This window comes from Rhodococcus huquni, assembly GCF_055231055.1.
The window spans coordinates 230,687-344,678 of sequence record NZ_JBUYWE010000002.1 but is presented as its reverse complement, the minus strand read 5'-3'; the positions used below and the strand labels follow the sequence as shown (position 1 = coordinate 344,678).

The following is a 113,992-nucleotide window of genomic DNA, read 5'->3' as shown; positions in this document are numbered from 1 at the left end:
CCTACCGGCGCGGCGCCGACGGCGGCACCGTGTTCGGTACCAAGTACGCCGTCACTGCCACTGGCAGGATTTCCATCGGCGACACCGTAATAGTCGACGCCTACCGCACTGCTGACATCTGAGCCGGCCGAGAACACGTGTCACGTCCAGACGGCCACGAACGTCTATAGAAGAAGGCGGTTCGTGGTGAATCGACGTGAACGGAGCGCGAGATGCAAGGCATGTACATCGCCGTCACCGCTATCACGGTCGTGATGGCATTTTGCGGGGCTTGGGCGAATTTCACTCATCATCCCGTGCCGGTCGATGCGGCGCGGCAGGTCCAGGTGCCAGAGATATGGATACGGCCCATCGGTGGTGTCTTCACGGCAGCAGCTCTCGGCCTCCTCGCCGGGATAGTCTTCCGTCCGATAGGCATTGCCGCCGCCACCGGGTTGGTGCTCTTCTTCATGTGTGCGATCGGCGCGCACGTGCGGGTTGGCGATCGGCATTTCGGTGCGGCCATCATCGCGCTCATGCTGAGCATCGCGACGCTTGTAGTGACCATCGGCCAGGCCTTGTTGTGACTATCGCCAGACGACGGCGGCATTCTCGGTCAGGTCGCGACCAGGTCGTCGATCTGGTTGATGGCCGACGAAGTTCCCTCGACCACGCCCATATCCAGCACCTGCTGGAGGGCGTCAGCGGACTCGAAGGTGCTCACGTAGGTGGCGCGGGTGCCACCGTTGTGCTCGTCGAACGTATATACGTTCGACGAAGTTGGCAGGTCGGTGTTAGGAGTGAACTCCAGGTCGGCGAAGCCGTCTACGAAGGTGAAGCTTCTCGGCTCGTCGACCGCGGTGACCTCCCAGTATCCCGCGAACTTATCGCCGTCGGGACCGGTCATGTAGTAGTTCACGCGGCCGCCCGGCGTGAGGGCGTGGTCGACCACGGTTGCCGGGTAGGTCGGCGGACCCCACACTTTCTCCAGTTGGCGGGGGTCGGCGTAGACCTGCCAGATCCGCTCCACGGGAGCCGCGAACTCGGCGGTGATGGTGAGGGTCAAGTTGTCGAGGTCCTGCTGGACGTCGGTTACAGGCATGGTTCAGTCCTCCTTGGTCGATTCGAATTCGATCAGTTCATCGATGCGCTTGATGCGACCACGCCACACCTGTTCCAACTCGGTGAGCATGGACGCCACCGACCGCACCGCCACCACGTCTCCGCTGGCCAACTGCTCGCGGCCGCTGCGGCGCTTGGTGAGCAGGCCGGCCTTTTCCAGTACGGCAACGTGCTTCTGTACGGCGGCGAAGCTCATGTCGTACTTCTCCGCCAGCACCGAAACCGAGCACTCCCCCGCCAGCACGCGCCGGATGATGTCGCGCCGGGTGCGGTCGGAAAGTGCATGGAACAGGGCGTCCGCCCTGTCCTCGTCGGTCTCGGCCATACATCCAACATACAACCAATTGGTTGTATGTTGTCAAGACCCTGTCCGCGACAATCGATGCGTGGACTTCGAAAGCATCGCGGACGACCTCTACGGGGTACCCCCATCCGAGTTCGTCGCCGCTCGGCGCGCGGCAGTCACGCGCGCGAAAGAGGAAGGCGACAAAGCCCTGGCGAAAAAGGTGGGCGCCTTGAAGAAGCCCACAACCACCGGCTGGGCACTCAACCTGCTCGTGCGAGCCATACCCGAGAGTGTCGATGAACTTGTCGAACTCGGGGCGACGCTTCGTTCGGCACAGCAGGCGCTACAGGGCGACCAACTGCGTTCACTGGCCAATCGCCGTGCGTCACTTCTTTCGACGATGACCGACCGTGCCGCGTCCGTGGCCGAGGAGCACGGTCACGCCCTTTCGGGGACCACACTGCGTGAAGTCGGCCAGTCACTGACCGCGGCCCTCTCCGACCCCGAGATCGGTGACGAACTGCGGCGTGGACGGATGCTCGGCGCTATCTCCTACAGCGGTTTCGGGCCGGCCTCGCTCATGCCCGTGCCCTCGTCATCTTCCGAAGACGACAGCAGTTCGGATGAGGAAGCACCTGACGAATCTGGGTCTGAGCCGGCTGCGGAGCTCGAGGCGGTGACCGAGCAGGCTGAGGTTTTCGAGGTTCGCACCGCGAGTGCGGATGACGCAGTGGTGGTCGGGCGTTTGCTGTACGACTTCAACACCGAGTTCGAGACCCCGACACCTTCCGCCGAGGAGTTTGCTGCCCGCTTCGAAGGGTTGCTCGGACGCGACGATGTGCTCGTACTCCTGGCCGAGAGCGGGGACGCAGTCGGGTTCGCCTATCTCACCTTGCGCCCTACTCCGTACGGAGACGGATCGCTCGCACAACTCGAGGAGCTGTACGTTCGTCCTTCACTGCGCGACAAAGGTATTGGCACACAGCTACTCAGCGGTGCTTTCGCCGAGATCGAAGAACGTGGTGCCATCGAAATGCACATCAACGTCGATGAGATCGACGTCGACACCCGCCGATTCTATGAGCGCCACGGATTCGTCAACATCCAACCCGGCACGGATTACAGAATGCTCTGCTACTTACGTGAGTTCTGAGTGGAGGTCACACCGGAGGAGCGGGGTCGTACTGGATGTGGCGGCGAACCTCGCGAGCCCGTTCGGTTCCCGCGAGGCGGTCGACCAGATGCAAGGCCATGTCGATTCCCGCAGAAATACCGGCGCTGGTGACGATGTCACCATCGTCGATCCACCGCTCCTGCGGATGGACAGCGATCGAACCGTCAATGGCGTGCAATTCATCGACTGCCGCGAAATACGTGGTGCCAGGCCGATTCGACAGCAGACCTGCGCTGGCCAGCACGAGCGCACCCGTACACACACTCACGACAAGCGCACCTGACTCCTTCAGCTCGCGAAGCCAGTCGAGCACCTGCTCGTCGTGCATGACGGCGCGAGACCCATCGCCACCAGGGACGATGACGACGTCAAGCATTCCCCGAGCCTCTTGCGGCGCAATCACTGCTCCCTTCGCCGCCCGAACCGGATCCATTGTGTCCGCGACAAGGCGAACACTCCACCCGTCTGCCGGATGCTGTTGCGTCCAGCTCGCGAGAATCTCCCACGGGCCCAATGCATCCAACTCCTCGAAACCCTCGAAAAGGTAGATCCCAATAGTCTTCTCGGTCATGCGGCTCCCTCCGTTGAACTCCATTGTGTAGGCACAGCGCTGTTACCGTCGATGGATGTCGACAGCAGTCGTGGGAGCAGGCATCGCCGGGTTGACGGTCGCGGCAGGTCTGGCGGCGAGGGGACATGAGGTCCACGTCTTCGAAAGTCGGTCTCACCCGACGTTCGGCCGCGGTTCGTTCTTCATGGTCGGCGGGGAGAGCCTGCAACGCATCTCGGCCGTCGCCCCGAGGGACGTTCTATTCGACTCTTCGATCGCACTCCGCGGAATCCAGTTGGGCTCCAATCCGCCTGGGCAGAAACCTGGTCTGCGGCAATTCGACCGTCCGCAACTCCTCGAAGCACTTCTCCGTACCGCCCAGGAGCGCGGTGCGACGGTTCATTTCGAAACCCAGGTCAGCGGTGTCTCCACTTCTGGTGACGGCGTGTGCATCAGCACCAGCAGCGCACCCGGCGTGCAAGCTTTCGACTACGTAATCGCCAGCGATGGTGCGTTCTCATCTGTCCGCGCCGTCCTCGAGCCGGACGTGGCGGCGCGGTACTGCGGGCAACAGGTGCTCTACGCGACCATGCGCGGTAGACCTGAGAGAGCTACGGCCCCAGACGGCACGCTGCACTTTCTCCCCGCGCCGTCTTCGCGAGCGACACTCGGCTATGTCTACAGTCCCACCCGCGACGAAACCAGCTGGTTCGCACGGGTGTTCGTCGACGAGTACCCAGGACTGCCCGTGGACGAGCTTGTCGGCGCCGCCGTCGAATCACTGGAACCGCCCGCGGCAGAACTGATTGCAGAGCTGGACGCTTCCACCGAGCGGGCCGTGGTAACCCGCGCCTACAACGTGACCCTCACGGATCGGTTACCACCGAATGCTGCGGTGCCGCTGATCGGCGACGCGGACCACGCAATCACGCCCGCCGCCGGCAGCGGGGCGAGAGATGCCTTCCTCGACGCCGTCACGGTCGTCGAGAACTTCGACACCGACACAGTGACAGCGGCTCTCGCGGCTCGCCGCGACGAATTCCGTGACCACCGCCGAAGCCTTGTCGCCAGGAACTTCCCAGGCGTGATCGAGTGAATACTTGTCAGGACCGCGTCTCGTGCCGGTGGCCCCATTCGCGGCGAGCCTTGACGACTTGATTCAGGCTCCGACCTTCAGTGGTGATGCTGCAGGTCACCTGCGGTGGAGTCATCGGTGCTACTTCGCGCTCCACGAGATATCCACGCAGCAGAATCCTCGGACGAGGTGAGCAAGACGAGAATCCGCTAGTAGGCGGACACCCCGACTATCTCGCCCTCGCGGAATGCATTGACGAACAACTGGTGGTCGGTGCGGCTCACCTCGGCGTACTCGAGCCCGAAGGCCGCGGCACCGTTGTACGAAGACAAGCCCGACAGCAGCTTATTTCGGGTCAGGCTCGACCGCGCCACCGAACTAGAGCAGGCATACCTTCGGGCAGTGGCCGAACTTGGTCGTGACGCGCAACTGGCTGGCTACGTCGCGCGTCTCCTGGACCGCACATCACAGCAATGCGCGCGCCTACCCGATCCGGACTGATCGAAAAGGGTCTTCTTTACACCCCGAACCACGGATACGCGGCCTTCACAGTCCCGCACTTCGACCAGTTCATGCGGCGCTCGGTGCCAGAACTTTCTGCCCCCGATCCATCCACGGAAAAAGAGACGGCGCACGTATGACGTTCTCAACAAAAAACGAGGTCACGCACTCTTTCGAGTTCGTGACCTCGTTGGTCGCAGTTCGTGGAACTGCTGGTGGTGGGCGAAGGGGGACTTGAACCCCCACGTCCCGAAGGACACTGGCACCTGAAGCCAGCGCGTCTGCCATTCCGCCACTCGCCCGAGCAACCCGAAAACATTAACACGAGGCATCAATTTATTACGATTCGTGCAGTTCAGATGGCAAAAGACCCTCGCAGATCCGCTCGTCTCCGTGAAGACGGATATCATGCAAGAGGGTGGACATGCGCCGCTTGGCAACGCGATGACAGTACCGTGGGACGCTGACACCCTGGTGTCACGACACGCATTGCCAGCGACAGCCGCCACGGCGGCACCGAGAGGAGGTTCCGATGGGGATAGTTCAGCGTTTCGAGCGCAAGCTCCAAGGGGCCGTCGGTGACGGGTTCGCCCGGGTGTTCGGCGGCAATGTGATGCCTCAGGAGGTGGAGTCTGCGCTTCAGCAGGAGGCCACCGATCGGGTGCAGCAGTTGGAAGGTGGGCATCGTCTCGCCCCCAACAGTTATGTCATCACCATCAACAATTCCGATCACGACGCGTTGGCGAGCGACAGGGACTTGACTGTCCGCGCCTTCTCCCGTCACCTCGAGGACTTCATTCGCGATCAGGGCTGGCAGACGTATGGTCCTGTCCAGATCGCGTTCGAGCCTTCTGAATCGCTACACACGGGACAGTTCCGAACCAGAGGTTCTGTAGATCCGGATGCCGGACGCCCACCGATTGCACAAGCCACGTCGAAACCAGGAGCTGGCCCCATGACGCAGAACCCAGGCTACGACCCCAGCCGCGACCCGGCGGCGGGCCGCCGCCCCGACCCCGAGTACGCGCGCAACGGTCACGCCCACGTGGGTCAGGAGCAGCGGTACGCCCAGGACGGGCCCGCTTACCAGAACGGCTTCGACCGCGGCGCCGGCTACGAGCAGCCCGCCTACCCGCCGCAGAACCCGGGCTACTCCGCCCCGGCGGCTCCCGCATTCGACCAGCAGGTCGGCCGCGCGGACGAGTACGACTACGACCCCAACTTCCGGGATCCGGGTTACCAGCAGCAGGACTACCCGGCTGCTTACGACCAGGCGGCTCCGGCCCGCTACCCGGACGGCTCCTACGCCGATCCCGGCTACCAGGAGCAGGGCTACCAGCAGCAGCCTGCATACGATCAGCCCGCCTACGACCAGCAGGCGTACGACCCCGCTTTTCGTGACCCGGGCTACCAGCAGGGCGGTTATGCACAGCCCGGTTACCAACAGGGTGGCTACGACCAGCAGGCGTACGACCCCGGCTACCAGCAGGGTGGGTACCAGCCCGGCGGCTACTCGCCGGAACCGCAGGTCTTCACGGCGACGCTGCAGCTCGAGGACGGCAGTGGTCGTCACTTCCAGCTGCGTGAGGGCAACAACATCATCGGCCGCGGCCAGGAGGCACAGTTCCGCCTGCCCGACACCGGTGTGTCACGTCGCCACATCGACATTCGCTGGGACGGCCAGGTCGCGATGCTCTCCGATCTGGGCTCCACCAACGGCACCACGGTCAACGGCGCACCGGTCCAGGATTGGCAGCTCGCCGACGGCGACATCATCCGCGCCGGTCATTCGGAGATCCTCGTTCGCATCCTCTGAGCGCCCCAGGCGTTTGTAACGTCCGACATCACAGTTCGATGTGATGTCGGGCGTGATGCGGTGTCGGATCGGTTTCGTCGGCGCATGTCCGTATTCTGATCGGCGGGGCAGCGTGGCCCCTATGATTCGGCGAGTTCGGCACGAAAACAGAAGGAGGTGGACTGCTCGATGCAAGGTTTGATTCTGCAACTCACGAGGGCGGGCTTCCTGCTTCTGTTGTGGCTGTTCGTGTGGGCGGTCCTGCGGACCCTCCGTAACGACATCTACGCAGGTTCGGGCGTTCGCGTTCCTACCTCGCGCTACTCGCGCGGCTCCAACGTGCTGCCCTCCATGAGCAAGACCAAGACCGCCAAATACCTGGTTGTCACGCAGGGCGGACTCGCCGGAACCCGAATCACACTCGGCACGCAGCCGGTCATGATCGGCCGCGCAGACGACTCCACCCTCGTCCTCACCGACGACTACGCCTCCACCCGGCACGCCCGTCTGTCACCTCGCGGGGCAGACTGGTACGTCGAAGACCTCGGCTCCACCAACGGCACCTACCTGGACCGAGCCAAGGTCACCACATCTGTTCGCGTGCCGCTGGGTACTCCGGTACGAGTCGGCAAGACGGTAATCGAGTTGCGCCCGTGACCCTCGTTCTTCGCTACGCCGCCCGCAGTGATCGCGGCCTGGTTCGCACCAACAACGAAGACTCCGTGTACGCGGGTGCTCGCTTGTTGGCCTTGGCAGACGGCATGGGCGGCCACGCGGCCGGCGAGGTCGCCTCCCAACTGATGATCGCGGCACTGGCCCACCTGGACGACGACGAACCCGGCGAAGACCTGCTCGGCAAGCTCGAGGCCGCCACTCGTGACGGCAATGACACCATTGCCGAACACGTCGAGGAAGACCCGGAACTCGACGGGATGGGCACCACGCTCACCGCGATCCTGTTCTCCGGCAGCAAACTCGGTCTCGTACACATCGGCGACTCCCGCGGGTACATGCTGCGCGAGAACTCGCTGGCACAGATCACTCGTGACGACACCTTCGTGCAGTCGCTCGTCGACGAGGGCCGAATCACCGCCGAACAGGCGCACACGCACCCGCAACGTTCGCTCATCATGCGGGCCCTCACCGGCAACGAGATCGAGCCGACGCTCACCGTTCGCGAGGCCAGGGCCGGCGACCGCTACCTGCTGTGCTCGGACGGACTGTCGGACGTGGTCAGCGACGAGACCATCGAGAACACGATGCGCGAGGGGTCCGAAGAGGAGTGCGCCGAGCGCCTCATCGAACTCGCCCTGCGCAGCGGCGGACCGGACAACATCACGGTCGTCGTCGCAGACGTCATCGACCTCGACTACGGCCAGAGCCACCCGATCGTGGCAGGCGCCGCCTCGGCCGAGGACGAAGAGGACACTCCCCCGCCCGACACCGCCGCCGGCCGTGCCGCTGCCATGCGCCCGCCCCGCGCCACGCCCAAGCGGGTCGTCTCTCCGCCGCCGGAAGAGCCGAAGAAGAAACGCAGCAAGCTGAAGTTCGTGTTCATCGCCCTCGCGCTGATCGTGCTGCTCGCCGTTGCCGCCTTCGTCGGCCGCAGCCTGGTGCGCAACAACTACTACGTGGCCGCCGACGGCGATCGCGTCACCGTGCTCCGCGGCGTTCCCGGATCCGTTCTGGGCTACTCGTTGCACGAAGCGAACCTTCTCGGCTGCGTCTCCGACTCGGGCGATCTCGACCTCGTCGCCCCCGGTGACGTGCGGCCCGACTGCAACGTCCTCGAAGTCGACGACATCCAGCCCACCGCACGCGAGCAGGTTCGTGCCGGTCTTCCCTCCGGAAAGCTCGACGATGTCCGCGACCAGATGACCCGGCTCGTCGAGAACGACCTGCTGCCTGTCTGCGTGGACGAAAGCAAGACACCTGAACCGACGCCTGCCCCGGCACCCGCTCCGGCGCCCGCCCCTGCCCCGCCGGCTCCCGGTGCGCCGCCGACAGCGGAAACCCCGGCTCCCGCTCCCGAAAATCAGGAGCAGGCCGCACCGACGACGCCCAAACAGATCCCTGGTCAGAACTGTAGGACGGCTGGCTGATGTCAGTGTCCACAGCTTCGCCCGGGGCCTCCTTCCCCAGTCCGCCAGGAGGTTTCGCGCCGGCGCCCGTTCAGTCGAACCGCCGGAATGTCGAACTTTTCCTGATCGTCTGCGCCATCGTCATCACGACGGTGTCGCTGATCCTCGTCGAGGCGAGCCAGGAACAGAGCATCACCTGGGATCTCGGCAAGTACGCGCTGACCTACGCCGTCCTCTTCCTGGTGGCGCATCTCGCCGTCCGTCGGTTCGCCGCTTGGGCCGATCCGCTGCTCCTGCCGATCGTGGCTCTGCTCAACGGCCTCGGCCTCGTGCTGATCCACCGGCTCGACCTGGCCGACGAGCAGTCCGCCGCCTCCTTCGGACTGCCCACGCCCTCACCGGACGCCAACCAGCAGATCATGTGGACGACCCTCGCCATCGCGGGATTCGTGACCATCCTGATCTTCCTGAAGGACTACCGACTGCTCGCCCGATTCAGCTACACGCTGGGGCTCGCAGGTCTGATCCTGCTGGCGATTCCCGCCCTGCTCCCATCGTCGTTCTCTGAGGTCAACGGCGCCAAGATCTGGATCCGCCTCCCGGGCTTCAGCATTCAGCCCGGTGAGTTCGCGAAGATCCTGCTCATCATCTTCTTCGCCTCCGTGCTCGTCGCGAAGCGTGACCTGTTCACCACGGCAGGCAAGCACTTCTTCGGCATGGACTTCCCGCGTGCCCGCGACCTCGGTCCGATCCTCCTGGCCTGGGCGGTCTCGGTGGGTGTCCTCGTCTTCGAGAAGGACCTGGGCACGTCGCTGCTGCTGTTCACGACCGTGCTGGTGATGCTCTACATCGCCACCGAACGCGTCGGCTGGGTTCTCATCGGTACCGGCCTGCTTGCCCTCGGTTTCGTGTTCGCCTACAACCTGTTCGGCCACGTTCGGGTGCGCGTGAGCACCTGGATCGACCCGCTCGGCGACTACAACAACACCGGCTACCAGATCTCGCAGTCTCTGTTCGGGCTCGCCACCGGCGGCGTCGCCGGAACCGGCCTCGGCAGTGGCCGCCCCTCGCAGGTCCCCTTCGCGAAGACCGACTTCATCGTCGCGACCATCGGTGAAGAACTCGGCCTCATCGGCCTGGCCGCCGTCCTGATGCTGTTCCTGCTCCTGGTGGTGCGCGGACTGCGCACCGCCCTCGCCGTGCGTGACAGCTTCGGCAAGCTCCTCGCCGCCGGGCTGGCCTTCACCATCGCCGTCCAGGTGTTCGTGGTGGTCGGCGGCGTCACCAAGCTGATCCCGCTCACCGGCCTGACCACCCCGTTCATGTCGTACGGCGGCTCGTCGCTGGTGGCCAACTACCTGCTCCTGGCGATCCTGATCAAGATCTCCGACTCCGCGCGGCGCCCGGCACAGCCGAAGAAGAAGGGCGGCCCCCCGCCGATCGCCGACGTGACCACCGAGATGTTGCCGCGCTTATGAACACACCACTGCGCCGCGTAGCCATCGCCGTCATGGTGATGGTGGTCGCCCTCCTCGCCAATGCCACCTACGTGCAGGTCATCAAAGCCGACGACCTGCGCGCAGACCCGCGTAACTCACGCGTGCTCCTCGACGAGTACTCCCGTCAGCGCGGACAGATCTCCGCCGACGGCCAGGTACTCGCCGCGTCGGTTGCGACCGACGACCGCTACAAGTACCTGCGCTCGTACCCCGCCAATCCGGCGGCGCCGTCGAGCCCGATGGCGTACTCCCCGATCACCGGGTTCTACTCGATGCAGTACGGCAGCACCGGACTCGAGCGGTCCGAGGACACCGTCCTCAACGGCTCCGACAATCGCCTGTTCGGCCGCCGCTTCTTCGACCTCGTCTCCGGTCGTGATCCGCGGGGCGGCAACGTCGTGACCACCATCAACCCAGTGATGCAGCAGGTCGCCTACGACGAACTCACCGCCAAGGGTTACACCGGTTCCGTCGTCGCCATCGAGCCGTCCACCGGCAACATCCTCACTATGGTCTCGACCCCCAGCTTCGACCCGAACGCGCTGGCAGGCCATGACGGCGCGGTGTCCACGCAGGCATGGGAGGCGCTCAACGAAGACCCGTCCAAGCCCCTCATCAACCGCGCCGTGTCCCAGACCTACCCGCCCGGCTCGACCTTCAAGGTCGTCGACACGGCTGCCGCCCTCGAAGCGGGTGTGACGCCGGAAGACCAGCTCACCGCTGCCCCGCAGATCACTCTGCCCGGAACCTCGACCACCCTCGAGAACTACAACGGCAGCACCTGCGGTGACGCTCCCACCGCGTCGTTGCGCGAGGCGTTCGCCCGCTCCTGCAACACCGCGTTCGTGGAGATGGGCATCAAGGTCGGCGGCGACGCTCTGCAGAACCAGTCCAACGCCTTCGGTATCGGGGCGGACAGCCCCGGCGTGCCGTTCCCGGTCGCGGACAGCACCATCGGTTCGATCCCCGACGATGCGGCGCTCGGCCAGACCAGCATCGGCCAGCGCGACGTCGCCCTCACCCCGCTGCAGAACGCCGTCATCGCGGCCACCGTGGCCAACGGCGGTGTGCGGATGGAACCGCAGCTGGTCTCGCAGCTCCAGGGCCCTGACCTGTCCAATCTCGATACGACCGACCCGGTCTCGGCCGGTCAGGCCATGTCGCCCGAGGTGGCGGCCACCCTGACCGATCTGATGATCGGATCGGAGAACAACACGAGCGGCGAGGGCAAGATCCCCGGCGTCCAGATCGCATCCAAGACCGGCACGGCCGAGCACGGAAACGATCCACGCAACACACCGCCGCACGCTTGGTACATCGGCTTTGCCCCCGCCCAGAAGCCGACGGTGGCGATTGCCGTCATCGTCGAAGACGGCGGAGACAGAGCATTGGCCGCAACCGGCGGCTCGGTGGCGGCACCGATCGGACGCGCTGTCATCGCAGCCGGACTACAAGGGGGCTGACTGTGGCACTGAACAACGGCGCACTCATCGCACAGCGTTATCGTCTGATCCGGCTCATCGCCACAGGCGGAATGGGTCAGGTCTGGGAGGCGACGGACAGTCGCCTCAACAGGCGTGTGGCCGTGAAGGTCCTCAAGTCGGAGTTCTCGTCCGATCCCGAGTTCCTCGAGCGGTTCCGCTTCGAGGCCAGGACCACCGCCCAGCTCAACCACCCGGGCATCGCCGGCATCTACGACTACGGCGAGATCCAGGACAGCACCGGCGAATCTCTGGCCTACCTGATCATGGAGCTCGTCAACGGCGAGCCCCTCAACACCGTGCTGTCGCGGGTCGGACGTCTCGCGGTTCCGCACGCTCTCGACATGCTGGAGCAGACCGGCCGGGCGCTGCAGGAAGCGCACGACGCCGGTGTGGTGCACCGTGACGTGAAGCCCGGCAACATCCTGATCACGCCGACCGGTCAGGTGAAGATCACCGACTTCGGTATCGCGAAGGCACTCGAGAACTCCCCCGTCACCCGCACCGGAATGGTGATGGGCACCGCGCAGTACATCGCCCCGGAGCAGGCCCTCGGCGAGGATGCCAGCGCAGCGAGCGACGTGTACTCCCTCGGCGTCGTCGGCTACGAAGCGTTGTCCGGCCGCCGCCCGTTCGTCGGCGAAGGCGCCCTGACCGTGGCGATGAAGCACGTACGGGAGACCCCTGCGCCGATGCCGGCCGATCTCCCGGTCAACATTCGCGAGCTCATCGACATCACGATGGCGAAGGACCCGGTCGCCCGGTACTCCAACGGCCACGAGTTCGCCGACGCGGTCGCCGCGGTTCGTTCCGGACGTCGGCCACCGCCGCCCGGGACGGGAGGCGGCCCCTCCACCGGGCGGGTTCTCCCGCCGATGGGTACCGGGTCGACGCAGATGATGCCGACGTCGCAAACTTCCTATTCGGGCCCGACCACCGGCTACGCTGCCGCGTCACCGATGGATCCGGAACCGGAGGACGAGAAGAAGGGTCTGTCCAGCGGACAGAAGGCCATGGCCTGGGGCGCAGGCGGCCTGCTCGCTCTGGCCGCGGTCATCGCGCTGGTCATGATCCTGTTCGACACCGGCGGCGACGACAAACCGACGACGCCACCGCCGCTCAGTACGTCACTGCGCACGATCACGACCACGCAGCCTCCGGTCACCACGACTCGTGAGACGACTCAGGAACCGACGACGACCCAGCCGACGACCACCGAGCCGACCACGACGACCGAACAGCCGACGACCACCACCACCGAGCGCACCACCACCACCACGACGACCGAGCCGACGACCACCACCACTGAGCCGACGACCACCGAAGCGACGACTACCGAGGAATCGGATACGACTCAGCAGCAAGGACAGCCATGACGACACCGCGCAACCTCTCCTCACGTTACGAGTTGGGTGAGATTCTCGGCTTCGGTGGCATGTCCGAGGTCCACCTGGCACGCGACGTCCGCCTGAGCCGTGACGTGGCGATCAAGGTGCTGCGAGCCGACCTCGCGCGCGATCCCACGTTCTATCTGCGTTTCCGCCGTGAAGCGCAGAACGCGGCCGCCTTGAACCACCCCGCGATCGTGGCGGTCTACGACACCGGTGAGGCCGAGACGGACGCCGGACCGTTGCCGTACATCGTCATGGAGTACGTCGACGGCGACACCCTGCGCGACATCGTTCGCAGCAAGGGGCCGATGACGCCCCGTGAGGCCATGGAAGTCATTTCCGACGTGTGTGCCGCGTTGGACTTCAGCCACCGAAACGGCATCGTCCACCGCGACGTGAAGCCGGCGAACGTGATGATCAACCGGGCCGGCGCGGTCAAGGTGATGGACTTCGGTATCGCCCGCGCGATCTCCGATGCCTCCAGCCCGATGACGCAGACCGCTGCCGTGATCGGCACGGCCCAGTACCTGTCGCCGGAGCAGGCGCGCGGCGAGCAGGTCGATGCCCGATCGGACGTCTACTCGCTCGGCTGCGTGCTGTTCGAGGTCCTCACCGGGGAGCCTCCGTTCAAGGGCGACTCGCCGGTTGCGGTTGCGTACCAGCACGTTCGGGAAGATCCGCAGACGCCGTCCGAGATCAATCCGGACATCCCCCGTGAACTCGACTCGGTCATCCTCAAGGCGATGAGCAAGAACCCGGCCAACCGCTACCAGAGCGCCGCGGACATGCGCAGCGACTTGGTGCGGGTGCTGGGTGGGCAGCGTCCGAGCGCCCCGATGGTCATGAACGACGAGGACCGGACCACGTTCCTCGGTGCTGTCGACTCCGGCCACAACTCACCACGCAAGGCTGTGCCCGCCGGATCGCCGGACTCCACCGACGACGGCCCGTCGAACCGCAAACCGTTGAAGATCGCACTCATCGCCATCGCCTCCATCCTGGCGGTGGGCATCGTGGGTGCGTTCCTGTGGTCGTTGACGGGCGGCTCCAAGGACAACGTGGCGATTCCGGACGTCACGGGACAGAGCGCCGAAGAAGCGATCACCAACCTGCAGAACGCAGGGCTGCGCGTCTCGCGTCAGGACAAACCCGATCCCGTCGTGGCGGTCGGCAACGTCATCACCACCCGTCCGGTCGCCGGATCGCAGGTGGAAAGTCAGAGCACGGTGTCACTCGAGGTGTCCACCGGGCCCGAGGAAGTGAAGATCCCGAGACTGGCGGGCCTGAGCCGCGAGGAAGCGCAACAGGAGCTTTCGGCAGTGGGCCTGCGGCTCGACAACGAGGTCGCGAGAACGCCGTCCACCACGGCGGAGGTCGACAAGGTGGTGGCCCAGGAACCGTCGTCCGGCACGAGCATCGCGGTCGATTCCCCGGTCACGGTCACGCTCGGCACCGGCCCGGAGCAGATCCGGGTCCCCGATGTCACCGGCCAGACCGCACAGGTCGCCAAGGCGAACATCGAGGGTGCGGGCTTCAAGGTCGACGAGCAGCAGATCGACTCCGGGCAGGCGTCCGGCGAAGTGGTGTCGTCGAGCCCCGCGGGCGGGTCCACGGCCGCCAAGGGCGACACCATCGTGATTCGGGTGTCCAACGGCAGCAACATCTCGATGCCTGATCTGACCAACCAGTCGGTCTCCCAGGCGCTCTCCGCACTGCGGGCGGCCGGCTGGTCGGGATCGTCCTCGTCGATCACTCAGAACAAGACGTCCACCTTGGACCCCGAGATGGTCGGCAAGATTCTCACGCAGCAGCAGCCGCCCGGCTCCGAGATCGAGAAGGACGCGAACATCACGGTCAACGTCGGAGCCCTGGGGATTCCGCGCTGATCGTGCCGCGCTGACCGACTGAACCGAACGAAGTGGCTCAGGCTCCCAGAGCCTGGGCCATTTCGGTTTCCAGGGCAGCCACGAGAGCCTCGGCGGGAGCTTCACCGCACACGCCGAGCCAGTTCGCGAGCATCCGATGACCGCCCTGCGTGAGGACGGACTCGGGGTGGAACTGAACTCCGTGAATGGGCAGTTCACGGTGACGCATCGCCATCACGATGCCGTTGTCCGTGCGGCCGGTGACCTCGAGTTCGTCGGGAATCGTCTCCGGCAACACGGTCAACGAGTGGTAGCGGGTGGCCGTGAACGGATCGGGTAGGCCGGCCAGCACGCCCTCGCCGCTGTGGTGGACGACGCTGGTCTTCCCGTGCAAGAGCTCGGGAGCACGGTCCACCGTTGCGCCGAAGGCCGCACCGATCGCCTGATGCCCGAGGCACACTCCCAGCAACGGGGTCCCGGCCTTCGCGCAGGCCGTCACCAGGTCCATGGTGGCGCCGGCACGCTGCGGTGTTCCGGGTCCGGGGCTGAGAAGGATGCCGTCGAAATCTGCGGCGGCCGCCGCGATGGCCTCCGGGCCGGTGACTCCGGGATCGTCGTTACGCCACACCACGGCCTCGATGCCGAGCTGGCCCAGGTACTGGACCAGGTTGAACACGAAGCTGTCGTAATTGTCGACGACCAGAATCCTCATGGGTCGAGGGTATGCCGTCCGCTCACCCGCCCGTGAACCCGGGGATGCTCACATCAGGCGACGTGGCCTGCGAATACCCCAGTCCGAACCGAGTCGCGTACTGCTTGAAAACTCGGATCCCCGGTTCGTTCGCCAGCGTGGCCTCGAGCCGCGCCGGGTCGCCGATCGCCGACACCACGTATGGCGGACTGTAGGTGCGGCCGTGCAGAAGCAGCGTGTTTCCGATGCATCGCGGCGCCGAGGTGTTGACTATGCGCTGATCTTGCATGCTCATGGCCTCCGCCCCGCCAGCCCACAGCGCGTTGAGAACACTCTGCACATCCTGTTGATGTACGACGAGGTCGTCCGGGGTCGCGTCGACCGGATACTTGCCGTCCGCGCCGCGCGGCGCGTCGGTGAGCGTCACGGTGACGCCAGGTCCGGTCACGGGCGTGAGGCCGGCGTCGGCGGCGAGTGCGTCGGTCTGCTCCAGGGCCTCGGCGACTCCGGAGTCGGAGGTCGCCGCCTGCTGCTGCACGGTCGCGACCCGAGCCGAAAGGTCGTCTCGGGTGGCAGCCACCTCGTCGACCTTCTTCTGCGCGTTGCGCACGAGATCCGACAACCGGGTGGAATCTCCGGCACGTAGCTCCAGGCCATGAGAGGCCTCGCGGGTGGTCGAGATCATCAGACCGGCCACCAGACACACCACGAGCACGAGAATGCGCCAGAACATCGCTCTGCTCGGTCGCTTCCCAGCCACTCGATTCCTGCCCTCCCACGTACCTGCGCTACCGGTGTCCTGCGCTGTTAGCGTGTACTCAGACGCAGGTGTTACGAATCTACCTGCACACACTCCTGTACAGCCGCACGAGCGAGGACGTCATGCCGAAGTCGAAGGTCCGTAAGAAGGCCGATTACACGATCAACCCTGCAACCCGCGCCCAGGGGAAAGTGAAGGCCGGTCCGTCCAGCCCGCTCTACGTGTCGGTGATGTTGGGCTTCATGCTCGTCGGTCTGATCTGGCTGATCGTCTACTACTTGGCGGCCGACCAGCTGCAGTGGATGAACGACCTCGGCGCCTACAACTTCCTCATCGGATTCGGCTTCATGGTCGTCGGCCTCATCATGACCATGAAGTGGCGATGACAGCTCGGTGACGGTAGCAATTACACGGTTGTCATTCATCCCCACTGTGCACAGAGCCTGTGGATAACTCGGATAGGCCTATGCCTGAACAGGGAAAACTCGAGTGGGCGACGCCTTGGGGTGTCATCGTCGCGCTCGCCGTCGGCGGCCTGGCCCTCGTCGGGGCGTCATTTCTGGTCTCCACGGAACCGGCCGGTCGCGTACTCGTGACGGTCGCTGCGTTGGTGATGCTGGCGTCTGCCGCTTCGGGTGCCGTGCAGCGTCCACGTCTGGTCGCCCACACCGAGGGCCCGGACAGCGGAATCACCGTGCGGAAGCTCACGGGACGACGCTCTTACTCCCGGACCGAGATCACGCGCGTGCGGCTCGTCCGGTATCCGCGGTTGGGCAGGCGGGTCCCGATGCTGGAGATCGACGCGACGGACGCGGACGGCACAGAGCGATTGCTGATCTTCGGGCGATGGGATCTGGGCACCACGCCTCAGAACGTGTTCGACTCGTTCGCCGCGCACGGCCTGGTTCCGCCCGAGAAGAACTAGAACCCGTACATCTCGCGTAGCTGCACGACGCGCAGCACGATCACGCCGAGGGTGATCACGACGACGGCGGCGACGGCCGCCCATCCGATCCGAACCGCCTTCTCGCGGTTGTTTCCCGCGCCCAACCATTGGGGCGCGTAGAGCAGTCCGGCGGCCACACCCGCGCCGGCCAGGAGCCCGCCGAGGTGACCCCAGAACGAGATTCCGGGGATCGAGACGCTGATGATCACGTTGATGACGATGACCGAAATGATCGGGGCGGGACTGCGACGCAGCCGAAGCAGGATGATCGCCTCTGCGCCCATCAGGCCGAACACCGCACCCGACGCCCCTGCGGTCAGCGCGTCGATCTGGAACGCCATGACCGCGGCCGATCCGCCGAGGATCGATGCCACGTACACGGCGATGTAGCGAGACCGGCCGAGAATCAGTTCGACGTCGCGGCCGATGATGTACAGCGCGAACATGTTGACGGCCAGGTGAATCAGGCCGAAGTGCAGGAACCCGCTACCGAGAAGGCGTTCGACGTCGCCGTCGGCCACGGCCGGAGGGAACAGCGCCCACGCCCGGAACAGACTCGAGCCCAACTCGTTCCGCATGATGCTGCCGGACTGTGCGGCAGTCGCGAGAAAGATGGCGATGTTCGCCGCCATCAAGATGTAGGTCACCAGCGGCGTCGACCGCTTCTGCGTCACCGTGTTGCCGGCGACGCCACGAACAGCGCGCTGGTTCTTGCTCGCCGCTGCCACACAATCCACGCACTGATAGCCGACAGCGGCCTCACGCAGACAGTCCGGGCACGCCGGACGGCCGCATCGATTGCAGGACAGGGAGGTGGGGCGATCCGGGTGGCGAACGCACCGCGGCTGGGGCGGAGAGCCCTCGTTCGCAGCTCCACCCCAGCCGGGGTTCGTCATACGGTCTCGTCCCTCTCAGGCGTGTGTCTTCAGGAAATGGAGACGCTGTTGATCACGACGGGCTCGACCGGGCGATCGCTGCGGTCGACCTTGGTCGAGGAGATCGCGTCGACGACCTTCTTCGACTCCGCATCGACGACCTCACCGAAGATGGTGTGGCGACGGTTGAGGTGCGGGGTCGCGCCGGTGGTGATGAAGAACTGCGATCCGTTGGTGCCCGGGCCCGCGTTGGCCATGGCCAGCAGGTACGAGCGGTCGAACTGCAGCTCGGGGTGGAACTCGTCTGCGAACTGGTAGCCCGGTCCGCCTGCGCCGGTTCCGGAGGGGTCGCCGCCCTGGATCATGAAGCCGTCGATGACGCGGTGGAAGATCGCACCGTCGTAGAACGGGCCCGAGTCGGTGCCACCGGCGTTGGCGGTGGTGTACGCCTTCGTGCCGTCGGCGAGGCCGGTGAAGTTCTCCACAGTCTTCGGCGCGTGGTTGCCGAAGAGGGCGATCTTGATGTCGCCGCGGTTGGTGTGGAGCGTTGCGGTTGCAGTCTGATTGGGTGAAGTCACACCACCATGTTGCCACGCGATACGGGAAACACGTTTGTTCGGGGAGTCACGTTTTCCTGGAGCCGGACGCGCGCTGTGACAAGGTGAGAGCATGACACGCACGACTGAGACCCTCACAGCACCGTCCGTCTCGATCCCCGAGCCGCTCCTGCGGGCGAAGGACTCGGAGAAGGTCGACGAAGCGGTCCGAATCGCCCGTACGGGCGCTCTCACCGTGGGCCGTGGACTCGGCCAGGCCGGAGTGTTTCTCGGCCGCCAAGGCCTCGAGCTGGCCAGGAAGGGCGCCGAGCGCGCCCAGCACGTGCCCGTGCCTCAGGTGCAGGCCGTAGCGGAGAAGATACTTCCGGAGCCCGAGCCGAAGCCGAAGCGTCGGGGCCGGAAGATTCTGATCGCTCTGGGTGTCGGTGCCGTCGCTGCCGGCGGCGTCGCGTTCTACAAGAGCCGCCACCGCGAGCAGCCGCCCGTCGCCCCGGCGCCGCCGACTCTCGCGCAGGAGCAGCCGAAGCCTTCCACGCCGGCCGCGTCTGCACCCAAGGCGGCCCCGGCCCCGAAGGACACCACGCCCGGCGCCCCGAAGGACACCACGCCCGGCGCCCCGAAGGACACCACGCCCGGCACTCCGAAGGCCGCCGCGCCCAAGCCCGCGCCGACGCCCAAGCCGGCACCCACAGCCAAGCCGGCGCCCAAGCCGAGCGCGCCTTCTGCAGGAAAGAGCACTCCTCCGGCCGGCACGAACGGCAAGCACGCTGCGGACGACGGCTCTTCGTCGACTCCGCCGTCCTCGGAGTAGGCGCAACCCGGGCGGACTTCGGCCTATCGGCAACCTCCATGCAGAGAATATGATGTAGATCACTGCATGAGGAGGGGCTATGTCCGCTCTACGAACCGCCGGTCGCTTTGTCGCTTTGGCTGCGCCCGTTGCGGCTGCGCTTGTTCTCGCAGCTCCAGCGGGCGCAGCACCCCATCCGTTCGGCGGCGCTGCCGTCACGGTGGGCTGCCCCAATCAGGGCAGCTTGATGTCCATCACCGGTATGACGGGCGACACTGTGGCGCCCGGCGTGATCCGATTCGACTCGTTCCCCGGTGCGTTCCCCATGCCCGCTGCCGCTCAGGTAACGGTGGCGTGGGTCAACACCAACACCGGCCAGTCCGGGATCACCAACCTCGGCGGTGTCTATCCGAACCTGTCGGCCACCGTGAACACCGGCATGGGCAACGTCATCGCCACCGGATTCGGGTCCATCAATTGGGGCAGCAGTCCTATCTGCCAGAGCAACCCCGCCATAGGCACGTTCATCGCCTGACCTAGGCCAGTGCCACACCCAGCAGGACGAAGGCTGCGATCCCGGTGACGGTGCGAACGAGGTGCCACCGATTCCACGGGTCTTCGAAGTTCTGCCGTGCACGCCGTCGTTCCTCGTCGGTACCGACAAGGGCCCGATCGAGTGCGTTGTTCAACGGAATGTTCGCGGCAACCGTGATCGCGAACGTCACGATGGCGAGCACCGCCGCCACGACGAGCAGTATCAGCGATTCACGCCCGTCCCACAGTTCGAGCACGGCTGTCGTCACTGCCAGCAGTGGCGCCCCGCAGAACGCGAGCAGGAACCAACCGTTCACGATTCCGACGTTGATCGATCGGCACGTGTCGACGTAGGTGGCATCGTCGACCAGGCGCATCGCCGGCCGAATCGCGCAGACGAACCCGAAGTACACGCCTGCGAGCAGGCCGTTCGTGACGATCGCCACGATCAGAACGAGGTCGGATACGACGGTCGGCACGATCCTCACCGCTTTCGGGAGTGTGATTGCTGTCGATATCGACGCTATGGCGCTAGAGGTGTCGCTTCAATACCGGAAAGTCCGAGAATCATGCCCGTTCGTCCACTCACGGGATCTGCGGAAGCTCGTCGATCAGCGCCAATGCGGCTGGTGACGGCGGTCTTGCCCAGATCACCCGCTGGGTCCTTCGGGGAGCGTCGTGCACCTGCACCGACTTCAGACCCACGGCTGTGGTCAGTGGATCGGGTGGCAGCATCCCGACACCGAGACCTGCAGCGATGGCATCGCGGATGGAAGCGGTGGTGTCGGCCTCGACGACGATGCACCGCGACACCCCCACCAAACTGAAGGCATCGTCGGTTTCAGCCCGGGCGTGGGTACCCGAGGGGAAGTCGACGAAATCCTGGTCAGCCAGATCCGCGAGGCCCAATTCCTTCCGGCCGGCGAGGGATGCCCCGGCGACAAGACGAGTTCCAGGCGCTCCTCGAGCAGTTGGTGGTCGGCGACGCCACGACGTGTCGCTCCGATCGGTGCCGCGATGAACGCGATATCGATCGCCCTGTCCACCACCCCCTGGTACATCTCCTCGCTTCGACGGGCGACGACCCGGAGATCGACGGCCGGGTGCCGGTCCCGGAACTGTCGGAGTGCCGTGTTGAGGTCCACAGCGGTGAGGTTCGGGATGCTTCCCACCGTCAGTCGGCCGGTCAGCTCGCCGGCCGAGGCGACGGCGATCGCCCGTGCACGCTCCACCGCAGCGAGTGCTTCTCGGGCAGCGCGAACGAACTGGGCGCCGGAAGGGGTGGGTTCGACCCGTCGGTTCGTCCGGAGGAAGAGCCGAACGCCGAGCTCGTGCTCCAGCTCGGTGACGCCATGACTGAGCGCCGACTGGACAACGTGACAGCGCTCGGCAGCGCGGGTGAAGTTCCGTGCCTCGGCAACTGCGATGACATAGCGCAGTTGCTGCAGCTCCACGTGTACCTCCTTGGTAGATGAATCAGATCGATCATATGCAGAGAAGCATCTGTTGGACAGATGATTGTGTGGGACAAACACTTGGAGCCATGACCACAACCCAGCGCTCGGAGTCCCCTGACCAGTCCGACGACGCGACGAACATTGCCCGGAGCGAGGTATTCGACTCGGGACTGTTTCGCCTCATGGCCCTGGCCGCGGGCCTCTCGGCGTCGGCTCTCTATCTCGCTCAGCCACTGCTGCACCGGTTGTCGGTGGAGTTCGGACTGAGTGCGGCACAGAGCAGCTGGCTGGTGACCGGCGCACAGGCCGGATACGCCGTCGGCCTTCTACTGCTCGTCCCACTCGGGGATGTCCTGCGTCGCAGCCGACTGTCCGTTGCACTCCTACTGTCGACGGCGACGCTGCTCGTCGGCGTGACAGCCGCCGCCGACGGCTCGATGCTTGTCGCGGGGACGGTGGCCGCGTCCATGTCGGCCGTCGGCGCGCAAGTCCTCGTACCCATGGCTGCCGCTATGGCACCCGAAGGTCGAAGCGGACGGTCGGTCGGAATTGTGATGGCGGGCGTACTGTCCGGCGGTCTGCTCGGGCGTGCCGCCAGTGGAGTGCTCGCCGACGTCGCCGGCTGGCGCAGCGGGTATTGGATCACTGCTGCGGCACTGGTCGTCACAGCGCTGGTCCTGAGACGGCGACTGCCTGCCGATGCAGCGCCCTCCTCCCCGCTCACGCTCACCCGCTACCTGCAGCTGCTGGGCTCGTTGATCACTCCTCTGCGACAGCTGGCAGTACTACGCCGCCGAACCCTCGTGGCCGCACTCGCCATGTCGGCGTTCACCATTCAGCTCGCGGTCGTCACCTTGAGACTGTCCCAAGCCCCGTTCGGCTGGGGCACTACCGCCATCGGAGCCTTCAGTCTGCTCGCCCTTGCGGGAATCGCGCTGATGCCGTTGACAGGACGATTGGTGGACGCGGGGCACGCGCACGCCGTCACCACCATCGGCCTGGCTCTCGAACTCGGTGCCTGGATCCTCATGCTCGTGACAGGTTCGACCATCCTCGGCCTGGCCATCGGGGTCGTCGGCCTGATCGTGGGACAGCAGGCGGTCTTGACCGCGACGCAAGCCACCATTTACGCGCTCTCGCCGGAGGCGCGCAGTCGGATCAACGCGGTGTTCATGGCGCTGTGCTTCGCCGCCGGCGCGTCGGGGTCGGCCCTCGCAGCCGTCGCTTGGTCGGTCGCCGGCTGGTCGGGTGCCTGCGTGGTGGCAGTTCTCCTCGCTCTCCTCGGGCTCGGCACCCAGATCGTCACTCGCGGACGCTGAACGAGTCCGCTCGGACAGTCGACTCCCTACAGAAGGACCGTCATGAAACTCCTGGTGCAGCGGCAACGATCTGAAACGAATGAAGGGCGCCTCCCGGTTTCCCGGAAGGCGCCCTTCATTTTGTGGAGCCTAGGAGATTCGAACTCCTGACATCTGCCTTGCAAAGGCAGCGCTCTACCAACTGAGCTAAGGCCCCGTTACCTCGTGCCAGACCTCGTCGCGAGTGAGCAACTTGGCCAATCCGAAGGCTACCAACACTCCGGCTCCCACTGCGAGGAGCACCTTCATGTTCGTAACCTTCCTGTGCACTTGGAGTGGGCCTAGGAGGACTTGAACCTCCGACCTCTTCGTTATCAGCGAAGCGCTCTAACCGCCTGAGCTATAGGCCCTCGAGTGCGGAACAAGACGCATTTTTGCACGTCTCGAACCGAGTGGGAAGATTACCCCACCGGACCGGCGGATACCAAAACAGGTCCGGTGGGACAGCCTTTTTCCCAGCTCAGTCCCGGTCGGCGAGGGTCACTTCGAGACCACCCACCAGATCGGAACACATGTTGTAGATGAACGAACCGATCGTCGCGAGAGCGGTCATCAGCACCATGTTCACCAGACCGATGATGGCTGCGTAGCCGAACACCTGGCCTGCCGTCACGAGCCCCTCGGAGCCCGTGTCCGACACGATGTCGGTGAACGCGTTGTTCAGTCGGTCCCACACGCCCATTCCGTCCAGGACGATGTAGAGCAGACCGACCGCGACCATCCACACGAAGAACAGCGACACCGAGATCACCGAAGAGATCTTCAGCATCGACCACGGATCGATCTTGCGTAGCTGCACGGTTGCGCGCAACGGACCATCCTCGGCCGCAGTGACCTTCTGCGGGCCGACGCTCGCGGCGGCGACCTTCGGCTGCTGACCTGTCGTCGACGGCTGTGCAGCCGGCAACGGATGCTTGGCCTCCGACAGATCGGGCATGTCCTTCGGAAGGGTCTTGCGATCGATGTGCCGAGTCGGCCCGTCGATTGCAGCAGCCTTCGCCTTGGCAGCCTCACGCTGCTGAGCAGGCTTCGCCTGATCGGCGGTGGGCGGCGCAGTCTTCTGCGGAGGAGCCGGCCGCTGCGGGGCTACCTTCGATGCGCCCGCACCGGCCTGCGGCGGTGACACGCGAGGTGTGGCTGCCGTCGGCGTCTGCGCCGAAGTGGCACCCGCCTGAGCCGGCTTCTGCTGACCAGTCGCCGGGCTCTGCGCGGGTGCCTGCTTCGAGGCAGGGGCCTGGCCCGCTTCCGACTTCGGTGGCTCCGGACGCTTCAGGTTGGTCTGCGGCTCACGCTGCTGACCAGCCGGGGGCGCCGCCTTGGATGCCGGAGTCTCACCGGTACCGGACTGCGGCTTCTGCGGCGGCTGCCCACCCTGAGGTGCCTGACCTGACTGAGGTGTCTGGCCGGACTTGGGCGCCTGGGCGGCCTGACCGGCAGCCCCACGCTGCCACGGCGGAGCCTGCGTGCCCCGGACGTTCGGCTGTCCGGAACTCTCCGGCGGACGCGGCGGCACCGGACGCTGCGAGCTCGAACCCGCAGGAGCCTGTCCGGAACCCGTGCGCGGCTGCTCAGCTGCCGGACGGGCCGCCGGCGGCTGCTGTGGCGGCGTGCCCGACTGCCGCGGCGGCAGAGGCGGCAGAGGCGGACGACCCGAAGGCGTCTGCTCCGAAGGACGCTGCGATGCCGACTCGGCATCGGGGCGTGCTGTCTGTCCCGGCCGCTGCGGCGGCGGAGTCGAAGCAGCAGACGAACTCTGCGGCTTCTCGTCCTTGCCGGGCTGGTTGGGAGTGCTCACTCAGGACTCCTTGGCTCCGTTATCGGCGCTGTTGGCATTGTCGGCGACTTCTTCCGGTTCGTCGGCGTTACGTGCGATCGCGAGGAGGTTGTCGCCCTCGCCGAGGTTCATCAACCGAACACCCTTCGTCTGCCGACCCGCCTTGCGTACCTGCTTGGCCGCGGTGCGAATGACACCGCCACCCGAGGTGATCGCGTACAGCTCATCGTCGTCGTCGACGATGAGCGCTCCGACAAGGGTGCCACGTTTCTTGTCGTACTGAATGGTCAGCACGCCCTTGCCGCCGCGTCCCTGAGGCATGTAGTCCTCGATGGGTGTCCGCTTGGAGTAGCCGCCCGAAGTCGCCACCAGCAGGTAGGTGCCGTCGCGCACCACGTTCAGCGAGAGAAGGACGTCCTCCTCGTTGAAGCGCATGCCCTGAACACCGGAGGTCGCGCGTCCCATCGGACGTAGCACCTCGTCGGTAGCGGAGAAACGAATCGACTGGCCCTTGGCGGAGACGAGAAGCAGATCGTCGTCGGAGGAGCACAGCACCGCGCCGACCAATTCGTCCTCGCCGCGCAGGTTGATCGCGACGATGCCGCCGCTGCGGTTCGAGTCGAAGTCGGTGAGGCGGGACTTCTTGACGAGACCCTTCTGGGTGGCCAGAACCAAGTAGGGCGCATCCTCGTACGTCTTGATCCGGATGACGCTCTGAATCCGCTCGTCCGGCTGGAATGCCAGCAGGTTGGCGACGTGCTGCCCGCGGGCGGTGCGACTGGTCTCGGGCAGCTCGTAGGCCTTGACCCGGTACACGCGACCCTTGGTCGTGAAGAACAGCAGCCAGTCGTGAGTCGACGTCACGAAGAAGTGCCGGACGATGTCGTCCTGCTTGAGGGTCGCACCCTGAACACCCTTGCCGCCGCGCTTCTGCGATCGGTAGAGGTCCGTACGGGTGCGCTTGGCGTAGCCCGTCTCGGTGATGGTGACCACGACGTCTTCGCGGGCGATCAGATCCTCGTCGTTCACGTCGCCGTCGGCGCCGATGATCTTGCTACGACGCTCGTCGCCGTACTTCTCGACGATCTCTTTCAGCTCGTCCTGGACGATCTGACGCTGACGCTCGGGCCGGTCGAGAATGTCCTTCAGGTCCGCGATCTCGCGCTCGATCTCGGCGAGTTCGTCGACGATCTTCTGGCGTTCGAGAGCGGCGAGACGACGCAGCTGCATCGCCAGGATCGCGTCGGCCTGAATCTCGTCGACCTCGAGCAGCTCGATCAGCCCTGCACGGGCGATGTCCACGGTCCGCGACGCCCTGATCAGGGCGATGACCTCGTCGAGGGCGTCGAGCGCCTTCACGAGACCACGCAGAATATGAGCGCGCTCCTCCGCCTTGCGAAGCAGGTACTCGGTGCGCCTACGAATGACCTCGATCTGGTGCACGACGTAGTAGCGGATCATCTGGTCGAGGCGCAGGGTGCGCGGCACCCCGTCCACGATCGAGAGCATGTTGCAGCCGAAGCTGGTCTGTAGCTGGGTGTGCTTGTAAAGGTTGTTCAGGACCACCTTCGCAACCGCGTCACGCTTCACGGTGACGACGATGCGCATACCCGCGCGGTCCGAGGACTCGTCGTGGATATCGGAGATTCCCGCAATCTTTCCGTCGCCGACCTGCTCTGCGATGGAGGTGATCAGGTTGTCCGGGTTCACCTGGTACGGCAGCTCGGTGATGACGATCGTGGTGCGCCCCTTGGCATCTTCCTCGATCTCCACCACGCCGCGCATCCGGACCGAACCACGTCCTGTGGTGTAGGCGTCGTGAATTCCCTGCCCGCCCACGATGAGTCCGGCCGTCGGGAAGTCCGGGCCCTTCACTCGTTCCATGCACGCCGCGAGGGTGGTCTCCTCGTCTGCCTCGAAGTTCTCGAGGGCCCAGTAGACGGCCTCCGCAACCTCGTTCAGGTTGTGCGGCGGGATGTTCGTCGCCATACCGACCGCGATACCGCCCGAACCGTTGATCAACAGGTTGGGGACACGGCTGGGGAGAACCGTCGGTTCCTGTGAGCGGCCGTCGTAATTCGACTGGAAATCGACTGTCTCGTGGTCGATCTCGCGGAGCATCTCCATCGCGAGCGGCGTCAGCCGGCACTCGGTGTAACGCATGGCGGCTGCGCCGTCGTTACCGCGCGATCCGAAGTTGCCCTGACCGTCGACGAGCGGGTACCGCAAGGACCACGGCTGCGCCATACGCACGAGGGTGTCGTAGATCGAGGAGTCGCCGTGCGGGTGGTAGTTACCCATCGTCTCGGCGACCGGACGCGCAGACTTCACGTAGCCACGGTCGGGGCGGTAACCGTTGTCGTACATCGCGTACAGAACGCGACGGTGCACCGGCTTGAGGCCGTCTCGAACGTCGGGCAGGGCACGGCCCACGATCACGCTCATTGCGTAATCGATGTAGCTGTTCTGCATCTCCTGCTGAATGTCGACGGGCTCGATGCGATCGTGTCCCGGACCCTCCGGAGGCAACGTTGTGTCTGTCATGAGCTCCTTCTTCTACTCGGCTAGACGACTCCCCCGGACCACGAAGACTGGCGGAACGTCGCGCAACCACCCGAGTCTATAGGTGCAGGTCAGCTGACAGCGCGAAGGACTCGGGTCTATCGGTGCTCGAACTCGCGATCGATCGACTCGGCAGCGAGGGTGTCGGCCTCGAGATCGAGTTCGGCAGCGACCCGGTCGGGTGCCATGAGGAGCGCGGTGATCGGGATCGTGAGGACCAACAGACCCACCACGAACACCGGGAACAGGATCGAGAACACCTCGACACCCTGCGGCTGAGCACTTGCCGGGTCGACCGCGACTTCGAGGGCGTACACCGCGATGTAGTGGGACGCGACCAATGCGATTCCGGCGCCGAGCGCCGTAACCAAGCGCAGCGGCCGGGCATCGACGGCCTGCACGGTCCACAGCAAGAGGACGGACGCGAACAGGCTCACGACCGCCGCCGCCGCCGTCAGTGCGATATCGAAGTCGATGGTGCCCTGGACCCCCACCGCGGAGGCGATCGTCAGATTCATCGCCGTGGCCCCGGCGGTGAGAATCGCGGCGCCGATCAACAGACGTCCGAGTTCGACCGACCGCGTCGGCGCTCGATGGCGATTCGGCGGCGGACTCACCGCGAACAGCGCGGCGAATCCGGTCGCGATGGCAACCAGAATCGACACGGTGACCCAGACGAGGTCGAAGCGAATGCTGCTGCCCTCGATCTCGAGTCCGACCATTCCGATGATCTGCGGAAGCCACAGACCGATACCGCCGATGGACAGTGCGCCCCACGCCAACCACGACGCGCGGTGGCGCGCCCCGTCCACCGTGACCGATTTTCGTGCGCTTGCTACCCCGACGAAGATGCCGGCGAAAGAAGTTGCGATGGCGAGCGCGAGGACCCACGTCCCCATCGAGAATTGATCAAGGTGGTCAGTCAACGTTCATCCCTCTGAAGAGCCGAGCGGTCGGTGGAAATCAGTACGCCGGAGTCTGCAGCTTCCGCAGCGCATACTCGGTTATTGCCACCAGTGCCTGCTTCGCGGACTCACGCTCACGTGCATCGATCGGAATGATCGGCACCTCGGACGAGATGGCGAGCGCGGCACGGATGTCCTCGACGGGGTAGCGCGGCGCATCGTCGAACTCGTTGATCGCCACGAGGAACGGCAACTGACGAGCTTCGAAGAAGTCGACGGCCGCGAAGCTCTCGTCCAGACGGCGGGTGTCGATGAGCACGATCGCTCCGATGGCGCCCTTGATGAGGTCGTCCCACATGAACCAGAACCGGTGCTGGCCGGGCGTACCGAACAGGTACAGGACCAGATCCTCGGCAAGGCTGATGCGCCCGAAGTCCATGGCGACCGTGGTGGTCGCCTTCTCCGGAGTCGAGTTCAGGTTGTCGACGCCGTCACTGGCGTTGGTGACGAGAGCCTCGGTGCGCAGGGGCACGATCTCGGAGACGGCTCCCACAAGCGTGGTCTTGCCCACGCCGAATCCACCTGCGATCACGATCTTCGTGGAGGTGACCCGCTTCTGGGAGTCAGATTTCGCGTAGTCCACTGAGGACCCTTTCGATGAGTTCACGACGTTCGGAGTCTGTCGAGTCTTCCTTCAGCGTCGCCAGGATCTGGAGATGGCCGGATTCGACCAGGTCTGCGACCAGGACTCGCGCCACCCCGAGAGGCATACCCACGCGGGCTGCGATCTCGGCGACGGACGGCGATTCCTTGCACAGAGCCACGATGGCGGCGTTCACGTCGTCGAGTTCCCACTGACGATCGGCCGAATGAGGCAGTGCTTGAATGAGCGCCTCGAGCGCGAGTTCGACTGCCGGTCGTGTACGCCCGGAAGTCAAGGCGTACGGCCGAACGATGTTCGGACCGGGAGACGATTCGTAGTTCTGGTCATCCATGGACATGGCTCAAGTCATGTTCCCTGCGGGGTACGGGCCTTGGCCTGCACCGACGCACCGACACGGTCGACCAGGATGGCCATTTCGTAGCCGACCTGTCCGATGTCGCATTCCGAGTTGGTGAGGGTCGCGAGGTGCGAACCGTCGCCCACACTCATGAGCAACAGGTAGCCGTGCTGCATCTCGACCACGGACTGCAGAACCCCGCCGCCCTCGAACAGGCGGGAGACGCCCGCCGAGAGGCTGGCCAGGCCCGACGTGACGGCAGCGAGCTGCTCGGCACGATCGATTGGCAGGTGCGCACTGGCGGCCATGAGCAGGCCGTCGGCGGACACGAGCACCGCGTGCGTGACGCCGGGAACGTCACTGGCGAAGTTGGACACCAACCAGTCGAGTGGCCTCGTGGTATCGGATCCATGAGCTGTGTTCATCGGTCTCCTTCGATGCTGTTGCGGTCGGCCACCCGTGTGGCTCTGCCGTTCCGGACGCCCGTCTGGTGTCTACTCAGGTTGGCGCGAATTGTCTCAGGGTCACGAACTCGACGCAGCGTCCCTGTGTTGCGGGCGCCTTCCACGGTGCCCGGGACCAATCGGTCACCGGGGCGACGCTTCGGCAACCCGATTTCGGGATCGACCTCGACAGGCGCCGATGCCACCCGCTCAGCGGCGGACCAGCCCTTGTCGGCTGCCGATTCCCAGACGCCCGGGGCGCCTTCCTCGCTGGTCGGGTCGGTCAGCCAATCCGACACCATGTCGGCGAAGATCGGCGTTCCATGGCCCTCGCCGTTCGGAGCGGGCGGCGGGTCGATCCTGGACTGGAAGAACGATGCCGTCTTCGCAGGGTTGGTGCGGTACCGATGACGCACCGTCGACGAACCGTTCTCGTCGGACTCGGGCGCCTGCGCGGGCGGTGCCGGTGGGCGCGGCGGCGCCGGACGCCTGGTCGGCAGGGGCTCCTGCACGGGCGCCGACTGTGCCGAGACCGGAGCCGGAGCGACGGGCTGTGCCGGCGGCGCGGCCTCTGCGGGTGCACGACGCGTGGGCAACTTGGGCATCGGCCGGGGACCGTCCGAGCCTCCCACCGGCGACACCGTGGGAACTCCCGAGCCACCGGAGGCGATGCCACTCGCACCCGGCCTGCGCTTGGGCAGACCAGCCGTGGTCGTGGACTCCACCTGTTCACCATTGGTTGCACTCGATGCCGGTGCACTCGATGCCGGTGTACTCGGTGCGGGCACACTCTGTTCCGGCTCGGGAGCGGAAGCCTGACGCTGCGGCAACGAGGGTGCGCTGCCGTTCGGAACGGCCTCGCGTCGCTGCGGCAACGGTCGAGGCTGGTCACCACCGTGTTCGGGTGCCGGCGCACGTTCGGGTGCCGGCGACGGAACCGCCGGCCGAACCTGTGGAGTCGGCCGAACCTGCTCGATCTGCTGAACGGGCTGAGCCGTCTCGGGACGCGGCGACGGGATCGCCCGCTGCGCACCCGAATTCAGCTGACCGCCACCCGACTGCGTGATGATCAACGAACTCGGGATATGAATGCTGACGGTGACGCCGGGGTTGCGCGCGGTGTCGAACGTCGAACGCATCCGCACGGTGAGTCCGTGACGATCCGCGAGACGCGAGACGACGAACAGACCCATGTGACGGGCCGTGTCCGGGCCCACCTCGCCGCCCGTGGACAGACGCTGGTTGATGGCGTCCATCTCGCTCGGCGGGATACCGATGCCGCGGTCTGCGATCTCGAGGAGAACGCCGCCGTCGACTGCGCGAGCGAAGCTGAAGTTCACGTAACTGTCCGGCGGAGAAGCGCGCAGCGCGTTGTCGACGAGCTCGGCGAGCAGGTGGACGACGTCTGTGACGATCGCACCGGTCAGTGCCCCGTCCGGGGTGGCGCCCATCTGTACACGCTGATAGTCCTCGACCTCGGACATCGCGGCACGCAGGACGTCGCCGAGCGCGATGGGGCGGCTCTGGCCACGACGGACTCGAGTACCGGCGAGAATCAGCAGGTTCTCGCCGTTTCGACGCATACGTGCGGCGAGGTGGTCGAGACGGAAGAGACTCTCGAGGCGCTTCGGATCCTTCTCCTCGAACTCGAGGTTCTCGATGAGCCCCAGCTGCTGGTCGATGAGGGACTTGCTTCGGCGAGCCAGCGTCTCGAACATGTCGTTGATCTGCAGGCGAAGGTGCGCCTGCTCGCCGGCGAGCTTGAGGGCCTGGCCGTGAATATCGTCGATGGCGCGTGCCAGCTGGCCGATTTCTTCCCTGGTGTGCACCTCGACGGGAACGAACTTCACGTCTGCTGCGTCGTCCGTCGATTTGATCTTCTCGATGGCCTCGGGCAGATCGCGACGAGCCACCTGCAGTGCGCCGAAGCGAAGCCGTCGAACGGGTCCGATGAGCGAGCGAGCGACGAGCAGGGCCAGCACGAGGGCGGCCAGCAGCGTACCGAGAACGATTGCCGTGTCACGCAGCGCGGCAGAGCGCGTTTCGTCGGCACGCGTGTTGACGGTGTCGGTGATGTCGGCGGAGGCGTTCCCGATCAGGTCGGTGTAGACGTCGAGGCTCTCGAGCAGTGAGCTACGAATCTGCAGAACCGGCAGCATCTTGCCGCCCTCTTCGAGCTGACGAATACCATCTTCCATCAACTTCGTGCGCTTGGCGGTGCCGTCGCGCAACTGCTCGATATTCGCGTCTCCATCGGGAAAGGACCTGGCCAGTACGTCGACGAGCGCGAGTTCGGCGCCGGCCGCGGTGACGAGGTCCGTCGTCGGAGTCCGGTAGTCGTCCTTGATCTGGATCATGACGACGGCCTGGTCGAAGATTCGGCGCTGTGCGGCCCAAGCGTCGACGAGCAGGCTGTACTTGTCGAGAACGTCGCGGTCGTCGATCGGCGCCACGATCTTGTCTGCGATAACACTCAGGGCGTTCGAGAACTCGTGCTGCCGATCGGAGAGGGTGGTGACCGGGGTGGCGCCTGGGGTGCCAGTGGTCATGCCTTCGAGAGCGTGTCCGTCCGCGAGTGCCTGGTTGAGGCCCTGCGCAATGTCCGGTGGAAGGTCCGGGTTACCGGCCGCCTCTGCGACCTCGTCGAACTGCGTGGCCAGGTATTCGCGATCCTTCGGAGCAAGGGTCCCCGAGGAGTAACCACTGACCACGGTGCCCATGGCTGCTTCGAGGGTCACCATCGAGGGCACACTCGAGACCTGCTCGGCTGCCGTCGTGAAGTGAACCGCGTCGTTGAGCTCGTTCTGAACCCGCAGCCCACCGAGCACCATTGCGACGGTGACGGGCACTGCAAGTACCGCGGTCACCTTCCATCGCAGGCCCCAGCCTTCGATATCCCAGAGCTTAGTCCGGGGCGGCGAATCGTCGCTCATCTCTGCTCTCTTTCAAACCCGTCGTGTCTTCACCGTGCGTCCTTCGACCACTCCCCCGACTTCGGTGAACGCACTGACCGAGGGGCTGAGCTTCATTGCTCTGCGACCGCATGTTTGCCAACGTCTACAAAGTAGGTAACGACTTCATCACGTTGTGTATGGCCATGTTCTTACCATAGAAACGTCCGATACCTTACTTTCGAGTAACCTCCGCCCCTCGCTACCCGCCGGTAACGGAGGTCACGGCGGCGCTCGACAACCGTACACACCAAAGGCATCCGGCCCAAGGTTCAGTTGAACGTTGAATTTATTGTCCTGAAGTGGGCAAACCTTCCGCTAACGCCGTTCGCGCCCGCCGTTGCAGAGAACGGGCGGGCGCGAAGCGGGGAAGCGAATCGGTCAGACGTCCAAGAAGCGGACATCCTTTGCGTTGCGAGTGATGAAGCTGCGACGAGCCTCGACATCCTCACCCATGAGAACGCTGAAGAGTTCGTCCGCAGCGGCAGCATCGTCGAGGGTGACGAGACGAAGCACGCGCACCTCCGGGTCCATTGTGGTTTCCCACAGCTCCTTGGCGTTCATCTCGCCGAGACCCTTGTAGCGCTGAATGCCGTCGTCCTTGTTGATCTTCTTGCCGGACTCGAGTCCCGCCTTGACCAGGGCATCCCGCTCACGGTCCGAGTATGCGAAGTCAGGCTCCGAACCGCGCTGCCACTTGAGCTTGTACAGCGGCGGCTGCGCGAGATACACGTGGCCGTGTTCGACGAGCGGGCGCATGAAGCGGAAGAGCAGCGTCAGCAGCAGCGTTGCGATGTGCTGGCCGTCGACATCGGCGTCGGCCATGAGGACGATCTTGTGATAACGCAGCTTCGCGATGTCGAACTCGTCGTGAATGCCGGTACCGAAGGCCGTGATGATCGACTGCACTTCGTTGTTCTTGAGAACACGGTCGATGCGCGCCTTCTCGACGTTGATGATCTTGCCTCGCAGCGGCAGGATCGCCTGGTACATCGAGTCGCGTCCGGATTTCGCCGAGCCACCTGCGGAGTCGCCCTCCACGATGTAGATCTCGGACTTGCTCGGATCGTTCGATCGGCAGTCGGCGAGCTTTCCGGGCAGTCCACCGAGGTCGGTTGCACTCTTGCGGCGCACCAACTCTCGTGCCTTTCGCGCCGCGACGCGGGCCTGCGCCGACGACACCGCCTTCTGCACGATGGTCTTCGCATCGGCAGGGTTGGCTTCGAACCAGTGCTGTAGGTGCTCGTTGCTGGCCTTCTGCACGAACGAACGAACCTCGGTGTTTCCGAGCTTCGTCTTGGTCTGGCCCTCGAACTGAGGCTCGCCGACCTTCACGGAGATGATCGCGGCAAGACCCTCACGGATGTCGTCACCGGTGAGCTTCGGGTCCTTCTCCTTCAGCAACTTCTTGTCGAGCGCGTACTTGTTGACCGTGGCCGTCAGCGCGGACCGGAAGCCCTCTTCGTGCGTACCACCCTCGTGAGTGTTGATGGTGTTGGCGAAAGTGTGCACGGACTCCGAGTAGCCGGAGTTCCACTGCATGGCGATCTCGAGCTCGTGCCCGGTGCCCTTCGCGGTGAAACCGACGACGGAGTTGTGGATCGCCTGCTTCGTGCGGTTGATGTGCCGGACGTAGTCCTCGAGCCCACCCGGGTAGCGGTAGACGCGCGTCTTGACCTTGTGGACTGCTGGCTCCGCGGCCTCGGCGTCCTCTTCCTCTGCGGTCTTCGGCGCATCCGCCACCTGACTGACGTCTTCTTCGGTCACCTCTTCGGGGGTGACACGCTCGTCCGTCAGGGTGATGGTGAGTCCCTTGTTGAGGAACGCCATCTCCTGGAGGCGCCTGGCGACGGTCTCGAAGTTGTAGTCGGTGGTCTCGAAGATCTCTTCGTCCGCCCAGAAGCGGACCGTGGTGCCGGTCTTCTTGGTCTCTTCGCCCTTGACCAGTTCGCCGGGCTTGGATTGCAGATACGTCTGCGTCCAGCGGTTCCCGTCGACGTTGATGACGACCTCGAGCTTCGAGGACAGTGCGTTCACGACGGAGATACCCACGCCGTGCAGGCCACCGGACACCGCGTACGAATCGGAGTCGAACTTGCCGCCGGCGTGCAACTGCGTCAGCACGACCTCGACGGTGGGGACACCGGAAGCGTGCATGCCGACCGGAATACCTCGGCCGTCGTCGATGACCTGGATGCCGCCGTCTTCGAGGATGGTGACCTCGACCTTGCTGGCGTACCCGGCCATGGCCTCGTCGACCGAGTTGTCGACAACTTCCCAGATCAGGTGGTGCAGACCACGCTCACCGGTCGAGCCGATGTACATGCCCGGACGCTTCCGAACCGCTTCGAGCCCCTCGAGGACGGTGATGGACGACGCATCGTAATCCTTCTTGGACGTGCTCTTTTCCGACTTCTGGGCAGCCACGGGTGGGTAGCTCTCCTTCTACGTCCGATCGTCGACACAGCCGACGAGCCGACCCTTCACGGGCCTTGGGTGGTCACGAGTGTCGGCAGTGCGCCGCTACACATCACCGCCATCTTACTGGTACCGCCGACAGCGGGTGGTGCTGCGACACCCCTGAGAGGCCCGTAGACGACTCTTCCGGGTGCGCCGAGGGTCAAAAGCTACGCGGATTCGGTCTCGGTCCGGTCCGATTCGACGGATTCGACGAAATCGGTAGTCGCTCGCGCAATCTCTCCAGCATGCGAGAGGGGCGACCAGTGTCCGGCATCGATGGTTACTCTGCGCAGGTCGGAGGCCCATTCCTCGGCATCCTCGTAGCCGACCGGCCGCACCGCTTTGTCCCTTCGGTTCAGGATCAGTTGAACCGGGACCGCGGTCCGACGAATGCGCGGCGATGTGAGTCGCGGGCGGATGTTGGCTCGATATCTCTTCAGACCGTTCACCATGTCGCGCGACAACGTCGGCGCCGGCCGAACCACCTGCGGATCGAGTCCGTCGAAGAATCCCAGAAACTGTGGCCAGTGCTTCGAGAACCACACCTTCAGCGGCAGCGTGGCCATCCCCGGAATCTGGAAGGCCACGGTGTAGGCGGAAGCGAACGCCTGGGAAAGCGGTCCGGCGAAACTACGCTCGGTGACCCGCCGACGTGCCCACGTTGCCAAATGATCCAGATTGGGTCCGGAAATCGACGTGAACGAGGCGATCCGATCCCTGGCCGCCGGTTCGCAGACGGCTTCCCACGCTTCCACCGACCCCCAGTCGTGGGCGAGCACGTGAACGGGTTTCCCAGGACTCACCGCATCGATCACTGCGAACAGATCGGTGGCGAGGGCTTCCAGTCGATACGCCTCGACCGATCCCGGGACGGTACTCGCGCCCGCACCCCGGGTGTCGTACGAGACCAGCCGGAAGTCCTTACCGAGATGCTGCGACACACCGGCCCACAACTCGTGAGTGTCCGGCCAGCCGTGAACCATCAGCACAGTAGGGCCGTCCGGATCGCCTTCTTCGAACACCGCGAGATCGATCGGTCCGTTGGACACGGTGCGCTGGGCAGTCGTCATCGTTGGTTCCTCACCATTCGGGGGGGGCGGTGCATCGTTCGGGGCGGTGGTTCATGCGTTCTCACAGGTCCAGTACGAGACGGCCACCTTCTGCGCGCGACACGCAGATCAACATCTCGCTCTGTTGTTCCTCGCTCGTCAGACGGGTCTCTCGGTGGTCCGGAGTGCCGGCCAGCACCTTCACCCGGCACGTCCCGCAGAACCCTTGACGGCACGAATATCCCACGCCCGGAAGGGTCTTCTTCACCACATTGAGGGCACTGTCGTCCGGCGGAACGGTGAGCACCTCACCGGTACTGACGAGCTGTACCTCGAACTCCTCACCGGCGACGATCGGCGGTTCACCGAATCGTTCGAAATGCAGTGCCGCAGAACCGGTATTCGAGAAACCCATACGAACAGCGTCGAGCATCGGATTGGGACCACAGCAATAGACGGACCCACCCTCGGGAGCACGCTCCAGAAGTGATTCGGTTGTGGGAAGACCGAACTCGTCATCCGGACGGACGAATACTCGCTCGGGCTCGAACCCCTCGATCTCTTCCAGGAACGGCATGGTCTCACGCGAGCGCCCCGAATAGACCAGCTGCCAATCCATCCCGATTTCCCGTGCTGCTCGCACCATCGCAATGATCGGGGTGATGCCGATTCCGCCGGCGACGAACAGCGCACGCCCCTGACCCACGAAGGGAAATCCATTACGGGGGCCACGCACCGTGACGACGGAACCTTGTGTCAGTGCGTGCATTTCGAGAGAACCGCCACCGCCCTCCGGAATCCGCCGAACCGCGACCGTGTACCCGGAGGTGTCCGCGGGATCACCGCACAGGGAGTACTGCCGGCGCCGTCCGGAGGGGAGATGAAAGTCCAAGTGCGAGCCCGGTTGCCACGCCGGAAGCTCCGTACCGTCACGAGAACCGAACCGGAAGCGCACCACGTCTTCGTCCTCGGCAACCACCTCACGTCGTGTGAGAACGAGATTCAACGCGGTGTCGGGATTGTGCCCGGCGAAATCTTCGCTGTACTCGTAGATCGCCAACAGGCGCAGATACTTGTCCGCGACCGATTGAGTGAGGCGCATCGCACGGTCACGGCGCTGAAGACCTCGAAGATCCATGGGAGCTTCGTACTTCGGTAGCGCCGTGAGGAGGCCGCGGAAGCTGGGGACACTCATCTCGACGCAGCCCGGGCAGCAGGTGACACGGCCAGGTATTGCACGGCTTGCGCTGTGGAGCCTTCGTTGCTCGGATGATACGAACGCAAGAAGTACGACGACATGCGCACCGCCAGACCTCGCCCGGTCGGTAGGACGCCACGCTTACCGGCCGCGTAGAAGTCGGACCAGTGCGGCTTCCGTCGATGGGGCGCCCAGTTCAGGAGTTCGGGGTCGTTTCGCATCAGATAGCGAGCCCCGCGAATCCACAACCATACGATGACGGGTGTGACGACCAATTGCGTTCGCACTCGACGAAATTCACGCTTGTCGAAGTACCGCATCACGTTGTAGGCCACCGACCTGTGCTCGACTTCCTCCGCGCCGTGCCAGCGCAAGAGGTCGAGCATCGTGGGATGGATACCTGCCCGGTCGAGGCCTTCCGCGTTGAGCACCCAATCGCCGAGGAAGGCGGTGATGTGCTCGATCGCTGCGATCATCGCCAGTCGTTCGACGAGGTGGTTCCTGGCGCGTCCACCGGTGAGCGGGCGCGGTCCCAGAATCTTGTCGAAGGTCCACTCCATCTGCTCGGTGAACGGTGTCGGATCGAGCCCGTTCGCCTTCAGATGATCGAGCACGCCGGTGTGCGCCTTGGCGTGCATCGCTTCCTGGCCGATGAACCCGATGACGTCTTCACGAAGCTGTTCGTCCTCGATATGAGGGAGCGCCTCCTTGAAGGTCTCGACGAACCATTCCTCGCCCGCAGGCAACATCAGGTGCAGGACGTTGAGCACGTGCGTGCTGAACGGATCGCCCGGAATCCAGTGCATGGGCAGATTCGACCAATCGAATTCGACGTTCCGTGCCTGTAGCACCAGATGGTCGGGTTCGTTCGACGTTCTCGTCGGCTCAGTTGACGCCGTCATGGCATTACTCCTTGTCGACACCGCAGACGATGCCTGTGACACAGTTCACCCTCTTGTGAGGATTAACTGTAACACCGAGTAATAGGTAAAGCCAGAGCCCGCTACCCGTACGTGTCTCTCGGCCCGCGACCTCTGACGTGACGCTCACCCTTACGCCAGCTGGGAGCCGTAGGGCCGGTGATCTTCAGGCTCTTCACCACCCCGTCTCCGACAGCCGCTGCGATCTTGGCGAGGATGTTGGCCTGCATCATCCGTAGCTGGGTAGCCCAGGCAGTCGATTCCGCAGAGATACTCAGAACGCCCTCACGCAAGCTCGTCGGCTCGGCATGAGCAGCGATGTCCTCACCCACGACGTCCGGCCAACGACCGATGACGGTCCCTTCCGATACATGCTGCGACCACCCGCGCTGCTTGGAAATCGCCTTGGTGAGCGAACCCAACGTCTGCGGGTCCCGGTCGTCCGGCCCGGCACCGGACCATCCGCGGCGCCGCCGCTGACGAAGACTCCGGATGCCGCCGCTCGACCGCTTTCCCTGCCCCACCGACCGTCCACTCGCCTTGGCGGCGGCTCGAGCCTCCTCGAGGGCACGCCGAGCGAGGTCCACACCTTTGAGCTCGGGCTCCGGCGGCTTCGCGTCGGGATTCTCACTCATCGTCCGGTACCTCCTGCGGCTCCGTATTTCCTGTAGCCGTTATCCGGGACACCCGACCCGCCTCCGAGTCGTGTGCTTCCACCTCGAACCGAACCGCGTGCAATTCCTCCGGCACATCTTCCGGTACTGCAGCCGTGATCAGGACCTGCTCGGCGTCGGACGCAACCTTCGCCAGCGCTCGTCTACGGAACCGGTCGAGTTCGGCGAACACGTCGTCGAGCATCAGGACCGGGTCGGTGCCGTCCGAACGCAGCAGCGAGAACGCCCCCAACCGCAGAGACAGAGCGAACGACCACGATTCACCGTGGCTCGCAAATCCCTTTGCAGGCGTGTCTCCGAGCTCCAACTCGAGATCGTCACGGTGCGGGCCGACGAGGCACACGCCGCGCTCGATCTCCTTGGAGCGCATGGCCGCCAACTCCTCGACGAAGCGCTCTCGAAGAAACGTGGAGTCGTCCGGCGCGGGTTGCCGTGCCGGGTCGAGATACTCGGGCGGGAGCGATCCACCGAGGCTCGACCGGTATCGAATTCGGGCCGGCCGTGAGCTCGGTGCCAATGAGCCGTACGCATCCGACACGAAAGGTGCCAGCTCGTGGATCAGGCCGAGACGCCCCGCCAGAAGCTGAGCACCGTGGGTGGCGAGGTGCCCGTCCCACACGTCGAGCGTGGCAAGGGCACTCGCTCCGTCGTCACTTCTGGACCCGCGACGGAGGGCACCTCCCGCCGTCTTCAGCAGCGCGGACCGCTGCCGCAGAACCTTGTCGTAGTCCGCGCGCACCGCTGCCATCCGAGGAAGACGAGTGCACAGAAGCTCGTCGAGGAAACGGCGCCTGTCACCCGGATCACCGCGAACGAGCGACAAGTCCTCGGGGGCGAACATCACCGTCTGCAGAATGCCGAGGATCTCTCGAGGACGCCTCGTCGGCGATCGATTGATCCTGCCCCTGTTGGACTTCCCGTCGTTGAACTCCAGATCGATCGAAAGCTCACGGCCCGCATTCACCACGGTGGCCGACGCGAACGCCTGCTGACGACCGGTCCGGATCATCGGAGCGTCACTGGAGACCCGATGGGAGGACAGCGTGGACAGATAGCCGAGGGACTCGAGGATGTTGGTCTTGCCATGACCGTTGGGACCGATGAAAACGGTGCACCCCGGTGTCAGATCGATTCCCAACGAATCCCACGAACGAAAATCTCGGAGCGAGAGCGCGCGTACGAACACCTATGATCCAGAATCGGATTCCGCAGATTTGACCGCGTGCCCACCGAATTGGTTCCGCAACGCGGACACGGCCTTCATCGCGGGCGAATCCTCTTGCCGCGAAGCGAAACGTGCGAACAGTGCCGCGCTGATGACCGGCGCGGGAACCGCATGATCGATTGCCTCGTGGACCGTCCACCTGCCCTCGCCGGAATCGGCCGTGTATCCGGAGATCTCGCTGAACTCGGGGTCCTCGTCCAGCGCCTTCACCAGCAGATCGAGCAACCAGGACCGAACGACCGTGCCCTTGGTCCATGCGCGCAGCACGCCGTGAACATCGGTGACCAGATCCTCGGCAGCCAGAAGTTCGTATCCCTCCGCATAGGCCTGCATCAGTCCGTACTCGATGCCGTTGTGGATCATCTTCGCGTAGTGGCCCGCGCCCACCGGCCCGGCATGAACGAATCCATCGGCACGTTCACCCTCCGGGCGCAGAGCATCGAAGATCGGAAGCGCCCGTGCGACATCGGCTTCCGCCCCGCCCACCATGAGGCCGTATCCGTTCGCGAGGCCCCACACACCCCCGGAAACGCCGCAGTCGAGGTAGCCGATGTTCTTCTCGGCGAGAAGGTCGCCGTGCGTCTTGTCGTCGGTGTAACGGGAATTGCCACCGTCGATCACCAAGTCGCCCGGCTCGAGGACCCTCGAGAGTTCCTCGACGGTGTCCTGTGTGATCTTCCCGGCGGGCACCATCACCCACATCACCCGGGGTGCGGAAAGGGCAGAAGCCAGTTCCGACAACGATCCGACGTCGGTGACCTCGGGCCGGGGGTCGTATCCGATCACCTCGTGGTCATGCGCGCGCAAACGCTCACGCATGTTGAAACCCATCTTTCCGAGTCCGACCAATCCGATCTGCACCGTGATCTCCGTCCGCTCGTGAGGTTGGTTTCTCGTCATCAGCCAGGTAGGCGCACCGGCATCAGCAGGTAGGTGTATTCGCTCTCCGGAGCGGCGAACGAACCCGAATCATCCGGCTCGGGCTCTTCTTCGGTCGCGGGCCGCAGCACTGCCGGCCTGCTCGCGGTAGTGAATCCGAACAGAACCTGTTCGCTGTGCAGCGAAGACAGTCCGTCGATGAGGTAGCCGGGATTGAAGGCGATGGTGAGCGGCTCGCCCTTGAACACGACTTCGAGGCCTTCCTCGGCCCGGCCTGCATCGTCGCCACCGGCGGAGAGCATGAGGCCCTCGGTGGTGAACTCGAGACGCACCTGGGCGCCACGCTCGGCGACGAGGGCGACACGCTTGATCGCTTCGATCAACGGCGCGATCTCGACGGTGGCCATGGCGGTATGCGCCGGCGGAAGCAACTGCCGGAACTTGGGGAACTCCGCATCGAGGAGCCTGGTGGTGGTGCGGCGGCCGTCGTTCACAATGCCGAGCAAGCCGTCGTTTCCGACCGTACTACCGGATCCGAGAGCCAGTTCCACGGGGGAGTTGGCATCTCCGGCAAGAGTTTTGGCGGACTCGGAGAGTGTCTTGGCCGGGACGAGGACAGCCGCGGACGTCTCTTCACTGGTGGGCATCCACTCGATCTGACGCACCGCGAGACGGAACCGGTCGGTGGCGGCAAGGACGATCGTGCTCTTCTCGATCTCCACGCGAATGCCGGTGAGCATCGGCAGGGTGTCGTCTTTGCCGGCCGCGATCGCGACCTGACTGATCGCTTCGGAGAACAGATCCGCCGGGATCGAGCCGGTCTGCTGAGGAAGAGTCGGCAGTTGCGGGTAGTCCTCGACCGGCATCGTCGGCAGGGAGAACTTGGCGCTACCGCAGTTGATCAACACTCGAGTGCCCTCGAGGACGACATCGACCGGCTTGTTGGGCAGCGACTTGGTGATGTCGGCGAGGAGCTTCCCCGAGACGAGCACCTGGCCGACGCTGCCGACCTCGGCCGAGACACGAACCTGGGCGGAAACCTCGTAATCGAATCCCGAGACCGTCAGGAACTGCTCCGAAGCGTCGAGAAGAACACCACCGAGAACGGGGACCGGGGGGCGGGACGGGAGACTGCGAGCGACCCACGCGACCGAATCTGCGAATTCTTCCCGGGATACGCGAAACTTCAGGCTTCCAAGCTCCATCGCCGGGTGGTTCCTCTCGGTAGGCACGGTTGTTGCACTCCGATTGCAGGCACAGAATCCTCAACCGGGGATCTGCAGTCTTGCACAGAGCAGCGATGCATAACCGTATGCCCTCGAGGGCGATCGTGAAAGCCGAACGAGCGCGTTCTCGAGGACGGCTGATCGGCCTGTGAACGGGCTCGGTCCCCAACACTGTTTTGAAAGATGTTCTTAGAAGGAAATTTAAGAAGTACTATTAGGTCCTGTGGAATCTGTGGAACAAGGCCGGTAAACACAGGTCGACGGCAGTGCAGACATGGGGAGAACTCGAGGACGAACTCGAGGACGAAATCCGGGTGTGTGTGGACTACTCGAGGTTGTTCGAGTTTGTCCCCCGCCGGTCCACAGGAATTCCACCTCATCCCCACAGTTATCCACAGGTGTGAGTGCTTTCTTCCAGGCACGATGAACGGCGTGTCGGTGCGGTGTGTCGTGAATGTGAACGAGAAATTTCATCTCGAGATAGACCTCGAGGTACCGCTCGAGCCACCCCTCGAGGTCACTCCTCGAGCAAAACCTCGAGGAGTGACCCGCGGATGTGAGCGGGAAACGACCGGAATCAGCGCTTGGAACGCTGCTTGATGCGAGCGGTGAGCTCCTGCACCTGGTCGTAGATCTTGCGACGTTCCGTCATCTCCTTGCGGATCTTCTTGTCCGCGTACATGACGGTGGTGTGGTCTCTGCCGAACGTCTGGCCGATCTTGGGAAGAGACAGGTCGGTGAGCTCGCGGCACAGGTACATGGAGATCTGACGGGCCTGCGCGAGCGGCCGTGCCTTGCCCGGGCCACACAGATCGTCGATCGACATATTGAAGTACTCGGCGGTCACGGCCATGATCGTCGCCGCATTGATCTCGACCGTCGAGGAGTCGGGCATCAGATCCCTGAGCACGACCTCGGCAAGTGTGAGGTCGAGAGGCTGCCTGTTGAGGGAGGCGAACGCCGTCACACGAATCAGTGCACCCTCGAGCTCACGAATGTTGCGTTCGATGCGACTGGCGATCAACTCGAGGACTTCGTAGGGCACCTCGAGGCGGTCCATCCTGGCCTTCTTGCTGAGGATGGCGATTCGCGTCTCGAGTTCGGGTGGCTGAACATCCGTGATCAGGCCCCACTCGAATCGGGTACGTAGTCGTTCTTCCAGGGTGGCCAGCTGCTTCGGCGGGCGGTCGGAGGACACCACGATCTGCTTGTTCGCGTTGTGCAGCGTGTTGAAGGTGTGGAAGAACTCTTCCTGGATACCTTCTTTACCCTCGATGAACTGGATGTCGTCCACCAACAGGACGTCCGTCTCTCGGTACCTGCGCTTGAACGCGACCTTCCGGTCGTCACGGAGGCTGTTGATGAAGTCGTTGGTGAACTCCTCGGTCGAGACGTACTTGACGCGCATCCCGGGAAACAGACGCTGCGCGTAGTGGCCGGCTGCGTGCAGCAGGTGGGTCTTGCCGAGACCGGAGGCTCCCCACACGAACAGCGGGTTGTAGGCCCGCGCCGGGGCCTCCGCGATCGCGACGGCGGCTGCGTGAGCGAACCTGTTCGAGGAACCGATCACGAAGGTGTCGAAGGTGTACTTCGCGTTGAGGCTGCCCGCCCCCGTCGAGTTCGTGGAGGGGCCGGAAGGCGGTTTCGTGAAGTACGACGGCCAGGATTCGTGAACGCTCGCGAGCGCCTCGCTTTCGTCGTCCACCTCTTCCTGATCCGACAGTTCGGAGTCGGACGGTTCACCCTCGGCATCGGAGAACGCGCGCCGACGATAGGAGCCGGAACTCGCGGCGCCGGGTTCGAAGCGTCGTCGTCGACTCGAGTCGGAATCGGAGTGGGTCCGGGGCGCTGATCCGTCGTGGCCGGTATCGGCGCTCGTCGAAGACTCTTCCGTCGGTTCCGGGTCGTTGCTAGGGGCAGCGATACGGACACCCAGTCCCTCGACCTGTTCGCCGAGATGCCGCCCGAGCGCGTGCAGGATCGGCTCACGCAGATCACGCTCGATGGCTTCCTGTGCGAAAGACGACGGGACCGACAGCAGAGCGAAGCCCTGCGCGAGGGTGAGCGGTTTCACAAGAGCGAGCCAGGCCTTCTGGCCGCGGCTCAATGGAGGCAGATCTCCACCGGGGTTCGAAGACGTGAGCTCTGCGACAACGTCGACCCAGACCCGTGCCAGCGCATTCGGATCCTCGTTCACGTGGTTCCTCCCAGGTGGGTTCGTTCCCGGATCGGATTCCGGGCGTTCGGGGCCAGAGGTCGACCCCCTCACCGGCATACGAATATGCCATCTGATCAGTGTTTCCACACAATTATCCACAGATGTGGACAAACTGGGCCGCTGGCACCGAACCGCAGTCGCACGGGTCGGTGAATGAAGAATCCGATCCCTCTACCTGCATAAACAAGGGGTGGGATCGCTAAACGGTGCCGGAGAGAACCGGGCTGACCGTCAGGAAGTGCGCGTCAACGCCACTGAAGTGGGGACCGCAGAGAGCATCGTCTGTGCCCTGTGGATGGAGAGGTGACAATCGGCTGATGAGAACGGTGAATACGAGGTGAAGTCACTCGATCAGGGTTCATCGGCAAGACCATGCGGAAGACGCTAGCAAGGTGTCGGCAACTTCACAGCGGAATGGCACAGTCGTGGGTCCGCGGCAAGCATTCGGACTACCTCGGCGTGTCGGGTAAGGTCGTCGACAGCTGATTCGGTGAGAAGTCGCCGGTAAGCGAGTTTGACCTGACCGAGAGCGGTAAGTACTCTCGAACAGTCACCCTGTGGTGAGGTGACCGGTGAGTGCTGGCTTCGTACAGTCGATACACCGGACCTCTCGCGCCACTGGGTAAATAGTTTTTCGTAATCGCTAGATCCATGACGCCGGGAGGCGTCGATGAACTTCGAGGAGTGTTGACCGTGGCCAAGGGCAAGCGGACGTTCCAGCCGAACAACCGACGCCGCGCGCGCGTTCACGGCTTCCGTCTTCGTATGCGTACCCGTGCGGGTCGTTCGATCGTTGCTGCACGTCGTCGTAAGGGCCGTGAATCTCTCACTGCCTGATCCTGTTACTGGGTTTGGGAGCTCGGGATGTTACCTGAGCCGAATCGCCTCCGTCGTCATTCGGATTTCTCGTCGACGGTCAAGCGCGGTCGGAGAAGTGGTAGGCGCGACGTAGTCGTGCATGCCTTCGATCACGCGACGACGGACGAGTTGGCGAGATTCGGTGGTCCCAGATTCGGACTGGTTGTGAGCAAGGCTGTCGGGCCGGCGGTGATTCGACATCGAGTCGCACGCCGGCTTCGTCATATCTGTGTCGGCCTCGTCGACCGAGTCCCGGATGGGACGGACATCGTGATCCGTGCTCTTCCCGGTGCGTCGACGGCCACCAGTCGTGAACTGGAGCAGCAGATCCAACACCTGTTGCGTCGAATGAACCTCCTCGAATCCGTGAGTGAATCGGTATGACCAGCGCACTCGAACTGTCGTCCCTGCGGACGATTCCTGCGCGCATATTGATCTTCGGGATCGAGCTCTACCGCACCTATGTATCTCCGTTGAGGCTTCCTACCTGCAGGTTCATGCCTACATGCAGTGAGTACGCGGTCGAAGCCCTCAGAACGCACGGGGCCGTCAAAGGCCTGTTTTTGACGGTGGTGCGCCTCGCGAAGTGTGCTCCCTGGCACTCTGGTGGATGGGATCCGGTCCCACCCCGCCGCGACGGTCGCGGAAGTTACCACCCAAGCTGTCCGGCGAACGTGGACGAACAGAGGAGTACATAGAGCCGTGCTCGACTTCATTTACTATCCGGTATCCGGAATTCTCTGGGTGTGGCACAAGATCTTCGGTGCCATCCCGTTCCTTGGCCCGAGTAGCGGAATCACCTGGGCACTGTCCGTGGTGTTCCTGGTCTTCACGCTGCGTGCCATCTTGTACAAGCCGTTCGTCAAGCAGGTGCGGACCACTCGGCAGATGCAGGAACTGCAGCCGCAGATCAAGGCGCTGCAGAAGAAGTACTCGGGTGACCGGCAGCGGCAGGCGCTCGAGATGCAGAAGCTGCAGAAAGAGCACGGATTCAACCCCATCATGGGCTGCCTTCCGGTGCTCGCACAGGCACCTGTGTTCATCGGTCTCTTCCACGTGCTTCGCTCGTTCAACCGCACCGGCACCGGCATCGGTCAGCTCGGTATGTCGGTCGAGGAGAACGCCAACACTCCCAACTACTTCTTCGGTGTGGACGACGTCCAGTCGTTCCTGAGCGCCCGACTCTTCGGTGCACCGATTTCCGCATGGATCACGATGCCGAAGGCACAGCTCGAAGCCTTCGCCAGCTACGGTCCGATCCCGACGGTTCTGAACATCGCCGTCGTGGCGGTTCCGCTCATGATCATCGCCAGCATTGCCACGCACTTCAACTCTCGTGCGTCTGTCGGGCGTCAGAGCCCCGAGGCTGCGGCAAGCCCGCAGTCGGCGATCATGAACAAGCTCGCGCTGTACGTCTTCCCGCTCGGTGTCCTCGTCGGTGGTCCCTTCCTGCCGATCGCCATCCTTCTCTACTGGGTCAGTAACAACGTCTGGACCTACGCCCAGCAGCACATTGTGTTCCGCCGTATCGACGCGGAGGAGGCCGAGAAGAAGGCCGCTGCCGTCGAGCGTCGTACCGACAATGCGCCGAAGCCAGGTGCACGCCCTGATGCGTCCAAGAAGAAGTCTGCCCAGGCTGCGGCTCCGGTGACAAAGGACGACGGGGACGATGGCGACGTCAGCGGCGAAGTCACCGGCACCACTGGCACGGAGATCTCGGAGAAGCCGGCCGCCAAGAAGAACCCGGGGCAGCAGGCGAAGCAGAAGCAGAACCGTCCCCAGCAGAATCGTGGCAAGTCCAACAAGCGCAAGCGGCGCTGAGTTCAGGAGAAGAGACCCTCATGGCAAGTGAGCCGGATACCGCAGTAGAAGAAGTCGAGGCCGACGCGGTGGTCGCTGACGTAGAGAACGACACGGATGACGAACTCGTCGAAGAGGGCGAGATCGCGGGCGACTACTTGGAACAGCTGCTCGATGTGCTCGACTTCGACGGCGACATCGATCTTGATGTCGAAGGTGACCGCGCAATTGTCAGCATCGACGGTGGCGACGATCTGAGCAAGCTGGTGGGTCGCAAGGGTGAGGTCCTCGATGCGCTGCAGGAGCTGACCCGTTTGGCCGTCCAGCAGTCGACCGGTGAACGTAGTCGACTCATGCTCGATGTTTCCGGTTGGCGCGCGAACGTTCGTGCCGAGCTGAGTGAGCTCGGTACCGCTGCAGCGAACAGGGTCAAGGAGAGCGGTGAGCGCGAGGAGCTCCGTCCGATGACGCCGTTCGAGCGCAAGATTGTTCATGACGCTGTCGCAGCAGTCGAGGGTGTGTCGAGTGAGAGTGAAGGCGCAGAACCCTCGCGCCGAGTTGTGGTCCTGAAGGACTGACATTCAAAGTTTGGAAGCTATACAGGTGGGGCCCGAGATAATCTCGGGCCCCGCTTCTGTTTCAGTTTCACGTGAAACCAAACACTCCCCTCCCCCGGTCGCGGCTGCCTCGGGCTACCTCGCCGAGGACCAATTTTCACTCTGTTTCGTCCCAAGGAACTACACCGGCGTCTTTTGTCACTGTGACACTGGGTAATTTCCTCCAGGGCTAGAACTTGTCGATCTCCAACTTCTTCATCTGCATCATGTGCTCGTAGGCGTTGGGTCGGGACATGAGCTCGCCCATGTTGTCGGGAACCACCTGCCAACTCAGTCCGTAGGAGTCCTTGCACCATCCGCATTGTTCGGACTCGGTGACTGTCGACAAGACGGACCAATAGCGGTCTATCTCGGATTGGCCGTTCGCGTTGATCATGAGCGACATACCTTCGCTGAAGTCGAAGGGTTGCTCTACCCCGGAGTCCATGGCGGTGAACCACTGGCCGGCCAGCCGGAACTCGGAGAACATGACAGCACCAGCTGGGGCCGGGCCAGTCGACTCCGGGTACTCCGCGAAGGTGCCCCACCCCGAATTGGGAAAGAGATCGATGTAGGTCTCGACGGCCTCGCGACACTTGTTCTGTGCCTGCCCGCAGAACATGAGTGACGGGAGAACGAAGGGCCGTGGGTCGCCTTCCGGATCGGTGAGGATCAGCTGCCAGCTGACACCAAATTTGTCCTGCACGAAGGCGTACTTCGGACTGAAGGGATATGCCTGCAGGGGCATCATCACAAGGCCGCCGTCCGAGAGCTTCTCGAAGACTTCGTCCTGGTACTTGCTGGCGTCCTCGTAGAGGACGGGGTCGAAGTTGAGCATGAAGTTTACTGTCGGGTTCGGTGTGAATTCCGGACCGGCGTTGATGAGCACAATGCGAGTGCCGGCGAGAGAGACATCGACGGTGACAGGCTTGCCGGCCATCGCCTGCTGGAACTCCGGTAGCCCGTGCTCGGGATATCGGCCGGTGACTTCGATCGAACAGTCACGGAAGGTGTCGGCATAGAACGCGGCCTGTTCTTCCGCGACTGAATTGGACCAGATGTTAGGGACGATGGTCTGCTGAGTAGCCGCTGGCATTGCATTCTCCTGAACTGGACGGGATGGACGCTGGGCGCGGTGGCCGCCACCCTTCGTCAACGCTAGTCGTGCGTGCGCATCTGGTTGGCTGATCTGTTTCACGTGAAACAGATTCGAACCGAGTTCTTGGTGGTGCACTGCGGTGGATGTAGGGCGCCGCCTACGGAATGTCAGTACGGCGACGGATGGTGTGACGATTGTGCCGTTGGAGAGTATGCGGAGGACCACAGACATGTCGATGGATCTGCTGTCTCCCTAGTTCGGATCGAGGATTCACCGTCGCGAAGATGGGGCAAATTCGCTGTTGCGAGCGCCCTTACATCCACCCGTGGTCATTTTGTCACTGTGACGGCAAGATTTTCATGTCGCGGGTTTCACGTGAAACGGTGTGATCGAAAGAGTTGAAACCTGCCGCAAACCACTCCCCTCCCCCACCGGGGAAGGGTCGCGAGCGCGATGAGACCGAGAAGTGAGGGAAGACGCACATCAATCCGAGGGGGTTAGTCGAACATTCTGAGTCGCGGGGCGGATAATGAATCGATCTGGTTTTGTTGATTTCGTGATGTTCACGGAGGATGTTTCACGTGGAACAGAATGGCCTCGGGCCGAATGACTGGGACGAGCTCGCTACGGCTCGGAAGGTATTTGGCGACCGATTCGAGATAGCGGAGCGCTATTACCAATCCTTGGCAAGCGACGGGGTGGAGCGTGGACTCATCGGTCCACGTGAGGTGCCGCGCCTGTGGGAGCGGCACATCCTCAACTGTGCCGTGCTCGGTGAGTTGATCGGCGAGGGTGAGTCGGTAGTCGACGTCGGCAGTGGTGCGGGTCTTCCCGGAATCCCGCTTGCGATCGCGCGACCGGACCTTCGCATCACACTGGTGGAGCCGTTGCTTCGGCGTTCGGTGTACCTGGCCGAGTTCGTGGAGTCGAATGGACTCGATGTTCTGGTGGTGCGTGGCCGGGCCGAGGAGTCCGGCGTCATCAAAGAAGCCGGCGGCGCGGATGTCGTCACCTCCCGGGCGGTTGCTCCCCTCGAAAAGTTGGCGAAGTGGTCGCTTCCGCTGGTTCACGAGCATGGGAGAATGCTTGCGTTGAAGGGTTCGAGTGCAGCAGAAGAAGTTTCTCGCGATCGCGCTTCCCTAACACGTCTGGGGGCTGGCAAGGTGGACGTTGTCGAATGCGGGGTCGATCTCCTACCGACACCAACCCTCGTAGTTCGTGCCGAGCGGCTGCCGCGTCGACGAGGACGACGGTGATGACGAATTTCCGTGACCACGTTGAGGCCCGCGGTCCAGTTTTTCCAACAGAAGGAGTAGTCAATGTCGGGTGGACCTGAATCCGCCGTTTCACGTGAAACAGTTTCACGTGAAACCGACCGTCAATCCGACCAGCCGAAGAACGGGGACGACGGATTCACGGCCCCCTACTCGAGCATCTACGGCGACGAGACTCCGATCGGCGCGGCCGCGCACAGGGCGAGCCAGGTCTTGCACCCAGGCTCGGTGACTCTCCCGAAGCCTCCGGAACGCCGGATCCTGACTATCGCCAACCAGAAGGGCGGCGTTGGAAAGACGACGTCCGCGGTGAATCTGGCCTCAGCGTTGGCGGTGCAAGGTCTCACCGTCCTCGTCGTGGATCTCGACCCCCAGGGCAATGCAAGTACCGCTCTGGGTGTCGACCACCAGTCGGGCACGCCCTCCAGCTACGAACTGCTACTCGGTGAAGTCACCGCCAAAGAGGCGATCCAGCAGAGCCCGCACAGTGAGCGGCTCTACTGCATCCCGGCGACGATCGACCTGGCCGGTGCCGAGATCGAACTCGTCTCGATGGTGGCCCGCGAAGGTCGCCTCAAGTCGGCACTGAGCCCGAAGGCACTCGGCGACGTCGAGGCGGACTTCATCCTCATCGACTGCCCCCCTTCTCTCGGCTTGCTCACCGTGAACGCGATGGTGGCTGCGAAGGAAGTTCTGATCCCGATCCAGTGTGAGTACTACGCCCTCGAAGGTGTTGGACAGCTGCTCCGCAACATCGAGTTGGTGCAGTCGCATCTCAATCCCGACCTTCATGTGTCGACGGTTCTGTTGACGATGTACGACGGTCGAACCAAGCTGGCAGATCAGGTGGCGGAAGAAGTCCGTAGCCACTTCGGTGAAGCAGTTCTACGGGCCGTCATCCCGCGGAGCGTGAAAGTCTCGGAAGCACCCGGATACGGCATGACGGTTCTCGATTACGACCCGGGTTCACGTGGAGCAATGAGCTATTTGGATGCCGGCCGCGAACTCGCCGCACGCACCGCTGGAAACTCGACGCAGGAGAAGAGATGAGTCAGACGCGCAAGGGTGGTCTTGGACGCGGCTTGGCCGCACTCATCCCGACGGGACCGGCTGCAGGCGGTCCAGGGTTGGGCAATGCTGCGGCGGACGTGGTGATCGGTGCAGACAAGCGTCACGCGCCGAGTCCCGCCGATCTGATGAGCAAGTCGACCAAGCCGAACGGTGAGAAGGCCGACGACGAGTCCCCGGATGCGGTGGCCGAGAAGAAGGCCCCCGAAACAACTCCGGAGGCAAAGCCCGGGGCGGAGCCCCTCTCCTCCCCCGGTGGTGCTGTGTACCGGGAACTGGCACCGGAGAGCATCGAGCGGAACCCGAAGCAGCCGCGACAGGTGTTCGACGACGACGCCATCGCGGAGCTCGTCCACTCCATCCGCGAGTTCGGGCTGATGCAGCCGATCGTGGTTCGTCCGATGGAGGACGGCAAGTACCAACTCGTCATGGGTGAACGCCGGTGGCGGGCCAGCCAGGAAGCCGGCCTCGAAGCGATCCCCGCGATCGTCCGCGAGACGGCCGACGACGCGATGCTGCGCGATGCCCTCCTAGAGAACGTCCACCGGGTACAGCTCAACCCCTTGGAAGAGGCGTCCGCCTATCAGCAGCTCCTCGAAGAGTTCGAGGTCACCCACGAGGAACTGGCCGCACGCATCGGTCGCTCCAGGCCTGTCGTGACCAACATGATTCGGCTGCTTCGGCTTCCGATCCCCGTGCAGAGGCGTGTCGCTGCCGGCGTGCTGTCCGCGGGCCACGCTCGTGCGCTGCTCTCCCTCGAGGCGGGTGCCGATGCGCAAGAGGTCTTGGCTGCACGGATCGTCGCCGAAGGTATGTCGGTCCGCGCGACCGAGGAAGCCGTCACACTTGCGAATCGTGAGCAGGATGCGCCGCAGCCTCAGCAGCGTCGCCGTCCGATCCAGATGCCTGGCCTTCAGGATGTGGCGGAGCGACTGTCGAACTCGTTCGATACGCGTGTCACGGTGAGCCTCGGGAAGCGGAAGGGCAAGATCGTCGTCGAGTTCGGCTCGGTGGACGACCTGCAAAGGATCGTGGACATGATGGGGGCGCAGCAAGCCGAGTGACGAGCGCCGATCGTAGACATCACATCAGGGACGCCGCACGCCGGTGTGCGGCGTCCGCACCCGTGAGCCTGGGAGGCTGAGCCGAATCGTGACCACCCACGTCACTTCGCTTACCCTGGACGGACTGGATCAACTCTCCGCCCATGCTCGTCGGTGCGTCTTCTGGGAGATGGATCCGATCGCGGTACACGACTCGCGGGGCTTCTGTGACCAGGAGTTCGAGAAAGAGGCATGGCTGTCGATGGTCATGCTCGAGTGGGGATCCTGCGGCCAGGTGGCCGTACTCGATGGCAAGCCCGTCGGTAGCGCTCTCTATGCACCGCCGCGCACGGTCCCCCGCGCTCGTCTGTTCCCCACTGCGCCTGTCAGTGCCGACGCGGTACTTCTCACGACGGTTCGTCTCGAGCCCGCAGGCGAGGAGATGAATCTGGGAACGACTCTGATGCAGTCGGTTGTCGCAGATCTCGTTCGCCGTGGTGTCAGGGCCTTGGAAGCGTTCGGGATCACCGGTGTCGGAGACCGCTACGACCCTCGAGTGGCTTCGGCGACCGCTGCCAGGGAGTGCTCCCCCGAGGAGTGCATGATCCGGACCGAGTTCCTCGAGGATTTCGGGTTCGAAGTTGTTGCGCCCCACCATCGTTTCCCGAGAATGCGTCTCGAACTCGACCGTAACCACGGTTGGAAGGAAGACGTCGAGACGGCACTCGAACGGCTGCTCGAGTCGTCTGCACTGACGATGGTGGAGATCGGCGAGAACGCCGGCAAACGTACGCCTGTCGGCGCAGGGCGCAGCTAGCAGAACGAAGATCTACCGCTCAGGAGCGGTCTGCGGCCGCGAGTTCTTCTGCCAGGAGTTCGGCGAAAGTGAATGTGCCCGTGGGCTGGTCGTCCTGCCCGAGGAGGTAGAGGCGCTTCACCGAAATCAAGATGGCCTCGGCGATGGCGTCACGGGCGCGTGAACTGGCGAGCACGGCCACATCGGACACGTTGGTCAGATAGCCGAGATCGATCTGAACGGTGGGCATGTCGGTGAGCCGCAACAGGTCCCAGGTGCGACCGTGTGTCCGGCAGTCCTGCAGGCGGGTTCGCGCCACGATCTCGCGCTGAACGAATCCGCTCAACACCTGCCCGATCATGGAGGTCGAGCCGTGGGAATTGCCGAAGTGGAAGCTGGCGATGCCGTTGGCAGCAGGGCTGGAACTGCACGCACATCGCAGCGAGATCATCAGGTCGGCGTCGAATGCGTTCGATGTGGAGGCACGTTCGGCCTCGGAAGGGTTCGATCCCAACGGGCGTGACAGGAACGTCTCCATGCCGGTGGCCGCCATCCGGCCTTCCAGTCGGCTGGCAAGGTCCCACAGGATCTCTGCCTCCGAGATGGCACCTTCCGGACCCTGAACGATGGCGCCGGTGGCCTCACCGCCCAGTCCTGGATCGATGACGATGCGCTTACCGCTCAACTGCGGGCCGGAGCGGCGAACCAACTCCTCCTCGCTGATGGCATGGGGAGAACCACCGGTCACCCGGGTGCCGAGCAGTTCGAGAGAACGAAGTGTGGCGGGTCCGCAGATTCCGTCGGACGCGATGCCGATCTCACGCTGGAAAGACGACAGCGAGTCGTGGGTGTGCGGACCGAAGAAGCCGTCGACACGGCCGACGTAGAAGCCGAGATCCTGCAGGCGGGTCTGGAGAGTTGCCACATCGTCGCCGTACAGCGGCGCGGACAGCTGGTAGATGAGGGTGCGCGCACCGAGCCGGTACGAAGCTTCTTTGATGGACCGGTAGGTGGCCGGACCCACTACCCCGTCGACGAGAAGACCCCGCTGCTGCTGGAAGGCGCGGACCGCGCTGTCGAGATGGTGGTCGAAGACGGCGTCCGGGGCGATCCAATGCGATCCGTTGGTGCTCTCACGACGCGTTTCTGCGACACCGTTGTGGAGGAAACCCAGACTCGACAAGGTGCCCCGGATCTCCGCGACGGCCGGGCCGTGATCGCCGTGTCGGAGTCGTTGCATGCTTCAGGGCCTCTCGTGCGTGGGGCGAGTCGATCGCTGTGTCCGTTTCCGCCGGTGCTTCACGAGCACATCGAACGATTGTCTCAGAAGTTCCCCTCAAATCGGGAATCCGGCACTGCAAAACGCGAATCCGGCACCCCGAACGTTATGGGGGCCGGATTCGCGTGGACGCTTACAGAACTTCGGCGAGTTCCTTCAGGAGAGCGGCCTTACCTTTGGTGCCGACGATGGTGTTGATCGGCTTTCCGTCCTTGAACAGGATCAGCGTCGGAATCGACATGACCTGGAAGTCACGCGCAGCGCCGGGGTTGGCGTCGATGTCGAGCTTTGCGATGGTCAATTTGTCCGAATGCTCGCCGGCGATCTCCTCGAGGACGGGGGCGATCATCTTGCACGGTCCGCACCAGGTGGCCCAGAAGTCGACGAGAACTGGCTTGTCGCTCCCGAGAACGTCCTGCTCGAAGGAATCGTCGGTGATTGTGACGGTGTTCGACACGGGATTCTCCTATGTACTCGAAAGGCCTATTTATTCGAAAAACCGAGGTCAGGCGTCTACAGGCTCGCCCGCGGCGGAAACGGTGTTGGCGGTGATGTCGCCCCGCTCGGCGAGCCAACGTTCTGCATCGATCGCCGCCGAACAACCTGTGCCGGCCGCGGTGATGGCCTGCCGGTAGGTGTGGTCGACCAGGTCGCCGGCCGCGAAGACACCCTCGATCGAGGTCGAGGTGGTCGGCGCCTGCACGCGCACGTAGCCCTCGTCGTCGATGTCGACCTGGCCCTTGACCAGCTCACTACGCGGGTCGTGGCCGATGGCGACGAACACGCCGGTGACGGGGAGTGTGGTCTCTTCGTCGGTACGGGTGTCGCGGACGACCAGCCCGGTGACGCTGTTCTCACCGAGGACCGAAAGCGGCTGAGCATTGGTGACGAAGCGAATCTTGTCGTTCGACTTGGCGCGCTCGAGCATGATTCGGGATGCACGGAACTCGTCACGGCGATGCACGACGGTGACGCTCTTCGCGAAGCGGGTGAGGAAGGTGGCCTCCTCCATCGCGGAGTCACCGCCGCCGATCACGGCGATGTCCTGGTCCTTGAAGAAGAAACCGTCGCAGGTGGCGCAGGCGCTGACGCCGCGGCCGAGAAGCGTTTCTTCCCCGGGAATGCCCAGGTAGCGTGCTGCGGCACCCATTGCGAGCACGACAGCGTGCGCCTGATGGGTCTCTCCCCCGACGACGACCTTCTTGATCGGACCGGAGAGGTCGATCTCGTCGACATCCTCGGTGCGGATGTCGGCGCCGAAGCGCTTGGCCTGCTCACGCATCTGTTCCATGAGGTCGGGGCCCATGATCCCGTCACGGAACCCGGGGAAGTTCTCCACGTCCGTGGTGGTCATGAGGGCGCCACCGAACTGGGTTCCCTCGAAAAGGATGGGTGCGAGCTCTGCGCGGGCTGCATACACAGCCGCGGTGTACCCGGCAGGTCCCGAGCCAACGATGATGAGTTCGTGAACCGTCGACGGAGTGGTCATGCGGGCCTTCCGATAGTCAGGGCGGGGTATTCGCCGTTCGTGCGGGTGCCTGCAGTTCGCAGGTGCACGTTCGACTCAACACCAGACTAAAGGGTGTTGTTCCCGAGCCCACCGTGATCCCGATCGCGCATGACACCGTGATGCGGGTCGCGGATGACGCACCGCGTACCGCTGTAGATGGTCGGCATGCACTTGTTGCAGTGGATACACAGTCCTTCACGGACTTCGTGGCGACGGAACTTGTCGATCAGATAGGGGTCGCGAAGAAGGGCTCTCGCCATGGCGACGAACTCGAATCCTTCCTCGAGGGCCGTGTGCACCGTGTCGATGCGGTTGATGCCGCCGAGGAGGATCAGAGGCATCTTCAGGGCCTCCCGGAACTGGCGGGCCATCGGCAGGAAGAAGGCTTCTTCGAAGGGATAGGTGGGAAAGATTTTGGGGCCGTACAGTTTCAGGCCGTAGCCGACGAGCTTGGGCTGGGACGCGACGAATTCCGCCATCGGCACCTCTCCTCTGAAGAAGTACATGCCGTTGAGTAGCGAGCTGCCGCCCGTCAGCTGAAGGGCGTCGAGATTCCCGTCGGCTTCGAGCCACTGGGCGATCTCGAGACTTTCGTCGAGCCAGAGGCCCTTGGGGACGCCGTCCGTCATGTTGAATTTGGCCGTCACCGCGACGTCGCTGCCCACTGCCTGGCGGATCTGCTCCAGAACCCGACGCGGGTACTCGGCCCGGGCGCGAACACTTCCGCCGTACCGGTCGCTGCGCTTGTTCAGATTGGGGCTCATGAAGGAACTGAGCAGGTAGTTGTGCCCGAGGTGCACCTCGAGTGCGTCGAACCCCGATTCGACGGCATTCCGAGCAGCCGCGACGAACTCGTCGGCCACCCGGTCGAGCTGATCGAGCCGCGCCCCTCGCACGAGGCCCATGGCCGGGGGGCTGAGCCGAGTGGACGGTGCGAGCGTCTTCTCCTTGTTGGACAGGGTGTTGGCCACGAGGCCGGCGTGCCCTATTTGCGCACAGGCCAATGCGCCTTCGGAGTGCACCGAATCGGTGAGTCTGCGCAGGTCGGGTACGTGATCACGGTCGAGGACCAACGTGTTTCGGTGGACACGTCCACCCGGTGACACGCTGCAGTAGGCGACGGTGGTCATCGCTGCACCGCCCTTGGCGACTTCGGTGTGGAAGTCGATGAGCTCGTCGGTGACCCTCCCCCGCGGCATGACGCCCTCGAATGTGGCGGCCTTCACGAATCGATTGCGCAGGGTCAGCGGCCCCAACCGTGCGGGCTCGAAGGGTGCGGTATTCATCGGTGGGACCTCTCGGACGTATGGGTGTCGACTGGTGGTGTGTTGCCCGGGCGTGCGGCGGCAGCCAGAGCATCCTGGGGTGAGCGCCAGGTGAGACCGAGTTCGCTGCGGGTTCGGGAATCGTCCGTCGGGACGGCGGAGGTCAGGAGCCACGCGGCTTCGTAGCCGAGACCGGCGGAGAGCGGGACGAGTGGCCTGAGTAGGTCGGCGATGCGACCGACGACCCGAAATACCGCTCCGTTCAGGGGAATCCGGCGAATCTTCTGATCGGACTCGCGCTCGAGAATGTCGACCATCGTGTCGAACGGGACCATCATCCCGCCGCACACGTATCGTTTCGGCCCGCGGCCGGGAACCATGACAGCGGCATGTACGGCAGCCACGTCCCGGACGTCGATCATCTGCATCCCGCCGTGCATGCGGGGAGCGCCGCCCAGCTTCAGAATCGAGCCCCACCCCTCCTCCGTGATCCCGCGGGTGGTGCCGAGACCGGGGCCGACGACACTGCTGGGGTACGTGACGACGACGGGCGCCCCGGCATCCTGCAGGGCGCGGGCGAAGCGGTCCGCCGCCGATTTGGTGCGGCCGTAGGCGCTGCGCGCCGAAGCGGGGGGACTGTCCGGGCCGATCACCGGGTCCGGCGAGGGAAACAATGCGCTGAAACTCGCGACGTGAACGATCGGGTCCAGGCGTCGCATGGCGGCGGTAGCGAGAATCATGGCCGTCGCCTGCACGTTCACCGCCCACATCAGATCTTCGCGCGAGTCGTCGGTCCCCACCACGCCCGCGCCGTGCAGAAGGGCGTCGCATCCGTCCAGAAGTTCCTCGACCACGGACTTGTCACGGATGTCGCCGATGACCACTTCTATCCGGTCCTCATGGCCGCGAAAGAGTGCGGTGACTTCTGCTTCGTGCGGGAGCGCGAGTAGCCGGACGGAGTGGCCGTCCGCGAGGAGCGCCGCCGTCGAGTGAGCGCCGACGTACCCCGCTGCGCCGGTGATGGCGACCTTCATCTGCCTACCTGTCGTGAGTATCGAATAATTACGAGACCAGTGGATCCGTAAGTGGGACCATATAGCGTCGGAGCCACATTTGTCACAGAATTCGAGGGCGATGAACGCACAGAGACCGGGTAGGCCCCGCGATCCCCGCATCGACGACGAGGTTCTCACCGTCACGAGAGAGATGCTCGTCGACGTGGGCTGGGATCAGCTGAGTATGCGGGCCATCGCGGCACGCGCAGGGGTGAGCCGTGCGTCGATGGCGAGACGCTGGCCGTCCAAGGCTCATCTCGTGCTGGGTGCTCTACTCGGAGTCACGCCGGATCTGCGACCGTTCGAGGGCACCGATCGTGAAGGGTGGATCCGGTGGGTGGTGACGGGTAGCGCCGAACTGTTTGCGCGTCCCGAAGTACGGGCCGCCACGCCAGGACTGTTGGCGGCCATCAGAGATCACGAAGGCCTGAGAACCGCACTGTGGCAGGGCTTCAGCGGCCCGAGTACTGCACTGTTCGCCGGAGACGACGAGGGCGACCTCTTGACCGCCAAGGCACTTCTCGTGCTCGGAGCTGGTGCGGCATTGTTCACGAGCCTCGTTGCTGCCGAGGATGATTCACCAGAACTGCGTGCCCGAATCGTGTCGTTGCTGATTCGCTGATCAGCCGATGTCATCTCGTGAAATTGTATCGGGACTGTCTGCGCCGCAGCCGTTTCCGACCACGAGTGCCGTGATCTGCGGCGGTTGTGGACCGGCCAGTAGCAGTGCGGTGCCGGAACGCCCGCGAACCTTGACCTGACCGGACCCGAGGACAGGCTTCGATCGGTCGATCCCGTTGGCTTGCAGGCAATCCGCGAGAACATCCGGCTGCTCGAAAGGACCGAGATCTCGTGAACCCACCAATGTCATCATCTGGCCGGGCTCGGGATCGGCCGCGAAGTCGAGATCGGTGGATTGCTCTGCGGAGGACGTCGGCTGGGCGACCGTCTCTTCTTGATCGGGTGCCCCGGGTATCGCCACCATTGCGACGACCACGGCAACAGCGGCGGCAGTTGCGGCACCCGCCGCGGTGAGTGCCCAGGCTCGTCTTCTACGCGGAAAACGAAGCACATTGTCGGGTTCGGAGTCACTCGAAGACGAAGGCTGTGCCGAAGCAGAAGCCAGCGCCGCATCGATACGTGAGGCAACGTGCTCGGGAATGGGTGACTCGACGGTGTGGTCGCGACCGTGCTCCGCAAGTGTGTTTTGCAGGGCATCGAGGCCGTCGATGATCCGCATCGCTTCACGGTCGCTTCGGACTCGCGGCCACAGCTGTGCGCTGACGGACTCGGACAACACACCGGCGTGAAGATCGGACAACAGATCTGCGGAGTACGGCGGTGAAGGAACAGCGTCTTCGGTATCCATCACCCCTCCTGTTCCTGTTGTGCCGCCCGGGCGTAGGCGCTCATGGTGTCGTGGGCCCTCACATAGTTTGGACGCGGCAAGCTCATGATCGGTTCCCACCGTCGCGGAAATACTCGAGAGATTCCGCAAGCTTCCTTCGGCCGCGCGCGCAACGACTCTTCACCGTTCCTGCCGGCACGCCGAGAACTCGGGCCGCATCGGCAACGGACCGGCCTTCGAGATCCACTGCGACCACCGCAAGCCGCTGGTCGTCCGGGAGGGCACCCAGCGCCTGGTGGATCATCAGACGCGTCTCCACGGCGGATACCTCGTCGCCGGGAGTCGGTGGATGGTCAGCCTCGTCTGCGGACAACGCCTGCGTGGGGCGGGCCTTTGCTCGACGAATTCGGTCGAGGCAGGCATTCACGACGATGGTGTGGAGCCAGCTGCGCACCGCAGCATCCCGGCGGAACGCCGCAGCGGTCCGGTGGGCCGACAGCATGGCGTCCTGGAGAGCATCGGCCGCATCCTCGGCCGAGTAGCTCGTTCGATTCGCGACGTGCCACAGGTGGTTCTGGTGTCGTCTGAACAGGACCGCGAACGCGTGCGGATCACCCGCCACATGAGCGTTCAGCAAGTCGATGTCGGACGACTCGTCGGAACCCGAGGCGTCCACCCCCCTGTAGAAGTGCACCGGCGGATGTTAGCCCACTGCGGCCGGGTGGACCTTATTCTGCTGCGGGACCCTAGCCGGCTGCTTTGAATCCGACCTCGCCGATGGACGACTGGTTCTGGCCACCGTCCTTCGCCAGTTCGGTGATCCAGAGGAGCACGTTCTGGGTGGAGCCCTCCATTCGGACGGGCACGTCCGTGACGCCGCTACGCAGATCGGCGGTGCCGATCACCTGAGTCTGGTCCAAGCCGGCATCGGGCGAGGGCGCCGTACGGATCTCCAGCTTGGTACCCGGGGTCGGCGAATCGATCGTCACCGCCGAGAGGGCGGTGGGGTCGGGAAGAGTGACCATCAGGCCGACCCCGTTCTTGAGCGACGGGAACGGCTGGAAGTACGCGTCCGTGCTCCACACGGTGGCCGGGTCGCCGTCGATCGCGAGACGAGCGTTCGCGGGGCTGTCCGGCGTGCCCTGGGGTGAGAAGACGGAGACCCCGTCCGCGACCACGGCTGGGCCGGGAGCGGGTGCCGGCTCCGAACCGTCCTCTTCCGCAGAGCCCGAGCCCGGCTCCTCCGGGGCACCGGAGAGGCCGATTGCGGTCTGCTCGGCCAGCGGTGCGGAAGAACTGCTGCCGGTGAGGAAGTTCGCCAACCAGAACCCGAGCAGCGCCAGTGCGACGACGGTGGCCACCGACAGCGCGGCCAGCGCGATCAGCATCTGGTTGGACTTCTTCTTCTCTGCCTCGACTGCCTCGGGGTCGGCGAGCGCGTGGCCGGAAGCCCCGGGGGCCCGCTGTCCGAGCCGCAGCGCGGGGATCATCTCGGTCTTCTCGTTGACGACGGACGCCTGATCCAGAATGTGCTGGACCGTGGCCGCGGTGCGGATGCCGCCGTCGGTCTCGAGGGAGCGCAACGCCACCGCCGAGATTTCGAACGGCACCTCGGGACGGATCACGCGGGGACCGATCGGCGCCCCGCCCGAATCACGGTCTGCGAGGCGCATTCCGCCGACGCTGCCCGGGGTGTGGTTGCTCTTCTCACCGGGCTTGCCGGGTTCTGCGAGAGGCCAGCGAGCCGTGATGAGGCCGTAAAGCATGGCCCCGAGACCGCGGACGTCGGATTTGGAATCGGCGTCGGCGAGCGTTCCTGGGAACGCCAGCACGGCATCGCCGCTGATACTGATGCGAACCCGGTCCGGGTGGTCGATGGATAGGGCCCCACCGGCGCGGTGCGCGGCCTCGGCGGCTGCGGCGAGCGCGCGGATGGCGCTCGCGGCACCGATCGGGGACGGCTTGGTGTCGGCCATCTCCCGGAGTGAACGGCCGGGCGTCCATTCGGCGACCACGATGCCACCGGAACTGCCGCGGACGACGTCCAGGACACGGGCGAGTCCGGGCTGGTTGATCCGGCCGAGACGAAGGGTGCGCGACAGGATCGCCTGCGGACCTTCCGGACCACTCGATGTGGACTGCTGCTCGGCATCGACGAAGGTCAGCGCAACTTCGCGGTCGAGTTTGATGTCCAGCGCCTGCCAGAACTGGAGGCCACGAGCGCCGCCGTGCGGGGTGAGGAGGCGATAGCGGCCGCCGGCGACGGATGCGCCCGGAATCAACTTGGGTCCGCGTGCGGCAGGACGCGAGTGATCGGCCCTGTCGATGCCGGTCACAACGGGCATGACACCGGTGTCGACCGTGTTGTCGCGTCCCGAATGGCTCCCCTCGGGACGCGTGGTGCGCGGCACCTTGCGAACGTCCGAAGGCCCCCTGGTTCCGGGTGGGACGGTCCGAGATTCGGTGGACGCCCGAGTGTCGGAGGGCTTGTCCGGCCCACCGGGCGTCGCGACGCCGGCACTCCCTGAATCGATACCCGTGGTCGGAGCGTCGATGCTGGTGGTCGGGGCGTCGATGCCGTTCGCGGGAGCAGCCGAGTCGCCCTCGGATGCTCGCACCGCAGAACTTCCGGCAGCCTTGTTGCCGGGCACGTCGTCGTCGCTCACCCTCACTCCTTCACCTTCGAATGCCCAACTTCGACCCTGCCCGGGCTGCATTCCCGCCCGATGCTGTCCAGGGTACGGGAGTCCCGAGGGTCCATCGTGCACGTGCGCACCGGTTCGGACCACCGGTATGAGTTCGGTTTCTGCATCGAACATCGGATCGGCGGCGGCCGGCGCTTCCTGCCCGCCGCGCATCGCGCGCACCTTCCGTGTGACGGCCACCGTGATCGAGAGGATCTCGGGAACCTTCGCGAACCACAGAACGATGAACGTCAGACCAAGCATCAGTACCGCGTCGAGGATGACCCGAATCATCGATCCGGGGCCACCGAGCGACTCGGTGAGCTTCGCGAGGCCGACGAGCCGATCCACACCGAGCATGACCGCAGCGCCGACGACCGAGGCGAGCACGACTGTCCACACGGTCTTGCCGACGTTGGCCATCTGCAGGTTTCCGAGGCTGCGGTGGAGCAGGAAACCGCCGATCAGCGCGCCGGTCACGTACGCGAGACCGTTCGCTGCGCCGAGGAGAATCACGACCTGGGTGGGGCTCGAGGCCAGGATCGGGGTCAGCGACGACAGCGCGATCTTGACGGTGGTGATGCCCAGAACGATCCAGGTGGGAGTCCACGCCTTCTCTCGGGCGTAGAAGATGCGCAGGTGGATGAGTACGAGGGCGTACGGGAGGAGGGTGAAGGCGGACCAACTCACCGCTTCGCCCAGACGGTTCGCATCTTCCGGTCCGAAGTTTCCGTACCCGTACAACGCCTCGCCGACCTGCGGACCCATGAAGGTCAGGAACACGACGATCGGGACGAGCGCGATCATCGTCAGGCGGGTCGCGACCGACAGATCGTCGACCACTGCGGGTGTGTCTTCGGCGGCGGCGTTGCGGCTCAGGCGCGGCATGATGACCGTCAACACGGTCACACCGAGGACGCCGTACGGCAGCTGGAGCAGGGCCCACGCGTTCTGGTAGATGACCGGTCCGGCCTCGTCCGCGTGCGACGAGATCCTGGTGGCGACCACCATGCCGGCCTGGCTGAGCAGGACGTACAGGATGATGGCGACGGCCATTCCGCCGAACTGCTTGAGCCGATCGTCGAGTCCCCACAGCGGACGAAGGTCGATGCCTTCGCGGCGGATCGCCGGCAGGATGCTGGCCGCCTGCGTGATCACACCGAGCGTGACACCGATACCGAGCGTCAGCAGCTTCGGATCGCCCATCCGCACCGGATCGAGAGAGATCTCGCCCGGCGTCACGAGGTAGACGACGAGGACCGCGAGGACGACGAGGTTGTTGAACACGGGGGCCCAGGCGCCGGGCCTGAACACTTGGCGCGTGTTCAGAATGGCTGTGAACAGGGCGGAAAGGCCGTAGAAGACGATTGCCGGAAGCAGAAGATACGCGAGTGCCGTGGTGAGTGCGGTGCTGACCTGTCCGTCCTTGGAGAGGAACAGGTGCTGGGTGAGCAGCGGTGCGGCAGCGGTTGCCAGCACCGCTCCGGTGCCGAGTAGGACCAGCGAGGCAGTGAAGAGGCGGCGAACGAACGCGGCACCACGATCCGGGTCCTCGCGTTCGGCGCGGACGAGTACCGGAACGACGATGGCCGTCAGCACTGCGCCGAGCAGGAACTCCGAGATCATGTTGGGGATGACGCTGGCGACGGTGAACGAACTTGCGACACCGGCGCCGAGGATCGTGACGATCAGCAACTGCTTCGCGAACCCGGTGATTCGGCTGATCAGCGTGGCGATCGCGATCGAACCGGTCGATGCGAGCAGTCCTTTGCTGCCCTGCTCCTGCCGCTCGCCGGGATCGTCGGTCGCGGTGTCGGGCTCGGCGACGGGCTCCGGGGGCGAATCGATGCGAATGGCGGCGAACTGCACGGTGGGGGCTTCGTCGGACCGGTAGTGGTAATTGTCCCGATAGTCCCGTTCCCAAGGGGTGACACGTGGATGGGAGCGGGCAACGGGACGGCCCCGTTCGGGGGTGTTCCCGGTCATGAACGTTCGTACCCTTCGTCGGCTGGGTCTGGCTGCCCCCGGAAACGATGCCAAAGGCGGCGACCGGCGAGAAGCAGCAGCAACGCGCCGGCACACCCGGTCAGTATGGCCAATGCCTGACCGTAGGCGTTGGAGCGGACCGTGGCTGTCGTCGGTTCTCCCAGCGCACGCCCGTCGGCGGTGGTCAGTGAGAACTTCACGTCGAGCTTGCGCGAATCGTCGATCTGGGCGGGCACGGTGAGGGTGCGGCTGCCGCGCGGCGGCAATGTGGTGGGACCGATGTCCGTGATCTTCACACCGTCGGGGGCGTCCACGTGCAGGCGCACGTCGATGCCGATCGGCAGGTCGTTTCGGGCGACGAGCAGAAGGGGGCTCTGCTCGGACGCGAGGGTGTAGACGCCGCCGGGCGATACGACGGAAACCGCCTCGGTCATCTGATCCAGCGCAGTGCTGACCTGCTTGGTGCGATTGACCGCAGCTTCTTCCGCGCGTGCCCTTTCGGCGTCGCGGCGGTGCGCGAGGCTCATCGCGCGGAGCAGGTCCTCCCGCAGCGGCGCGGTGAATCTGGCGGGCGTGAGGATGCCTTGCGGGTCGGGGACGACTGCGGCCTGCAACGATTCGATCCGAGGTAACTGGTCCGCTGCCGCGAGGCGGACGGCCTCGGTGGTGCCGTCCTCGCGGGCGCGGTGCGGGTAGTCGAGTTCGGTGACCCCCGGCAGGTCCGGTGCGCCGCCCATCGCCTTGTCGAGCGGGCGTGGGGTGGCGAGGCCGGACCGGTACAGGGACGACACGCCGGCGAGGAGTGCGTCGGCGTCGTCGCCGTCGGCGGTCCACAGTTGCGGCGGAACGAGCACGGTCGATCGCGGTGACGCCGGTTCTCCGCCTTTCGGTGGATTGAGTGCCGACCACGAAATCGCTCCCAACGCGTCCTGGCGGCGCGCGGTCTCCGAATCGTCGATGAGCTTGTACCGAGACCCGGGAGGAGTGAACGAGGGGGTTTGGGGGGTGGCCCCGACTGCGGACAGCGACGCAGCGACCGCCGGATCGAACAGGAGTGCGTCGACGGCACCTGCGGCGGTCTGGCCTTCGTTCGCGGGGATCGGATCGAGAAGGCGTGCGGTCTCACCGGTGACGGGATCGTCGACGTCCACCGCGTTCGCCGACAGCAGGGCCGTCGTGTCCTTCTCGCGGCGCAGCGTCGCGGCGGTGGCGGTGTCCATCACACCGGAATCGCTCCACACCAGGTTCCGCATGGTGCTGACGCCGAGGATGCTGTCCACCAGATCTGCCGGCGATTGCAGCGCGCTCTCGGTCAGCTTCGGATTTCCGATGGCGGTGAGTGCGGTGAGATCCACCTGCGCGAACGGGAGGGCCGTCGTGCACATGTTCTGGGAGAGCGCCTGCACGCGGTCCAGCCAGGCCGTTGCCGCATCGCGCCCGGCACCGTCGTGAGTTGCGCCGTTCGGTTGACGTGGATCGTCGACCACGAGATAGCCGCGAGTCATGTTCTCGACGGTGATGAGCAGATCGGGGTCCACGCCCAGACACAGGCTGTCGCGAAGTTCGTGGCGCCCGTCGACGCTGTCGCGGGTCGCGGACTCGAGAGAAGAGACCAGTTCCTCCAAGCGGCCGCCGTCTTCGAGTGACCTCGCGAGATCGTCGTCCACCAACCGGACCGGGTCGTTGATCGAACCGGGAATGCCCGCTGCCAAGCGTGGTTTGTCGGCGAGCGGGAACATCATCGTCATCGCCACCGGGTTCGAGGTGCTCGGCGGTACGGGGGGCGTCCCCGGTACTCCGAGGACGGGCAGCAGGAAGCGGGCGTCGTCCAGACGGGCCGCGCCGCCGTACGCGGGCGTGCCGTTGACGTTGACCATCAGTGGATAGACACCGGGTTCGGTGATGTCGAGAGACGGCTTGGTGTCGGAGCGGAGCGGAAGTGAGAGCGTGAAGTCCTTGCTCGCGCCCTCTGCCAGGCGGTTCGTGACGGTGTCGAACTCCCCGACCGTGTCGTATCGCGACTGATCGAGCGTCAGGGAAGACCGAAGACCGGGGCTCTCGGTGATTTCGGGGCCACGCTGGAGGCGGACGTCCACGTCCTCGACGGGGCGGTCGCCCACGTTGCGGACCGAACCCTTGACAGTGACGATCGGTTCGCTCGAAGTCGTGACGGAGGAGGGTGTCACCTCGTCGATGTCCAGGTGGAGAAACTGTGGTTCGTCGGTCTCACTGTCGCCACGTATCGGTGCCGGGTCCTGCACATGAACAGGGCCGGCGGAGGCGAAAGTGGCCGCGGTCGGTCCGAAGGACACTGCTACCGCGGTCATGATCACGGCGCCGGCTCGGCGCAGGATCGGCTTCATCCGGCGTCGGCATTCATCTCGGCGATGAGTTCACCGGCCACTTCTGCCAGCTTGCGTTCGTCGGCGTAGGCGAGCTTCGAGCGGAGTTCGGTGAGGGGCACCCAGGCCACCTCCGTGACTTCCACGTCCTCGTCCGACAGTTCTCCGCCGAGAAACCGGAGGAGATAGTGGTGGACCGTCTTGTGCACCCGGCGGCCCTCGGTGACGAACCAGTAGTCGATGCTCCCGAGCGAGGCGAGCACGCTGCCCTGGATGCCGGTCTCTTCCTCGACCTCACGCATTGCGGTCTGCTCGGGTGTCTCACCCTTCTCGATGTGGCCTTTGGGTAGTGACCACAACAACCTGCCGCGCCGGTCGGTACGGCCTATCAGTGCAGCGCACAGGCCTTCACGCGGCCCGTCGAGACCGTTGACCACGAGCCCACCGGCAGAGGTCTCCCGGACCGTCCGCATGCGGGTTTTCGCGGGTGCGCCGACGCCGGAACGTCGCCGTGAGTTACGGCGACTCCTGTTGGCACGATCGGCAGCAGACACCCAATCGATAGTAGAGGGCGCAGAGCACTGCTTCGAACGCCACACGCGGCCGCGACGGCGCGGGCTTCGGCGGCATCCATGCATACGTCGCTATTTGCGGTCCTCGGTAAGCTTCCTGGTCGTGACAATTTCCTCCGCCCCCGGTGCGTCCGACGAAGAGCGGCGTGCGCGCCTACTCGCTGCGGCCGCGATCACGCTGCGGCAGCTGTCCGATGTGCTGACCCCTCTGGGTGAGCGGTTCGCCGAGGCCGGCCACGAGTTGTACCTCGTCGGTGGCAGCGTTCGCGACGCGATCCTCGGACGTCTGGGAACGGATCTCGACTTCACGACGGATGCCCGCCCTCAGCAGGTACAGGCCCTGTTGAAGGGGTGGGCCGACACGGTGTGGGACGTCGGTATCGAGTTCGGGACCGTGGGCGCCCGCAAGTTCGGTCAGGACATCGAGATCACCACCTTCCGGGCGGACGCCTACGACCGGGTGTCGCGCAAACCGGTGGTGGAGTTCGGTTCGAAACTGGAGGACGACCTGGTCCGGCGTGACTTCACGGTCAATGCGATGGCGGTGCAGATCGGAGCGGACGGTTCGCACACGTTCGTAGACCCGATCGGTGGCATGGACGCCCTCCTCGCCGGACGGTTGGACACGCCTTCGGCGCCCGAGACGTCGTTCGCGGACGACCCCCTTCGGATGTTGCGGGCCGTGCGCTTCGTGTCCCAACTGGGCTTCACATTGGAGGATCGGGTGCACAGCGCGATCGTCGACATGGCGTCTCAGATCGACCGGATCAGCGCCGAACGCGTGCAGGTCGAACTGGACAAGTTGATCCTCGGCGAGTTCCCGATCGACGGCATCAACATGATGTGCGATACCGGCCTGGCCGAGCGGGTGCTTCCCGAGGTGCCTGCGATGAAACTCGAGATCGACGAGCATCATCAGCACAAGGACGTCTACTGGCATTCGCTGACGGTGTTGAAGCAGGCCATCGATCTCGAGGAGGGCGATCCGGACCTGGTGTTGCGGTGGGCGGCGCTCCTGCACGACATCGGAAAGCCGGACACCAAGCGGAACGAGGAAGGTGGCGGCGTCAGCTTCCACCACCACGAGGTCGTGGGCGCGAAGATGGTGCGCAGAAGAATGCGGGCCCTCAAGTACTCGAAGCAGATGGTCGACGACGTGTCGCAGTTGGTGTTCCTGCACCTGAGGTTCCACGGCTACGGCAAGGGACAGTGGACGGATTCGGCGGTGCGTCGATACGTCACCGATGCCGGCGAACTGTTGCCGAGGCTCCACAAGCTGGTGCGCGCGGATTGCACCACCCGCAACAAGCGTCGTGCCGCAACCCTCCAGGCCACTTACGACGACATCGAGGAGCGGATCGCCCGTCTGGCCGAGCAGGAAGACCTCGCTCGCGTTCGGCCCGATCTGGACGGCAACGCGATCATGGAGCTCCTCGGGATTCCTGCCGGGCCCGAGGTGGGCAAGGCGTGGAAGTTCCTCAAGGAGCTCCGGCTCGACCGTGGTCCGCTCGATCGCGACGATGCGGAAGCGGAACTACTGGCGTGGTGGGCGCAGAAGCAGAAGCAGTAGCCCGCCCCTCCGGACGAACGCGACGCACGTCCGATCTGACTGGACGAATGTTCCATTCGTACCGCGCTCCGGTCAGAGGGCGTTGGCGCGCAGGAACTCTGCGACGGTCGTGACAGCTTGCGGGTTGCGGGGGCTTTGCCCGAGAGCGGCGTAGGGCAACGCGATGATGTTGTTCTCGCGCACCGCGGTGGTCCCGGCCATGAGTGGCTGCTGTCGGAGTTGTTCGATCTTGGCTTCGACGGTGTTCTCCGGGCCCGCGCCGTAGTCGACGATGACGATCGCCTGCGGGTCTCGCTGCGCCGCGGCTTCCCAGGAAGCCGTGGTCCACGAGTCGTCGATGTCGTCGAAGATGTTCGATCCGCCCGCTTCGCGGATGATCTGCGAGGGCGCGGCAGTGTGGCCGGAGGTGAACGGTTCGGGTGTGGCGCTGTCGAAGAGGAACACGCGTGCTGGTTCGACATCAGCGGGGACCGTCGCGTTGGCGGCGGCAACCTGGGATCGGTAGTCCGCGACCAGTTGGTCCGCGCGTTCGCGCACACCGAAGATGTCGCCGAGGTTCTCGAGGTCCGCGTACAGGGCATCGAGCGGGTCCATGATTCCGCGCTGGGTGGTGCCGGGCTGGCGGCACGCCTCGGTGAGTTGGTAAGGAGTTGCCCCGATTTCACGAACCCAGTCCGGGGTGAGGCCGGTCGCTTCCTTGAAACCGTAATTCCATCCGGCGAAGACGAAGTCGGGGTCGGCCGCTTGTACGACTTCCCTGGTGAAGGCATCACCGATGTCGGGGGTGCTCTCGAACTCCGATTTCCACGGTGAGGTATCGATGTCACGTTCCTTGCCGGGATACCCGGTGCGACCGGCAATCCGGTCGGCGAGGCCGAGCGCAAGCATCATCTCGGTGATGCCGGTGTCGTTGGTGACCACGCGCTCGGGAATGCCGGTGACCGTCAATGGATCGCCGCAGTTGGTGACGGTCACGGTCTCGCCCTCGACCGGTGGCGCAGCTTCGAGCTCGGCGCCACAGGCGCTCACCGTCAGTGCCACTGCCACAGCAGTCGTCCATGTCCGGATGTGTCGGCTCATGGGCCCTCTTTCTCGTCGAAGATGATCTGGGGCACACCCAGTCTCGGGTGGGTGACGATGTGGCCGCCGATCGTGAAGTGGCGACGCAGTACTTCGGGAGTGATCACGTCGTGGGGAGTGCCTGAGCAGACGAGACGTCCGGCGCCGAGCACGAAGATGCGATCGCAATACTGTGCTGCGAGATTCAGATCGTGCAGCGCGGCGATGGCGGTGACACCGAGCGTGCGGGCTGCGGTGAGCACGGCGTATTGGTGGTGGACGTCGAGATGGTTCGTGGGCTCGTCGAGTACGAGGACGTTCGGTTCCTGTGCGAACGCGCGGGCGATGAGGACGCGTTGGCGTTCTCCACCCGACAGTGACGAGAACGTCCGTTCCGTCAGGTCGTCGGCACCCGCCATGGCGGTTGCTTCGGCGCAGACGCGTCGATCGTTCGCCCGGTCTCGCGTGAAGGTTCCACCGTGCGGCAGGCGGCCGGTGGCGACTATTTCGGCAGCGGTGAAATCGAAGTGAAGCGGAGCTTCCTGGGTCAGTGCAGCCACTTGACGGGCATTGTCCCGCATACTGATTGCTCGGTTGTCGCTGCCGTCGACCGAGACTGTTCCCGAGGACGGGGACAGCGCCCGGTACAGGCACCGCAGCAGAGTCGACTTGCCACTGCCGTTGGGTCCGACGATTCCGATGAAATCACCCGAAGGGACGGTCAAGGTGACGTCCTGCACGATCGCTCGGCCGCCGATCGAGACCTCGACGTCGTGGTAGTCGACGCGCATCAGTTTGCTCCCATCAGTGCGCCGCGACGCCGCATGAGTGCGATGAACACCGGAACGCCGACGGCGGCGGTGATCGCGCCGAGCGGAAGTTCTTGTGGCGGAACAACGGTTCGAGCCAGCAGGTCCGCGGTGACGAGGAAGACTGCGCCGAGGATCGGAGTCACGACGATCAACCGCGTGTGGTCCGCGCCAACGAGGATTCGGGCAACGTGAGGCACGACCAAGCCGACGAAACCCACGGCGCCGCAGATCGAGACGAAGCAGCCCGTCATCGCGGCCGCGACGACGAAAAGCATGATTCGAAACTTCGATGCGTCGAGGCCGAGGGCGGCGCTGACTTCGTCTCCCATCGACAGTGCATTGAGGTGTCGGGCGGACCAGGCGATCGCGGCGAGGCCGACCGTGGTCACTATCGCGGCCAGTGGCACCAGCTCCCACCTCGCCGCCGAAAGGCTCCCGAGCAGCCAGAACATCACACTGCGAGCGCCGTCGCCGTGCGGGGCGAGGAAGACCAGCACCGTCGTGATCGCCGAGAACCCGTACCCCAGCACAGTGCCGGTGAGTACGAGTCGCAAGGGGACGAGGCCGGCGGCCGAGCGTGCCATGAGGTAGACGAGCAGGGTTGCTGCGAGGGCACCGACGAAGGCAGCGGTGGACAAGGCGTAGATACCGAGCACGCCGAACGTGCCGAACAGGACCACCGACGTGGCACCCACGGATGCGCCGGACGAGATTCCGAGGACGTACGGGTCGGCCAACGCGTTCCGCACCATGGCTTGAACTACCAGCCCGACAGCACTCAGACCGGCACCCACGAGGATGGCCAGCAGGACGCGGGGCAGCCGCGTATCGACGATGATGCGGTAGTTCGGAACGTCGGCCGCAGCGATGTCGCCGCCCGTGATCTCCGCCCAGACGATGTGACAGACGTCCGTCCACGCTATGTGCGCCGTTCCGAGCATCAGGGCGAACAGTGAAACCACGAACAGTGCGGCGAGGGACGCGACCGTCAGTGCGGCCACTGAGGTTCTGCGCATTCGTCGGCTCTTCCTGATGTGATCGAGTACTGCCTGACCACATCCGGGCACCCGCGAGCGAAGACACACGAACGACACCGTCCGCATCTCTCGTCAACTGTGTCCCACGAAGTCGACAAGCGACCACGCCGGTGGCGCGGCCGCGGTGGCAGGTCTTCGGACTCGTCGACACGCCTCCCGAGAACTCGGGCAGGCACCTACTGGTGGTCGCTTCCCGAGTCGAGCGGACTCAGTGCTGATGACCACGGTCGTTTCCACATACCGCTGCGGGGCAGTTCCGGATTCGAACCGGATTCCCTCTTACGATCCGACGGCCGAAAGCCGACGGAAACCAACGCGTCGAGGACTGTAACACCGGATCCGTGTCGTACCCCCGGCCTACCGTCGTAGGCGGATCGGTTGAGATCGGCGCCGACCGGGCACGCCCCACTATGCAGCACACCGACAAGCACGGGAGCAGTAGCGATGAGTGAAGTCACCACCAATCAACCGCTCGGCACACCGACATGGCTCGATCTAGGCATTCCTGATCTGGACAAGGCCATCTCCTTCTACGGCGCCCTCTTCGGCTGGGAGTTCGACGTCGGCACTGAGGAGACGGGTCGATACACGATGTGTCGGCTGCGCGGAAAAGACGTGGCCGCGCTCATGCCCAATCCGGATCCCGATGCCAAGGACTTCTGGTGGAACGTCTACCTCGCCACCGACGACGTCGACGCCAGCTTGGCTCGTGTCCGGGAGGCAGGCGGGAACGTGCTGGTCGACGCCATGGATGTGATGAACTTCGGTCGCATGGCGATCATCGTCGATCCTTCCGGGGGCCAGTTCGGTTTGTGGCAAGGGAAGGACCACGTGGGCTGCGCATTGGTCAACGAGCCCGGTGCGTTGCTCCGCAACGACCTCGTGACCCCGAACCCCGGCCCCGCCCGGGAGTTCTACTCCACCGTGTTCGACTTCACGCTGGACGGAAACGACGACCTGGGTGACGTGGACTTCACTTTCCTGCGTAGGCCGGACGGCCACGAGATCGGTGGAATCATGGGCGTTCCGGATGCCCCTCCGTCTTCGTGGGGCACCTTGTTCCAGGTCGAGGACGCCGACCGTGCCGTTGCCGTAGCCCGCGAGCAGGGCGGTCAGGCGGAGGACGCCGCCGACATGCCCTACGGACGTACCGCTGAGATTCGCGATCCGTTCGGTGCGCCGTTCACGGTCGGGGCCCCGCTCGGGTCCTGACACGCAACGCGTGACCAGCCCTCACCGCAACGACGCGAGTTCGGTGCTCGAGACGTCATCGAACCCTCACCTGGGTTAATCCCGACGAAACACGCGCGCCTGCAGCATTGATACAGGCCGCGCGCCGCCTCTGGGTGGCGCATGCCGGGCAGGTGAGGAGCGCGTCGATGCAGCAGAAAGCCGGTACGTCCACGGTGAAGACTGCCTGCTCGTACTGCGGTGTCGGCTGCGGGATGGTCCTCGAGGTGGAGACCGACCCGGAGACCGGTCGGCGCAAGGTCCTCAAGGCTGCCGGTGACAAGACGCACCCGACCAACTTCGGGCGTTTGTGCACCAAGGGGGCCACCAGTGCGGAGATGCTGGCGGCCGATGGGCGAATGGAGTCCGGCTACGTTCGAGAGCGGCGAGGGGAACAACCTCTCGCAGTGCCGGCCCGGCAGGCGATTCGGGATACCGCGCACCGATTGAAGGGCATTCTCGACGAGCATGGCCCGGACGCACTCTCCTTCTACGTGTCCGGTCAGATGTCCATCGAGGCGCAGTACCTGATCAACAAACTGGCGAAGGGGTTCGTCGGAACCAACCAGATCGAGTCCAATTCGCGCTTGTGCATGGCCAGTGCCGGCACCGGCTACAAGCAGTCCCTCGGCGCGGACGGCCCGCCCGGGTCCTACCAGGATTTCGACAAGGCAGACGTCTTCTTCGTCATCGGCGCCAACATGGCCGACTGCCACCCGATCCTGTTTCTTCGGCTCCTCGACCGGGTGAAGGTGGGGGCGAAGCTGATCGTCGTCGATCCGCGCCGCAACGCGACCGCCGACAAGGCCGATCTGTTCATGCAGATCAACCCGGGAACCGATCTGGCCCTGCTCAACGGACTGTTGCACGAGTTGGTGAAGAACGGCCACACCGATCCGGATTTCATTGCAGAGTTCACCGAGGGGTGGGACGTCATGCCCACGTTCCTCGAGGACTACTCCCCCGACCGAGTCGCCGAGATCACGGGAATCGCAGCGGATGACATCCGCTCGGCGGCGCGGTGGATCGGCGAAGCCGCGGAGTGGATGACGTGCTGGACGATGGGCCTCAACCAGAGCACCCACGGCACCTGGAACACCAATGCCATCTGCAACCTCCACCTCGCGACCGGCGCCATCTGCCGCCCAGGGAGCGGACCCTTCTCGCTGACCGGGCAGCCGAACGCGATGGGTGGTCGAGAGATGGGCTATATGGGCCCCGGCCTGCCCGGGCAGCGGTCGGTGCTGGTGGACGAGGACCGTGCCTTCGTCGAGGATGTGTGGAACCTCCCGTCCGGGACGCTCCGGACCGAGGTGGGCAGCGGCACGATCGACATGTTCGAGCAGATGGTGGCCAAGGAGATCAAGGCCTGCTGGATCATCTGCACCAATCCCGTTGCCACGGTGGCCAACCGGCGCACCGTCATCGAAGGGCTCGAAGCGGCAGAGTTGGTGATCACTCAGGACGTCTTCGTCGACACCGAGACCAACGGGTACGCCGACATCATGCTGCCGGGCGCACTGTGGGCCGAGTCCGAGTCGGTGATGATCAATTCGGAGCGCAATCTCACGCTGCTGCAGCAGGCGGTGGATCCGGTGGGAGAGGCGATGCCCGACTGGCAGATCATCGCCGCAGTCGCGTGCGAGATGGGATACGCGAAGGCCTTCACCTACGCCTCGTCGGAGGAGGTGTTCGAGGAGATCACGCGTGCATCGAATCCCAAGACCGGCTACGACCTTCGTGGGGTCAGCTATGCGAGGCTGCGAAAGACCCCGGTGCAGTGGCCGAGCCCGCCGGGCAAGGACGACGACCGCAACCCCATCCGCTACCTCAACGACGGGGTGAGTCAGAACCTGCTGCCCGGCACCGATGGGCCGCCTCCACGGTTGGCGTTTGCCACGCCTTCGCGTAAGGCCGCGTTCTTCCCCCGCCCGCACATGCCGCCCGCCGAGATGCCGGACGACGACTACCCCATGATCCTCAATACCGGTCGGCTGCAGCATCAGTGGCACACGATGACCAAGACCGGCAAGGTTGCCAAGCTGAACAGGCTCGACTCCGGCCCCTTCGTCGAGATCAACCCCGATGATGCAGATCGGCTCGGCGTGGCCGAAGGTGATCGGGTGGAGGTGGCTTCCCGCCGCGGTCGTGCGGTTCTCCCGGCTGTCGTGACCGATCGGGTGCGCGCCGGAGACTGCTTTGCGCCGTTCCACTGGAACGACAGCTTCGGCGAGTACCTCAGCATCAACGCGGTGACCAACGACGCCGTCGATCCCGCGTCGCTGCAACCCGAGTTCAAGGTGTGCGCAGTGATGCTGACGAAAGTCGGCCCTGCAAGGAGTGATTCGGGGGCGAGTCGCGAGAGCGCGCCGCCTGTCGGTACGCCGGTGGCGGAGATGAGTCGGATACTGGGGTTGGACAGTTCCTCGTCGCCGACGTTCGACGACCACGAGCGGACGTACCTCACCGGATTGCTGTCGGGGTTGCAGTCCACGGAAGTTCAGGGCGTGCCGGTCCTGCCGCGCACGGCACCGATCTCCGGTGCCAAGCGGGTGTGGCTCGACGGGCTCATGGCGGGCCTCTTCTCCCGTTCGGCGATACCCGACGGTGAGCCGGATTCTCCGGAGCCGCAGGGAGATGTGCAACCACCTGTGGTGGTCCTGTGGGCGTCGCAGACCGGCACAGCGGAGGACTTCGCGGGTGAGTGCGTACAGAAGCTGGGAGGTGGGGGCCGCGCCGCGAAGATCATCGACATGGACGAGTGCGACGTCACGACGTTGGTGGACGTGCCTGACCTTCTCGTCGTCACCAGTACCTTCGGTGACGGGGATGCGCCGGACAACGGGGCCGCCTTCTGGGACGCGTTGAACAGGGACGACGCGCCGAAGCTGACCGATACGCGGTTCGCAGTGCTCGCATTCGGCGATTCCAACTACGACGACTTCTGTGGGCACGGGAAGCGTCTCGATGCCAGGCTCGACGAACTGGGCGCGACCAGGCTCACCGCCCGCGTGGACTGCGAGCCCGACTTCGAGGAAGCTGCCGGCAAGTGGCTCGACACCGTGTGCGACTTGATGACCGAAACGGGTGAATCACCCGCCGCTCCCACGCCCGTAACTCCTCGGCCTCCGGCCCGGACCAAGACCGCCTCGCCGTTCACCCGGAAGGCCCCTCTTGTCAGCAGCCTGACCAAGAATGTTCGATTGAGCTCGCCGGGATCGACAAAGGACGTGCGGCAGTTCGGGTTCGACTTGACGGACGATCGGTTCGTCTACGACGCCGGCGATGCGCTCGGGGTGTGGCCGGTCAACAGTGACCATGTCGTGGACGAGTGGTTGGCGGTCACCGGCCTGGCCGCGGAGACCGTGGTGTCGGCGAACGAACTCCCCGACATGTCGTTGCGTGAGGCGCTACGAACGAAGCTCGAGATGGTCAAGATAACACCGGAGTTGTTGCGATTCGTGCTCGACCGGTCCCGTGATGCCGAGCTTGCCCGGCTACTGCGCCCGCAGAACAAAATTGCTCTGCAGCAATGGATGTGGGGTCGACAGGCGGTAGACGTGATTGCCGAGTTCGGAACTCGTGCGGACGCACAGGAGTGGCTGTCGGTGCTCAAGCGGCTGCAACCGCGTCTCTACTCGATCTCGTCGAGTCCCAAGGTCGATCCGCGTGAGGTTCAGCTGACAGTCTCGGCCGTCCGGTATGACCATGATGGCAAGAGCCGGACCGGAGTGTGTTCCACGTTCCTCGCCGATCATGGCGACGGATTCGACATTCCCGTGTTCGTACAGAAGTCGGCACACTTTCGTCCGCCGTCCGGTTCGGAGACTCCCATGATCATGGTGGGCCCCGGAACCGGCATCGCGCCCTTCCGTGGATTTCTGCACGAGAGAAGGGAACTCGGGCACACCGGCGACAACTGGCTGTTCTTCGGTGAGCAGCACGAGGCCACAGACTTCTACTACCGCGAAGAAGTGGAGTCGATGCGTGACGACGGGTTCCTGACCCGACTCGACGTCGCCTTCTCCAGGGACCAGCGCCAGAAGATCTATGTGCAGGACAGGATTCGAGAGCACGGTGCCAAGCTGTGGCGGTGGCTGGAAGCGGGAGCGCACTTCTACGTGTGTGGTGACGCCAGTCGAATGGCGAAGGATGTCGATGCCGCCGTGCGTGAGGTTGCGCGTACGCACGGCAAGCTCGACGACGAGGACACCGAGCTTTTCATGAAACAGCTCGCGGCAGACAAGCGTTACGTGCGTGATGTCTACTGAGGGCGGAACGAGTCGGCTGACGCCGCAGCCCAATCCGCCGCCCACGATCTCGGCGGTTCGGAAAGCAGCTCACCGGGCGAAAGCCATTCGTACAGCTCCGCATACGAGCGAACCACGGTCGGCGAGATCTTCTTCCGCAGCATGCCCGTGTCGAGGTCGGCCGGGTTCCGCACGCCCAGCGAGGAGATGATCTGCATGGCCTGATCGACGGTGGCTTCGTGATACCGGCGCACCCGCGCAGTCTTGTCCGGAACGTCCAGTGCGCGTGCGCGTCGCGGGTCTTGCGTTGCCACACCGACCGGGCACTTGTTGGTGTGACACTTCTGCGCCTGAATGCAGCCGACGGCCATCATCATCGCTCGTGCAGAATTGGTGTAGTCGGCTCCCTGGATGAGCCTCTTGACGATGTCGTGTCCGGTGGCGATCTTGCCGCTGGCCCCGAGCCGAATGTGATCGCGAAGGCCGGTCGCCACGAGGGCGTTGTGCACAGTCATGAGCCCGTCGGTCAGAGGTAGACCGACGTTGTCCTCGTACTCGAGCGGAGCGGCCGCGGTCCCGCCCTCGGCACCGTCGACGATGATGAAGTCCGGTGCCGTCCCCTCCGAGATCATTGCTTTGCAGATGGCCAGAAACTCCATGCGAGACCCGACACACAACTTGAAGCCCGTCGGCTTCCCTCCGGACAGTTCCCGCAATCGGGCGATGAACCGAATCAGCTCGCGAGGGGTGCCGAAGGCCGAATGGGCGGCTGGGCTCACGCACTTCTCGTGCGCCGGTACCCCGCGGTAGTCGGCGATCTCCGTACTGACCTTGGCTGCAGGCAGGACACCGCCGATGCCAGGCTTCGCCCCTTGACTCAGTTTGAGCGAGACCATCTTGATTCGTTCGTGGGCCGACTTGTCCGCGAATGCGGCGGGGTCGAAGTGTCCACGGTGGTCGCGGGTTCCGAAGTAGCCCGAACCGATCTCCCACACCAGATCGGCTCCGCCCGATAGGTGATAGGGCGTGAGACCGCCTTCTCCCGTGTCGTGCGCGAACCCGCCTTGCGCGGCGCCGGCGTTGAGGGCACGCAAGGCGTTGGCGGAAAGCGCACCGAAGCTCATGGCCGAGACGTTCAGCAAGGACATCGAATACGGCGCCGTGCAATCGGGTCCACCGATCAGTACCCGTGGTGGGGCCTCCGGTTGTGGAACGGGGGCGGTGGAATGTACGAGGTATTCGTATCCCACCTGCTCGATGTCACGTTCTGTTCCGAAGGACTGCTCCCCGTGAATGCCCTTCGCACGTTCGTAGACGACCGTGCGAACCTCACGGGCGTACGGGCGACCGTCGACATTTGCTTCGACGAAGTACTGCTGCATCTCGGGGCGAATGCTCTCGAGTAGGTACCGAATGTGGCCGATCACCGGGTAATTGCGCAGCACCGAATGACGATTCTGGATCAGGTCGTACACACCCACGATCAGCAGGAGTACGAGCACGACGACCAACGCCCACCAGCCCCAGCCGCCGACGGCGGCCGCCGCTGTGACGATGGCCAGCGTGAGGCCGATGGAACCGACAACGAAGAATCGCAGCATCGACGCACCTCCGGCATACGAGAGCACCTGCTGGTTCAACCCTACGACCGTTTCGAGCGGCTCGTCGGCGATCCGCATATGCAGAAGTGACCAGTTGATACTTTCGTAAATGCGGACCTATCCTTGCAGTATGACCGCAATTCGGATCCGTGGGGCTGCCCAACTACTGGGGGTCAGTGACGACACTGTCCGACGGTGGATCGACAACGGAAGTCTCACGGCGGAGAAGGACGACTCCGGTCGCAAGGTGATCGACGGTGCCGAACTCGCCGCGTTCGCACGGTCTCATTCGCCTGCGACACCCGACCTGCTCGGCTCGGAGTCCTCGGCTCGAAACCGACTGGTGGGCATCGTGACCGAAGTGACCAGTGACAAGGTGATGTCCCAGGTCGAGATGCAGTGCGGCCCGTTTCGGATCGTGTCGCTGATGAGTACGGAAGCGGTCCGCGATCTCGGACTCGAGCCGGGCAAAGTTGCTGTTGCCGTCGTCAAATCGACCACGGTCATCGTCGAAACTCCGGGAGTGGATCGATGAAGGCACAGCTCACCCTCGTTGCCGCCGGCGCGTTCGTGGCGGCGACCCTGTCCGGGTGCAGTTCGGAATCCTCCTCCCAGCTCACGGTTTTCGCGGCAGCTTCGTTGCAGACGACGTTCACCGAACTGGGCACGTTGTACGAGCAGCAGAACCCGGGCTCCACCGTCGCGTTCGACTTCGCCGGATCGTCCACCCTGGTCTCGCGTCTCGATCAGGGCGCGAGCGCAGACGTCTTCGCCTCCGCGGACACCGCGAACATGACGAAGGCCGTGGACGCAGACCTGGTGAAGGGGGATCCCGAGAACTTCGCGTCCAATACCCTCACGATCGTCACCGCTCCCGGGAACCCGAAGAACGTGCACTCGCTGGCGGACCTCACCAGAGATGACCTCATGGTGGTGACGTGTGCACCGCAGGTCCCCTGTGGTTCGGCAACGCAGAAGGTGGAAGCGGGTGCGGGCGTCGACGTCACTCCGGTCAGCGAGGAAGCCTCGGTCACCGACGTCCTCGACAAGATCACGTCCGGACAAGCCGATGCCGGTCTTGTCTACATCACCGACGCAGCCGTGGCCGGCGAGAAAGTGACGGCCGTGCCGTTCCCGGAGTCGGCGTCCGCCGTCAACACGTATCCCATCGCCGCGCTCGAAGGGGCGAGTGACGCCGCGGCGGCCGAGCGCTTCGTCGACCTGGTGCGCAGCGCCGAGGGCCAGGGCATCCTGGCGAAGGCAGGCTTCGCGAAACCATGATCGGATGCCGGTGAAGACGAGGGCGCGCACGCACACGCGGGCCGGCCTTCCCACGTGGATCTACCTTCCGGCAGCGGTCGGTGGCGCGTTCGTGGTTCTGCCGCTCGTGGCGATGCTGCTGGTTGTCGACTGGTCTCGGTTCGTCGGCCTGGTCACTTCCGAGTCGTCGGTCGCCGCGCTCGGATTGTCCTTGAAGACCGCCTCGGTCAGCACCGTGCTCTGCGTCTTGTTCGGCGTTCCGATGGCGGTGGTGCTGGCGCGTAGCAAGTTTCGCGGTCGGCAGGTACTGCGCTCACTGGTGCTGCTTCCGTTGGTGCTGCCGCCCGTGGTGGGTGGTATCGCGCTGCTCTACACCTTCGGTCGACGTGGACTCGTGGGCGAATACCTCGAGGTGGCCGGTATTCACATCGCCTTCTCTACGACAGCGGTGATCCTGGCGCAGACTTTCGTGGCCCTGCCCTTCCTGGTGATCAGCCTCGAGGGAGCGCTGCTCACCGCCGGCCGTCGATTCGAGGACGTGGCGGCGACGTTGGGTGCCCACCCCACCACGGTGTTTCGGCGGGTGACGCTCCCGCTGGTGTTGCCGGGTCTGCTGTCGGGCGCGGTGCTCTCCTTCGCTCGTGCTCTCGGCGAATTCGGTGCGACGCTGACCTTCGCGGGCAGTCTGCAGGGTGTGACCCGAACGCTCCCCCTCGAGATCTATCTGCAGCGGGAAACCGATGCCGATGCGGCAGTTGCGCTGTCACTGGTCCTGGTGGTGGTCGCGATCGTGATCGTCGTGATCTCGCGTTCCTGGGTCGCGAGGGCACAGTTGTGAGCGGGCTGTCTGCGGGGGTGCGGCTGCGCGAGCGTGGGATCGATCTGTCGTTCGGCGTCGCTCGTGGCGAGGTGCTGGCAGTCATCGGGCCCAACGGTGCAGGCAAGTCGAGCATTCTCGGAATGCTTTCGGGTCTCGTCGATCCCGACGACGGGCGGATCGAGTTCGAGGGACGCGTCCTCACCGATACTGCCGCCGGGCTCGCTGTCCCAGCGCACGATCGTGGGGTGGCGCTGCTGGCACAAGACCCGCTGCTTTTCCCCCATCTGAGCGTGGAGGCGAACGTGGCGTTCGGCCCCCGCAGTTCCGGTCGTGGACGCGGGGAATCGCGGGAACTCGCACGTCGGTGGCTCGAAGAAGTCGACGCGCTCGACCTCGCGACTCGTCGACCTCGCGAACTGTCGGGCGGACAGGCCCAGCGTGTGGCGGTGGCGCGGGCGCTTGCGGCGGACCCACACCTGCTCCTGCTGGACGAGCCGATGTCCGCGCTCGACGTGACTGCGGCTCCCGCGCTACGAGTGCTGCTGCGCCGCGTTCTGCGGGGGGAAAATCGGACGGCGCTGATCGTCACGCACGACATCCTCGACGCATTGGCACTGGCCGACCGCGTGATGGTCGTGGACGGCGGGGCGATCGTAGAGTCGGGACCGGTGCACGAGGTTCTCAGCCGTCCGCGCAGTGGTTTCGCGGCGCGTGTCGCCGGACTCAATCTTGTCGAGGGGCGTGTCGACGGCGGAACCCTGGTGGCGCCGGACGGGACACGCGTGTCCGGCGCAGCGGAATCGGCGGTGGCAACAGATGCATCCGGTGTCGCGGTGTTCGCACCGAGTGCCGTCGGTATTCACCTCCGCGTCCCGGAAGGCAGTCCACGAAACGTGTTTCGGATGACGGTGGCCGAGATGGAGGCCCGCGGAAATGTGGTCCGTGTCCGCGGCGAATCCGAGTCCGGTCTCGAACTGAGCGCGGACGTGACGGCCGCCGCGGTCGCGGACCTCGATCTGGTGCCCGGCGTGCCCGTGTACTTTGCGGTGAAGGCGACCGAGGTTGCACTTCACCCAGCGCACTGAGCCGCTACCCAGTGCGCTGACTCAGCTCGTCAGTCGAGCTTGGCGTGCATGAGATACACGTTGTAGCTGTCCCACTCCGACATCGTGAAGTACAGGTCCTTCGACGTCGACCAGGGGTGGATGAATCCGCCGTAGGCCTTCGGGTAATCGGACGTGTCGATCAGCACCGAGCCGTCGGACCAGGCACCCTGCGGGCTGGCGGACTCGCGCAGCACGATCGCGCCGCGTGCCGGATCCAGGTAGGTCATCTGCCACTTGCCGGATTCCTCGTCGTACCGCGCCGACAGCTCGCTGGCGATACCCGACATGACCGGGGTCGCAAGGTGCTCGGACACCGGAGTCCAGGTGTCCTTGGACCAGTACTGGTACGCGCTGGGGTTCAGCACCTGGTCCGTGGGAACGCGGGCGAGGCCGATGGTGCCGATTCGTCCGTTGGGGGTACCGAACATGTAGACGTAGTCGCCCTGCGGAACCATCGCCGAGACCTGGAAGCGAGCGCCGAACACGTTCTCCCACTTGGCATGCTGCGACTTGGTCCACGTCTGGCCGTTGTCGTCCGAGTATGCGATGCCGCCGTAGTTGGTGTACCACATACCGGGAACGATGCTCCACCGCTTGACGGACATGTAGCTCATGAACTGTCGGTCACCGATGGCGAATCCCGACGTGGGGATGGTGGTGGTCTCGAAGTTCTTGACGTGCCGGCTGTCGATGACCTCTGCGGCGTGGCAGCGGCTGTCCTGAACCATGCTGTCGATGGTCATGCCGTCGGACAGATCGGTGTCCTTGCTGTGCCCGAGGACGTTGGAGCGCCAGTCTTCACCGTTGGCGCCGGGCGGGTTCCAGTCCTTGCCGAAGGTGTCACCGAATGCGACGGCGACCTCACCGGGCTTGGTCTCCCAGATGATGCCCAGATCGGTTCCGTTGACCTGCCAGCGCTTGTCGGTGCGGTTCTCTGAGCCCTTGCCGGTGACCTGCGAGATGAGCCGCACGTCTCCGATGCCCGGGTTGCCCACGGGCGCGGTGAGAGTGCCGGGCTCGGCCGGATGCACGTCGGGGGCAGGTGCGGGCTGCGGTTCCGGACCGGGGCCACCCGGGATCGGGATCGGGATGGTCTCGGGGATCGGGTCGATCTGAACGCGCGGGAACGGCAGACCCGCAGATCCTGACGAGCCCGATGATCCGGACGAGCCGGAATCGTCGCCGTCGCCATCGGTCTTGTCGGTCAGGTCGGGGCACGGATCGGCACACGGGTCGTCGGGAAGCGCCTCTTGCGGCACTCGGGTGTTGTCGACAGGGGGCCCGGGAACCGGAACGGGCACGAATTCCGGGTAGGTGAGCGGAATGTGCACGGTCTCCGGGATGGACGGCAGTAGAGGTCCGCCCTCACTCGGCGGCTCCTTGGCCGGGTTGTAGCCGACCTCGCCGCATCCGTTGGTGGGCAGCCAGTCTGCCGGCAGGGCCTGAGCGGTGGTGGCACCGAACCCGACCGAGGCGGCGGCAATGGTGATCACACACGATGCGGATCCGACTGCCGTTCGCATGGATGTGAATCGTGTGACCACTGTCAGCCTCTCCGCTCCGGCGACCGCACAGGAGTGACCGGTCGATCGCAAAGAAGATATCACCCGAATCGGACAGTAGCTGGGAGTGAGCCTCGGAGTGGCTGGGAACCGTGTGGGCCTCCGCTGCGTCGTATCCCGGTATGGACTCTCTCGAGTATTCGTTCGGAACCGGTGTGGACGCGCCGACGGCCTGGACGTCGCCGGCAGACGTGGGTGTGGGAACGGGCGGTTCGTTCGATGCGGTCGGGCTGGACTTCGATGGCGACGGCCTGTGGGACGACGCGATGTGGGACTTCGACGGCGACGGGGTGGTCGACCATTCCGTACTCGATCTCGACGACCCGGCGGAAACCAGATACTTCGTCGACGTGGCTGGTGACGGCACTTGGAGCCACGAGGTCCCCATGCCCGGTTGTCCCGATCCACCGCAACCGTCGGGTGAATCCGAATTCGGCCCGTCTCGCCTCGATCATTCGCCTTCGCGTGCTGCCGAGGCACGTCCGGTGTCGTTCGCTACATCCGACGGTGCCCACCAACCGATCCTCGTCCCGGCCGGAAACGTCGGACGCCCGGATCCGGTGTGGGCGTCAGACGCGGCGACTGTTCGCGAAGACGGCGAGCAACCCCGCTGCGTAGATCCCGGACACGCCGAGAGCCAGAGCAACTGAGTGCCCGTTCGCCGGGATCACCGTGGCTGCGGCGGCGATTGCCGCGATGAAGGCGATGTTGAAGACAGTGTCCTGGAGGGCGAACACCTGCCCCCTTCGGTCGTCGTCGATCTCGATCTGCATGGCGGCATCGCCGGTGAGCTTGATCGACTGCCCGGCGAATCCGAGGAGGAACGCCCCGACGAGCAGCGACATCTGAGTGAGCGTCGCCACCAGAGTGGCCTGCACGATCAGGGCCACGGCCAGCCCACCGACCACCGTGCGTGACCGGCCGATCCGAGGGATGACGACGGGTGTGGTCACTGCGGCGATCAGCATGCCGGCAGCGGTGGCGCCCACCGCGAGTCCGAACCCGGCGAATCCGCCGGGCAGGCTGCTGTGGGTCTCGGCGTCACGCAGCACCAGCAGCATGATGAGCGTATCGACGCCGAACACGATGCGGTGTGCGCCGATTCCGATCATGGCCGTCGTGACGCCCCGTGAGTTCCAGACTGCGAGAGCACCGGTCTTCAGACCCGCGGCAACGGCCCTGATCGCGTTGAGCGGTTCCGGCTCCTCGTGGTGGGGTCCGAGCAGGCCCGGATGAAAACCGGCCGCTGCGACTGCCGCGAGCACCGAACCGGACGCGGCCACGGTCACTGCGGTGGCCGAGCCAAGGTCGCCGGTTCCGACGAATCCGATCACGGCAACTGCCGCCGACGCTCCGAGTGCCGCGATCACGGAACCTGCCGTGGCGAGAACGGAGTTGGTGGGGACGAGCCATTGCTGACGGACCACCCGCGGCAGTGAGGCCGACACTCCTGCCAGTACGAATCTACTGACGCCCACGGCGGCGAGGGCCAACAGGAATATCGAGGCCTCGTCGACTCCGGCGAAAAGCAGGGCCGCGGTTGCCACGATCAACGTCCCGCGCAATATGTTTGCCCACAACAACACCGACCGCCGGTCCCAACGATCGAGGAGTGCACCCGCGAACGGGCCGAGGATCGAGTACGGAAGAAGCAGAACCGCGAATCCGGCGGCAATCGCAGCAGGATCGGTGTGGCGTTCGGGGTTGAAGAGGATGGCGCCGCCGAGGGCTGCCTGGAACATGCCGTCGCCGAACTGGCTGGCGAAGCGGACGGTGACCAGTCGAGCCAGACCGGGCGAGCGCCGCAGGGCCGTCGCGGTGGTACGCCAATCTGCGCCGCGTCCCCTCGCCCGATCCTCCATCCGGACGACTGTATCCGCCCTCAGGCCGCGGACACCGCTGACGCTTCCTGTTCACGCCACCAGGTGACGGTCGCTGCCGTGGCCTCCGTCAGCGGCGTCGGCTCGATGCCGAGTCGGTTCTCGGTGTCGGTGCTGCTCATGACGAAGGGCTTGTCGAACTGGTAGAGCATTTCGGCAAGCTCGCGGGTGTCGCCGTGGATGCGACCGACCCCGCGCAGCACCCAACTGGGGACCGCGGAGACCTTCGGTACTCGAACTCCGCCTGCGGCCGCGAAGGCCTCGACCATCTGTCGCTGCGTCAGTGCCGGATTGGTGGGGGCATGGAGGATTCGGTCCCAGACGGACCGGTCGTGTGCGGCGGCGATCATGGCGGCCGCCAGGTCGGGCACGTAGGTGAAGGAATGGGGTACATCGGCGGATCCGAGCAGCCACTGGGCCTTTCCATTCAGGACGGCCGGAACCATGCGTTCGCCGGCCATGGCGGCCCGCACGTGCGGACCGAAGAAGTCGGACGCGACGACGCTGACGGTATGCGTGGCGGATTCGGACCGTGCCTGGAGAAGCTCGACGCGGACACCGGGCTTGCCGGAAGTTGCGTTGCGGGGGCCGGTTTCGGTCATGGGCTGAACGGTCGCGTCGTACGAGTACAGGCTCTCGGGGAACACCACGACGGCACCGATCTTGCCGGCGGCGTCCATCACGATCTGTTCGGCAATCGGCAGTTCCCTGGTCCACGCGTCGGCGCTGTATTTGCTGCCGTGGATGCAGTGGTAGATCGCCGTCGCTCCTTCGAAGGCTTCGGCGACCGCTGCGGGGTCGGAGACGTCGACCTTGACGCGTTCGACGAGTGGGTGCTGTGGGCCGCTCCCCGAGCGGGTGAGGATGCGTACGCGTCGACCTTGCTCTGCGAGTTGCTCCGCGACGGTCCAGCCGACGGGCCCTGCTCCGGTGACGATCTCGAGCTGTGTCATGTCGTATCCGATTCTGTGAGATTGGAGTTGCGAGAGCACTGCTCTCTGAATTGAGAATGCGCCCGTTCGGCACCAAAGTCAAGAGCACTGCTCTCATTTGTTGACACCGCTCTCGGTCGACCGGCATTCTGGGGTGGTGCCAGGTACTCCACGAGAACGCGCCCGCGAACAGACGCTGCAGGACATCACTCGAATCGGACGTGAACATCTCGAGTCCGTCGGGGCCGCAGCGTTGTCGCTACGTGCGGTCGCCCGCGACCTCGGGGTCGTCTCTTCGGCCGTCTATCGGTACGTGAAGAGTCGTGACGAGCTGCTCACCTTGCTCGTCGTCGATGGGTACGACGAGCTGGGCAACGAGGTGGAAGCGGCCGTTGCCGCCCAGTCGGAACCCCTCGATCAATTCCTCGTCCTCTGCAGAGCCGTGCGCACGTGGGCGCTGCGCGAACCGGCCCGGTACGGACTCCTGTTCGGCAGTCCGGTGCCCGGCTACCACGCCCCCGGCGAGCAGACGACGACACCGGGAACACGGGTGGTCACCACACTGGTGACAGTGCTCGACCGCGCGCACGCCGAAGGATTGTTGGCCACCCCGGAGCCCGAGGTATCACCGACTCTCCACGCCGATCTCGAGCGCATTCGAACAGACCTCGCTCTCGAGATGCCCGACGCGCTGTTGGCCCGCGGGGTCCTCGTATGGGCGTCGTTGTTCGGACTCGTGAACTTCGAGGTGTTCGGCCAGTACGGCACCGATACGTTCACGGAGCCCGGTGACCTGTTCGAACATCAGCTTCACGTCATGGCGAAAGTTGCCGGATTCCAATCGACCTGAGCGTGTGGTGCGTCGGTTGCCGGTTCGGTCGGACGGCGGTGGAATGATGTGGTCGTGGAGTACGCAGAAGAACCCGAGGACCGAACTGCATCGGCCGAACCCGTAGTTCGCCCCGGAAGTTTGTTGGTGTCTTCCACGGAGCTGGTCGAGCCCGCGTTTCGTCGCACCGTCATCTACATGATCGAGCACAACGAGAACGGCAGCCTCGGCGTCGTCGTCAACCGACCGAGTGAGACCGCCCTGCACGACGTCCTGCCGCAGTGGACTTCGTTGGCTGCCAGGCCGGAGACGCTGTATGTCGGCGGCCCGGTCAAACGGAATTCTGCGCTGTGTCTCGCAACTCTGCGTACAGGTGTCGATATCGACGGGGTGGCCGGTCTGCGCCGTGTCCACGGACGGGTGGTCATGGTCGACCTCGACTCGGATCCCGACGCGGTGAGCCCGCTGGTCGAGGGCGTTCGCGTGTTCGCGGGCTATTCCGGTTGGACCTGCGGACAGCTCGAATCCGAGCTCCGCCGAGACGACTGGATGGTCATTTCCGCGCTGGCCTCGGACGTCCTGGCCCCCGCCCGGGTGGACGTCTGGTCCCAGGTGCTGCGCCGCCAACCGCTGCCACTCGCAATGCTCGCCACTCACCCGATCGACGTGGCGCGCAACTGACCCCCGTGAGTGGTTATGGAGTCCATGGACTCGTTGACCACGCACGGGAAATCCCGAACACACCTTCGTGCGTCCCCGGTCGTGTCGGTAGACGGTGGTATCAACGAAGTTGTGAACAGAGAATGCGCACGTTGCAGAGAATCCGAGGTTCTCGATCACTGCCACGGGACGCTGATCCTGCATACGGACGGCGCCGCCGAGTGCACCGAGGAACTGTGCCGGCGTGAGACCGAGGCTCGACACGTTTTGATCGTCGACTGTGGCGAACTGGTCGACGGGTGCGGGTGCGGGTGCGCCGAACAGTCGATGGACCGGTACCGTCGCGCGTCCTGAGAACCGAGGCGTGGAACGTCAGTTGCGGTTGACGGTGACGAGCACGAAGTTGTTCGCCAAGTTCGTCTCGCCGTTCGCGGTCACGAAGTAGAAGATGTACGGGTAGATGCCGCAATCGAATTGTGCGACGAGCTCGGATTCACCCGGAGCGAGAGTTCCGAGATCCTGACTTCCGTACCCCGACGCGTGGACCGTCACTCCGTTGGCGTCGGATTCACCCTCGTTGGTGATCCGTACCAAGCACGACCCGGTGGCCGGCGGATTCACGGCTGTGATCGCCAGATCGGGCCCCTCACCCAAGGAGCCGAAGGGCGCGGCGACGGCGGTACTCGCGCCCGCTGCGGCCAAGGCTCCGACCATCGTTACGGTCAATGCTGCTGATCGAAGAATTCCCACCGTGTTCTCGTTTCCTCGTGCCACCCGACCCTGTGAGTCGGAAGGCTATTCCAGCATCAGTAGAACGGGCGAGGAACGAAAGACACAGCGGTAGAGCCTCTGTCGACGCTGACGCACCAGGTCAGCTTCGGGCGCTGACCGGCTCGTCCGGGTGCTGTTTCGCATACCGCTGCGCGAGCGCCGCGCAGACGATGAGCTGAATTTGGTGGAAGATCATCAGCGGCAGCACGATGAGTCCCACCGGCTGGCCGGCGAACAGGACCGACGCCATCGGAAGTCCGGTGGCCAGGCTCTTCTTGGAACCGCAGAACGTGATCACGATGCGGTCCGCGAGCGAGAATCCGAGCTTCCGGCCGGCGAACGTCGTGACGGCAAGGACGAACGCGAGCACAACGCAGCACACGACGGTCGTCGCCACGATCTGCGACGCCGAAACTGCCGACCAGATGTGCTCCTTCGCGCTCTCGCTGAAGGCGGAGAACACCACGAGCAGGATCGAGCCGCGGTCGACGAACTTGGTGGGCTCGGCATGGCGACCGAGCCAGTCGATCACGAACGGCCGAATCAACTGGCCCACCATGAACGGCACCAGCAGCTGCAGCACGATGTCGATGATCGACGACGCATCGACGCCGGCCTCGCCCGTCGTGTTCATCAGCAGGATCACGAGAAGGGGCGTCACGAACACTCCGACGAGGTTCGAGAAGGATGCGCTCACGATCGCGCCGGCCACGTTGCCGCGGGCGATGGACGTGAAGGCGATCGACGACTGCACGGTCGACGGCACCAGGCACATGTAGAGGATGCCGGTGTACAGATCGTCGCTGACGATGTTCGGTGCGAGGAACCGCAGCGAAAGGCCGATCAGCGGGAACAGCACGAACGTCGCGGCGAAGACCACCGTGTGAAGGCGCCAGTGTTTGATGCCTTCGAGTGCTTCTTGCGGTGACAACCGAGCACCGTAGAGCAGGAACAGGAAGCCGATCGCGATCTTGGTCGCCCAATCGAGAGCCGTTTCCCACGCTCCGGTGGCGGGAAACAGTCCACCGAGCACAGCGGCGACGATGATTCCGAGAATGAAACCGTCGATGTAGAACCGATTGAGAAACTTCACGTTGCTAAGGGTAGGACGGACGCTGGTCGGCGAGCGAATTGAGCGCCCCAGCCATCTCCTCCGCCTTCGGGCTGGTGATCGTGAGCCGATCTCCGCACGCGGTGGTGATGATCAGCGCAGGCCCGGACCTGGTGACCACTCCGTAGTTGTGCGGCCCCTTGGCCTTGAGTCCCCAGCCGCCGAAGTCGTCGAACGGTTTGATCTCGCTGACCCGAACCCCCTCGATCTCCTCGGTTCCGTACGCGATCGACGTCATTCCCATATTGACGACGCGTATTCCCGAGGCGTCCACGATCACCCGGAAACGCAGGACCGCCAGCACCAACAGCAGGATCGGGACGAAGACGGCGAGGATCCACCAGGTTCCGACGACAGTCGACAGCCACAGCGCGGGCGCCACCGCGAGCAGGATCAGCACCCCGGTTCCGACGGCGCCGAACCCCACGTCGTCGGTGATGGGCAGCTTGTTCGTGGGATGTCTGGGGAGGTCGGGGCCGGGCCGTTCGGTGGCGGGGACGCGGACCCGATGGTCACGAAGGGCCGCGGCGCCGAGTAGGCCGAGGGCCGTACCGATCAGCACACCCATCCCCAGAGCGGAGGTGGGCAATTCGGTGTCGGCGCCCGATTCACGGTCGAGTTGGACCGAGAGGAGCGTGACCTGGATCGTTACCGTCAGACCCACCACGGTGAGCCCGGTGAGCAGCATGGTTCTGCGGATCATCAGTTGGCCGCCTGCCAGGACGGCGAAGCTGCAACAGCCCCCGCCGATCAGCAGAATGACGATCGCGAACGTCCACGCACTCGACATGGGCGTGTCGAAACCGTCGGCCGAGGTGGTCGTCCAGTGAGTGGCGATCTCTGCTGGTAGCCGCGGTTGCCAGAGCTTGGTGAGGACGAGACCGCCGACGGCGGCGAGCAGCGGGACGAGAAGGCCGAACAGCGCACCGGCAGGGTCGACGATGCGCCGCGAACTCACGTCGAGGGTTCGTGTCAGCCGATCAGGACGGCTGGCACGCGTCCTTCAGGCTGCAGGCGCCACACGAACTGCCACAGCCGCCGGTCTCGGGCGCCGGCAGGGCCGCCGCGGTGCGAGCACCGAGCACGCCACCGAGCGCGACCGTCACGATCGCGGCGACAACGGAGAATCCGACTGCCACGAATGCCAGGGCGCCGTCGAGAAGGGAACCGGCTGCGCTACCGATGACCAGGAGTGCGGCCGAGGCCAGCATCGTGGGGGCCGCAACCTTGTTGGCCAGTGCAAACGTCTCGTCGTCACGCAGGGTCTCGGGGGTACGAACACCCGCCCAGCGGTTGCGCGGCAAGCGTTCGGTCAGGCCGGCGACGGCGACGCCGCCGAGCACGACGGCCAGCACGAGAAGCACCACGGAGACAATCAACACCAGCCCAGGATACGGCGCGGGGCCGGTGGCAGGTGAAACCGGGTGGCCGGACGCTCTACGCTGGTTGACGGTATTTCACGTCAGCCCAGTAGATAGTGACCACAGTGACCGACTCTGTTCAGCCCACCCCACCGTCCGAAGCGACCCCGCAGCACCGCTACACCGCGGAGCTCGCCGGCCAGATCGAGAAGCGCTGGCAGGACCGCTGGAGCGAGGAGGGGACGTTCGACGCGCCCAACCCCGTGGGTCCGCTCGCGCCCGAGGACGACGGGGTAGTCCCGGCGGACAAGCTGTTCGTGCAGGACATGTTCCCGTATCCCTCCGGGTCGGGTCTGCACGTCGGCCACCCCCTCGGCTACATCGCGACGGACGTGTTCGCCCGCTTCCACCGCATGCAGGGGCACAACGTTCTGCACACCCTCGGTTACGACGCGTTCGGCCTGCCCGCGGAGCAGTACGCCGTGCAGACGGGCACGCATCCGCGCACCACCACCGAGTCGAACATCGCGAACATGAAGCGTCAGCTCCGGCGTCTGGGCCTGGGGCACGACGAGCGTCGCAGTCTGGCGACCACCGACGTCGACTTCTACCACTGGACGCAGTGGATCTTCCTGCAGATTCACGGCGCCTGGTACGACACGGAAGCCGGTAAGGCCCGTCGCATCGCCGAGCTCGAGGCCGAACTCGATTCGGGCGAGCGCACTCTGGACGACGGGCGGGACTGGAACGCGCTGTCGGCTGCCGAGAAGGCGTCGGCGATCGACTCCTACCGGCTGGTGTACCAGTCGGATTCGATGGTCAACTGGTGCCCCGGACTGGGGACGGTGCTCGCCAACGAAGAGGTCACCGCCGACGGACGCAGCGACCGCGGAAACTTCCCCGTGTTCCGTAAGCACCTGCAGCAGTGGATGATGCGGATCACCGCGTACTCGGACCGCCTCGTCGACGACCTCGAGCACCTCGATTGGCCCGAGAAGGTCAAGACCATGCAGCGCAACTGGATCGGCCGTTCGCACGGCGCGCAGGTTGCGTTCACGTCCGGTGAGCACCCGATCGAGGTGTTCACCACGCGTCCCGACACCCTCTACGGCGCAACGTACGTGACTCTGGCCCCGGAACATCCTCTCGTCGATACCTTGGTGAGCCAGGAATGGCCGGCGGGTGTCGACGAGCGGTGGACGGGCGGTGCAGCCACGCCGGCGGAAGCGGTTGCGGCCTACCGCAAGTCGATTGCCGCCAAGACCGACCTCGAGCGCCAGGAGAACAAGGAGAAGACCGGTGTCTTCCTCGGTGCCTACGCGGTCAACCCGGTCAACGGGCACGAGGTCCCGATCTTCACCGCCGACTACGTGCTCACCGGGTACGGCACCGGCGCCATCATGGCGGTGCCCGGGCACGACCAGCGTGACTGGGAGTTCGCCACCACCTTCGGTCTCGACATCGTCGAGGTCATCTCCGGCGGCGATGTCACCGAGGCCGCATTCACCGGTGACGGTCCGCTCGTGAACTCCGGCCTGTTGGACGGACTGTCGGTGACGGACGCCAAGTCCACCATCACCGAGTACCTCGAACAGGAGGGAACGGGCCGCGGCACCATTCAGTACAAGCTGCGTGACTGGCTGTTCGCGCGCCAGCGGTACTGGGGCGAGCCCTTCCCTATCGTGTACTCGGCAGACGGAACCGCGCAGGCGCTGCCCGAATCGCTGTTGCCGGTGGAGCTTCCCGAGGTCGAGGACTACGCACCGGTGTCGTTCGATCCGGACGACGCGAACTCCGAGCCGTCTCCCCCGCTCGCCAAGGCGACGGACTGGGTGAACGTCGAGTTGGATCTCGGCGACGGACTCCAGACCTACCGACGCGACACCAACGTCATGCCGCAGTGGGCGGGCAGCTCGTGGTATCAGCTGCGCTACATCGACCCCACCAACCAGGACGTGTTCTGCGACAAGGAGAACGAGGCGTACTGGGTGGGTCCGCGTCCCGAGCTGCACGGCGCGAACGATCCGGGCGGCGTCGATCTGTACGTCGGCGGCGTGGAGCACGCGGTGTTGCACCTGCTGTACTCGCGGTTCTGGCACAAGGTGCTGTTCGATCTCGGCTACGTCAGCTCGAGCGAGCCCTACCGTCGCCTGTACAACCAGGGCTACATCCAGGCGTACGCATACACCGATGCGCGTGGCGTCTACGTCCCCGCCGACGAGGTCGAAGAACGCGACGGCAAGTTCTTCCACAACGGCGCGGAGGTCAACCGCGAGTACGGGAAGATGGGCAAGTCGCTCAAGAACTCCGTGAGTCCGGACGAGATCTGCAACGAGTACGGCGCTGACACCCTCCGCGTGTACGAGATGTCGATGGGCCCGCTGGACACGTCGCGGCCCTGGGCGACCAAGGACGTCGTCGGCGCACAGCGATTCCTGCAGCGGCTGTGGCGTGTCGTGGTCGACGAAGAGTCCGGCGACGTGCGTGTCACCGACGACGAGCCGACCGAGGACACTCTGCGTGCTCTCAACAAGGCGATCGCCGGTGTCTCCGACGACTACAAGGGCCTTCGCGACAACACGGCCGCGGCGAAGCTCATCGAGTACACGAATCACCTCACCAAGGCGTATCCCGGCGGTGCGCCGAGGTCGACGGTCGAGCCGCTGGTGTCGATGGTCGCTCCGCTGGCGCCGCACCTGGCGGAGGAGCTGTGGTCGCGCCTCGGCCACGAGACCTCGTTGGCACACGGACCCTTTCCCTCTGTGGAGGAGAAGTGGTTGGTCGAGGACACGGTCGAGTACCCGATTCAGGTCAACGGCAAGGTCCGCAGCCGCATCAGTGCGCCCGCGGATGCCGCCCGGGAGGACCTCGAGAAGATCGCGCTGGCGGACGAGAAGATCGTCGCGCTGCTCGACGGCGGTACGCCGCGCAAGGTGATCGTCGTCCCCGGAAAGATGATCAACATCGTTCACTAGTCATTAACCGCCTGTGAGCGGTTAGCGAGTCTCAGGGCTCGCAAACCACTCACAGGTGGGGGAATCGTGTTTACGATGGGGTCGTGGCCACCGAGCTTGTCGGGCCGGCCGCGTCCGGCGTTTCGACGCCCCGCGCCCGACGTAACGATCCGCGCACACGGTTGCTGGCTGTGTGCGCGATGGTTACCGCGTTCGTCACGGCATGTTCGGGCGGTGGCGGCACCCAGGTGGACCGAGTGCAACTCGACCTGGCCGTCGAGCAGAGCGACCTGCCCTGGACCGACGTGCTGCTGCCACTCCAGGTACCGACTTCGGTGCCCGCCGGGCCGCCCGACACCGCCATCCCGGAGGGCGTCACCGGTGACGGCTTGCCGTCGGGTGGCGCCGATCCGACCGGGGTCTTCGTTTCCGGTGACCGCTTCGGCCTGTACGGCAGCAGTCCGGACCGCCCGCTGTGCGATCGGGAACAGCTCGCCGGCACGCTCGAGAGCGACGAGGCGAAATCGTTCTCGTGGGCCAATGCCCTGGATGTCCAGGACATCCGCATGTACGTCAGGACGCTCACCCCGATGCTCCTTCGGGCCGACACGCGCGTGACCAGTCACGGCTTCGAGGACGGGCACGCGACGGCAGCGCAGTCGGTGCTGGAAACGGGCACCGTGGTTCTCGTCGACGAGTTCGGAGTGCCGACGGTGCGCTGCATGGACGGCAGTCCGCTCACGGCGCCAGTTCTCGGCGACCGGTCGGAACCGTCCGGTGAACCGTGGAACGGCTTCTCCGCTGATTCCGTTGTCGTGGTTCAGCCCGCTGCCGCTCCCCTTCCTGGGTTTCAGGTGGTCGACCTGATGACCGGCGCCGTGATTCCGATACCCATCGGTGCGGGTCCACAGCAGGCGATCGAGCGCCCCACGCCCGCGCCGGTAGAGCCGGTTGCGGTGCAAGCCCCCGAGACCGAAGCGCCCGTTGCCCCGCCGCCGCGTCCAGCGCCGGTACGTCCTCCGGCTCCGGAACCGCCGCCACCTCCTCCGCCACCGCCCCCACCGGCGCCCGAACCACCACCACCTCCGCCACCTCCTGCTCCGGAACCAGAGCCGGTCGAGATCCCGCAGGCCCCCGCGCCTGCGCCGCCCCCGCCGCCTCCTCCGATTCAGGTGCAGATTCCGGGACTGCCGCCCATCGTGATTCCGGTCGGCTGAGGTCTTCCCCTGGCCGCGTCACAGCCGTACTCTCGCTGGATAAGTTGAACACTGAAACACGTTCTATCGAATGGGAGAGTTCGCATGGCGCCGTCGTCCGACGACATCCGCAAGACCGTCACCAAGTACATCGAGGCCGTCGCGAAGGGCACCGTCGACGACGTTCTCGCGCTCTACGCAGAGGGCGCGGTCGTGGAGGATCCGGTCGGCACGGAACCGCGGACGACCACGGAGTCGCTGCGCGAGTTCTACGGCGTCATCGAGCCACTGCAGCAGACCGCCGAGTTGGTGACGCTCCGGATCGCGGGCAACGAAGCCGCGTTCCACTTCTCTCTCGTCACACATCTCGGCGACAACTCGATGGAGATCGCTCCCATCGACGTGATGACGTTCGACGACGAAGGCAAAATCCTGACGATGCGAGCGTTCTGGAGTCAGGACGACATGGTCACCCGTTGATGGTGTCGACTGTGCGAACACTGACCGATCAGAACGGGTTCACCTGGCAGATCACGGAGGCCGGTGACGGCCCAGCCGTGATCATGTGCCACGGCTTCCCCGGCCTGGGGTACAGCTATCGACATCAGATCGAGGCCCTGGCAGACGCGGGATTCCGGGCGGTCGCGCCGGACATGCCGGGATACGGCGGATCCGACTCGCCTGTAGAGGTTGCCGAATACGCCAACGATCGAATGGCCGACCGACTGGTGTCGCTTCTCGACGCGCTCGAGATAGACCAGGCCGTCCTGGTCGGGCACGACTTCGGGGCACCGGCCGTGTGGACGTTGGCGGAGAAGTATCCGGAGCGGGTGCGAGGGCTGGCGCTCCTCGCGGTGCCCTACACCCCGGACGCGATGCCGTGCCGCCCCTCGGACCTGTTCGCGAAGATGTCGAAGAAACACTTCCTGCATCTGCACTACTTCCAGGAGGCCGGGGTCGCCGAGCGAGAATTGGACGCGGATCCGCGTCGGTTTCTGCGGCGTCTCTTCTTCGCGCTGTCCGGGGCGTACGACTACCTCCACATCTGGCAGCACCAGTCGGACGGCAACGGTTACCTCGATGTCCTTCCCCATTCACCGGGCTTGCCGTGGTCCTGGTTGTCGGCGGACGAGTTCGACCATTACGCAGCGGTATTCGCCGAGACCGGGTTCACGGGTGGACTGAACTGGTACCGGGCCTACGACGAGAACTGGGAGCGTCACGCAGACCGGTCACACGAACTCACGGTGCCGACCCTGTACATCGCCGGTGAGGCAGATCCGGTCATCGCGATGAGCGGTCCGCAGGCTCTGGAACGAATGAAATCCACCGTGCCAGATCTGCAAGGCGTGCATCTGATCGAGCACACCGGCCACTTCGTTCAGCAGGAACGTCCCGAGGAAGTGAACCGACTCCTTCTGAAATTCCTGGCCGACCTTTAGGCGATCAACGCACGCGCAGAACGACTTCCGTCGGATGCGCATCTGCGGGGGTTTCGATGGCAGTGCGGACAGCGCGCGCGACGGTTGTCGGCTTCAGGAACTTCTCGGGGTCGTAGGTTGCGCCCTCGTGGTCGACGATTGCGCGCTGCATGTCCGTGTCGATACGGCCAGGATGGATCGACGTGACGCGAATTTCCTTCTCCTCGAGACGAAGTGCGTCGCCGAAGGCCCGCAGCGCGAACTTGCTCGCAGCATAGGACGCCCAGCCGGCATTGGCACGAAGTCCCGCACCGGAATTGATCAGCACCACATGGCCTTTGGCGGAGCGCAACGCGGGCAGGAGAAGTCGAGTCGACTCGGCCACCGCGATCACGTTCGCTTCCAAGGTGCGCCGCCACTGCTCGACCGACGACTCGGCGATTGTGCCGAGGTCTGCGATGCCCGCATTGTGGACGAGCACGTCGAGGCTCTCGACTTTCGCGCAGGCATCTGCGACGGCGGCGTAGTCGGTGAGATCGACCGGCCACGGGGTGGAATCGCGGAGTTCGGCGGAGATGTCGGTGAGGGACTCGGCCGATCGCGCCCCCAGGAGAACGTGGTGGCTGGGGGCGAGGTCGCGCGCAATGGCGGCGCCGAGTCCGCGGGACGCGCCGGTGACGAGGGCGGTAGGCATGGTTCGAGGTTAACCCGGGCCTCGGTCACGGCGAACGAGCAGCGCACCGAGCGTGACGAGGCAGAGGTTTCCCAGGCTCTCGACCGCTTCGGAGGTGGCCATGGTTGATCTCCTTCGTTGTCCCCTGGAGTGACGAGCATGAATTAACCTCACCACCGACCTCTAGACCATTGACAACTGGCACGGTAATGAATGAGTCTGTGGTCGTGGAGAAGCGCATAGGGGCGAGGATCGGGTTGGCGCCCGTGCCCGGACGACCGTCACTGCGAGCTCGGCTCGCCGCATTGTCGACCGTAGGCGGGTTGCGCCTGTTGGCGGACGTCGTACCGCTGAACCGCTCCGGTGTGTGGTTCATGCGGCGACTGGTCGCGACAGCGATGGGGATGTTCGGCCCACCGGTACGGGGAACACGAGTGACGCCCGTTCGTACGGGCGCCGTCGTCGGTGAGTGGGTCTGCGCACCGGGCGTCGAGCGCTGTAGCTCGGCTATTCTCTACCTTCACGGCAGCGGCTTCGTCATCTGCTCGGCGCGCACCCACCGAGGTCTGGTATCGAGGCTGTCGCGGGCCACCGGGCTCCCGGTCTTCACCGTGGACTATCGGCTCGCCCCCGAGCACCGCTATCCCGCCGCCGCCGACGACATCGAGGATGCCTACCGGTGGCTGTTGGCCCACGGTTTCGAGGCTGACCAGGTTGTAGTGGCCGGGGATTCGGCGGGTGGGCATCTCGCGTTGGATCTGGTGCTCGAGAATGCGCGAACGCGGATCCCGCAGCCCGCGGGAGTGGTGTTGTTCTCCCCTCTCATCGACCTGACTTTCGCACTTGCGGCGGCGCAGGAACGCCTGCACAAGGATCCGATGATTTCGGCGTCTGGGGCGCGCAACCTCATATCTCTCTACACCGTCGGGCAGCCGGACAACGCGCCGCGACTTCAGCTCGCTCCGCGTGAGGGAACCGTGCTGCCGCCCTTCTTCGTGCAGGCCGGGGGTGCGGAGATGCTCAGCGCTGATGCCCGCCACCTGCAGCAGCTGGTCCAGGGCGCGGACGGGTCGTGCGAGCTCGAGGTGTGGCCGGGGCAAATGCACGTCTTCCAGGCCCTGTCGCTACTTGTTCCCGAATCAGGTCCCGCCCTGAACCGTGCCGCGGCGTTCGTCGCGGACGTCATGACACGCAGTGCCGACACTGCAGACAAGGTGAGTTGACCCATGCCATCGAGGTCGAGGAAATCGAAGCCGTCTCACGATGCACGAGCGGTCGTCACTGGTGCCGGCAGCGGCATAGGCCGCGCGTTCGCACTCGAACTGGCCCGCCGTGGCGGTGAGCTCGTCTGCGCTGATATCTCGCTCGAGCGAGCGAAAGAGACGGCACGTCTGATCGGGGCGATCGGCGGGACCGCTCACCCGGTGGCCTGCGACGTCTCGATTCGCGAACAGGTCGAGGAACTCGCTCTCTTTGCTGAGCTAGAGTTCGACGGGCCGGTCACCTTGGTGATCAACAATGCCGGCGTCGGAATCGGCGGAAAACCGGTGGGCGAAGTGGGTTTCGAGGACTGGAACTGGGCACTCGGTATCAACCTGTGGGGCGTGATCCACGGGTGTGAGGTCTTTGCTCCACAGCTGCGCGCGGCGGGAGCAGGCGGCTTCATCAACGTCGCCTCGGCGGCCGGATTTGCCGCAGCACCCCTGATGGCGCCGTACAACGTCGGTAAGGCCGCGGTCATGTCGCTGTCGGAGACCATGCGGGCGGAGCTCGCCGGCTCCAGAGTGCGGGTGACGGTGCTGTGTCCGACCTTCGTCAAGACCAATGTTGCGGTGGACGGCCGGATCACCGGCCAGGGCACCCAGCTGGCGGAATGGCTGATGCGGCGCACTGGGTTCTCTCCGGACCGTATCGCCACCATCACCCTCGACGCCTACGACAAGGGTCGGCTGTATGTGGTTCCGCAGATCGACGCGAAGCTGATTTGGCGACTCAAACGTTTGCTGCCGGCTGCCTACGCCTGGGGCAGTGGAACTCTCAATCGTCTTGTACCGAAACAGGAGTCGAACTCTACCGGGGCAGCAATCACCCAAGACCGCTTGCACAACGCGAAAGGAGTGTGACATGTCTTTCGATTTCGACGGCATGCTGCAGAAGATCAAGGATCGCCAATGGGCGCTGGCGGATATCGACTGGGAAGCACCCGGCGCAGAGACGATCAGCCCGGAGCTGCACGCCAAGCTCAAGCCGTTCATGGCAGACCTGATGTGGATCGAGAACGTCGGTGCGCGCGGATTCGCGGCGATGGCGCTCAAGGCCCCGACCGGCACCCTCAAGGAGATCTACCAGTACTTTCACGCCGAGGAGCAGAAGCACGCCAACGCTGAACTCGCGCTGATGCGCCGGTGGGGGATGCTTGACGGCGACGAGATGCCCGAACCGAACATCAACGTCAAACTCGTCATCGATTGGCTGGACAAGCACTCCGACGGCCTGTCTCTCTCGATCCTCGGGACCGTCATCCCCATGCTCGAGGTCGCTCTCGACGGTGCGCTGGTCAAGTTCATCATGGACGAGATCGACGACCCGGTATGCCAAGCCGTGTTCAAGAAGATCAATGCAGACGAATCCCGGCACCTCGCCGTCGACTTCGAAGTGATCGAGATGCTCGGACACGCAAAAGCCCGCAAACTTGTCGTCGAAACAGCGGGTGCTTGGATGAACCCGGCGTTGATAATCGGAACCCTCCGATACATTCCGCTCCTGAACAAGATGCGCGACAACATCGTCGAGATGGGCGTGGACGAGGAACGGCTCTACACGGCGATGAAGCGGTTCCGCAATGTCGGCGAGCGCCGCCCGAAGGCGCTCCGTGTTCCGATGTACCGAATCGTGAAGTGGCACGGGAACATGGTCATCGACCGCGATCATCCCTATCACCGGTTCGCCGACCGCATGGTCAAGATAACGGGCCGCAATTCCGGAAAGCGGCTCAATTCCGAACCCACCTGGGCGAAGGAACTGACCTACGAGCCCGTGGCATGAGCGCCGCCGATCCACATGAGGTGGCTGTTATCGGGGGCGGCTTCGCCGGAATCGGTGCCGCTATCCGGTTGAAGCAGAGCGGGATCGACGATGTCGTCGTCCTCGAACGCGGCGAAAGCGTCGGTGGCACCTGGCGGGACAACACCTATCCCGGCGCGGCCTGTGATATCCCGTCGCGGTTGTACTCCTACAGTTTCGCGCCCAATCCGAACTGGTCCCACACCTATTCCGCGAGTACCGAGATCCTCGGCTACATCCAGACGATGGTCGACGAGTTCGGAATCGGCCCGTCCATCCGATTCGACCACAACGTCACCGGCGTGCGCTGGGACGAGGTCGCCGGGACCTGGACTATCGAGATCGAAGGCCGTGACGCATTCGTCGCGCGGGCCGTCGTCATGGCATCGGGACCGTTGGCGAATGTCAGCTTTCCGAACATCAGGGGCCTCGAAACCTACGAAGGCCACAAGATTCACAGCGCCCGCTGGGACCACGATTACGACTTTTCAGGCAAGAAGGTTGCGGTGATCGGCACGGGGGCGAGCGGTGTCCAGATCGTTCCCGAGCTCGTCGAACAGGCAGCGTCGGTGAAGGTGTTCCAGCGCACCGCCGGATGGGCACTGCCACGCACCAACTTGCGCACACGATCGAGCACGAAAGAGCGCTACCGCCTCCATCCCCGTGTCCATTCTCTGGCACGTCGGGCCTGGTTCTGGGGGCACGAAACGGTGGCGCTCGGGGTGGTGTGGGAATCCCCGCTGACCCGAGTGGTCGAGGCGGTCGGTCGCTACCATCTGAGGCGCCAGGTAAAGGATCCGTGGCTACGCCGTCAGCTCACCCCCGACTTCCGGGCCGGTTGCAAGCGCCTGCTGATGACCAGCGAATACTATCCGGCTCTTCAGAAAGACAACTGCACACTGGTGACCTGGCCGATCGCACGGCTGGCGCCCAAGGGCATCCGGACCGTCGAAGGGATCGAGCATCAGTTCGATTGCATCGTGTTCGCCACCGGTTTCGATGTTTCCAAGACCGGCACCCCGGTCCCTGTCACCGGCCGCGACGGACGAGTGCTCGCCACCGAGTGGAGGAACGGGGCGCGTGCTTACAAGAGCATCACCGTATCCGGATATCCGAACATGTACTTCACCTTCGGCCCCAACTCCGGGCCTGGGCACAGCTCGGCGCTGGTGTACATGGAGGCTCAGATCGAATACCTCGTCGAGGCGATCAAGATCGTTCTCGATCGGGATCTCAAGGCCCTCGACGTGCGCCAAGACGTGGAGGACGCGTATAACGTCGAACTGCAGGAGCGGTTGGCGAAGACCACCTGGAACTCCGGGTGCTCGAGTTGGTATCTCACCGAGGACGGATTCAACGCCACCATGTTCCCTGGTTTCGCTACCCAATACGTCAATCAATTGAAATCGGTGAATCTCGACGACTACGTGGAGCTGACCTAGACACAGCGATTGCCCGAGAACCGGTCATTCCGGCGATCACCGATTCACCGCGTCGGCAACGGCCGCTAGGTTGGACCTCGAAACAATCCAACGGGCAGAGAAGGCAACACGGTGACCGAGTATCGCATCGACGATCTCGCCCGCGCCGCGGGGACGACCTCGCGGAACGTACGGGCGTACCAAGAGCGGGGACTTCTCCCGCCCCCGGAGAAGCGGGGGCGGGTCGGCATCTACGGCGACGCGCATCTGGCGCGCTTGAAACTGATCGACAGCCTGCTCCAGCGCGGCTTCACCACCGCGCACATCGACGACTTCATTACCGGCTGGGAGAACGGCCAGGATCTCACGGAGGTTCTGGGTCTGGAATATGCTGTGACCGATTTGTGGTCCAAGAACGAGACCGTAAGCGTCTCGACCGACCTCGTACGCGACTTCCTCAGTGACAGGGACGGCGACCAACTCGAACGCCTCGTCGAGCTCGGATTAGCCCGGGTCGAGGGTGAGAGCTGCATCTTCACCGATCCTGCACTGCTCAGAGGATTCACGGACCTGGCGGAATTCGGGTTCAGCCTCCGTGAGCTCGTCGATGTCCATGAGCGGCTTTTTCACGCGGTCGATGCGATCGCCAAGGACCTGATCGGCACCGCGAAAACTCACATCGTCGACCAGCACGGAGCAGGCTGGCTGCCCGAAGGTGACGAGGTTGGGCAGACCGCGGATATGCTGCGCAAGATGCGCGAACTAGGTGTCGCGTCAGTGCATTCCACGCTCGCCCTTGCCTTGGACATCAACCTCCAGCGTGAACTCGGCGACTACCTCGCCGTCGCCATCGACGCTCGGGGGAACACCGGCGCCTCGGAATGACGGCTTCAGACCGGTCGAAGGAATTCCGGCTGGTCGAGGACTCGTAGCCAGGATCCGTCTGCCTGACGCCGGGCTACCTGCGCACGTGCGCCCGTGCCGTCTCGGGGTGGAGTGGCGGTGAGGGCGAGGTCGCCGCTGATCAGCGTTGGGAGGGGCGGTTCGGGCTGGAACTTCGGGGCATGCGCGAGCACTGATTCCCACAACTCCTGGATCGCTGATCGGCCTACGGTCTGCTTGCCGGGTGGGTAGGCCATGACGGCGTCCTCCGCGTAGAGCGCGGCAACGCCGGCGGCATCGCCCGCGTTGGAGCGCTCTACGAACAGGCGGGTGAGGTCCTCTGGGACCAGTGCCTTTTCCTGAGGGGCTTTCTCGTTGTTCGACATGATCCCAGTCTGGGAGCCCCAGAACGTGAAGTCCAACAGATAGTTCTTCTGCAAACTAGAATCAGAACTTATGGAACTCAGGCAGCTCGAGTACTTCGTGGCGGTGGCCGAAGAGGGCAACTTCACCCGGGCCGCAGAACGGGTGCACATCAGTCAGTCGGGCATCAGCGCGCAGGTCAAGCAGTTGGAACACGAGCTCGGCGCTGCGCTCATCGACCGATCCACCCGCAAGGCGACGCTGACGGTTGCCGGGAAGGCCGCACTCGAGCATGCACGCGACGCACTGACGGCAGCAGAGTCGGTGCGCCAGGCGGTCGACGAGGTCACCACCCTGATCCGGGGCAGATTCCACGTCGGCATGGTCACCGCGTGCACCGTGCCGGGGTTGTTCGACGCACTGTCCGCGTTCCACACCGCTCATCCAGGCGTCGAGATCGCGCTTACCGAAAACAATTCGGAGCGCTTGATCGAACACGTCCGAGCCGGCGAGCTGGACTTGGCGCTGGTGGGAACTGCGGCCGCCCCACCGAGCGACCTCGAAGCCCTGTCGATTGTCAGTGAACCGTTGACGGCCCTTGTTTCTGCCGGTCACGAACTTGCCGAACGCGGTACGGCCACCCTGTCGGAGATAGTCGAGTTCCCCATCGTGTGCATGCCGGACGGCACCGGAATCCGCACAGTGTTCGATCGGGGATGCTCCGCGCTCGGCGTACATGCGGACATCGCATTGGTCGCTAGCGCTCCGGATGCGGTGGCGGACTTGGCTACCCGAGACCTTGGAGTCGCGGTGTTGAGTCGGTCGATGGCGCAGGCCTATCCGCACCTGTGTCCCGTCGTGATCGACGACGTGGACATTCCCGCCGTGCTGTCGCTGGTGTGGTCGGCAGGTAAGAGTCCGGCGCTACGGGAGTTCCTCGTTCATGCTCGCCGTTCCTTCGCCTGACCAGCTTCGCCATTGCAGATCCCGTACCGCGATCACCGGCCCGTCCGGCCGGACCAGCGCGTACTGCGGATACTTGTCCGTCAGGGCATCGATCGCCCGTTCGGCCTCGGCGTCTCCCTTCTCGAGGATCTCGGCGTTACCGTCCACCCGCACCCACCACAGGTTGTCCCAGTCCTCCTCGTAATGATCGACGAGCAGGCTGACGCGCGCGTTGGCTGCTATGTTGTCCAACCGACGTAAGGCCTTGGTGCGCTTTGGTTTATGGTCGACGCTGGTGTACACCACGCCGTCCACGAGGACGAACACGACGGGCACCAGGTGTGGTTGCGCCTCCGCGTTCGCCGTTGCCATGCGCGCTATCCGTGCGACCCCGAAGAGCTTCTCACCGTCCATTCCTCGACGGTGCCACCGGGACGAGCCCATGTCGACCCCTTGCCGTGGGGCGGGCGGTACGCGAACCTGAGTAGGTGGACCCAGTGGATGCACTACGTGAAGTGGCGTTCTGGATGGAGCGCGCACGTGCCGAATCGCATCGGGTGAAGGCCTACCGCCGCGCCGCTGAGGTGGTGACGGAGCTTTCTCAGGAGCAACGGGAGAAGCGTCAGCGCACGAGCACCTGGACGGACCTGCCGGGCATCGGGCCGAAGACGGCCGGTGTGATCGCGGCGTCGTTCGACGGTGTGCCCAAGCACTTGGCGGAGTTGCGAGAGTCGGCCGAGTCCATCGGCGGCGGATCCATGCGCACGGCGTTGAAAGGCGATCTGCATACGCATTCGGACTGGTCGGACGGAGGGAGTCCGATCGAGGAGATGATGCGGACCGCGGCAGCACTCGGTCACGAATACTGTGCTCTCACAGACCATTCTCCGAGACTCACGGTGGCCAACGGACTCTCTGCGGACCGATTGCGTACCCAGTTGGACGAGATCCGCAGGCTTAACGAGGAACTGGCACCCTTCCGTATTCTCACCGGCATCGAGGTCGACATCCTCGACGACGGTTCGCTCGATCAGGACCCGGGCCTCTTGGAGGAACTCGACATCGTGGTTGCCAGCGTGCATTCCAAGCTGAAGGCCGAGCACGGCGCGATGACACGCCGCATGATTCGCGCGGTCGAGAATCCGCACGTCGATATTCTGGGGCACTGCACGGGGCGTCTCGTAGAAGGGGGCCGCGGTACTCGCTCCGAATCGAAGTTCGACGCAGAGAAGGTCTTCGCAGCTTGCCGTGAAGCCGGGACCGCAGTCGAGATCAACAGCCGCCCGGAGCGGCGTGATCCGCCGAGCAGGCTGATCGACCTGGCGGTGGATATCGGCTGCTTCTTCGCCATCGACACCGACGCCCATGCGCCTGGCCAGCTCGCGTGGCAGGGCTACGGCTGCGAGCGAGCCTTGCGGTGCGGGGTCGATCCCGCGCAAGTGATCAACACGTGGTCGGTGGACGAGCTGTCGACCTGGTGTGAAGACAGCTCTGGTTAGCCCACCAGTTCGCTGCGATTCTCCTCGACCGCGGCGGTGACCAGCTTCTGGATCTGCGCTCCGAACACGTCCTGGTCACCAGGCAGGAGGGATACGGTGCGCGGGCTTTGGGCGACGAGGTACCGGCCATCGTCCGCGATGTCCACCCACCGCACGTCGCGCGCGCCGCCGGTGTCGCGTCCGGCAATGGTGGATCCGGCGTAGACCTCGACGCGGCCGACACCCACGCGAGGCTTGCCGAGCAAGTCCTCGAATTGTCGCTTCGGTGTGGTCTGCGGACTCGGTGAGCGCAGCCAGGAAGCGGGTGAGCCGAAGTCGTCCTCAGGCTCGTCTTCGAAGCTGAGTCGATCGACATCGATACGAGAATGGCTTCCTGCTGCCACATTCGGAAGCGCCTCGAGCACGGCTTGTCCGCAGTTGCGGTGCGACAGCCGGGTGACTCGGACGGTGCTGCCGCACAGGTGATCCGGGCCGGGCTTCTGACTCACTACGACGGCGTGTGCACCCCGCACGGCGGCGTACACGCGAACCTTCTCGGCGTCGCCGGCACCGGCGAACCCGCACGCATATATCCGAGCTTCGGGAGTGAGCATGCTGACGAAAGCCCAGTAAAGGTCGTCGTCGAGTTTGGCGCGGAATTGCCTTGCCGCAGCCAAGCATTCGTTGTCGTACTCGTCAGCTGTCTCGGACGACGGACGGAACTGGAACGGATAGTGCGGTCGGTCGACGCCGAACGAACGCCACCCGACCTGATACGTCAGCGGATCGAACTCCCAGGTGGTCACTTCTTGGATCCGGTCTCGTCGGACGGGCGGGGGCGCTGAGCGCCGATCACGGGGGCGTAGGCGCGGTCACCCTGTGCGTCGACCCACTGGCTCAGCTCGTCGTTGCGCAGATAGTCCGGCGTCTTGTGTTCTTCGTCCTTGTCGCCGCCCTGGCCCGCGCCGCGGGCGCCCCCCATGGGGCCCATCCCCATGCCCGGCGATCCGGCGCGGCCGACTCCGCCTGCCGCCGCCGTCGGAGCACCACCGGCCGCAGCGCCGCCGGCATTCGGTGCGCCCAGTGCGCCCGGTCCCGCGCTACCACCTGCACCTCCACCGAGGCCACCGCCACCGGCGCCCGATCCCAGACCGCCACCGGAACCGACTCCGCCGCCACCAGCACCCATTCCGGGCATGCCGGCCGCCGAAGTCCCGGCTGTCGACGGATTGGTCGGTGAGCCCAAGGATTCCGGGCTTCCAGCGCCTTCGGATCCGAGAGCCTGGTCGGACTCCGGGCCCGTCGGCGATTCAGAAGTTGCCTGCTCGCCGGTGGGCGACTCGGGCTGTGTGGGTGCACCCTGATCCGCCGTGGGGCTGCCGGGTGTACCGGTGGCACCGTCGCCGCCCCCGGTACCACCACCGCCACCGCCACCGGTGCCGCCACCTCCACCTGTACCTCCGCCAGTGCCGCCGCCCCCACCACCGGAGTCCGAACCTGCCCCTGGCGGATGCACTTCGGGGAACATCGGCATGGTCTGTGCCGTCGGCGAGATTCCGCTGCCGTAGTAGACGGTGTCCAGAAGCTGCACGGCTTGCTGCTTCGCTTCTTCGCGGCGGTCGTCGTCCCACCCGTCGGCGCCGAAGAATCCCGCGATCTTTCCGGGAACCGTCGCCGACGGCTCCGTCGGAAGGTTCGTTTTCGTGTTGCTCAGAGAGTCCGACAGTAAACCGACTTGACGGGCAACGAGATTCGAGGCCGTCGCCATGCTGTACGAGTCGTTGGCGTACCCCACAATCGCTGCGGAAGCGGAGTCGCCGGCAGGTCCGGTCCACTTGTCGGATATCGCGCGACCGATCTTGGACGAGAACGTTTCGAACGTATCGGCAACAGTGTTGGCCGCCGTCGCCCATTCCTGGCGGAAGGCGTCCACCGATGCGGACTGAATGGGATCGACGTTGGCGACGAGCTGGCCGTGGTCGAAGGCGTCGAAGTTGGTGCAGTGCACTGCCTTCGACTGCATTTCAAGTCCGTCGTACAGCGGATTATTCGTCGTGAGGGACGGAGGTCCAGAATTTGGGGTGCCGATGAACTGCTCAGCCTTGCCGGTCACCATCGATATGTTCTGGAGATTAGTTTGAACGTCGGCAATGCTGAGGATCTGCGGTAGGGGTTGGGGTGTCATGGTCAGCTCGCAACCTCTCCGTTGATGCGAGCGATGGCCTGCGAGGTTTCGTCGTCTGTGGTGAGGGATTCGGCCACCTGGGCGCCCACCATGTCGTGAATCGCTCTCAAGCAGGTGATGTGCTCGTCGATGCGATCGATGAACTGCTGCGTTGTGTCGGAGAGAATGACCGCCAAGTCGTCGGCGCAGCCGAAGTTGCCCAGCGGAAGCAATCGGGTGTGACGGCGCATGTTCTTGCGGGTGTCCTCCAAAGACGCGATCGCGTCAGTACATGCTTTCGCGCAGTCCTGGGCCACACTCGGGTCCAACGTAAGTTCGCCAGCCTTTGCCTCCCCCGCAAGTGCCATCAAGCCATCCACCCCGGATGTTTCACCACTCATCTCCGTAGCCCTCCCCTGTGAGTCCCGAAACCGAACAAACCTTAGTCATCAAGCGGGTATCTCGGCAACCAATGCTTGTCCTGCCCGTACTGCCCATTCGCACATGGGAGTGGCGCCTTTGCTGAGCGCTGGGCGGTAGACCTCCATCAGGACCACGCCGGTGTCGTGCAATGGAAACACAATGTTGCACACCTTCTCGTCTCCTTCCGTCCGGAAGGTGAGGGCCGTTCGATTCTCGATGTTCACCTCTTGGAAGTCGACGTTGCCCGGCCCGTTACGGACCTGATCAACAGTCGCGGTAGCCGACGAAGCGACGAACAGGTCCACGTCCTCGCCGTCCCATGCGCACGTCTTCCACTCCGGTGGCATCGAGGTGAGCCCCGGCCCCTCGGTCGATGGGTCCAGGGTGGCCGCCCGAAGAGCCTCGTCGGAGAGTGAACACGAGTCCCACGGCGCGGCTGCTGCCGCCGTTGTCGTGGTGTCGGAGTTCCCTTCGTCGTTGCTCGAGCATCCCGTTGCGGCGACACCTACTACCGCCAACAATGCTGCTGCGCTTGCCGATGCTCGCCACATTCTCATGGGCGCATCCTTTCATCCGGTCGTGAGGGGGACCCAACGACGGCTGCCGTAGACATGATCGACCGCTCCGCTACAAGCGATGCCGGATGATCGTGGCGGCAAGCATCAGCGCGGCGAGTGGTTCACTCATGTGGTCGGATCGTTGGAGCGTTGTGCGTTTCGGTGTCCGGGTTCGTTCGATTTCGGCGAGTACGGAACCAGCCGGGTCGACAACCTGAAAGCTCTGCTTCTGGACGTGGATCTGCCCCACTCGTTCGTGATCGACCTCAACCCAGAAGTCGGTACTGCGAAGGGTGGTGGCCCAAGTCTTACCCACCAGCCGGCCCAACGTGCTGCCGTCGAGCCGTTTGACGGTGACAGTGAACCGCCGCAATATTCCACTGAGTTCGATCCGCAGTACGCGCTGTCCGTTCTTGTCCTGCACGTCCATCGGGCGCGAAGGAAAGAACCAGCCATCCGAAAATTCGTTGATCGACAGCAGCGTCTTGCTGCCCGATACCTTGGCGAAGCCGAGCGGGGCGTTCGTCGGTGTGGTGATCGCGACCTCGGTGAAGAAGTGGGCTCGAGGGCTCTTCTGGATCACGAGTTCTCCGAGGTCCAAAAGCGAGGGCTCTGACGTGCTAGTTGCCATTGGAAGTGGGCTCCGATCCCGGGGTTGAATCTGGCGGGAGGTCGAGGCTCGAGTGCTCGTACGCGTCCTTGATGCGCGACCCGACGCTGCCGTCAGGTCTGCCGACAGTCTCGTCGCCGACTTCTTTGCCGATCAGTCCGCCGACGATGTGGTCTGCAGAGACTTGGTCTTTGGCGAGCTGTTGGGCCTTCGCAACGCTGAAAAGGTTGACCTCTTCAGGCAGTCTGCCGCGGACACCGAGCTTGAATGCGCTCTGCACACCGCCCTTCACTGCACCGTGACCACCCGCTTGCGCGACATCGCCGAAGTCGTAGCCGTCGCGCAGCCCCGTCTTCGATTCGAAGGCTTGGATCCCGAGTTCCGTACTGCCTTCGATCCCGGCTCCGATGGCTGCGCTTGTTGCTATGTTCTTGGCGACCTGCCCAGCAAGTTGTAGGGCGCCCCGCTGGAGCATCTGGGTGATCAGTTGCCTGATGATCAATTGGACGGATGCGCGGGTGGCGATGGTGGCCGCTGCACCGGCGGCCGCGCCCGCACCGAATGCCCACACTGTGGCTGCTGCGGCAACGAGTGATGCCGCGAGGGTGACGAGGTTTGCGATGATGGCCAACTTTGCGCGGCGCACGTCTTGTGCTGCGCCGTCCAGCATTTCGGCGAGTTGGTCGCAGGTCTCGAGCAGCTCGCGCATAGCGCCGGCATCGCCGCCGACCTTCTGCCAGACGTTGGTTATCGCGTCGTTGACGTCACCCTCGATCGAATCGAGGAGTTGCTTGACGGTGTCGTCGCTGAGGTCGTTGAGAGATCCGATCGCGGTCGACGCGTTGTCCCAGTGGTCGGCACAGCGCTGCATCGCTGTCTCGTCGGCGTCGGGCCAGTCTGTGCCACACACCTTTTCGGCGACCCAGCGCAACGATCCGGGTATCTCGATTCCCACGATCAGCCTCCCGTGCCGGGGTCGATCGCGCCGATCGCACCTGTGAAGCCGGTTTCGGTGCCTTCGAAACTGTCGGCGGTGCTGTTGATCTTGTCACCGATGATGTCGAACAGTTTCCCGAGTGCACTGATGGCCTCGATAGCGTCCTTGGACGCCGGCACGTACTTAGAGGCGAAGCTGGCCCCCACTTCGTCGGCGCCCCAGCACTCACCCTCGCCGTCGAGGCCACGGGTGAGATTCCACCCATCGATCATGGCCTGCGCCTGCAAGGAGACGAAGCGGGGCGCGAAACTGCGAAACTGCTCTAGGTCTACGCGTAGCTGATCACTCATGCGTCACCGCTCGTCCCTCAGCCAGTTGACTGAGCCTGTGTCCTCGGCCTCTACCGGTTCTTCTGCCACTTCCCGCGAGGGGACTCGTTCGGCCGGTGTCGGGATGAAGGAGTCGAACACCTCACGCAGACTCGGCGCACCTGGCGTCAGGTCGGTGATGTCGGGCATGGCGTCCGCAATGTCGGTGATGGGAGATACCGCTGCGGCCGCCTGCTCCTGAGCGGAGCGCGCTGCGGCCTGTGCTGCTTCGGCCACCGACTCGGACAGACGCTCCGGCGTGGACCTCTTGAAAGCTTCCGGTGCGATCCACACGTCGATCGGGATCCCGCCGGCATTGGCCGTCACGCGAGCGAGGTTGTTCGCGGACCAACCCTCGGCCCTGATTGCCTCGAGTGAACTTTTCAGCCCTGCCAGCTGCTGAGTCTGCTCGTCGAAGGCCGACAACATCGACTCGACGCGCTCGCTGAGCGCATCGTTCTCTGCTTTCAGCTGTTCACGGTCGTCCCCAACCATTGATTCCCCCCTCTGACCGGAATATCGGTCGACAGTCTAACGACCACGACCGGTAAACCCGCGACTCACCCGCGCCGCTGCAGCTCTTCCAACTGAGCCCGGTCGTGCGCACAGAACACCGTCACGCCCGGAGAATCCTGCTGGTTCAACTCTCGCAGCCTTCGGTGATTCTCGGGGATGCGACCACGGTCGTCGGCGAGAGCTTCTTCCACCACCCGCATGAATCTTCCTCGAATTCCGGGGTCGGCCTTTCCGGGCTCTGCGACGACGCTGTGGTGGTAGAAGGCATCACCGGCGTGCACGAGCCAACCGTCCTTGCCGGTGTGGACGGCCACCGCCGCGTGGCCCTTCGTGTGACCCGGCAACGGCAGAAGGAAGAAGTCGTCGCCGATGGAGTCGAGACGGAGCGCGTCGGGGAAACCGAGAATCGGTTCGCCGGGACCGGAGTAGGTGCGCATCGTCGATTCCGGAGTGCGTTGTGCCGGGCGGTAGCGGATTTTGTCGGACGCAGTCTGCCTGGCGCGCACGGCCGCGTCCTCCGCCGCGGTGGTGTGAATCGTTGCGTCAGGGAAGTCGCCGGCGCCGCCGATGTGGTCGAAATCCAGATGCGTGGCGACGATGTGCTTCACGTCCGTGGTCGCGAACCCCAGCGCTTCCAGCTGACGGACTGCGGTCTCGGATTCGAGGAGCTTGGCGCCCATCAGCCGAGGAAACATGCCGAGCCGACGGCCCGGGTCGGCCATGTCGGCGAGCCCGAACCCGGTATCGACGAGCACGAGCCCGTCGTCCGTCTCGCATGCGAGCACGTGACACACGATGGTGCCGACAACGGGACCGCCGAGGGTTCCGCAGTTGAGATGATGGACCTTCATGCGATCACGCTAGCGGGTCGAGCGCGTCACGACCGGACGAGACGTGCGATGGCGTCCGTCGCCTCCTTGATCTTCTCGTCCGCCTCGTCGCCACCTGCCAAGGCCGCGTTGACCACGCAGTGGCTCATGTGGTCCTCGAGCAGCCCCAACGCGACGGCCTGAAGAGCCTTGGTCATCGCGGAGACCTGGGTGAGGATGTCGATGCAGTACTTCTCTTCCTCGACCATCTTCTGCAGTCCGCGTGACTGCCCCTCGATGCGGCGCAACCGCTTGAGGTAGTCCTCTTTGCCGTTGATGTAGCCGTGGCCTGCGTGTTCGTTCTCCATGATCAATCCTCTCGGGAGTTGGCTTGTAGCGGGCGGAAGCCGCGCAGTCGAAGGCTGTTGCTCACGACGAACACCGACGAGAACGCCATGGCGGCACCCGCGATCATCGGGTTGAGCAGGCCCGCCGCCGCCAGCGGGATGGCGGCGACGTTGTATCCGAACGCCCAGAACAAATTGCCCTTGATCGTCGAGAGCGTCCTGCGGGAAAGCCGGATGGCGTCGGATGCCACTCGCAGATCGCCGCGCACCAGGGTGAGGTCACCGGCCTCGATTGCGACGTCGGTGCCGGTGCCCATAGCGATGCCGAGGTCTGATTGAGCAAGTGCGGCTGCGTCGTTCACGCCGTCACCGACCATGGCGACCACCTTGCCCTCGGCCTGCAGACGCTCCACGGTCGCCACCTTGTCTCGAGGCATGACCTCGGCGATCACGTCCGTGATGCCGACCTGGTCGGCCACCGTGCGGGCGGCCTCGGCATTGTCGCCGGTCAGCATGATCGGAGTCAGGCCGAGCGAGCACAGCTGCGACACCGCTTCGGCGGACGTCGGTTTCACGGTGTCGGCAACGACGAGAACGCCCCTCGCTTTTCCGTCCCAACCGATGGCGACAGCCGTCCCGCCGGACCTCTCGGCCTCGTGCATGGTGATCTCGAGTTCGGGTGTCAGGTGGAGCGACCAGTCCTGCAGCAGCTTTCGGCGACCGACGACTACGGCGTGACCGTCGATCATGCCTTGGACACCGAGTCCTTCGGCATTGGCGAACTGCTCGACGGCCGGGAGCGCGCCGGCCTCGTGGGCCGCCCGCGCGATCGCTTGAGCAATGGGGTGCTCGGAGGAGTTCTCGACTGCGCCCGCGTAGCGGAGCACCAGGTCGGAGTCCTCCCCCTCGGCCGGTGTGACCTGAAGGAGCGACATCTTTCCCGTAGTGATGGTGCCCGTCTTGTCGAGGACGATGGTGTCGACCCGACGTGTCGATTCGAGCACCTCGGGCCCCTTGATCAGGATGCCCAGTTGCGCGCCGCGACCAGTGCCGACCATCAATGCGGTGGGTGTTGCCAGTCCGAGTGCGCAAGGGCAGGCGATGATGAGGACCGCTACCGCTGCCGTGAATGCGGTCGCAATCGATCCGCCGGTTCCGATCCAGAACCCCAACGTGCCCACGGCAATTGCGATGACGATCGGAACGAAGATTCCCGAGATGCGGTCCGCAAGCCGCTGCACGTCGGCCTTGCCGGTCTGAGCCTCCTCGACCATGCGTGCCATCTGCGCCAACTGAGTGTCGGAGCCGACATGCTTGGCGCGAACCACCAGCCGACCGCCGACGTTGGTCGTCGCTCCCGCTACCTCGCTGTCCCGTCCCACCTCGACGGGCACCGATTCGCCGGTGAGCATCGACGCGTCCACGGCCGAGGTTCCCTCGATCACGATGCCGTCGGTGGCGATCTTCTCGCCCGGACGCACCACGAACTCGTCCCCGACCGTGAGCTGATCGATGGGGATCCGCTGCTCGGTGCCGTTACGCAGCACGGCAACGTCTTTTGCGCCGAGCTCGAGCAATGCGCGCAGAGCAGCGCCGGCCTGGCGCTTGGAACGGGCCTCGAAATAGCGACCTGCGAGAATGAAGGTGGTGACGCCGGCAGCCGCTTCCAGGTAGATGTTGCCCGCACCGTCCATACGAGAAATCGTGAACTCGAACGGGTGGACCATGCCGGGAGTGCCTGCGGTTCCCCAGAACAGTGCGTACAACGACCAGCCCAGTGCAGCAAGCGTTCCCATCGAGACCAATGTGTCCATGGTGGCGGTGCCATGACGGAGGTTGGTCCACGCCGCCTTGTGGAACGGCAGTGCGCCCCACACGACGACCGGCGCCGCCAGAGTCAACGACAGCCACTGCCAGTTGGTGAATTGCAACGCCGGGATCATCGCCATTGCGATCACCGGCACGCTGAGGATCAACGACACGAGAAGCCGCTGACGCAGTTGCTGGGTCGGGTCCTGGACTTCGGCCTGATCGCCGGGTTCGTGCGGAAGAGCGGCGGTGTAGCCGGCCGACTCGACGGTCTCGACCAGGTCGCCGGTGGAGACACCGTGCGGGTACGACACCGCCGCCTTCTCCGTCGCATAGTTGACGGTGGCGGTCACGCCGTCCATCTTGTTGAGTTTGCGC

At 64.6% G+C, this 113,992-nt stretch carries 110 protein-coding genes, 3 tRNA genes, 1 pseudogene and 1 riboswitch (2 of these 115 cut by a window edge); of the genes and pseudogenes, 47 read left to right on the top strand and 67 right to left on the bottom strand.

Annotated elements, in window-relative coordinates; genetic code table 11:
- A protein-coding gene (locus ACZI8R_RS05195) for an MOSC domain-containing protein (protein ID WP_463378505.1) crosses the window boundary here: on the top strand, positions 1–122 show its 3' portion. 736 nt of this gene lie to the left of the window's left edge; only the last 122 of its 858 coding nucleotides appear in the window; its start codon lies off the left edge, out of view; it ends in the stop codon at positions 120–122.
- A 99-nt stretch (positions 123–221) separates the two neighbouring features.
- Positions 222–566 carry a DoxX family protein gene (locus tag ACZI8R_RS05190; RefSeq protein WP_463378504.1) on the top strand — a complete coding sequence of 115 codons (345 nt, stop codon included), beginning with the start codon at positions 222–224 and terminating at the stop codon, positions 564–566.
- Positions 567–595: 29 nt separating this feature from the next.
- On the opposite strand, the gene ACZI8R_RS05185 is transcribed toward ACZI8R_RS05190, so the two are convergent.
- Both ACZI8R_RS05185 and ACZI8R_RS05180 read right to left on the bottom strand, forming a co-directional pair.
- Entirely contained in the window at positions 596–1,081 is a 486-nt protein-coding gene (locus ACZI8R_RS05185; RefSeq protein WP_463378503.1) for an SRPBCC family protein, read from the bottom strand.
- Between the two features lie 3 nt (positions 1,082–1,084).
- The gene (locus ACZI8R_RS05180; RefSeq protein WP_463378502.1) at positions 1,085–1,426 is read right to left on the bottom strand and encodes an ArsR/SmtB family transcription factor; all 342 of its coding nucleotides are present in this window, start codon (positions 1,424–1,426) and stop codon (positions 1,085–1,087) included.
- Positions 1,427–2,063: 637 nt separating this feature from the next.
- Here ACZI8R_RS05180 and ACZI8R_RS05175 point away from each other — a divergent pair.
- Complete coding sequence (locus ACZI8R_RS05175; protein WP_463378766.1) at positions 2,064–2,540, top strand: GNAT family N-acetyltransferase; 477 nt, start codon at positions 2,064–2,066, stop codon at positions 2,538–2,540.
- 7 nt (positions 2,541–2,547) lie between these two features.
- Here the strand turns inward: ACZI8R_RS05175 and ACZI8R_RS05170 are convergent, their stop codons facing one another.
- Positions 2,548–3,132 carry a DJ-1/PfpI family protein gene (locus ACZI8R_RS05170; protein WP_463378501.1) on the bottom strand — a complete coding sequence of 195 codons (585 nt, stop codon included), beginning with the start codon at positions 3,130–3,132 and terminating at the stop codon, positions 2,548–2,550.
- Positions 3,133–3,187: 55 nt separating this feature from the next.
- On the opposite strand from ACZI8R_RS05170, the gene ACZI8R_RS05165 reads away from it, so the two are divergent.
- Entirely contained in the window at positions 3,188–4,207 is a 1,020-nt protein-coding gene (locus tag ACZI8R_RS05165) for an FAD-dependent monooxygenase (RefSeq protein WP_463378500.1), read from the top strand.
- A gap of 7 nt (positions 4,208–4,214) precedes the next feature.
- Here the strand turns inward: ACZI8R_RS05165 and ACZI8R_RS05160 are convergent, their stop codons facing one another.
- The 3 genes from ACZI8R_RS05160 to ACZI8R_RS05150 all read right to left on the bottom strand — a co-directional run bounded on the left by ACZI8R_RS05160 (position 4,215) and on the right by ACZI8R_RS05150 (position 4,989).
- Complete coding sequence (locus ACZI8R_RS05160; protein WP_463378765.1) at positions 4,215–4,358, bottom strand: winged helix-turn-helix transcriptional regulator; 144 nt, start codon at positions 4,356–4,358, stop codon at positions 4,215–4,217.
- A 37-nt stretch (positions 4,359–4,395) separates the two neighbouring features.
- Entirely contained in the window at positions 4,396–4,518 is a 123-nt protein-coding gene (locus tag ACZI8R_RS05155; protein ID WP_463378499.1) for a hypothetical protein, read from the bottom strand.
- Between the two features lie 385 nt (positions 4,519–4,903).
- Positions 4,904–4,989, bottom strand: a tRNA-Leu gene (locus ACZI8R_RS05150).
- Between the two features lie 230 nt (positions 4,990–5,219).
- Here ACZI8R_RS05150 and ACZI8R_RS05145 point away from each other — a divergent pair.
- The 7 genes from ACZI8R_RS05145 (at position 5,220) to pknB (ending at position 14,820) form a co-directional block, all read left to right on the top strand.
- Positions 5,220–6,503 (top strand): FHA domain-containing protein, encoded by a 1,284-nt coding sequence (locus ACZI8R_RS05145; RefSeq protein WP_463378498.1) that lies wholly within the window; start codon positions 5,220–5,222, stop codon positions 6,501–6,503.
- A gap of 168 nt (positions 6,504–6,671) precedes the next feature.
- Complete coding sequence (locus ACZI8R_RS05140; protein WP_463378497.1) at positions 6,672–7,139, top strand: FHA domain-containing protein FhaB/FipA; 468 nt, start codon at positions 6,672–6,674, stop codon at positions 7,137–7,139.
- The gene (locus ACZI8R_RS05135) at positions 7,136–8,584 is read left to right on the top strand and encodes a PP2C family protein-serine/threonine phosphatase (RefSeq protein WP_463378496.1); all 1,449 of its coding nucleotides are present in this window, start codon (positions 7,136–7,138) and stop codon (positions 8,582–8,584) included. Before ACZI8R_RS05140 ends, ACZI8R_RS05135 begins: the two co-directional genes overlap by 4 nt.
- Entirely contained in the window at positions 8,584–10,041 is a 1,458-nt protein-coding gene (locus tag ACZI8R_RS05130; RefSeq protein WP_463378495.1) for an FtsW/RodA/SpoVE family cell cycle protein, read from the top strand. Before ACZI8R_RS05135 ends, ACZI8R_RS05130 begins: the two co-directional genes overlap by 1 nt.
- On the top strand, positions 10,038–11,525 hold the full coding sequence (locus ACZI8R_RS05125; protein ID WP_463378494.1) for a peptidoglycan D,D-transpeptidase FtsI family protein: 1,488 nt from the start codon (positions 10,038–10,040) through the stop codon (positions 11,523–11,525). Before ACZI8R_RS05130 ends, ACZI8R_RS05125 begins: the two co-directional genes overlap by 4 nt.
- A 2-nt stretch (positions 11,526–11,527) precedes the next feature.
- Positions 11,528–12,919 (top strand): serine/threonine-protein kinase, encoded by a 1,392-nt coding sequence (locus ACZI8R_RS05120; RefSeq protein WP_463378493.1) that lies wholly within the window; start codon positions 11,528–11,530, stop codon positions 12,917–12,919.
- On the top strand, positions 12,916–14,820 hold the full coding sequence (gene pknB / locus ACZI8R_RS05115; protein WP_463378492.1) for a Stk1 family PASTA domain-containing Ser/Thr kinase: 1,905 nt from the start codon (positions 12,916–12,918) through the stop codon (positions 14,818–14,820). Before ACZI8R_RS05120 ends, pknB begins: the two co-directional genes overlap by 4 nt.
- Positions 14,821–14,857: 37 nt before the next feature.
- Here the strand turns inward: pknB and ACZI8R_RS05110 are convergent, their stop codons facing one another.
- Together ACZI8R_RS05110 and ACZI8R_RS05105 are read right to left on the bottom strand one after the other, a co-directional pair.
- Positions 14,858–15,511: an aminodeoxychorismate/anthranilate synthase component II gene (locus tag ACZI8R_RS05110; protein WP_463378491.1), complete on the bottom strand. Its 654-nt coding sequence runs from the start codon at positions 15,509–15,511 to the stop codon at positions 14,858–14,860.
- A gap of 22 nt (positions 15,512–15,533) precedes the next feature.
- Positions 15,534–16,223 (bottom strand): DUF881 domain-containing protein, encoded by a 690-nt coding sequence (locus ACZI8R_RS05105; RefSeq protein ID WP_463378764.1) that lies wholly within the window; start codon positions 16,221–16,223, stop codon positions 15,534–15,536.
- Positions 16,224–16,372: 149 nt separating this feature from the next.
- On the opposite strand from ACZI8R_RS05105, the gene crgA reads away from it, so the two are divergent.
- Together crgA and ACZI8R_RS05095 are read left to right on the top strand one after the other, a co-directional pair.
- The gene (crgA, locus tag ACZI8R_RS05100; protein ID WP_463378763.1) at positions 16,373–16,636 is read left to right on the top strand and encodes a cell division protein CrgA; all 264 of its coding nucleotides are present in this window, start codon (positions 16,373–16,375) and stop codon (positions 16,634–16,636) included.
- 80 nt (positions 16,637–16,716) lie between these two features.
- The gene (locus tag ACZI8R_RS05095; protein WP_463378490.1) at positions 16,717–17,175 is read left to right on the top strand and encodes a PH domain-containing protein; all 459 of its coding nucleotides are present in this window, start codon (positions 16,717–16,719) and stop codon (positions 17,173–17,175) included.
- Here the strand turns inward: ACZI8R_RS05095 and ACZI8R_RS05090 are convergent.
- A complete protein-coding gene (locus tag ACZI8R_RS05090; protein WP_463378489.1) occupies positions 17,172–18,092 on the bottom strand; it encodes a rhomboid family intramembrane serine protease in 921 nt (306 codons plus the stop codon). The two genes, ACZI8R_RS05095 and ACZI8R_RS05090, sit on opposite strands and share 4 nt — an antisense overlap.
- A 29-nt stretch (positions 18,093–18,121) precedes the next feature.
- Positions 18,122–18,649 carry a peptidylprolyl isomerase gene (locus tag ACZI8R_RS05085; RefSeq protein WP_463378488.1) on the bottom strand — a complete coding sequence of 176 codons (528 nt, stop codon included), beginning with the start codon at positions 18,647–18,649 and terminating at the stop codon, positions 18,122–18,124.
- A 91-nt stretch (positions 18,650–18,740) separates the two neighbouring features.
- On the opposite strand from ACZI8R_RS05085, the gene ACZI8R_RS05080 reads away from it, so the two are divergent.
- A complete protein-coding gene (locus ACZI8R_RS05080; RefSeq protein WP_463378487.1) occupies positions 18,741–19,439 on the top strand; it encodes a hypothetical protein in 699 nt (232 codons plus the stop codon).
- Between the two features lie 79 nt (positions 19,440–19,518).
- Positions 19,519–19,953, top strand: coding sequence for a hypothetical protein (locus tag ACZI8R_RS05075; protein WP_463378486.1), 435 nt, complete (start codon positions 19,519–19,521; stop codon positions 19,951–19,953).
- Between the two features lies 1 nt (position 19,954).
- Here ACZI8R_RS05075 and ACZI8R_RS05070 read toward each other — a convergent pair whose 3' ends face one another.
- From ACZI8R_RS05070 to ACZI8R_RS05060, 3 genes and pseudogenes are all read right to left on the bottom strand, one after another.
- A complete protein-coding gene (locus ACZI8R_RS05070) occupies positions 19,955–20,431 on the bottom strand; it encodes an anthrone oxygenase family protein (protein ID WP_463378485.1) in 477 nt (158 codons plus the stop codon).
- Between the two features lie 106 nt (positions 20,432–20,537).
- A complete protein-coding gene (locus tag ACZI8R_RS05065) occupies positions 20,538–20,861 on the bottom strand; it encodes a LysR substrate-binding domain-containing protein (RefSeq protein WP_463378484.1) in 324 nt (107 codons plus the stop codon).
- 98 nt (positions 20,862–20,959) lie between these two features.
- Positions 20,960–21,406: pseudogene (locus tag ACZI8R_RS05060) on the bottom strand (LysR family transcriptional regulator); the annotation flags it as partial.
- Positions 21,407–21,495: 89 nt separating this feature from the next.
- On the opposite strand from ACZI8R_RS05060, the gene ACZI8R_RS05055 reads away from it, so the two are divergent.
- Positions 21,496–22,728, top strand: coding sequence for an MFS transporter (locus tag ACZI8R_RS05055; RefSeq protein WP_463378483.1), 1,233 nt, complete (start codon positions 21,496–21,498; stop codon positions 22,726–22,728).
- 123 nt (positions 22,729–22,851) lie between these two features.
- Here ACZI8R_RS05055 and ACZI8R_RS05050 read toward each other — a convergent pair.
- The 18 genes from ACZI8R_RS05050 to dnaA form a co-directional block, all read right to left on the bottom strand.
- Positions 22,852–22,924: transfer RNA gene (locus ACZI8R_RS05050), tRNA-Ala, on the bottom strand.
- Positions 22,925–23,043: 119 nt separating this feature from the next.
- Positions 23,044–23,117, bottom strand: a tRNA-Ile gene (locus tag ACZI8R_RS05045).
- Between the two features lie 110 nt (positions 23,118–23,227).
- Complete coding sequence (locus ACZI8R_RS05040) at positions 23,228–24,562, bottom strand: DUF3566 domain-containing protein (RefSeq protein ID WP_463378482.1); 1,335 nt, start codon at positions 24,560–24,562, stop codon at positions 23,228–23,230.
- Positions 24,563–27,085 carry a DNA gyrase subunit A gene (gene gyrA / locus ACZI8R_RS05035; RefSeq protein ID WP_463378481.1) on the bottom strand — a complete coding sequence of 841 codons (2,523 nt, stop codon included), beginning with the start codon at positions 27,083–27,085 and terminating at the stop codon, positions 24,563–24,565. It abuts the gene before it with no gap.
- A gap of 116 nt (positions 27,086–27,201) precedes the next feature.
- On the bottom strand, positions 27,202–28,029 hold the full coding sequence (locus ACZI8R_RS05030; protein ID WP_463378480.1) for an MHYT domain-containing protein: 828 nt from the start codon (positions 28,027–28,029) through the stop codon (positions 27,202–27,204).
- Between the two features lie 37 nt (positions 28,030–28,066).
- Complete coding sequence (locus tag ACZI8R_RS05025; RefSeq protein WP_463378479.1) at positions 28,067–28,651, bottom strand: GTP-binding protein; 585 nt, start codon at positions 28,649–28,651, stop codon at positions 28,067–28,069.
- Complete coding sequence (locus ACZI8R_RS05020; protein ID WP_463378762.1) at positions 28,632–29,003, bottom strand: DUF742 domain-containing protein; 372 nt, start codon at positions 29,001–29,003, stop codon at positions 28,632–28,634. The genes ACZI8R_RS05025 and ACZI8R_RS05020 overlap by 20 nt, the downstream gene beginning before the upstream one ends.
- Positions 29,004–29,017: 14 nt before the next feature.
- The gene (locus tag ACZI8R_RS05015) at positions 29,018–29,434 is read right to left on the bottom strand and encodes a roadblock/LC7 domain-containing protein (RefSeq protein ID WP_463378478.1); all 417 of its coding nucleotides are present in this window, start codon (positions 29,432–29,434) and stop codon (positions 29,018–29,020) included.
- Entirely contained in the window at positions 29,431–32,385 is a 2,955-nt protein-coding gene (locus ACZI8R_RS05010) for a sensor histidine kinase (protein ID WP_463378477.1), read from the bottom strand. The genes ACZI8R_RS05015 and ACZI8R_RS05010 overlap by 4 nt, the downstream gene beginning before the upstream one ends.
- 399 nt (positions 32,386–32,784) lie before the next feature.
- A complete protein-coding gene (gyrB, locus tag ACZI8R_RS05005; RefSeq protein WP_463378476.1) occupies positions 32,785–34,830 on the bottom strand; it encodes a DNA topoisomerase (ATP-hydrolyzing) subunit B in 2,046 nt (681 codons plus the stop codon).
- Positions 34,831–35,030: 200 nt separating this feature from the next.
- Positions 35,031–35,933 (bottom strand): alpha/beta fold hydrolase, encoded by a 903-nt coding sequence (locus ACZI8R_RS05000; RefSeq protein ID WP_463378475.1) that lies wholly within the window; start codon positions 35,931–35,933, stop codon positions 35,031–35,033.
- A gap of 61 nt (positions 35,934–35,994) precedes the next feature.
- A complete protein-coding gene (locus ACZI8R_RS04995) occupies positions 35,995–37,107 on the bottom strand; it encodes a PDR/VanB family oxidoreductase (protein ID WP_463378474.1) in 1,113 nt (370 codons plus the stop codon).
- Positions 37,104–38,012, bottom strand: coding sequence for a metal-dependent hydrolase (locus ACZI8R_RS04990; RefSeq protein ID WP_463378473.1), 909 nt, complete (start codon positions 38,010–38,012; stop codon positions 37,104–37,106). Before ACZI8R_RS04990 ends, ACZI8R_RS04995 begins: the two co-directional genes overlap by 4 nt.
- Before the next feature lie 101 nt (positions 38,013–38,113).
- Entirely contained in the window at positions 38,114–38,665 is a 552-nt protein-coding gene (locus ACZI8R_RS04985) for a DUF721 family protein (RefSeq protein WP_463378472.1), read from the bottom strand.
- Positions 38,658–39,890 carry a DNA replication/repair protein RecF gene (gene recF / locus ACZI8R_RS04980; protein WP_463378471.1) on the bottom strand — a complete coding sequence of 411 codons (1,233 nt, stop codon included), beginning with the start codon at positions 39,888–39,890 and terminating at the stop codon, positions 38,658–38,660. Before recF ends, ACZI8R_RS04985 begins: the two co-directional genes overlap by 8 nt.
- Positions 39,891–40,790 (bottom strand): phosphogluconate dehydrogenase (NAD(+)-dependent, decarboxylating), encoded by a 900-nt coding sequence (gnd, locus tag ACZI8R_RS04975; RefSeq protein WP_463378761.1) that lies wholly within the window; start codon positions 40,788–40,790, stop codon positions 39,891–39,893. It lies immediately after the preceding gene.
- Between the two features lie 38 nt (positions 40,791–40,828).
- Positions 40,829–42,013: a DNA polymerase III subunit beta gene (dnaN, locus tag ACZI8R_RS04970; protein WP_463378470.1), complete on the bottom strand. Its 1,185-nt coding sequence runs from the start codon at positions 42,011–42,013 to the stop codon at positions 40,829–40,831.
- A 598-nt stretch (positions 42,014–42,611) separates the two neighbouring features.
- Positions 42,612–44,231: a chromosomal replication initiator protein DnaA gene (gene dnaA / locus ACZI8R_RS04965; protein WP_463378469.1), complete on the bottom strand. Its 1,620-nt coding sequence runs from the start codon at positions 44,229–44,231 to the stop codon at positions 42,612–42,614.
- 714 nt (positions 44,232–44,945) lie between these two features.
- Here dnaA and rpmH point away from each other — a divergent pair.
- Genes rpmH through ACZI8R_RS04940 form a run of 5 tightly spaced genes read left to right on the top strand, consistent with a single transcriptional unit; the run spans position 44,946 to position 47,488 of the window.
- Positions 44,946–45,089 carry a 50S ribosomal protein L34 gene (rpmH, locus tag ACZI8R_RS04960; protein ID WP_463378468.1) on the top strand — a complete coding sequence of 48 codons (144 nt, stop codon included), beginning with the start codon at positions 44,946–44,948 and terminating at the stop codon, positions 45,087–45,089.
- 27 nt (positions 45,090–45,116) lie between these two features.
- On the top strand, positions 45,117–45,494 hold the full coding sequence (gene rnpA / locus ACZI8R_RS04955) for a ribonuclease P protein component (RefSeq protein WP_463378467.1): 378 nt from the start codon (positions 45,117–45,119) through the stop codon (positions 45,492–45,494).
- Positions 45,491–45,808, top strand: coding sequence for a membrane protein insertion efficiency factor YidD (yidD, locus tag ACZI8R_RS04950; protein WP_463378466.1), 318 nt, complete (start codon positions 45,491–45,493; stop codon positions 45,806–45,808). Before rnpA ends, yidD begins: the two co-directional genes overlap by 4 nt.
- Before the next feature lie 4 nt (positions 45,809–45,812).
- Positions 45,813–46,931 (top strand): membrane protein insertase YidC, encoded by a 1,119-nt coding sequence (gene yidC, locus ACZI8R_RS04945; RefSeq protein ID WP_463378465.1) that lies wholly within the window; start codon positions 45,813–45,815, stop codon positions 46,929–46,931.
- Positions 46,932–46,951: 20 nt separating this feature from the next.
- Complete coding sequence (locus ACZI8R_RS04940; protein ID WP_463378464.1) at positions 46,952–47,488, top strand: Jag family protein; 537 nt, start codon at positions 46,952–46,954, stop codon at positions 47,486–47,488.
- A 208-nt stretch (positions 47,489–47,696) separates the two neighbouring features.
- On the opposite strand, the gene ACZI8R_RS04935 is transcribed toward ACZI8R_RS04940, so the two are convergent.
- Positions 47,697–48,602, bottom strand: coding sequence for a VOC family protein (locus tag ACZI8R_RS04935; protein WP_463378463.1), 906 nt, complete (start codon positions 48,600–48,602; stop codon positions 47,697–47,699).
- A 575-nt stretch (positions 48,603–49,177) separates the two neighbouring features.
- Here ACZI8R_RS04935 and rsmG point away from each other — a divergent pair.
- The 4 genes from rsmG (at position 49,178) to ACZI8R_RS04915 (ending at position 52,807) form a co-directional block, all read left to right on the top strand.
- Positions 49,178–49,861, top strand: a complete 684-nt coding sequence (gene rsmG / locus ACZI8R_RS04930) for a 16S rRNA (guanine(527)-N(7))-methyltransferase RsmG (RefSeq protein ID WP_463378462.1) — start codon at positions 49,178–49,180, stop codon at positions 49,859–49,861.
- 63 nt (positions 49,862–49,924) lie between these two features.
- Entirely contained in the window at positions 49,925–50,929 is a 1,005-nt protein-coding gene (locus ACZI8R_RS04925) for a ParA family protein (protein ID WP_463378461.1), read from the top strand.
- Complete coding sequence (locus tag ACZI8R_RS04920) at positions 50,926–52,011, top strand: ParB/RepB/Spo0J family partition protein (RefSeq protein ID WP_463378460.1); 1,086 nt, start codon at positions 50,926–50,928, stop codon at positions 52,009–52,011. Before ACZI8R_RS04925 ends, ACZI8R_RS04920 begins: the two co-directional genes overlap by 4 nt.
- 88 nt (positions 52,012–52,099) lie before the next feature.
- Positions 52,100–52,807: a GNAT family N-acetyltransferase gene (locus tag ACZI8R_RS04915; RefSeq protein WP_463378459.1), complete on the top strand. Its 708-nt coding sequence runs from the start codon at positions 52,100–52,102 to the stop codon at positions 52,805–52,807.
- 19 nt (positions 52,808–52,826) lie between these two features.
- On the opposite strand, the gene ACZI8R_RS04910 is transcribed toward ACZI8R_RS04915, so the two are convergent.
- The 5 genes from ACZI8R_RS04910 to ACZI8R_RS04890 form a co-directional block, all read right to left on the bottom strand.
- Complete coding sequence (locus tag ACZI8R_RS04910) at positions 52,827–54,026, bottom strand: N-acetylmuramoyl-L-alanine amidase (RefSeq protein ID WP_463378458.1); 1,200 nt, start codon at positions 54,024–54,026, stop codon at positions 52,827–52,829.
- A 172-nt stretch (positions 54,027–54,198) separates the two neighbouring features.
- Entirely contained in the window at positions 54,199–54,522 is a 324-nt protein-coding gene (trxA, locus tag ACZI8R_RS04905; RefSeq protein WP_463378457.1) for a thioredoxin, read from the bottom strand.
- A 48-nt stretch (positions 54,523–54,570) separates the two neighbouring features.
- Positions 54,571–55,554: a thioredoxin-disulfide reductase gene (trxB, locus tag ACZI8R_RS04900; protein WP_463378456.1), complete on the bottom strand. Its 984-nt coding sequence runs from the start codon at positions 55,552–55,554 to the stop codon at positions 54,571–54,573.
- Positions 55,555–55,640: 86 nt separating this feature from the next.
- The gene (gene nox / locus ACZI8R_RS04895; protein WP_463378455.1) at positions 55,641–56,861 is read right to left on the bottom strand and encodes a 4,4'-dithiodibutanoate disulfide reductase; all 1,221 of its coding nucleotides are present in this window, start codon (positions 56,859–56,861) and stop codon (positions 55,641–55,643) included.
- On the bottom strand, positions 56,858–57,874 hold the full coding sequence (locus ACZI8R_RS04890; protein WP_463378454.1) for an NAD-dependent epimerase/dehydratase family protein: 1,017 nt from the start codon (positions 57,872–57,874) through the stop codon (positions 56,858–56,860). Before ACZI8R_RS04890 ends, nox begins: the two co-directional genes overlap by 4 nt.
- A gap of 100 nt (positions 57,875–57,974) precedes the next feature.
- Between ACZI8R_RS04890 and ACZI8R_RS04885 the strand changes: the two genes are divergently transcribed.
- A complete protein-coding gene (locus ACZI8R_RS04885; protein WP_463378453.1) occupies positions 57,975–58,517 on the top strand; it encodes a TetR/AcrR family transcriptional regulator in 543 nt (180 codons plus the stop codon).
- Here the strand turns inward: ACZI8R_RS04885 and ACZI8R_RS04880 are convergent, their stop codons facing one another.
- From ACZI8R_RS04880 to ACZI8R_RS04860, 5 genes are all read right to left on the bottom strand, one after another.
- Entirely contained in the window at positions 58,518–59,264 is a 747-nt protein-coding gene (locus ACZI8R_RS04880) for a hypothetical protein (RefSeq protein WP_463378452.1), read from the bottom strand.
- 82 nt (positions 59,265–59,346) lie between these two features.
- On the bottom strand, positions 59,347–59,937 hold the full coding sequence (gene sigM, locus ACZI8R_RS04875; protein WP_463378451.1) for an RNA polymerase sigma factor SigM: 591 nt from the start codon (positions 59,935–59,937) through the stop codon (positions 59,347–59,349).
- Between the two features lie 52 nt (positions 59,938–59,989).
- On the bottom strand, positions 59,990–63,913 hold the full coding sequence (gene murJ / locus ACZI8R_RS04870) for a murein biosynthesis integral membrane protein MurJ (protein ID WP_463378450.1): 3,924 nt from the start codon (positions 63,911–63,913) through the stop codon (positions 59,990–59,992).
- Positions 63,910–66,276 (bottom strand): DUF6049 family protein, encoded by a 2,367-nt coding sequence (locus ACZI8R_RS04865; protein ID WP_463378449.1) that lies wholly within the window; start codon positions 66,274–66,276, stop codon positions 63,910–63,912. Before ACZI8R_RS04865 ends, murJ begins: the two co-directional genes overlap by 4 nt.
- Complete coding sequence (locus ACZI8R_RS04860; protein ID WP_463378448.1) at positions 66,273–66,809, bottom strand: NUDIX hydrolase; 537 nt, start codon at positions 66,807–66,809, stop codon at positions 66,273–66,275. Before ACZI8R_RS04860 ends, ACZI8R_RS04865 begins: the two co-directional genes overlap by 4 nt.
- 127 nt (positions 66,810–66,936) lie before the next feature.
- Here ACZI8R_RS04860 and ACZI8R_RS04855 point away from each other — a divergent pair, with 127 nt between their 5' ends.
- A complete protein-coding gene (locus tag ACZI8R_RS04855) occupies positions 66,937–68,397 on the top strand; it encodes a CCA tRNA nucleotidyltransferase (protein ID WP_463378760.1) in 1,461 nt (486 codons plus the stop codon).
- 72 nt (positions 68,398–68,469) lie between these two features.
- On the opposite strand, the gene ACZI8R_RS04850 is transcribed toward ACZI8R_RS04855, so the two are convergent.
- The 3 genes from ACZI8R_RS04850 to ACZI8R_RS04840 are packed head-to-tail and all read right to left on the bottom strand — an operon-like array spanning position 68,470 to position 71,284.
- Complete coding sequence (locus ACZI8R_RS04850; protein ID WP_463378447.1) at positions 68,470–69,477, bottom strand: ABC transporter substrate-binding protein; 1,008 nt, start codon at positions 69,475–69,477, stop codon at positions 68,470–68,472.
- A complete protein-coding gene (locus ACZI8R_RS04845; RefSeq protein ID WP_463378446.1) occupies positions 69,474–70,247 on the bottom strand; it encodes an ABC transporter ATP-binding protein in 774 nt (257 codons plus the stop codon). Before ACZI8R_RS04845 ends, ACZI8R_RS04850 begins: the two co-directional genes overlap by 4 nt.
- Entirely contained in the window at positions 70,247–71,284 is a 1,038-nt protein-coding gene (locus tag ACZI8R_RS04840; RefSeq protein ID WP_463378445.1) for a FecCD family ABC transporter permease, read from the bottom strand. The genes ACZI8R_RS04845 and ACZI8R_RS04840 overlap by 1 nt, the downstream gene beginning before the upstream one ends.
- 130 nt (positions 71,285–71,414) lie before the next feature.
- A riboswitch (cobalamin riboswitch) is annotated at positions 71,415–71,635 on the bottom strand.
- Positions 71,636–71,749: 114 nt separating this feature from the next.
- On the opposite strand from ACZI8R_RS04840, the gene ACZI8R_RS04835 reads away from it, so the two are divergent.
- Positions 71,750–72,517, top strand: coding sequence for a VOC family protein (locus tag ACZI8R_RS04835; RefSeq protein ID WP_463378444.1), 768 nt, complete (start codon positions 71,750–71,752; stop codon positions 72,515–72,517).
- A gap of 167 nt (positions 72,518–72,684) precedes the next feature.
- Positions 72,685–76,806 carry a bifunctional nitrate reductase/sulfite reductase flavoprotein subunit alpha gene (locus ACZI8R_RS04830; protein WP_463378443.1) on the top strand — a complete coding sequence of 1,374 codons (4,122 nt, stop codon included), beginning with the start codon at positions 72,685–72,687 and terminating at the stop codon, positions 76,804–76,806.
- Here ACZI8R_RS04830 and ACZI8R_RS04825 read toward each other — a convergent pair.
- On the bottom strand, positions 76,800–78,386 hold the full coding sequence (locus ACZI8R_RS04825; RefSeq protein WP_463378759.1) for an FMN-binding glutamate synthase family protein: 1,587 nt from the start codon (positions 78,384–78,386) through the stop codon (positions 76,800–76,802). The two genes, ACZI8R_RS04830 and ACZI8R_RS04825, sit on opposite strands and share 7 nt — an antisense overlap.
- 130 nt (positions 78,387–78,516) lie before the next feature.
- Between ACZI8R_RS04825 and ACZI8R_RS04820 the strand changes: the two genes are divergently transcribed.
- From ACZI8R_RS04820 to ACZI8R_RS04805, 4 genes are read left to right on the top strand one after another with little or no spacing between them, the layout of a single operon-like run.
- Complete coding sequence (locus ACZI8R_RS04820; protein ID WP_463378442.1) at positions 78,517–78,921, top strand: TOBE domain-containing protein; 405 nt, start codon at positions 78,517–78,519, stop codon at positions 78,919–78,921.
- Positions 78,918–79,667 (top strand): molybdate ABC transporter substrate-binding protein, encoded by a 750-nt coding sequence (gene modA / locus ACZI8R_RS04815; RefSeq protein WP_463378441.1) that lies wholly within the window; start codon positions 78,918–78,920, stop codon positions 79,665–79,667. Before ACZI8R_RS04820 ends, modA begins: the two co-directional genes overlap by 4 nt.
- 4 nt (positions 79,668–79,671) lie before the next feature.
- A complete protein-coding gene (locus ACZI8R_RS04810; protein WP_463378440.1) occupies positions 79,672–80,484 on the top strand; it encodes an ABC transporter permease in 813 nt (270 codons plus the stop codon).
- The gene (locus ACZI8R_RS04805) at positions 80,481–81,551 is read left to right on the top strand and encodes a sulfate/molybdate ABC transporter ATP-binding protein (RefSeq protein ID WP_463378439.1); all 1,071 of its coding nucleotides are present in this window, start codon (positions 80,481–80,483) and stop codon (positions 81,549–81,551) included. Before ACZI8R_RS04810 ends, ACZI8R_RS04805 begins: the two co-directional genes overlap by 4 nt.
- A 29-nt stretch (positions 81,552–81,580) precedes the next feature.
- On the opposite strand, the gene ACZI8R_RS04800 is transcribed toward ACZI8R_RS04805, so the two are convergent.
- Positions 81,581–83,095, bottom strand: coding sequence for a glycoside hydrolase family 183 protein (locus ACZI8R_RS04800; RefSeq protein WP_463378438.1), 1,515 nt, complete (start codon positions 83,093–83,095; stop codon positions 81,581–81,583).
- Positions 83,096–83,256: 161 nt separating this feature from the next.
- Here ACZI8R_RS04800 and ACZI8R_RS04795 point away from each other — a divergent pair, with 161 nt between their 5' ends.
- Positions 83,257–83,784, top strand: a complete 528-nt coding sequence (locus ACZI8R_RS04795; protein WP_463378437.1) for a hypothetical protein — start codon at positions 83,257–83,259, stop codon at positions 83,782–83,784.
- On the opposite strand, the gene ACZI8R_RS04790 is transcribed toward ACZI8R_RS04795, so the two are convergent.
- Positions 83,704–84,996: an MFS transporter gene (locus ACZI8R_RS04790; RefSeq protein ID WP_463378436.1), complete on the bottom strand. Its 1,293-nt coding sequence runs from the start codon at positions 84,994–84,996 to the stop codon at positions 83,704–83,706. The two genes, ACZI8R_RS04795 and ACZI8R_RS04790, sit on opposite strands and share 81 nt — an antisense overlap.
- Positions 84,997–85,016: 20 nt before the next feature.
- Positions 85,017–85,967, bottom strand: a complete 951-nt coding sequence (locus ACZI8R_RS04785; protein WP_463378435.1) for an NAD-dependent epimerase/dehydratase family protein — start codon at positions 85,965–85,967, stop codon at positions 85,017–85,019.
- Positions 85,968–86,103: 136 nt separating this feature from the next.
- On the opposite strand from ACZI8R_RS04785, the gene ACZI8R_RS04780 reads away from it, so the two are divergent.
- A complete protein-coding gene (locus ACZI8R_RS04780; protein WP_463378434.1) occupies positions 86,104–86,796 on the top strand; it encodes a TetR/AcrR family transcriptional regulator in 693 nt (230 codons plus the stop codon).
- Positions 86,797–86,850: 54 nt separating this feature from the next.
- Positions 86,851–87,456, top strand: coding sequence for a YqgE/AlgH family protein (locus ACZI8R_RS04775; RefSeq protein WP_463378433.1), 606 nt, complete (start codon positions 86,851–86,853; stop codon positions 87,454–87,456).
- 351 nt (positions 87,457–87,807) lie between these two features.
- Here ACZI8R_RS04775 and ACZI8R_RS04770 read toward each other — a convergent pair whose 3' ends face one another.
- From ACZI8R_RS04770 to ACZI8R_RS04755, 4 genes are all read right to left on the bottom strand, one after another.
- Positions 87,808–88,185, bottom strand: coding sequence for a hypothetical protein (locus ACZI8R_RS04770; RefSeq protein ID WP_463378432.1), 378 nt, complete (start codon positions 88,183–88,185; stop codon positions 87,808–87,810).
- A gap of 121 nt (positions 88,186–88,306) precedes the next feature.
- The gene (locus ACZI8R_RS04765) at positions 88,307–89,299 is read right to left on the bottom strand and encodes a bile acid:sodium symporter family protein (protein WP_463378431.1); all 993 of its coding nucleotides are present in this window, start codon (positions 89,297–89,299) and stop codon (positions 88,307–88,309) included.
- 4 nt (positions 89,300–89,303) lie between these two features.
- Entirely contained in the window at positions 89,304–90,275 is a 972-nt protein-coding gene (locus ACZI8R_RS04760) for a DUF1648 domain-containing protein (RefSeq protein WP_463378430.1), read from the bottom strand.
- A gap of 22 nt (positions 90,276–90,297) precedes the next feature.
- The gene (locus ACZI8R_RS04755; RefSeq protein WP_463378429.1) at positions 90,298–90,699 is read right to left on the bottom strand and encodes an SdpI family protein; all 402 of its coding nucleotides are present in this window, start codon (positions 90,697–90,699) and stop codon (positions 90,298–90,300) included.
- Between the two features lie 104 nt (positions 90,700–90,803).
- On the opposite strand from ACZI8R_RS04755, the gene leuS reads away from it, so the two are divergent.
- From leuS to ACZI8R_RS04735, 4 genes are all read left to right on the top strand, one after another.
- Positions 90,804–93,653 carry a leucine--tRNA ligase gene (gene leuS, locus ACZI8R_RS04750; RefSeq protein ID WP_463378428.1) on the top strand — a complete coding sequence of 950 codons (2,850 nt, stop codon included), beginning with the start codon at positions 90,804–90,806 and terminating at the stop codon, positions 93,651–93,653.
- A gap of 83 nt (positions 93,654–93,736) precedes the next feature.
- Positions 93,737–94,849, top strand: coding sequence for a DUF6777 domain-containing protein (locus tag ACZI8R_RS04745; RefSeq protein WP_463378427.1), 1,113 nt, complete (start codon positions 93,737–93,739; stop codon positions 94,847–94,849).
- A gap of 84 nt (positions 94,850–94,933) precedes the next feature.
- Positions 94,934–95,308, top strand: coding sequence for a nuclear transport factor 2 family protein (locus ACZI8R_RS04740; RefSeq protein WP_463378426.1), 375 nt, complete (start codon positions 94,934–94,936; stop codon positions 95,306–95,308).
- Complete coding sequence (locus ACZI8R_RS04735; RefSeq protein WP_463378758.1) at positions 95,308–96,270, top strand: alpha/beta fold hydrolase; 963 nt, start codon at positions 95,308–95,310, stop codon at positions 96,268–96,270. The genes ACZI8R_RS04740 and ACZI8R_RS04735 overlap by 1 nt, the downstream gene beginning before the upstream one ends.
- 4 nt (positions 96,271–96,274) lie before the next feature.
- On the opposite strand, the gene ACZI8R_RS04730 is transcribed toward ACZI8R_RS04735, so the two are convergent.
- On the bottom strand, positions 96,275–96,943 hold the full coding sequence (locus tag ACZI8R_RS04730; protein ID WP_463378425.1) for an SDR family oxidoreductase: 669 nt from the start codon (positions 96,941–96,943) through the stop codon (positions 96,275–96,277).
- 188 nt (positions 96,944–97,131) lie between these two features.
- Between ACZI8R_RS04730 and ACZI8R_RS04725 the strand changes: the two genes are divergently transcribed.
- The 5 genes from ACZI8R_RS04725 to ACZI8R_RS04705 all read left to right on the top strand — a co-directional run bounded on the left by ACZI8R_RS04725 (position 97,132) and on the right by ACZI8R_RS04705 (position 102,291).
- A complete protein-coding gene (locus ACZI8R_RS04725; RefSeq protein ID WP_463378424.1) occupies positions 97,132–98,145 on the top strand; it encodes an alpha/beta hydrolase in 1,014 nt (337 codons plus the stop codon).
- Positions 98,146–98,148: 3 nt separating this feature from the next.
- Entirely contained in the window at positions 98,149–99,045 is an 897-nt protein-coding gene (locus ACZI8R_RS04720; RefSeq protein WP_463378423.1) for an SDR family NAD(P)-dependent oxidoreductase, read from the top strand.
- A gap of 1 nt (position 99,046) precedes the next feature.
- Positions 99,047–99,967, top strand: a complete 921-nt coding sequence (locus ACZI8R_RS04715) for a ferritin-like domain-containing protein (RefSeq protein ID WP_463378422.1) — start codon at positions 99,047–99,049, stop codon at positions 99,965–99,967.
- Positions 99,964–101,427 carry a flavin-containing monooxygenase gene (locus ACZI8R_RS04710; protein WP_463378421.1) on the top strand — a complete coding sequence of 488 codons (1,464 nt, stop codon included), beginning with the start codon at positions 99,964–99,966 and terminating at the stop codon, positions 101,425–101,427. The genes ACZI8R_RS04715 and ACZI8R_RS04710 overlap by 4 nt, the downstream gene beginning before the upstream one ends.
- Before the next feature lie 111 nt (positions 101,428–101,538).
- Positions 101,539–102,291: a MerR family transcriptional regulator gene (locus tag ACZI8R_RS04705; protein WP_463378420.1), complete on the top strand. Its 753-nt coding sequence runs from the start codon at positions 101,539–101,541 to the stop codon at positions 102,289–102,291.
- Between the two features lie 5 nt (positions 102,292–102,296).
- Here ACZI8R_RS04705 and ACZI8R_RS04700 read toward each other — a convergent pair whose 3' ends face one another.
- Positions 102,297–102,674 carry a YybH family protein gene (locus ACZI8R_RS04700; RefSeq protein WP_463378419.1) on the bottom strand — a complete coding sequence of 126 codons (378 nt, stop codon included), beginning with the start codon at positions 102,672–102,674 and terminating at the stop codon, positions 102,297–102,299.
- A 70-nt stretch (positions 102,675–102,744) separates the two neighbouring features.
- On the opposite strand from ACZI8R_RS04700, the gene ACZI8R_RS04695 reads away from it, so the two are divergent.
- Positions 102,745–103,617, top strand: coding sequence for a LysR family transcriptional regulator (locus ACZI8R_RS04695; RefSeq protein WP_463378418.1), 873 nt, complete (start codon positions 102,745–102,747; stop codon positions 103,615–103,617).
- Here the strand turns inward: ACZI8R_RS04695 and ACZI8R_RS04690 are convergent.
- The gene (locus ACZI8R_RS04690; RefSeq protein WP_463378417.1) at positions 103,576–104,010 is read right to left on the bottom strand and encodes a TIGR03668 family PPOX class F420-dependent oxidoreductase; all 435 of its coding nucleotides are present in this window, start codon (positions 104,008–104,010) and stop codon (positions 103,576–103,578) included. The two genes, ACZI8R_RS04695 and ACZI8R_RS04690, sit on opposite strands and share 42 nt — an antisense overlap.
- A gap of 74 nt (positions 104,011–104,084) precedes the next feature.
- Between ACZI8R_RS04690 and ACZI8R_RS04685 the strand changes: the two genes are divergently transcribed.
- The gene (locus tag ACZI8R_RS04685) at positions 104,085–105,095 is read left to right on the top strand and encodes a PHP domain-containing protein (RefSeq protein ID WP_463378416.1); all 1,011 of its coding nucleotides are present in this window, start codon (positions 104,085–104,087) and stop codon (positions 105,093–105,095) included.
- Here the strand turns inward: ACZI8R_RS04685 and ACZI8R_RS04680 are convergent.
- The 11 genes from ACZI8R_RS04680 to ACZI8R_RS04630 all read right to left on the bottom strand — a co-directional run.
- Complete coding sequence (locus tag ACZI8R_RS04680; protein WP_463378415.1) at positions 105,092–105,880, bottom strand: ESX secretion-associated protein EspG; 789 nt, start codon at positions 105,878–105,880, stop codon at positions 105,092–105,094. The genes ACZI8R_RS04685 and ACZI8R_RS04680 overlap by 4 nt on opposite strands.
- Positions 105,877–107,097, bottom strand: coding sequence for a hypothetical protein (locus ACZI8R_RS04675; protein ID WP_463378414.1), 1,221 nt, complete (start codon positions 107,095–107,097; stop codon positions 105,877–105,879). The genes ACZI8R_RS04680 and ACZI8R_RS04675 overlap by 4 nt, the downstream gene beginning before the upstream one ends.
- Before the next feature lie 164 nt (positions 107,098–107,261).
- Positions 107,262–107,639 (bottom strand): hypothetical protein, encoded by a 378-nt coding sequence (locus ACZI8R_RS04670; RefSeq protein ID WP_463378413.1) that lies wholly within the window; start codon positions 107,637–107,639, stop codon positions 107,262–107,264.
- 48 nt (positions 107,640–107,687) lie between these two features.
- Complete coding sequence (locus ACZI8R_RS04665; protein ID WP_463378412.1) at positions 107,688–108,218, bottom strand: DUF3558 domain-containing protein; 531 nt, start codon at positions 108,216–108,218, stop codon at positions 107,688–107,690.
- A gap of 70 nt (positions 108,219–108,288) precedes the next feature.
- The gene (locus ACZI8R_RS04660; RefSeq protein ID WP_463378411.1) at positions 108,289–108,801 is read right to left on the bottom strand and encodes an LURP-one-related/scramblase family protein; all 513 of its coding nucleotides are present in this window, start codon (positions 108,799–108,801) and stop codon (positions 108,289–108,291) included.
- A 37-nt stretch (positions 108,802–108,838) separates the two neighbouring features.
- Complete coding sequence (locus ACZI8R_RS04655) at positions 108,839–109,783, bottom strand: WXG100-like domain-containing protein (RefSeq protein ID WP_463378410.1); 945 nt, start codon at positions 109,781–109,783, stop codon at positions 108,839–108,841.
- Between the two features lie 2 nt (positions 109,784–109,785).
- Positions 109,786–110,115 (bottom strand): WXG100 family type VII secretion target, encoded by a 330-nt coding sequence (locus tag ACZI8R_RS04650; protein ID WP_463378409.1) that lies wholly within the window; start codon positions 110,113–110,115, stop codon positions 109,786–109,788.
- A gap of 3 nt (positions 110,116–110,118) precedes the next feature.
- Entirely contained in the window at positions 110,119–110,628 is a 510-nt protein-coding gene (locus ACZI8R_RS04645; RefSeq protein WP_463378408.1) for a YbaB/EbfC family nucleoid-associated protein, read from the bottom strand.
- A gap of 65 nt (positions 110,629–110,693) precedes the next feature.
- Positions 110,694–111,500 carry an MBL fold metallo-hydrolase gene (locus tag ACZI8R_RS04640; protein WP_463378407.1) on the bottom strand — a complete coding sequence of 269 codons (807 nt, stop codon included), beginning with the start codon at positions 111,498–111,500 and terminating at the stop codon, positions 110,694–110,696.
- A gap of 26 nt (positions 111,501–111,526) precedes the next feature.
- Positions 111,527–111,826: a metal-sensitive transcriptional regulator gene (locus ACZI8R_RS04635; RefSeq protein ID WP_463378406.1), complete on the bottom strand. Its 300-nt coding sequence runs from the start codon at positions 111,824–111,826 to the stop codon at positions 111,527–111,529.
- A 2-nt stretch (positions 111,827–111,828) separates the two neighbouring features.
- Positions 111,829–113,992, bottom strand: the 3' portion of a protein-coding gene (locus ACZI8R_RS04630) for a heavy metal translocating P-type ATPase (RefSeq protein WP_463378405.1). Its footprint extends 101 nt past the window's final position; 2,164 of the gene's 2,265 nt are visible here — the last part of the coding sequence; the start codon falls outside the window, past its right edge; its stop codon occupies positions 111,829–111,831.

Bases quoted from the DNA above. Each gene is read 5' to 3' on its own strand.
- ACZI8R_RS04800 (WP_463378438.1), bottom strand. From the start codon at position 83,095: ATGCGAACGGCAGTCGGATCCGCATCGTGTGTGATCACCATTGCCGCC.
- ACZI8R_RS04635 (WP_463378406.1), bottom strand. From the start codon at position 111,826: ATGGAGAACGAACACGCAGGCCACGGCTACATCAACGGCAAAGAGGAC.
- ACZI8R_RS04725 (WP_463378424.1), top strand. From the start codon at position 97,132: ATGAATGAGTCTGTGGTCGTGGAGAAGCGCATAGGGGCGAGGATCGGG.
- ACZI8R_RS05190 (WP_463378504.1), top strand. From the start codon at position 222: ATGTACATCGCCGTCACCGCTATCACGGTCGTGATGGCATTTTGCGGG.
- ACZI8R_RS05055 (WP_463378483.1), top strand. From the start codon at position 21,496: ATGACCACAACCCAGCGCTCGGAGTCCCCTGACCAGTCCGACGACGCG.
- dnaN (WP_463378470.1), bottom strand. From the start codon at position 42,013: ATGGAGCTTGGAAGCCTGAAGTTTCGCGTATCCCGGGAAGAATTCGCA.
- ACZI8R_RS04690 (WP_463378417.1), bottom strand. From the start codon at position 104,010: ATGGACGGTGAGAAGCTCTTCGGGGTCGCACGGATAGCGCGCATGGCA.
- crgA (WP_463378763.1), top strand. From the start codon at position 16,373: ATGCCGAAGTCGAAGGTCCGTAAGAAGGCCGATTACACGATCAACCCT.
- pknB (WP_463378492.1), top strand. From the start codon at position 12,916: ATGACGACACCGCGCAACCTCTCCTCACGTTACGAGTTGGGTGAGATT.
- ACZI8R_RS04730 (WP_463378425.1), bottom strand. From the start codon at position 96,943: ATGCCTACCGCCCTCGTCACCGGCGCGTCCCGCGGACTCGGCGCCGCC.
- ACZI8R_RS04885 (WP_463378453.1), top strand. From the start codon at position 57,975: ATGAACGCACAGAGACCGGGTAGGCCCCGCGATCCCCGCATCGACGAC.
- ACZI8R_RS04695 (WP_463378418.1), top strand. From the start codon at position 102,745: ATGGAACTCAGGCAGCTCGAGTACTTCGTGGCGGTGGCCGAAGAGGGC.
- ACZI8R_RS05140 (WP_463378497.1), top strand. From the start codon at position 6,672: ATGCAAGGTTTGATTCTGCAACTCACGAGGGCGGGCTTCCTGCTTCTG.
- ACZI8R_RS05095 (WP_463378490.1), top strand. From the start codon at position 16,717: ATGCCTGAACAGGGAAAACTCGAGTGGGCGACGCCTTGGGGTGTCATC.
- ACZI8R_RS04790 (WP_463378436.1), bottom strand. From the start codon at position 84,996: ATGGAGGATCGGGCGAGGGGACGCGGCGCAGATTGGCGTACCACCGCG.
- modA (WP_463378441.1), top strand. From the start codon at position 78,918: ATGAAGGCACAGCTCACCCTCGTTGCCGCCGGCGCGTTCGTGGCGGCG.
- ACZI8R_RS04825 (WP_463378759.1), bottom strand. From the start codon at position 78,386: ATGCTGCGATTCTTCGTTGTCGGTTCCATCGGCCTCACGCTGGCCATC.
- ACZI8R_RS05075 (WP_463378486.1), top strand. From the start codon at position 19,519: ATGTCCGCTCTACGAACCGCCGGTCGCTTTGTCGCTTTGGCTGCGCCC.
- ACZI8R_RS04850 (WP_463378447.1), bottom strand. From the start codon at position 69,477: ATGAGCCGACACATCCGGACATGGACGACTGCTGTGGCAGTGGCACTG.
- ACZI8R_RS05125 (WP_463378494.1), top strand. From the start codon at position 10,038: ATGAACACACCACTGCGCCGCGTAGCCATCGCCGTCATGGTGATGGTG.
- ACZI8R_RS04820 (WP_463378442.1), top strand. From the start codon at position 78,517: ATGACCGCAATTCGGATCCGTGGGGCTGCCCAACTACTGGGGGTCAGT.
- ACZI8R_RS04735 (WP_463378758.1), top strand. From the start codon at position 95,308: ATGGTGTCGACTGTGCGAACACTGACCGATCAGAACGGGTTCACCTGG.
- ACZI8R_RS04810 (WP_463378440.1), top strand. From the start codon at position 79,672: ATGCCGGTGAAGACGAGGGCGCGCACGCACACGCGGGCCGGCCTTCCC.
- ACZI8R_RS05080 (WP_463378487.1), top strand. From the start codon at position 18,741: ATGACACGCACGACTGAGACCCTCACAGCACCGTCCGTCTCGATCCCC.
- ACZI8R_RS04715 (WP_463378422.1), top strand. From the start codon at position 99,047: ATGTCTTTCGATTTCGACGGCATGCTGCAGAAGATCAAGGATCGCCAA.
- ACZI8R_RS05170 (WP_463378501.1), bottom strand. From the start codon at position 3,132: ATGACCGAGAAGACTATTGGGATCTACCTTTTCGAGGGTTTCGAGGAG.
- ACZI8R_RS05020 (WP_463378762.1), bottom strand. From the start codon at position 29,003: ATGGATGACCAGAACTACGAATCGTCTCCCGGTCCGAACATCGTTCGG.
- ACZI8R_RS04920 (WP_463378460.1), top strand. From the start codon at position 50,926: ATGAGTCAGACGCGCAAGGGTGGTCTTGGACGCGGCTTGGCCGCACTC.
- ACZI8R_RS04990 (WP_463378473.1), bottom strand. From the start codon at position 38,012: ATGACGGCGTCAACTGAGCCGACGAGAACGTCGAACGAACCCGACCAT.
- ACZI8R_RS05185 (WP_463378503.1), bottom strand. From the start codon at position 1,081: ATGCCTGTAACCGACGTCCAGCAGGACCTCGACAACTTGACCCTCACC.
- murJ (WP_463378450.1), bottom strand. From the start codon at position 63,913: ATGACCGGGAACACCCCCGAACGGGGCCGTCCCGTTGCCCGCTCCCAT.
- ACZI8R_RS04740 (WP_463378426.1), top strand. From the start codon at position 94,934: ATGGCGCCGTCGTCCGACGACATCCGCAAGACCGTCACCAAGTACATC.
- ACZI8R_RS04940 (WP_463378464.1), top strand. From the start codon at position 46,952: ATGGCAAGTGAGCCGGATACCGCAGTAGAAGAAGTCGAGGCCGACGCG.
- ACZI8R_RS05000 (WP_463378475.1), bottom strand. From the start codon at position 35,933: ATGACGACTGCCCAGCGCACCGTGTCCAACGGACCGATCGATCTCGCG.
- yidD (WP_463378466.1), top strand. From the start codon at position 45,491: ATGACCAGCGCACTCGAACTGTCGTCCCTGCGGACGATTCCTGCGCGC.
- ACZI8R_RS04910 (WP_463378458.1), bottom strand. From the start codon at position 54,026: ATGCAACGACTCCGACACGGCGATCACGGCCCGGCCGTCGCGGAGATC.
- ACZI8R_RS04720 (WP_463378423.1), top strand. From the start codon at position 98,149: ATGCCATCGAGGTCGAGGAAATCGAAGCCGTCTCACGATGCACGAGCG.
- ACZI8R_RS04675 (WP_463378414.1), bottom strand. From the start codon at position 107,097: ATGCAGTCGAAGGCAGTGCACTGCACCAACTTCGACGCCTTCGACCAC.
- nox (WP_463378455.1), bottom strand. From the start codon at position 56,861: ATGAATACCGCACCCTTCGAGCCCGCACGGTTGGGGCCGCTGACCCTG.
- ACZI8R_RS05130 (WP_463378495.1), top strand. From the start codon at position 8,584: ATGTCAGTGTCCACAGCTTCGCCCGGGGCCTCCTTCCCCAGTCCGCCA.
- ACZI8R_RS04830 (WP_463378443.1), top strand. From the start codon at position 72,685: ATGCAGCAGAAAGCCGGTACGTCCACGGTGAAGACTGCCTGCTCGTAC.
- ACZI8R_RS05090 (WP_463378489.1), bottom strand. From the start codon at position 18,092: ATGACGAACCCCGGCTGGGGTGGAGCTGCGAACGAGGGCTCTCCGCCC.
- rnpA (WP_463378467.1), top strand. From the start codon at position 45,117: ATGTTACCTGAGCCGAATCGCCTCCGTCGTCATTCGGATTTCTCGTCG.
- ACZI8R_RS05010 (WP_463378477.1), bottom strand. From the start codon at position 32,385: ATGAGCGACGATTCGCCGCCCCGGACTAAGCTCTGGGATATCGAAGGC.
- ACZI8R_RS04835 (WP_463378444.1), top strand. From the start codon at position 71,750: ATGAGTGAAGTCACCACCAATCAACCGCTCGGCACACCGACATGGCTC.
- ACZI8R_RS04840 (WP_463378445.1), bottom strand. From the start codon at position 71,284: ATGCGCAGAACCTCAGTGGCCGCACTGACGGTCGCGTCCCTCGCCGCA.
- ACZI8R_RS04845 (WP_463378446.1), bottom strand. From the start codon at position 70,247: ATGCGCGTCGACTACCACGACGTCGAGGTCTCGATCGGCGGCCGAGCG.
- ACZI8R_RS04665 (WP_463378412.1), bottom strand. From the start codon at position 108,218: ATGAGAATGTGGCGAGCATCGGCAAGCGCAGCAGCATTGTTGGCGGTA.
- ACZI8R_RS04880 (WP_463378452.1), bottom strand. From the start codon at position 59,264: ATGGATACCGAAGACGCTGTTCCTTCACCGCCGTACTCCGCAGATCTG.
- ACZI8R_RS05110 (WP_463378491.1), bottom strand. From the start codon at position 15,511: ATGAGGATTCTGGTCGTCGACAATTACGACAGCTTCGTGTTCAACCTG.
- ACZI8R_RS04670 (WP_463378413.1), bottom strand. From the start codon at position 107,639: ATGAGTGGTGAAACATCCGGGGTGGATGGCTTGATGGCACTTGCGGGG.
- ACZI8R_RS04650 (WP_463378409.1), bottom strand. From the start codon at position 110,115: ATGAGTGATCAGCTACGCGTAGACCTAGAGCAGTTTCGCAGTTTCGCG.
- ACZI8R_RS04935 (WP_463378463.1), bottom strand. From the start codon at position 48,602: ATGCCAGCGGCTACTCAGCAGACCATCGTCCCTAACATCTGGTCCAAT.
- ACZI8R_RS05145 (WP_463378498.1), top strand. From the start codon at position 5,220: ATGGGGATAGTTCAGCGTTTCGAGCGCAAGCTCCAAGGGGCCGTCGGT.
- gyrA (WP_463378481.1), bottom strand. From the start codon at position 27,085: ATGACAGACACAACGTTGCCTCCGGAGGGTCCGGGACACGATCGCATC.
- ACZI8R_RS04890 (WP_463378454.1), bottom strand. From the start codon at position 57,874: ATGAAGGTCGCCATCACCGGCGCAGCGGGGTACGTCGGCGCTCACTCG.
- ACZI8R_RS04865 (WP_463378449.1), bottom strand. From the start codon at position 66,276: ATGAAGCCGATCCTGCGCCGAGCCGGCGCCGTGATCATGACCGCGGTA.
- ACZI8R_RS04640 (WP_463378407.1), bottom strand. From the start codon at position 111,500: ATGAAGGTCCATCATCTCAACTGCGGAACCCTCGGCGGTCCCGTTGTC.
- ACZI8R_RS04795 (WP_463378437.1), top strand. From the start codon at position 83,257: ATGGACTCTCTCGAGTATTCGTTCGGAACCGGTGTGGACGCGCCGACG.
- ACZI8R_RS04995 (WP_463378474.1), bottom strand. From the start codon at position 37,107: ATGAGTGTCCCCAGCTTCCGCGGCCTCCTCACGGCGCTACCGAAGTAC.
- ACZI8R_RS04700 (WP_463378419.1), bottom strand. From the start codon at position 102,674: ATGTCGAACAACGAGAAAGCCCCTCAGGAAAAGGCACTGGTCCCAGAG.
- ACZI8R_RS05105 (WP_463378764.1), bottom strand. From the start codon at position 16,223: ATGTTCTGGCGCATTCTCGTGCTCGTGGTGTGTCTGGTGGCCGGTCTG.
- ACZI8R_RS05180 (WP_463378502.1), bottom strand. From the start codon at position 1,426: ATGGCCGAGACCGACGAGGACAGGGCGGACGCCCTGTTCCATGCACTT.
- ACZI8R_RS04645 (WP_463378408.1), bottom strand. From the start codon at position 110,628: ATGGTTGGGGACGACCGTGAACAGCTGAAAGCAGAGAACGATGCGCTC.
- ACZI8R_RS04985 (WP_463378472.1), bottom strand. From the start codon at position 38,665: ATGAGTGAGAATCCCGACGCGAAGCCGCCGGAGCCCGAGCTCAAAGGT.
- ACZI8R_RS04710 (WP_463378421.1), top strand. From the start codon at position 99,964: ATGAGCGCCGCCGATCCACATGAGGTGGCTGTTATCGGGGGCGGCTTC.
- ACZI8R_RS04785 (WP_463378435.1), bottom strand. From the start codon at position 85,967: ATGACACAGCTCGAGATCGTCACCGGAGCAGGGCCCGTCGGCTGGACC.
- ACZI8R_RS04925 (WP_463378461.1), top strand. From the start codon at position 49,925: ATGTCGGGTGGACCTGAATCCGCCGTTTCACGTGAAACAGTTTCACGT.
- ACZI8R_RS05015 (WP_463378478.1), bottom strand. From the start codon at position 29,434: ATGAACACAGCTCATGGATCCGATACCACGAGGCCACTCGACTGGTTG.
- ACZI8R_RS05165 (WP_463378500.1), top strand. From the start codon at position 3,188: ATGTCGACAGCAGTCGTGGGAGCAGGCATCGCCGGGTTGACGGTCGCG.
- trxB (WP_463378456.1), bottom strand. From the start codon at position 55,554: ATGACCACTCCGTCGACGGTTCACGAACTCATCATCGTTGGCTCGGGA.
- rsmG (WP_463378462.1), top strand. From the start codon at position 49,178: ATGTTTCACGTGGAACAGAATGGCCTCGGGCCGAATGACTGGGACGAG.